Origin of the sequence: Janthinobacterium sp. Mn2066, from assembly GCF_049319705.1 — a bacterium.
In the GTDB taxonomy this organism is placed as follows: domain Bacteria; phylum Pseudomonadota; class Gammaproteobacteria; order Burkholderiales; family Burkholderiaceae_D; genus Janthinobacterium.
The window spans coordinates 112,013-222,510 of record NZ_JBMOUF010000011.1; the positions used below are offsets into that span (position 1 = coordinate 112,013).

Sequence of the window (110,498 nt, forward strand, 5' to 3'; positions counted from 1 at the left end):
GGCTTCAGACCAGCGCGGCTTGTGCAGCGCCGCACCCTTGCCGACAGCGGCCGCAAACGCATCGGTGGACATGGCAAGCGAGAGGGCGGCGGTGGCGGCAAAATTCATCAGAGACTTTCAGTGAGGCATGGCTGGGGCCGAAGCCCCCGCGATTTTACCCCACCCACAGCACCACCAGCGAGGCTGCCAGGCAATAAGCGCCAAAGAAATGCCAGCGGCCCTGTTCCAGCCAGCTCGACAGCCAGCGCAAGGCCAGCAAACCGGCCAGGAAAGACAGCACCATGCCGATCAGGCTGGGGGCAATCAGGTGTCCCACGCCGCCCGCATGGGCGATGGTGCCATCGGCAATCGCCTTGTAGAAACGCCAGCCTTCCTTGACGATCACGGCCGGGGTCAGCACGACTGCCAGCGCGAAACTGAATTCTTCGGCGCGGCGTTGCGGCACGCCCATGGCGATGCCGGTGGAAATGGTGGCGCCGGAGCGCGAAAAACCACGGAACGGCAGGCACAAGCCTTGCACGGCGCCAATCACGATGGCTTTTGGCACGCTCAGCACGCCAGTCTCGCGCGCCTTCATGCGCGACGACACGATGATCAATACGCCAGCGGCAGCCAGCGCTGCAGCCATCAGCCTGGCATTGCCAAACAAATGCTCGATTTCAAAGCCCGGCGTATCGGCCATCACCACATGGGTAATCAGCTTGAGCAAGCCCAGGCCCACGATGCCCGTCATGGCGGTGGCGGCGACCAGCAGCAAGACATTGCTGCGGAACGCTGCGGTCGAGCTGAAATAGGTGGCGCGCCAGGATTTCCAGAAGTACACGATGACGGCAAACATGGTTCCGGTATGCAACATCACCAGCAGCATGGTCAGTTCGGGCGAGGTGGGATCGAGGCCCATCAGCTTTTCCGCCATGATGACGTGGGCAGAGCTGGAGACGGGCAGCAGTTCCGCGAATCCCTGGACGATGGAGAGGATGAATAATTGCAGGAAGGTCATGTTTTTGTACTCGGATAGACGTCGGGCGGGAGGTTTTACGTGCCGAAAAAACAGTGTATTTTATGGTCTTTCCGGCAGCGCATTTTACAGGGCAGGCCCGCAGCGCACCGATCATGGAACATTACAGTTTGTCCATGTTTGGTGGCCCATGGCTTAGTTTATCGTAACTGCGGGACGAAAGACCGTCCGGAACGCCTTCAGGGCAGCGGGCTGGTAAATCGTGCCATGGGTTTCTTCCGGTATTTTTTCCACATGCCATACCAGGCCCGCTGGGGCATCCTTAAGCAAGATATCCTGCAAACGCTGCACTTCGACGGCGATGCCTTGCTCGCTGCTGCTGGCCAGGTACAGGCTATGTTTGCCCGGCCCCTGTTTTGCCAGCAGGGCGGCGGCCTGGGCGGGCAAGGCGCTGCGGTTCCACCACAGGCTGGGATCGAAGGCCAGGTAATGGTCGAACAGCTGCGGTTCGAGCAACAAGGTTTCCACCACGAACAGGCCTGCCAGCGATTCGCCGACGATGGCCGTTTCCTGCGTGGTGCGGTAGCGGCGCTTGACTTCCGGCATCAGTTCATCGCGGATAAAGCTGCGGTAAGCGGCCGAACCGCCCACCACGGGCGCGATCTTGCGGTCTTCGGGGTTATCGGTCGGCCCTGTCAAGTCGCGGCGGCGCTGCGTGTTTTGTATGCCGACCAGCATGAAGGGCCGCATCGTGCCATTCGCAACCGATACCTGCAGCAAGCCCGCCACGTGCAGAAAATCTTCGTTGATGCCGCCGTCCGGCATGTACAGCACGGGCAGCGGCGCATCGGGCGCGGTATCCCAGGCGCGCGCCACGTAGACATTGATGTGGCGCGTTTCAGCCAGGGCCCTGGAGGCGATGGTAAAACTTTCGCCGATCACCAGCGGCGTGGCGCTGCTGGCGACAGGAGTATTGTTTGGAGATTCAGCCGCCTGGGCGGCAGGGAAGCACAATAGCAGGGCAGTGAGAACGGCAAGGTGGGAGCGGCGCATGGATTCCTGTCAATAATCAATCAAATGGATGGCATGCAGCTTGTATAGGCATGCCATCCAGCAATTGTATTCACAGATTTACTTAATTGCCAATAATTGTCGGGCGCGTACGATGCCCGCCTTGTCGATGCTGTAGGACACCAGCAGGCTGCCGTCCGCGGCGCAGGCGTGGCAGGTTTTCAATGGCGTGGAAAACAGCAGGCTGTGGCCGCCGTCGCCGCTGCTGGTCGTGCCCACCAGGGTGGCTGGCGCAAACGGCAGCGATTCCGGGTGGGCGGCGGCAAACGTGCGCCAGGTTTCCGTGGCCCGGTCTGCGTCGCGCAGCGGCTCCGCATCGATATCGACGGCGGCGCCATCGCTGCCGACCAGCAGGCTGCCTTGATTGGTATTGGCGCGGAATGGATACGTTACCGTGGCCAGGCCGGCCTTGCCCAGCGGCCGCCAGGCGGAAATAAAGCCGGGGTTGCCACTGGCGGCCAGCGCTTTTGCCGCCGCGATCGCTTGCGGACGGGCGCCGCTTTTTTGCATGGTGCGCAGCAGGCAGGCATCGGCAGCCTCTGCTTGCGCAGTGCGGCAGGCAGACAAGGAGCGTTCAGGCCAGGCGGCCCGCGCATCGACGGCGTTCAGTTGCTGGGCTTGTACCGCCGGCAAGGCGGCCAAGCCGGACAGGGCCAGTACGGCAGAACCTAACCATGGGCGAGGAGAGGAAGATGGCATCGAAGCTCCTTTCTAGATGGTAAGAAGCCGATTATAGGAGCGCCGCCCGGTTCCCCTGCGCACGGTAGGCTTACAGGTATTCCCAGATGTCGTTGAACGTTTCGCGTGCGAAATCATTGCGCCAGGCTTCCGTGCTTTTTTCCCGGCTGACAGGAAACACGGCGCTCCAGGTCTGTTGCGGGCCAGATGCGTAGCTGTCGGCAATCTTTTTCAAGCCAGCTTCGCATTGCTCGGCCTTGCAGCCGCTCTTGGCCAGTTGCTGCGCCGCCTGTGCCCACGATACGGGCGCCTTGACCAGCTGGCACTCAAAACTGACGGCGGAAGTCTGGATGCCCCTCTCTTCCTTGACGGGTTCGGCGCCGGTGGTCTTGCAGACGGCGCCGTTTTTTGCCGCCAGCACATTGGCTGCCAGTTGCTGCGCTGCCGGCGTCAAGCCCGCTTGCATGGCAGCAGGAAACAGTCCGGCGATGGTCTTGCCCATCTCGATGGGAAACTCGGCCGCCGCTTTTCGCAGCTCGCTGAACGAGGCATATTCCGCCGGCTGGTGGCCAGCCAGGCGGGTAGCGCGCAGATAGGCATTGAGCGCGGCAATGCTGGCCTCGTCTTCATTGACCACGGTCTTGATATACAGGCTGGCTACCTCGACAGGCGCCAGTTCGGTGTGCGCGGATTCTGCGGCCATGACAGGCTGGGCCAGTGCGGCGCCGATCAGGGTTGCCAGCAAGGTGAGGGACTTCAAATACCGGACTTGATACATGCATTTCTCCATATAAGTTTGTTTATTGCCAAAAATTTCCGCAAGGAAATTTTGGCGAGCGCATTATATATGGTGAAATACATAAGTTTGCACACTGCACGCACGGCGAGTGTCAGCTGGGATTGATTTTGGCCAGCAAGGTTTCCAGCAGTTCCTTGCGTTTGCCTTGCGCCTTGCGGGCCAGCGCAGCCAGTTTCTCCGCCTTGCCCCAGATCGGGTACAGCACCCTTTCCACTTCGTGGCTTTCCAGCGACTGCACTTGCTGGTACAGCAGGTCCAGCTTTTCCACATCGTCCAGCTCGGCCTGCAGCTTGAGTTTCAGGTAGTCGGTGGAGCGGCGCAGACACGCCACCAGGGGCGCCACGGAACTGGCCGTCACGCCATACTGGACGGCAAACGCGGCCGTCATGGCGTCTTGCACCGATTGATGCTCTTCATCCACGTGTTCCATGTAATGGCTGAGCAAGGGAAAATAGCGTTCGTCCGCCAGGCCCAGTCCGAACACGGCATACGTGCCCGGCATGCAATTTTTTTCGCCTTCCGTATCGGTGTACCACTCGAACTGTTCGATGGCCGCGCGCGCATAGTCGTGCAGCAGCGGCTGCAGGGCCGGGTAGGCAAGGGCGTTGGCAAAGAAGCGGTGGGTGTCCGATTTTGCCAGGCCCTTGAGCGGCAGATAGTTTTTTGCTTTGGACTTGAGCTTGATCTGATAACTTTTCGGAAACCCCTGTTGCAGCAGTTGCGTGATGAAGCGCAGCGCCTGTTCGTAGGCTGCCGCGTCTTCCTGCAGGATGACGATGGTAATGACGGCAAAAATATCGTTGGCGCGGCATTCCACCTGCGCAGTTTTCAGCGCGATGGCGTCAGGCGCGAAATGGCCGCTGCCTTCGGTTTGCAGGCGCACGGCGCGTTCGCTGCCCAGCTGCGTGGCAATGTCGAGAAATTTCAAACCCTTGGCCTTGGCATAGTTGGGTTCATGCCGCAAGATCATCACCGCGCCATACAGCAACAAATCGATTTGCTCGTGCGCATCTTTGGCGGCCATGCCGGGCTTGGGCGTATATTCCGTGGCCCTGTAAGCGGATATGTCCAGATCGTAATAACGGGGCAGGAAATCGTTTTCGGCCCAGTCCGCCACGGCCTGGGTGATATTTGAACGGTGCTCCGCCAGCGCTTGCGGACGTTCGCGATTCAATTGCTGTATGCGCTCGAACTGGGCGATGGTCCAGGCCACATCGAGTACGGGAAACAATTGTCCATCGAGCAGGTGGCGCGTCAAAAAGAATGATTCCAGCGGTTTCGTTGCTTTGCCGCCATGTTGCAGCTTTTGTTCGATATACGCATGGATGCGTTCCAGCAGCAGTTGCCGCTTGTTTTCATTCAGGTATTCAAGCAAGGTCAGATGCAGCTTGCCCTGGGCCGTCTGGAATTTCCCCTTGGCCGTAAAGCGGTAGTCGATCAGCGGCGTGTCGGCCACCTCGGCCAGCCGCGTTTGTATCAAGGCGCTCAGTTGCGGAGCGATCACGTTGCGCATCTGTGTTTCATCCAGGCGCGTCGGTCTCCTGGGCGCTTCTTCATCACCGAAGTCCAGATCGACGTCGACGATGGTGCGGCCTGGTTTGTAGTCGAGCAGGAAATCGCTGAAGATGCCCACTTGCAAGCTGGTGCGCTGCACGGCCTGCTGCAAGTCCGTGCGTTGCAAACGCTCATCGAACCAGGCGTGGATCGCCGTCGTCATGTCTTCTGTGATCTGCTGTTCCAGTGCCGTCATGCCCGCATGCCTTTCTGAAGGGTTGTTCATAGCGCGCAGCAGTATAAAACAGGCGAGCGATTTACCCCGTTCGCCACAGTGTGCGCCTATTTGCATGCTGATAATCAAGTAAATGCAGGTATGGCTGGACGGGAATCTTGCATCTCGGTATTCTGCGGTTCTGATTGTTATTTCTACACAGAAATAAACGAAACAAATTGTCATCAGCGTCGGCCGTGCCGGACCGCGCTGTAACAGGACAATGCTGTCATCGATAAAAAGTAAAGAGGTTAGCCATGAGCGCAGAGAAGCATGTTGTATACGGTACAGAAGATTTGTTGATGAGTTTGTGCAACTCGGTGGTCCGGGTGCTTAACGTCGCAACGCAAAGCAAGGTCAATTACTCCGGCATGGTGCAGCGCATCACCAAGACCGGCCTGAAGCCCGATATCGGCTGTTTCGTCATGTTCGACGGCGGCTTTACGGGCCTGGTGGTGCTCAATTTCGCAGCCGACACGGCGATGGAAATCTACGAGCGCTATATGTTGCACATGGGTATGCCAAAGTCGGAACTGGCCAGCTTTTATACGTCCGATGAAGTGTCGAACATCATGGGTGAGCTGATGAACCAGATCGTCGGCGACTTCACGGGCAAGATCCGGCGCGAGCTGCAAACTAATATCACGCAGAACCAGCCGAAGATGCTGGTGCTGAACAAGCAGGTGATGCTCAGCGTCGATACGCCGCTGGACCGCCCGGAAATGCGCCGCGTGACTTTCTACACGGAAAAGAACAATATTTTCTATCTGGAACTGGCGATCGACCGCACCGAGTTCATCAAGCTGCACGATTTCGATTCCCGCGAATCCGATCCCGATGCGCTGATGGCCACCGAACATGCGAACCAGGAAAGCGCCGCCGCCGCGCCTGCAGCGGCGGCAGCGCCCGACGAAGACGACAATTCCGACCTGCTCAAGTCGCTGGGCATGTAAGGCCGCCAGTCGTCAAAACCGTGCTGGCGCTGTTCGCTAGAGATGCTTGCTCATGAAGATGCGGCTGCTGCCTGCCGGATGGCAGCCGATCTCGCCGAAGGTGCGCCAGCCGCGCCGCGCGTAAAAGTCCGGCGCCTGGAAGCTGATCGTGTATAGCACGGCAGCGACGCAGCCACGCCGGCGTCCTTCCTGCTCGAAGGCGTCCAGTATCTGGCTGCCCAGGCCGCTACCGCGCAAGGCCGCCGGCAAATACAGCAAGTCCAGGAAAAGCAGGCCTAAGGAAGTCCGGCCGATGGCGCCGCCCAGCACCTGCTTGCTATCCGGATCGCGCACGACCACCGTCAATGCCTGCCGGTCGTTGGTGCCCGTGATGCTGTCGTTATAGGCGTTCAAGCCACCCAGGATGACTTGCTCGACCTCGCTATCTATCGTATCGCTGACGGAAATGGCGTAAGGTGCCGTGCCTGGCTGCTGGGTGTTTAATTCTGTCATGCGCTACTTTCCTCTGTCGAATGCCTGATATACTGTAATTATATACAGTATTTTGATAATTCGACAAGGAGGGTGCTGACGCGTTTAATGCCCGGCCACCGCCGGTGTCAGTTCAATCGCGCTCAGCTTCCAGTCCCAAAGTCCGTGCCGCTGCAAGACCAGGCCGCCTTTTTCGTCGCCATCGGCCTTGGCCCGCACGACAAATTTGTCCCAGCCCGCATACGCCACGGAATAATCCGTCTTTTCCTGTGCGCCGGCCGCGGGCGTGTTTTGATCGGCATCGGCGCCGACCGCACTCTTGCTGACCATCGCCGCCACGCCTTCGGGCGAGACCATGGCGTCGACCATCTTCCCCAGCATGGTGGTGACCATGGCTTGCCCCATCGCTGCAAACGGATTGTCGCTGGCCGTCGCCGCCTGGATGCTCTCGCCCATGGTTTTTTCCAGCTGGCTCTTGATACTGCCGCGCAGGGCAGGAAAGTCCACATGCGAGGACAAGGCATCGACATTGCGCTCGGCGATGGCGGCTTTCATCTGGTGCAAGGCGTAGTAGGGCGAGGCATACACGCTGGCAGCGAGGGCGATGGCCGCAACGGATGCGGCGAGGGCGATTTTTTTCAAGGTGGATGGGTCTCTGAAAGAAGGCCGGCAAGGCCATTATGGTGGCTGCTATTGTCTATCCGAAGCGGGGGGCGATCACCGGCCACTGATCAGCGCGCCGTTTGTGTAATGCAGAAATAATAATTTATTGAAGCTTGCTTAAATCATTGAGAGCGAACGGCACGCCCTCAATGATTTACTACTCTTGACAATAGCCTCTTCGGTTTATCGACTAAGTATTGCGTCGCTAACGGCACCGTCTTTTACATTTACCGTTCGTACTACCAAACCGCCTTGCTGATCAAGAAGGCCCAGGCGACGCGCGTACTCGTTCTCCGATACTGTCTCCCAGTTTACGTTGCTGAGGACATAATAAGTACCTCGCGGGACATCCGTAAATTCGAAGCGACCCTCTCCATCAGTAGTTTTTTCTATGTCATATTTCGCGTAGCGGGGATCTTGTCCGACTGTCGCAGCCTTACCTCCAAGCAAAGACTCTCGGTACCATTGTTCGCGATATTTTGTTACCGGTATTAATAACACCGGATTGCCTGCGCCTTTCTTCACGGAGCCGCCTACTGTTTTGGCAAAAACTTGGCCTCTTACTATGCCTGTACCCGTTTTGGGGAGAGCATCATATTCAGCCGAGTCAAATGGCAAGGGCGTAAAGGTGGCGCGTTGAGGCGCTGCACAGCCTGCGAGTAGTGCTGCGAGGGAAATGGCTGTGGCAAATTTTATCATTTTTGTCATTTGTCTTTATCTCGAAGGAGAGGATATTGCTCGCTAATCGTTGCGAGCAGTTGGCGGCATTATATGGAAGATTGCAAATAAGAAATCCATCCAATTATTGCATCATGCCATACCGTCAACGTATTTCAAACCCGATCGCGATGCCTGTCATGCAGAAATGCTATTCATGTCAAAAAGTATGGCTGGAAAAATTGTATTTAATGCACAATACTAACGCTCTCCAGCGCTAGCATCACGATGTAGTCTGGTCCGGGCCATGATTTGAAAATGTCTTTTTCAAGTTTGGTGACGGCAAGCGCTATGGCTTGTATGTTGCACGTCATGCTTGCTTAATAACTTCATGCTCCCTGGATTGCTCGCACTCCACCTTCAATCGCTGCATCGCGTCCGGCGCCATCGGGGCCGTCATCATGGCGCGATAGTGCATGCATTCATTTGTTTCCTGCTGAATCTGCTGGCTGGGCTGCGTCGATTGGCAGCCAGCCAGGAGCATCATGGAGATGGCGGCGATCATCGCGATCATTGATTTCATGCTGTCCTCCTTATGCAAAAGTGCACAAAGGCGCACTATAGCGTGGTCAGGCAAGCAATGCGGAGAGCGGCCCGATGGCGTGCGCTTGCCAGTCATTGTTCCTGGGGGGCTTATACAGTAGTTCATAGTGGGTGCTGTATAATGACGGGAAAGTATTTAACTACCTGTTTTCACTGGATAAAGACCCAATACCACATGCTTTCTACAGCTAACATCACGATGCAGTTTGGCGCCAAGCCATTGTTTGAAAATATTTCCGTCAAGTTCGGCGACGGCAACCGCTATGGCTTGATCGGCGCGAATGGCTGCGGCAAGTCGACGTTCATGAAGATCCTGGGCGGCGACCTGGAACCGTCGGCTGGTAACGTCATGCTCGATACCAACGAGCGCCTGGGCAAGCTGCGCCAGGACCAGTTTGCCTTTGAAGAGATGCGCGTGCTCGACGTGGTGATGATGGGCCACACGGAAATGTGGGCAGCCATCCAGCAGCGCGACGCGATCTACGCGAACCCGGAAGCGACCGACGACGACTATATGCTGGCGGCCGAACTGGAAGGCAAAGTATCCGAGTACGACGGCTACACGGCCGAGTCGCGCGCCGGCGAATTGCTGCTGGGCGCGGGCGTGGCGATTGACCTGCATCATGGTCCGATGAGCAATGTGTCGCCAGGCTGGAAGCTGCGCGTGCTGCTGGCGCAGGCGCTGTTCTCGAATCCGGACATCCTGCTGCTCGACGAACCAACCAATAACCTGGATATCAACACCATCCGCTGGCTGGAAGACGTGCTCAACGAGCGCAATTCCACCATGATCATCATTTCCCATGATCGCCACTTCCTGAATCAGGTCTGCACCCACGTGGCCGACATGGACTACGGCACCTTGAAGATTTATCCAGGCAACTACGACGAATATATGTTCGCCTCGACCCAGGCGCGCAACCAGCAGCTGGCCAACAATGCCAAGGCCAAGGAAAAGGTCGCCGAGCTGCAAGACTTCGTGCGCCGCTTTGCTGCGAATAAATCGAAAGCCCGCCAGGCGACTTCGCGCGCCAAGCAAATCGAAAAGATCAAGGTCGACGACATCAAGCCATCGTCGCGCGCCTACCCCTTCGTGCGTTTCGACGGCGAGAAGAAATTGCACCGCCTGGCCGTGGAAGTCGAGAATATCTCGAAAGCCTACGACCGCCAGCTGTTCAAGAACTTCAGCCTGATGGTCGAAGCGGGCGAGCGCATCGCCATCATCGGCGCCAACGGCGCCGGCAAGACCACCATGCTGCGCTGCATCGCCGGCGAGATCGCCAGCCTGCAGCCGGACCAGGGCCGCGTGAAGTGGGCCGAAAACGCCAACGTCGGCTACATGCCGCAAGATCCGACCGAGGAATTCGCTGCCGACACCATCCTGACGGACTGGATGGGCAAGTGGACGCAAGAGGGCGACGATGACCAGGCCGTGCGTTCCATCCTGGGCCGCCTGCTGTTTGGCGGCGATGAAGTCAAGAAATCGGTGAAGGTCTTGTCCGGTGGTGAAAAGGGCCGCATGATGTACGGCAAGCTGATGCTGGGCCGCCACAACGTGCTGCTGATGGACGAGCCGACCAACCATATGGACATGGAATCGATCGAATCGTTGAACGTGGCGCTGGAAAAATATGCGGGCACCCTGATCTTCGTGTCGCATGACCGCGAATTCGTCTCTTCGCTGGCGAACCGCATCATCGAGATCAAGGAAAACGAAGTGGTTGATTTCCGTGGTAACTATGAAGAGTATCTGACCAGCCAAGGCATTGATTAATCTCATGTCTTGAGCCGCGTGCGCCTTGTCTTTGACTGGACAGGGTGCGCGCCGGGCAGCTTGGCTGCCCGAACCGAAGCGCCGCGGTTATCACGTTCCGGCGCAACTTGCTGCGATATGCGATAGTGCCGGTCTATCCCGTTTTTGTTTGACACATCCATGCAAACCTTATCGATCAAACCCGTCGAGTATGAACATCCGCAAGACGGCGCCAGCTGCACAGCCCATGCCTGGGCCCGCACGCCAGCCACGCCTTCCCCGGCCGAAAAAGCCGAACTGATCACGCGCATCAAGCGCCTGCTGAAAGAGCGCGAAGCCGTGCTCGTTGCCCACTACTACGTTGATGCTGACCTGCAAGACCTGGCGGAAGCCACGGGCGGCTGCGTCTCCGACTCGCTGGAAATGGCCCGTTTCGGGCGCGACCATCCCGCCAAGACCCTGGTCGTGGCCGGCGTGCGCTTCATGGGCGAAACGGCGAAAATCCTCAGTCCTGAAAAAACCGTGCTGATGCCCGACCTGGATGCGACTTGCTCGCTCGACCTCGGTTGCCCGGCAGACGAATTCACGGCATTCTGCGATGCCCATCCGGACCGCACGGTGGTGGTCTACGCCAACACCAGCGCCGCCGTCAAGGCGCGTGCCGACTGGATGGTGACCTCGTCGATCGGCCTCGATATCGTGGCCCACCTGCATGCACAGGGCAAGAAAATCCTGTGGGCGCCCGACAAGCACCTGGGTTCGTATATCCAGAAGCAAACAGGCGCCGACATGCTGCTGTGGCAGGGTAGCTGCCTGGTGCATGACGAGTTCAAGGGCATCGAGCTGGACTTGCTGAAGGAAGAGTATCCCAACGCCAAGGTGCTGGTGCATCCAGAGTCGCCAGCCAATGTGGTGGCGCAAGCCGACATGGTGGGTTCTACCTCGCAAATGATTGCTGCCGCGCAAAATATGGATGCGGATACCTTCATCGTCGCCACCGATAACGGCATCCTGCACAAGATGCGCGCCGCCGCGCCCGGCAAACGCTTCATCGAAGCGCCCACGGCCGGCAATAGCGCCACCTGCAAGAGCTGCGCGCATTGCCCGTGGATGGCCATGAATGGCTTGCTGAACCTGGCAGAGACGCTGGAAAACATGCACAATGAAATCCATGTCGATCCCGCCGTCGGCGAGCTGGCCGTGCGCTCGATCAACCGTATGCTCGATTTTGCCGCCGCCAAGAAGGCCGGCGTACAGCCAGGCCCGGACCTGGCAAAAGAAACCAAATTGTTCCAAGGAATCGGTCCCGCATGAGTACCCTCGTTAATTCTTTCGCCCCTTTCGATCCTGCCCTGGCGCGCGCTTTTGAAGCGAACTTGCTGGCCGCCTTGCTGGAAGACGTGGGCCAGTGCGACCTGACGGGCGAACTGGTGCCGCCCGATAACATCGTCACGGCCCGCGTGATCGTGCGCGAAGCAGCCGTGCTGTGCGGTGCGCCGTGGTTCGAGGGCATCATGAAAAGCCTGGACCGCAGCATCGATATCGTCTGGCATTACGCCGAAGGCGACATGATGACGGCCGACAGCCCCGTGTGCACCATCGAGGCGCCGGCGCGCGCCTTGTTGACGGCCGAGCGCAGCGCGCTTAACTTCCTGCAACTGTTGTCGGCCGTGGCCACGGCCACGCGCCAGTACGTCGATGTGATCGCGGGCACCAGGGCGGCCATCCTCGATACGCGCAAGACCTTGCCCGGCCTGCGCCTGGCGCAAAAGTATGCGGTGCGCGTGGGCGGCGGCAAGAACCAGCGCCTGGCCCTGTACGACGGCATTTTGATCAAGGAAAACCATATCGCGGCGGCAGGCGGCATTCGCCAGGCGCTGGACAATGCGCGCACCCTCGATGCGGGCGTGCCGGTGCAGATCGAAGTGGAAAGCCTGGCCCAATTGCAGGAAGCGCTGGAGGCGGGCGCCGTGTCGGTGCTGTTAGATAACTTCAACAATGACATGATGCGTGAAGCCGTCGCCCTGACGGCTGGCCGCGCCTTGCTCGAAGCCTCGGGCGGCATCAACTTCGATACCGTGCGGGCGATTGCCGAGACGGGCGTGGACCGCATTTCGATCGGCAGCCTGACCAAGGATATCCGGGCCACCGATTATTCACTGCGCATCGTCGGCTGATGAAACGGCCGGGGCAGCACGGCTTGCGCCAGGGGCTATTGGCCCTGGCGCTGCTGTTGCCTGCCTTTGCCTTGCCAGTGCAGGCGCGCGAATTGCTGGCCGTGGGCGCCCAGTTCGAGCGCGTGTTCGAAGTCCAGGCCAATGGCGGCTATACGGGCCTGGGCGCGGAACTGTTGCGGCTGATGGCGGCGCGCACCGGCAATACGGTGCGCTTTCGCCTGGTGCCATGGGCGCGCGCGCAAGCCATGCTGGTGCAGGGGCAGGCCGATATCCTGATCGGCCCGTATAAATCGCCCGAGCGCATGGCCAGCATGGTTTTTTCCGCCCAGCCGTTCTACCAGGACCAGATCATTTTCTACACGCGCCAGAAGGGCGGTTTCGCCTGGGAAGGCGATTACGCGGCGCTGAAGAAACGCCGCGTGGTGGTGCTCAATGGCTGGGCTTATGGCGCAGACTGGGAACGCATCCGCCCGGGCCTGCAGGTCAGCGTGGCCAACAGCGTGGAAAATGGCGTCAGGATGCTGGTCCATAACCATGTCGACGTGTTCATCAGCAATCGCCGCAACACCGATCCGGTGATCGCCCGCCTCGGTTATGAGAGCCAGGTCAAGGCGCTGCCCAAGGTCATCGATGTGCAGAACGGCTACTTTGCCTTTCCCCGCTCCACTGAATCGGACGCGCTGCGCATGCAGTTCGACCAGGAACTCAATAACCTGATTACTAGCGGCGAATTGAAACGGCTGGCCAGGCGCTTTGATGTCACCGTGCCGTGAGGCCATCGCCAGCAGCGACGTTGCTGGGCGGCATACCGAAGCTGCGCTTGAACAGGCGCGTCAGATGGGCGTGGTCGGCGAAGCCGCACAGGCGCGCCACTTCGCCCACCGGCTGTTTGCTGCGCAACAATCCCAGCGCCCGCAGCAAGCGGCGCTGCATCACGAAGGCATGCGGCGTGGTGCCCATGGTATTGCGGAAAGCCCGCGAAAAATGAAATTTGCTGGTGCCGGCGATGTCCGCCAGCGTGTCCAGCCGCAAGTCTTGCGCCAGGTTCTCTTCGATAAAGTCCGCCACGCGGCGCGTCCTGAATGGCGCCAGGTTTTCTTTTTCAATGGTTGAGGCATGGCCGGCCAGGGTGGTCAACGCCAGCAGCAGCCGGCTCAAGATGGCCGCGCGTAATTGATCAAAGTACAGTTGTTGGCCGGATAGGCCATGGTCGATGCCGGCTTCGTGGGCGCGCGCCAGCCGGTGCAGGGCCAGGTCGCTGCGATAACCGCGCTTGAACTCGCCGCCGGCAAATCCGGGAAAATGGTCCGCCAACTGCTGCGCCAGGAAGCCGGGCGAGATCGTGACGTGAAGAAAGCGGGCCGGACCTGCGCCGGCTGGAAACACGAGCTCATCCGGATACAATAATTGCAGGGCGCCCGGTGGACACCAGCCATGTTGCGGCCTGCCATCGAATTCGCCGCATTGCCGATGTCCCCGGGCCTGCACATAAAATTGATAACTGCCCGTCGCTTCGGCATGGTCCGCCACCCAGCTTCCCGGGTCCAGGCGCTGGCGGTCGGCAAACAGCAAGCCCGGTGCCTCTTGCCAGGCACCATTGATCCTTTCGCCCGTTGGAGCGGGAGTAACGGCGTCAGTGGAAAAAGACAAGCGGGCGTGCATGGATCAAAACATGGTATTGGTATTGTTCGACGTTTCCGGCACTGGCTGGATACGGTCCCAGTGTTCGACGATCTTGCCATTTTCCAGGCGGAAAATTTCACCGACAGCCAGGCCCCGTTCATCGGGAAAGCGCTTGATGAAGGTATTGAGGATCACATAATCGCCATCGGCAAACGCCTGGCGTATGTCGGCATGCGAGTGCGGGTGATCGTCACGCACCCATTTGATGAACTTGCGGAAGCCATCGCGGCCATCTTCGGCGGTCGGGTTATGTTGCCGGAAGGACGGGCCGACAAATTGCAGCGCTGCATCGGCGTCCTTGTCGTTCAGGGCCGTGTTGTAAAAGGCGATGACGGTTTTCTTGTTCTGTTCCAGCTTGTCGCAATATTGCTGTACCGCCGCCGGTCCGGCATCGATGGCGGCCGACAAGCCGTCGGCGCGCGCTGCGCCTGGCATCGCCAGGGCCGAGGCGATCGCGATTGTGCAGGCGAATAAGGCATGCGTTTTGTTGAGTGCGTTCATGGAGCTTCCTGTCAGCAAGGCATCTGGTTGGGATGAGTACCATCAGGATGTTACTTGCATTTTGCATGTTGCAGCATGGTCAGCCGCAAGTGTTCGCACGTTTATTCAAGGGCGGCCCGTGAGCGGGAGGCAGGCGAGGCGAACTTTCGCCTGCTCTTGAGCGGCATCATCAGTTGATGCGGCAACTCGCCGTATGGTGGGGGCAGACAGTGTTCATCACCGCGAAAGGACGCACCATGAATACGCACCATGCCTCCAGGATTGCCAGCGCCTGCCTCGTTGCCGTGCTGGCGGGCACGCTATTTTCCTGTGGCGGCCATCACCACCACAAGCCGCCGGCCATCAGCGCCTATGCCGATTCCAGCCTGGTGTCCGACGTGGCGCAAGTGCCGGCCGCGCATACCGATCCCAACCTCGTCAATGCCTGGGGCCTGGCCTTCAATCCCCGGGGATACGTCTGGGTGGCGGACAACGGCACGGCAAAATCCACCTTGTACGACGGCAATGGCGTGCCGCAAGCGCTGGTGGTGTCCACGCCTGCCGGGCCGACCGGCATCGTCTTTAACGGCACGCAGGATTTCAAGCTCAGCCAGAACGGCGTGAGCGCCGCCAGCCCGTTTATCTTCGCCAGCGAAAGCGGCAGTATTTCAGCCTGGTCGCCCTCGGTCAGCCCGACCACCGCCGTGGTCGTATTCGACGGCAGTACTGGCGGCAGCGTCTACAAGGGCCTGGCGATCGGCAGCTACGCCGGCGCCAACTATCTGTATGCGACGGATTTCCACAATCAGCGCATCGATGTCTTCGATGCCAGTTTTGCCAGGGTTGCCCTGCCGGGCGCCTTCAGCGATCCTGGCATGCAAGCCGGGTATGCGCCGTTCGGCATCCAGGCCATCGGCGGGCGCATCTATGTCGCCTATGCCAAACGGGCCGCCAGCGGCGACGATGAACAGGCTGGGCCCGGACTGGGCATGGTGAATGTGTATGACAGCGGTGGCACCTTGCTCAAGCGCCTGGTGACTGGCGGCGCGCTGGACGCCCCATGGGGCATGGCGCTGGCGCCAGCTGATTTCGGCGGCGCCAGCAATGCGCTGTTGATCGCCAATTTTGGCGACGGCAAGATCAATGCCTACGATCCGGACACCGGCGCCATCATCGGCGCCCTGGCCAGGGCCGATGGCGCGCCGCTGGTGATCGATGGCCTGTGGGGCATCGCCTTCGGCAATGGCCTCAATAGCCAGCCGCTCAACACACTGTTCTATACGGCCGGGCCGAACGATGAAGCCCACGGGCGCTATGGGCGTATCGACCTGAAATAGTTGCAGTCGAGTTGTCGCCTACAACTGGCGCGCTTCGAAAGTGTTGCATTGTGCAATCTGGCCACTGTCGATGCCCCGGCTGAACCAGCGCACGCGCTGTTCCGACGTGCCGTGGGTAAAGGAGTCGGGCACGACGTGGCCTTGCGCCTGGCGTTGCAGGGCGTCGTCGCCGATGGCGCTGGCCGCTTTCAGCGCCGATTCCACGTCGCCTTTTTCCAGGATCTTGCGGTCCATGTTGGCGTGATACGCCCACACGCCGGCAAAGCAGTCGGCCTGCAATTCCAGCCGCACGGACGTGGCGTTGGCCTGGCGTTCGGATTGCGTGCGGCGCGCGCGATCGACTTTTTCCGAGATGCCCATCAGGTTTTGCACGTGGTGGCCCACTTCGTGCGCGATCACATACGCTTCCGCAAAGTCGCTGGAGACATGGAAGCGGCTTTGCATCAGCTGGAAGAAATCAAGGTCCAGATACACTTTCTGGTCGGCCGGGCAATAGAAGGGGCCGCTGGCGCTCTGGCCCGGGCCGCAGGCGGTCTCCGTGCTGCCCGTGTACAGCCTCAGCTTGGGCCGGACATAGCTGCCGCCTTCCGCCTTGAACAGGGCGCCCCAGGTATCTTCCGTATCGGCCAGCACGATTTTGACGAAGCGCGTGGTGCGGTCATCCGCAGCGGAGTGGGGCGCTTGTGTCTGGTGGGGCGCCTGCGCCTGTTGTGTACTGAGCTGGCCGCCGCCACCGCTGAGGATATTGAGCAGGGTGAGGGGATTGACGCCCAGCACGTAGGAGCCGAGCAGGGCGACGACGATGGTGCCGATGCCGATCGAACGGCCGCCGAAGCCGAAGCCGCCTCCGCCACCATTGCCACCGCCGTCATTGTCGCCGCGGCGGTCTTCCACGTTGTCGCTTTCGCGATTGCCTTCCCATTTCATGGTGTTAACTCCTGTTGCATTGATGACGGGCGCGGATTTTACCAGCAGCGTTGCCAACAAAGTGCAGCGCAGCAGGGTACATGGTGTTACCCTTTAAAACTTTCCACTCTCACCATGGTATCACTGCATGACGACCACACACGACACGCTTATTTCTCCCACTTCCGTGGTCCAGGCCCAGCTGGATGCCTACAACGCCCATGACGTGCCCGCCTTGCTGGCCATCTATGCCGATGACGCGCAGCAATTCCAGCATCCCGCTACCTTGCTGGCCCAGGGCAGTGCCCAGATCGGCCCGCGTTTTACGGCCCGCTTTGCGGCCAGCTTGCCGCAGGCGCGATTGCTGAACCGCATCGCCTGCGGCAAGCTGGTGATCGACCATGAAATCGTCACCAGCGTGACGGCGGACGGCAGCAGCGAGCAGGAGCTGGTGGCCACCTATGAAGTGGTCGACGGCCGCATCGCGCGCGCCTGGTTCAGCTTTGCCTGACGCCGCGCATTACCACGGCAGCGGGGCTGTTTCACCATTGCCCTGTTCGCCGTAATACAGCGAGGGCAGGAAGCGCGACAGATAGGTAAATTCGCTGTAGCAATGGCGCAGCAGGTTCAGGCCCAGTACATCGGGCACGTCGCGCACGGGGTCGTCGCTATGGCGGCCCAGCAAGAAGCGGCTGCGCAGCACGCAGCCGTACGGCGTGTCGCGCGCCAGGTGCAGCATTTCGCCATCGAGCGGGTCGCCCTGCGCATCGAGCGCCACGTGCTGGCCAAAGCCGATGCGCGCGCAAATGGCGGCCGACAGGGCGCCGCTGTCCCGTGCCGCCTGTAGCTGGCGTGCATCGAATACCTGTTCCGGATCATGGAATTTCAGCTTGGCTTTCACGGGCGGAATATCTCCCAGCGACTCCACCGCCTCGATCGAGGCGCCGTAATAACTTTCTCCCTTGCGCCAGCGGCTATCCCAGCCATGATGCGCCACGTGGTCGTGCGGATGCCACCACTTGATGTGCTGCGTCGTCTCGAAAAAAGTAAACCACCAGTCCAGCATGCGGCCGCTGCAGCCGTGCAAGTCCGTGCGCGCCGCCACCAGCAGGCAGCCATCGTCGAGGCGCGTGATGCCCGTTTCCAGGTGCAGCGGAAACGGGTCCAGCAAATTGCCCGTGCCGGCGATGCGCCAGGGGGCTGCAGCCGAGGTAGATCCAGTCATGTTGTGCTCCTTTGTTTGGGTGCAGTGATTATATATTAAAGAAACGTTTAACGTTTCCAAAATATTTTTCACGGTAGAATGGCGCATGATCGACGACGGGAGCAGGCATGCAGGAAGCAGACAAGACCATGCGGGGGCGCGGCCGGCCGGCGCGGCCACCTGAAGAGGCGCGCCAGGCGGCGGTGCAGGCGGCCACCTGGCTGCTAGTGCATGAAGGCTATGCGGCCACCACCATGGAAGCGGTGGCGCGCCATGCGGGCATGGCCAAGAAGTCGCTGTATCAGTATGCGGCCAACCGCGAGGAGCTGGTGGCGCTGGTGGTGCGCGACTGGACGGATGCCTTTTTGCCTGCCATGGCGCACGATGCGGCCCAGGCGGGTGAGGTATTGCCCTTGCTGAAGGATATCTTGCTGGCGATGGCGGCGCGCGTGCTGTCCGCCGAGGCGGTGGGCCTGTTCCGCCTGCTGTGCACCGAGTTTCCCGCCCGCGTGGACTTGCTGGCCGTGTACCAGCGCAACGGCATCGAGCGGGGCACGGCGATGCTGGCCGGCTGGCTGCGGCGCCAGGCGGAACATCGTCACGTGCAAGTGGACGATGCACCGGAACTGGCCGGTTTGCTGCTGGCCATGGTGATCGCCGAGCCGCTGCGGCAAATGGCGCTGGGTATCATTCCCGCCGTGCCGGCATGGGATGCGGGCCCCCGCATCGACGCGGCGCTGCGCCTGCTGGACGGGCAGCTGATGAACCGGACGCTGGGCAAGCCGACTCAGCAGGCATAAAAAAAAGCGCTCCGGGGAGCGCTTTTTGCGGTGGATTCACAAATTACTGAATCTTGGCTTTCTTCATCAACTCGTCGCGGTAGGCGGCCAGTTTCTTCTGTTGCACGGATTCAGCAACGCGGTCCTTGACTTCTTCCAGCGTCGGGAACTTGATTGGACGGGTTTCTTCCAGCTTGATCACGTGGAAGCCGAATTGCGACTGCACCGGCGTTTGCGTGATCTGGCCTGGTTTCAGGGCCACCAGCGCATCGGAGAATGGCTTGACGTAGGAAGCAGGGTTAGCCCAGCCCAGGTCGCCACCATTGGCTGCCGAGCCGTCTTTCGAGACCTTGGCCAGGTCTTCGAACTTGGCGCCGCCCTTCAGTTTGGTGATGATGTCCTTGGCTTCCGCTTCGGTCGCGACCAGGATGTGGCGTGCATGGTATTCCTTGTCGCCAGCTTGCAGGGCTTGTGTTTTTGCCTTGTCGTATTCAGCCTTGATGTCGGCATCCTTGACCGGGTTTTTCTTGATGTAATCTGCCAGCAAGGCATTAATGATGATGCTTTGACGGGCATTGTCCAGTTGCGTCTTGATGTCGGGACGGGTGCCAACGCCTTGCTTGTCGGCTTCCTGGATCAGCACTTCGCGGCCGATCAAGTCTTTCTTGATGGCTTCGCGCAATTGCGGCGAATCTGCCTGCTGGCCCTGGGCAACGACTTGCTTGACGACCTGGTCGACGCGCGATGCAGGAATCGCCTTGCCATTCACAGTAGCAATGTTTTGTGCGAAAGCAGGGGTCGCCACGACGGCGACCAAGGCTAAGATCAGGCGGGCTGGCTTCAAAATCATGTTCATTCCTATTATTAGTACAACAGTTCGGTACAGAAGTTTAGTGCAAAAATGCGCGTTGTGGCGGTTCGCTGGCCCATATTACAACGCAGAATACACGACCGGCGCCACAAAGGGCGCCGGAGAGGTCCGTATTACTGGATTTTCGCTTTTTTGATCAATTCTTCTTGATACGCCTGCAATTTCTTCTGTTGCAGCGATTCAGCGATTTGCGGCTTCAGTTCTTCCAGGGTCGGCAGTTTGGCTGCGCGGGTGTCGTCCAGCTTGATGATGTGGAAACCATTTGCCGTTTGTACCGGCGTTTCAGTGATCTGGCCTTTTTGCAGTTTCACCAGCGCGTCACCAAATACTTTCGGGAATGCCGAAGGAGGCGCCCAGTCCAGGTCGCCGCCGGTTTCGGCCGAACCCGTGTCTTTCGATTGCTTGGCCAGGTCTTCAAACTTGGCGCCGGCTTTCAGCTTGGCGATGATGTCTTTTGCTTCCGCTTCGGTTTCCACCACGATGTGGCGTACATGGTATTCCTTGTCGCCCGTTCTGGCGATGAACTGGTCGTACTCGGACTTGATGTCGGCGTCGCTGACCGGGTTCTTTTTCAGGTAGTCGCCCACCAGTGCATTGATGACGATGGCTTGGCGCGCGTTTTCGATTTGGAGTTTTACAGCTGCATCTTTACCGAAACCTTTGCTTTCCGCTTCTTGCACTAACACTTCGCGGCCGATCAGATCTTTCTTGATGGCATCGCGCAGCTGCGGCGAATCCGGTTGCTGGCCTTGGGCGACGACTTGCTTGACGACTGCATCAACGCGCGACGACGGGATAGGCTTGCCATTCACAACAGCAATATTTTGCGCAAAAACAGGTACCGCGACGACGGAGAGTAGTGCGATCAGCAAGCGGGCTGGCTTAAAAGTCATTATTAAATCCTGTTAGGGAAAGTTTCGTAAAAAACGCATGGAAGAAATCTTGTATACAGCGTTTGTTGTTGCGTCAGCCAACTACTCTTGCTACGCCAAAAACGCCATCCTACGTTTCCATATCATACTTCGGACGGCGCCAATGCAACAATAGCCAATGCATGTATCTCATTATGCATCATATCGTGCACGGAATCATACACCAGACGATGACGCATGACGAGCCTGAGGCCTTCAAATTGGCTAGAAATAATCCGCAGATTGAAATGCCCCCCACCCGAAGCGGCGCCGGCATGGCCGCGGTGGCGTGCCGAGTCGTCTTCCAGTACACATTCCAGCGGTGCAAGTGCTGTTTCCAGGCGCAAACGGATACGCTCCATGCGGGTTTCCGGGGAGTTGTTGACAGGCGTATGCGTCATTGTGCTTCTTCCTTGATATGTTTTGCCAGGAACAAGGTCTGGACCACGATAAAGACAAAGAAAATACCGGTGGCGCCAAATGCCTTGAAGCTGACCCAGGCCGCCATGTTGTCCTTGTACAGCACGAAAGCGACAAACAGATTCAATGCACCCATGGCGCCAAAGAAAATGATCCAGCCAGCCAGCAATTGTTTCCATACGGCTTCAGGCAATTGCACCTGGGCTTCCATGGTCTTGCGGATCATGTTTTTCTTGAAGCCCAGTTGCGCGATCAACAGGCCCAGGCCCGACAGCCAGTAGATCAGGGTCGGTTTCCATTTCAGGAAGAAATCGTCGTGCAAATAAATGCTGGCGCCGCCAAACACCACGAAGATGAACAGCGACAGCCACAGCATGCCGTCGACCTTGCGGCCGCGCAGCAGCAGGTAGCTGACCTGGCAGGCGGTGGCGATGATGCCGACCAGGGTGGCCAGTACCCATGGCGCTTGTTCGGCCTTGATGATGCCGCCCGAGACGATGCCGCCAAGGTACTGTTGTACGAAGGCATGTGTAGAGGCTTCATACATGCCGCCCAGTTTAAAGGCGGCAAAGAAGGCGATCAGCGGGAAGAGGTCGAATAAAAATTTCATGGTGACACTTTACTATGGTCGTATAAAAATCGCCTTAGAACTGGCTTAGGAGCAACTATTGCCGCCCCTGCGCATTCTATTGCTAAGGTTGCGGATCAAAACGCAGCGAGGCTGAATTGATGCAATAGCGCAATCCCGTTGGCGGCGGGCCGTCCGGGAACACGTGGCCCAGGTGGGCGTCGCAGACGGCGCAAACGATTTCCGTGCGCACCATGCCGTGGCTGCGGTCGACGATTTCCGTCACGTTGGCCGGGTCCAGCGCCTTGAAATAGCTGGGCCAGCCGCAGCCGGAATCGAACTTGGTATCCGAGGCAAACAGTGGCGTGTTGCAGCAGACGCAGGTGTAGATGCCGTGTTCGTGATGGTCCCAGAACTTGCCCGTGAAGGCGCGTTCGGTGGCGGCGTGGCGCGTGACTTGATATTGCATGGAGTCGAGCATGGCGCGCCATTCGGCGTCGGTTTTTTTAACTTTTGCGATGGTCATGGTAATACCTCAGGATGAGCAACTAACTTCAAGATGGCTGGCCCAGTCGGGCGGCAGGGCCGCATAGTGCTGGTCTTCAGGCTGTTCGTCAAATGGCTTTTCCAGAATCGCCAATAAACGGGCTATTTCGGTGTAGTCTTGCTGCTGGGCTTTTTCGATGGCGACTTGCGCCAGATAGTTGCGCAGCACATATTTGGGGTTGACCCGGTCCATCGCGGTCTTGCGGATGGCGTCCACGCTGTTTTCCGCAGCCAGGCGGGCGCGGTATTGCAGCGCCCAGGCATCGAATCCTGTCCTGTCGATCAACATGTCGCGCAGCGGCGTATCGGCCTCTGGCGCGGCCACCTGCAGATTGCCCAGCGCGCGGAAGAAGTTCGTGAAGTCCACGTGGTTGGCCTGCATCAAGGCAAACATGCCGTCGAACAGCTGCGTATCGCCGTCCTGTTCGGTCAGCAAACCGAGCTTGGCGTGCAGCAATTCAGACATTTTTGCCGCAAACGCCGGCTGGTAGCTGTCCAGCGCCGCCTGCGCTAACGCCACTTCGCCGATCAGCGGCAGCAGGGCCTGGCCCAGCGCGTAACAATTCCAGTGGCCCACCTGCGGCTGGTTGCCATACGAATAGCGGCCTTGCTGGTCCGTGTGGTTGCAGATATGGTCCGCATCAAACGCTTCCATGAAACCGAAGGGGCCGTAATCGAGCGTCAGGCCCAGGATGGACATATTGTCGGTGTTCATCACGCCATGCATGAAACCGACCGCTTGCCACTGGGCGATCATCTCGGCCGTGCGCACGCACGCTTCCGCCAGCAAGGCTTGATATGGATTTGCTGCATCGCGCAATTGCGGATACAAACTGTCGATGACATAGTCGGCCAGCACTTTCAGCTCTTCCGGCCGCTTGCGGTAAAACCAGTGCTCAAAAGAACCGAAGCGCACGAAGCTGGGCGCCATGCGCGTGACCACGGCCGCCGTTTCCACCGTTTCGCGCACAATGCCTTGCTGCGAACCCATGATGGCCAGCGCGCGCGAGGTAGGAATGCCGAGCGCCGCCATGGCTTCCGAACACAGGAATTCACGGATCGACGAACGCAGCACGGCGCGGCCATCGCCCATGCGCGAGTAGGGCGTGGCGCCCGCGCCTTTCAGCTGCAGCTCGATGGCGCCGGCTGGCGTGGCGATATCGCCCAGCAAAATCGCGCGGCCATCGCCGAGCTGGCCGGCCCAGTTGCCGAACTGGTGGCCTGAATACACGGCCGACAAAGGCTGCGAGCGTTCGGCTACCTTATTGCCACTCAGTAATTCAACGTAATCGGCCTCGGCCAGGCGTGCGCTGTCGAGCCCGACCAGCGCCGCAGCTGGCGCACTGGCCGCCACGAAGTAGGGCGAGGGCAGCGGCGTGGGCATCAATCGCGTGTAAAACGCGGGCGGCAGGGACGCAAAATGATTGTCCAGGGGAAGGTTATGAGCGGTGATGATGATTCCAGTCAAAAAATGCGCCAGCGATGGCGCTGGCCCGGAGCGAGGATTTTACCGCACCGTATCACAGCGTGCTTCACAGCGCGCTTTTCACGGGCGGAATCGGCGGCCCAGCTGGCCTGGAAACATTGTAAAAAACGGAATGAAAAATTCCATGTTGCGCCGCAATATCGAAATCCGTTGACCGTTTGCGCACGACCGTACGAAACTGTATAAAAACACACCAATCTACAGGAGACACGATGAGCTTTCCACAGAGTCCAGTGATGGGCCAAATGATGAATCAGCCCCTGCTGATTTCCAGCATTCTCGAGTTTGCGGCGCGTCATTATGCGGGAAGTGAAATCGTGTCGCGGCGGGTCGAAGGCGATCTGCACCGCTACACCTACCACGATTGCCACCAGCGCACGCGGCGCCTGGCCAATGCCTTGCGCGGCCTGGGCGTGGAGATGGGCGACCGGGTGGCCACCCTGGCCTGGAACGGTTATCGCCACCTGGAAGTGTATTACGCGGCGTCCGGCTCGGGGGCTGTCTTGCATACGATCAACCCGCGCCTGTTTCCAGACCAGATCGCCTATATCGCCAACCACGCGGAAGACCAGGTCTTGCTGTTCGACCTGACCTTCTTGCCGGTGGTGGAAAAGATCGCTGCCGATTGCAGGACGGTGCGCCATTTCGTGCTGATGTGCGACCGCGACCGCATGCCGGCCAGCAGCATCCCGGACCTGCTGTGCTATGAAGACTTGATCGCCAGCCATTCCGACCAGTACGAATGGCCGCTGTTCGATGAAAACTCGGCCGCCACCCTGTGCTATACCTCGGGCACCACCGGCAACCCCAAGGGCGCCCTGTATTCGCACCGCTCGACGGTGCTGCACGCGTATGCCTCGGCCATGCCGAGCGCACTCAATGTGCGCGCCACCGACACCGTGCTGCCGGTGGTGCCCATGTTTCACGTGAATGCCTGGGGCTTGCCGTACTCCGTGCCCCTGTCGGGCGCGCGCATGGTGTTTCCCGGCGCGGCGCTGGACGGCAAGTCGCTGTACGAGCTGTTCGAGTCGGAAGGCGTGACGTTTTCGGCCGGCGTGCCTACAGTCTGGCTGGGCCTGGTGAACCATGCCTTGCAAAATGACCTGAAATTTTCCACCTTCCGCCGCACGGTGATCGGCGGCGCGGCGTGTCCGCCGGCCATGATGGATATCCTGATCGACAAGTTCGACGTGGAAGTGATCCACGGCTGGGGCATGACGGAAATGTCGCCGCTGGGCACTACGGGTGGCTTGCAGACCAAGCATTTGGCCATGAGCAAGGACGAGCAGCGCAAGATTTTGCACAAGCAGGGCCACGCGATTTATGGCGTGGACATGAAGATCGTTGACGACGAAGGCAAGCAGTTGCCGTGGGATGGCGTCAGTTATGGCCATTTGCTGGTGAAAGGGCCGTGGATCATTTCTTCGTATTTCAAGCAGGAAGGCGGCGAGGTGCTGCAGGACGGCTGGTTTCCCACCGGCGACGTGGCCACCATCGATGCCGATGGCTATATGCAGATTACCGACCGCAGCAAGGATGTGATCAAGTCAGGCGGCGAGTGGATCGGCACGATCGACCTGGAGAACCTGGCCATGGCCCATCCTGCTGTGCTGCAGGCCGCCTGCATAGGCCTGTTCCACCCGAAATGGGATGAGCGGCCCGTGCTGGTGGTGGTCTTGCGGCCCGGCATGCAGGTCGAGCGTGATGCCTTGCTGCAATTTTTCGCAGGCAAGATCGCCAAGTGGTGGACGCCGGACGACGTGCTGTTCGTCGACGCCTTGCCCATGGGCGCCACGGGCAAGGTGCAAAAGAACAAGCTGCGCGAACAGTTCAAGGGGCATCAGTTGCCGGGCTTGTGAACGGAACGCTCAGGCCGCCCTTGGCAAGGCCTGGGCCAGTTTCTCCAGCAAATGGTCGCAGCGGAACACGCTCAGGTTTTGCGGCTTTTCTTTGCTGCCAATGTCGATCATTTCTTCCATTTCGCTGCGCAGATCATCGTGCGTTCCCGTACGGATGATTTGCGGGGCGGCAAAACGCTGGCTGTCGGAAATGGTCATGATGTTGTCCACCGCGTCGACCAGGAAACCGTAGCGGTCCTCGCCCCGTTCGATGATCAGGATCTTGGCGGCGCTGTCGTCGGCCAGCGGCGCCATCGCATACAGCTGGCGCAAGTCGATGATGCTGATCATTTGCTGGCGCAGGTTCAAGATGCCGCGCATGAAGGGCGGCATGCCGGGCGGTTTGGTGATGGCGCCGCTGAAGTCGATGATTTCACGCACCTGCTTGATTTCCACCGCGAAGCTGTTTTCTACCGTGAAGGTGATATACACCTGGCGCTGGACCTTGCGCCCGCTGGCCTTGGCCGCTTCTTCCTGGGCTGGATACAGGCGCGCATGGCCCTGGCGCATCTCGACGATTTCCGCCTGCGACAGGATTTGACGGTGGTCGAGGAAAATGATGTCGCCCAGGCCGTCTTTCGTGATGCAGCCGGCAAACATGGCGGCGCGCGCCTTGCTCAGCAAGGGAATTGGCAGCACTTCGTCGGCAAAGAAATGCACGATGCTGTCGACCGAGTCGACCAGGAAACCCACCGTGGCGTCATCGAGGCGCACGACGATGATGCGCTGCTCCGCCGTTGCCTGGCGGCCCGCCGTGGCGGCATGCAGCAGGGCGCTGAAATCGACCACCGCCACCTGGCTGCCGCGAAAGTGAATACGGCCCAGGCACAGTTCGCTATTCAACACCGAACTGTGCAGTTCGGGCACCCTGATGATTTCCTGGATGGCGCCCATCTCGAAGGCAAAGGTAGAACCGGCCGCATGGAAGCTGACGCACTGGCGCCGCTCGCTTTGCGCGTGGTAGCGGCTGCTGTTCAGCTCACTTGCGGCCTTGCCCGCGTCCGCCTGGCGCGCCAGCACATGCGGCACGTTTTCAATCCGGATCAGGGCTTGCGGGTCGAGCACTTGCAGCAGGCGCGCGCCGCCGTCGAGCAGGATGGTGCCGGCAATCACGGCGTGGACATCGCCAGCTGCATAGTGCAGCGCGCTGCGCTGGGCGGCGGGCACGCGCAGGATTTCGCCCGTATCGGCAAACAGGATGCCGACCAGCACTTGCTGAAAATCCAGGATGGCAATCTTGTGGCTGCGCGCAGCCGGCGGCGCGTCGGCGTGGAATAATCTCGCCAGGTTGACCACCGGAATCACGCTGCCGCGCAAGGTAAACATGCCTTCCAGATAGGCGGGCGACAGGGGCAGGGCGGTGATCTTGTCAGGAAAGTTCACCACTTCGCGGATGCAGCTGGCGGGCAGGGCGAATTCATCGTCGCCCAGGAAAAAGGAACCGAACAGTTCCGTGCTGGCATCATTCCGGGATGGTGCTTGCACGGCGGGCGCTTCAATGTCCATAAGCACTTTCCTTGCGTGGGCGCGTCAGGCGGGCAGCAGGTGCCGCATCGGCCGCCACTTCCGTGACGGCATAGCTGTGGTGCGCGCAATCGATCAGCAACTGGCGCCCGCGCCGGCCGCCCAGCGCGCAAAAACTCACGTGCAAGCCGCACTGTTCCAGGTATTTTTGCGCCGCTTCCACGTTTTTCTTGCCCACTTGCAAGCGGCTCTGGCTGGTGCTGGGGCCAAACATGCTGGCGCCACCGGCCAGCACCACTTCGATGTCGGGGTAATCGGCCACCCGCGCGCCCATCAGGCGCAACAGTGACGGCACGGCCTGGCTGACATAACGGGCGCCCACGCTGCGCTCGCCCGTAGCGCCGCCGGGCGCTTCCGGCAACAGGCAGTGGGCCAGGCCGCAGCAGCCGCCTTTTTTCCAGATGAAGCCGATGCCGATGCAGGAACCGAGCAGGGCTTGCAGCTGTTCCTCATGCATGCCCACGCTCAGCTGGCCCATGCCCACCTGCTGCAAGTGTTCCTGTCGCGGCGCGCGGGTGCGGCCGCTGCTGCTGGTCATCGTCTGCATCATGCATCACCTGTTTTATAGATCATGGGAAACTCGAACTGGTAGCCGGTGCCCAGGCGGGCGATCGTTTCCGACTCGCCCAGGATCAGCCGGCCATCATCCTTGAGGCTATGGCGCGCCTGCCGCAGCACCGTTTCCTGGTGTTCGGCATCGAAATAAATCAGCACGTTACGCAGGAATACCACGTCAAAACGTTGCGGGGGACGTAGCGGTTCGAGCAGGTTGTGTAACTGGAAACTGACGTTCTGCTTCAATTGCTCGTTCACCTGCACGCCATACGGCGAGGCGGTGAAATATTTGCGCAGCAAGTCCGGGTGCGACAAACGGATGCGTTCGACCGAGCGCCCGCTGTACTGGCCGGCCCTGGCGGCGTTCAGGATTTGCTGCGAAATATCGCTGGCCAGGATCTGGTAGCGAAAGCTGGGCACTTGCTGCTGGAATTGCTCGCACAGCATGGCGATCGAATACAGTTCTTCGCCGCTGGCCGCCGCCGCCGACCAGATTTTCAGGGTGTGCCCGGGATGGGCGCGGGTCCAGGCGGGCAGGTAGCGGTCGCGAAAATAATCCCATACCTGAGGCGTGCGGAAAAACAGCGTGTCGTTGGTGGTCACCAGGTCGATGAAATGCGCCACTTCGTCGCGGTCGCTGACCACCCGGTCCAGGTAATCCTGGTAGCTGTGCAGGGACAGCGCCTGCAGCCGTGGCTGCAAACGCCGTTCCAGCAAGATGCTTTTTCTTTGCGTCATGGCAATGCCCGTATGCTCGCGCACCAGGGCGATCAAAGTCGTCAGGACTTCGGGCGTCAGGGCGGGCGCATGCGTCATGGCCTACACCACGAAGCCGGACACAGTCTGGTTCAAACCGCCAGCGCGCTCGTTCAGGCTATCGGTCGAGCGGGCGATGCTGTCGCAGTTGGCGGCCGATTTCTCGGTTTCCTCGGCGATGTACTGGATCGCCGTCGACACTTCGCGCGCCGTCAGCAATTGTTCGTTGGCGGCCTTGGAAATGTCGGAAATGGCCAGCGTGGTCTTGGCGACACCTGAGACAATCTTGTCGAAGGCGTCGCTGGCCTGTTTCGAGATTTCGCTGCCGGTGGAGACCCGCTTGACCGACTCGTTGATCAGCTTGGAGATTTCCTTGGTGGCCTGCGATGAGCGCTCGGCCAGCTTGCGCACCTCGTCGGCGACGACGGAAAAGCCCAGGCCGTGTTCGCCTGCACGGGCCGCTTCGATGGCTGCGTTAAAGGCCAGCATATTGGTCTGGCTGGCGATTTCGCTGATCACCTTGACGATTTCGCCGATGTCTTCGGAGGAGCGGTTGATCAAGTCCATCGCCTCGATCGACTTGGCGACGGCGCGCGCGCCCGCTTCGGCTTCCTGCTGCGTGGCCTTGGCCAGGAAATCGGCGCTGGAGGTGTTTTCCGCGATGGAATTGATGGAAAACGTCAAGCCATCGATGGAAGCGTTCATTTCTTCCACGGTGGCGCCCAGCGCCTGCGTGCCCACGGCCACGCCGGTGGCCCGCTCGGCAATCGCGTGCGAGGCGTCGGCAAAGCCGTTGGCGGCGGCCACCACCGTGCCGATCACGCCGCGCAAGTCGGTGATCATCTTGCCGATGCCGCCCGCCAGCAAGTCGATCGGCTCGTCGCCCTCGGGCGTGATATTGCAGGTCAGGTCGCCTTGCGCCGCGCGTGCCACGCAGGCCAGCAGGGCGTCGACCTTGCGGCTGTCATTGGCGGCGCGGGTCTGGATGCTGTTTTCCAGGTTGACCTGGTCGGTGATGTCGATGGCGAATTTCACCACCTTGTACGGTTTACCATTCAGGTCGAGGATGGGATTGTAGGTCGCTTGTATCCACACTACCTTGCCGTGATTGCCGATCCGTTTGTAGCGGCCGGTATCGAATTCGCCGCGCGCCAGTTTTTGCCAGAACTTCTTGTAATCGGGGCTGTTGGCGAATTCCGTGTCGCAAAACATGCGGTGATGTTCGCCCTTGATGTCGTCGAGCTCATACCCCATCACGGCCAGGAAATTGGGGTTGGCGTCCAGCACCACGCCATGCGTATCGAATTCAATCACGGCTTGCGCCTTGCCAATCGCGCTGACCTTGCCTTCATATTCGGCATTGCGGCGCTTGCTTTCCGTGATGTTGGTGGCGAACTTGATGACTTTATACGGTTTGCCATCGGCATCGAAGACGGGATTATAGGAAGCATTGATCCAGACGTCGTGGCCATCCTTGGCGCGGCGCTTGTAATCGCCGTGGTCGAATTCGCCGCGGCCCAGCCTGGACCAGAATTCACGGTATTCGGCTGTTTGCGCGTACTCGGGATCGCAAAAGATGGCGTGATGCTTGCCCTGTACCTCGGCCAGGCTGTAGCCCAGCACTTTCAGGAAATTGTCGTTGGCATGCAGGATGGTGCCGTCGAGTTCGAATTCGATCACCGCCTGGACTCTGTTGAGCGCCGTATTGATCGCTTGTAGATCCAGATCCTGGGAGTGACTGACATGGCTTGCAGCGTCCATAATATTTCCTTCAATGGGGTCGAGGAATAACTAACGATGTATGCTGATACTGCTGATCCGTTACAAATGGAGAGAATGTTGGAGTATTAACATTCGAATCCGTGATAATTGGTGAGAATGTCTGATCGCTAATCGGCAGGAATTATTTTTCGTATGGACGGCCTTATAGTAAACCAATTGCAGAGTATTGATTTCAATCAATATTTTTTATTATTCCCCAGCGTTTGGTGAAAAACAAGGGGAGCGCATAAATAATGTTTTGCACGTGGTTTTCTTCGCATTGCGCGGTAAATGAAAGTATTTTCAGCCTGATGCAAGCTTGTTATCGTGATTAATATTTTATTATCTTAATGGGTATGCATTCGATAGCTTCTGCTGGCTGGACGGGCGCAAACGAGGGGCATTCTTAAGGGATGGAAATAATACGGGCGTACTTTTACGGTATAGTGAAGCCTCATACCTTTAGCTTGCCACTTAAAACCAATAAGGAAGAGACAATGACCGCCGAATACCAAGTCCATGGCTCCGTAGCCGTCATCACGCTGAACAATCCACCCGTCAACGGGCTGGGACTGGCGACCCGCACGGCCGCTGTCGCGGGTATCCGGCAAGCGCTGCACGATGACGCCGTGAACGCCATCGTCATCACGGGCGCCGGCAAGGCGTTTTCAGGCGGCGCCGATATCAAGGAATTCAATTCGCCGAAAGCCCTGACGGAACCGACCCTGCATACCCTGATCAATGTGGTCGAACAATCGACCAAGCCGGTGGTGGCGGCCATCCATAGCGTGTGCATGGGCGGCGGCCTGGAGCTGGCGCTGGGCTGCAATTACCGCGTGGCCTCGCCGGGCGCGCAAATGGCCTTGCCGGAAGTAAAATTGGGCATCTTGCCGGGCGCAGGCGGCACGCAGCGCTTGCCACGCGTACTGGGCCTGGAAACGGCCCTCAACATGATCGTGTCCGGTACGCCCGTGCTATCCGAAAAGCTGGCCGGCACGGCGCTGTTCGATGAAGTCACGGCGCCCGGCGCCGATTTGCTGGCGGCGGCCGTGGCTTTCGCCAGCAAGGTGGCTGAAGTGCGTCCGCTGCCGAAAGTGCGCGATCGCAAGGTCGATTACCCGAACCACGAAGCCTTTTTGCAATTTTCACGCAATACCGTGCAAGCCGTGTCCGGCCCATTCCCTGCGCCATTAAAATGCGTGGAAGCAGTGGCGGCGGCCGTGACGATGAAATTCGACGACGGCTTGAAATTCGAGCGCGAGCTGTTCATGCAGCTGGTGCAGTCGCCCGAGTCGAAAGCCTTGCGCCATGCCTTCTTTGCCGAGCGCGTGGCCAGCAAGGTGCCGGACGTGCCAGGCGATACGCCCGTGCGCACCATCGCCAGCGCAGCCATCGTGGGCGCGGGCACCATGGGTGGCGGCATCGCCATGAATTTTGCCAATGCGGGCATCCCCGTGACCTTGCTGGAAACCAGGCAGGAAGCGCTGGACAAGGGCCTGGCCACGATCCGCAGGAATTATGAAAACACGGTCAAAAAGGGCAAGCTGACGCAAGAAAAGGCCGAGCAGCGCATCGCACTGGTGTCCGGCACGTTAGCCTACGAAGATATCGCGCAGGCCGACATCGTGATCGAAGCCGTGTTCGAAGAGCTGGGCGTAAAGGAAGCCGTGTTCAGGCAGCTCGATGCCGTGATGAAGCCGGGCGCCATCCTGGCCTCGAACACGTCGACCCTGGACCTGGACAAGATCGCCGCTTTCACCCAGCGCCCGCAAGACGTGATCGGCACGCATTTCTTCAGCCCTGCAAACGTGATGAAGCTGCTGGAAATCGTCCGTGGCAAGGCCACCGGCAAGGACGTGCTGGCCACCGCGCTGGCGCTATCGAAAAAACTCAAGAAGACCGGCGTGGTGTCGGGCGTGTGCGATGGCTTCATCGGCAACCGCATGATCGAGCAATACGTGCGCCAGGCCGGTTTCCTGCTGGAAGAAGGCTGCTTGCCGGAGCAGGTGGACAAGGCGGCCGAGAAATTCGGCTTTGCCATGGGCCCGCTGCGCATGGGCGACCTGGCCGGCAACGACATCGGCTGGGCCATCCGCAAGCGCCGCTACGTGGAAAAGCCGGACGTGACGTACTCGAAGACGGCCGACCTGCTGTGCGAACTGGGGCGCTACGGCCAGAAGACGGGCGCCGGCTGGTATGACTACAAGCCGGGCGACCGCAAGGCGTATGCTTCCGAGCAGGTGAATGCGATGATCATCCAGCATTCCAGCGACATCGGCGTAACGCGGCGCACCATCAGCGACCGCGAAATCGTCGAGCGCCTGGTCTATTCGCTGGTCAATGAAGGGGCGCGCATCCTGGAAGAGGGCATTGCCCTGCGCGCTTCGGATATCGACATGGTGTACCTGACCGGCTACGGCTTTCCGCTGTTCCGTGGCGGCCCCATGTTCTATGCCGATACGGTGGGCTTGCCGAACGTGCTCGATAGCATCGCCGGCTACGCGCGCGGGCGCCATGGTGTAGCCTGGACCCCGGCGCCGCTGCTGGTGAAGCTGGCGGGCGAGGGCAAGGGATTCAACGGCTAACAGGGCGAGTAAAAAAGGGCAGTTTCATCTGCCCTTTTTACTGTTACTTCTGCTTTTGCTTCAAGACCGTCTTGATCGCCTCATTGACGATCACGGGGTTGTCTTTCTGGATGGTGGCGCCGGCGCCCGTCACGGGCTCGATCCTGGGCGCGCCGGACAGGCGCAGCCAGTCATTTTCCAGTGCATGCACCATGGTTTCATAGGAACCGATTTCATCGATGCCGAACTTGCCGCGCACCAGCAGCATGGCCGGCGCGCGCGGTGGCGTGCGCATGTCGATGCGTTCCAGACATTGCGCCTGGGCATCGAATTCGGCCGTTTCCGTCGCATTGAACATCACCGTGCGCATGGTTTTCATGGCCATGGCCGAGGCGGGCGCGTCGCTTTGCATGCGGCGCCAATGGTCGGGATGGGTCGGATCGAGCAAGACCAGGCCGGCCACCTCCTGCGGATACAGTTTTGCATACACATACTGGTACAAGCCGCCCAGCGAATTGCCGACCAGTACATACGGCGGCTTCAGGCCCAGCTTTGCCAGCAACTGATGCTGCTGCTCCGCCACCGTGCACGGGTCGCGCGGCGCGGTGGTTTTCGGGCTGGCGCCATAGCCGGGCCGGTCATAGGCCAGCACCGTGTGGCGCTTTGCGGCGTCAGGCAGTACGCCCGCCCACACATCCTTGCCATCGCCCAGGCCTGACTGGAACACCACGGCCGGCTCGCCATGGCCCGCCAGGGTATAGGCGATGGTCGCATCGGGCAGGGTGGCGCTGGCGGTTGCGTCCAGTTTGGCGCCAGACGAGGCGCAGGCGGATAGCAAGAGGCCCAGGGAGCTGAGCAGGATGGCCTGCGCGGGGCGCGCTGCGATCAAAGACGGCATGGATTTCCTTTAAGGTTATGAATGCGTGCCAGCCATTATAGGCAAATCGTGCCCATCTGGAAACGCCGAGCAGAGGGGAAATAGGCTTGTTTCAGACATTATCCGGCTGGTGGCAGACGGCCTCGATACGGTTGCCGTCAGGATCGTAGAGGAAGGCTGCGTAATAGCTGGCGTGGTAATGGCGCAGGCCCGGTGCGCCCAGGTCGATGCCGCCATGCTGCACGCCCGCATGCCAGAAGGCGTCGACGGCTGCCCGCGTGGGGGCCTTGAAGCAGGTATGGCGGCGCGGCGCGTCGTCGGGCGCCGGGCCCAGGCGGACGGAAAAATAGCTGCGTTCGGGGTGCTCGGCGTCGCTGCGCTGGCCGTAGCCTATCCACGCTTCGCTGTGATCGCTGCCGACCTTCACCACGCCCAGCGCGGCGAAGATGGCGTCATAAAAACGTTCGGCACGCGCCAGCTCGCTGACGGTGAGGGAGACATGGTCAAGCATGGGCAGCTTCCATATTGAAAAGACGTCCCTAGCATAGCCCGTCTGCGCGCGCCTGCCTACCCTGGTTCGTCAATCGCCGCGCAGTTTGACGATCACTATGCGGCTCAGCCCTTGCACGGTGGGCGCACACAGGATGACGACCGTGAACGCCACCGGCCAGGCGGCCAGGAAGGCGTGGCGCCAGCGCAGCATGAAGTCGGGATGCAGGCCGATATTGAGCCAGGTGACCCAGGCACTCATCAGCAGGCTCATCACGAATGACATCAGCAGGGAAAATACTAAGCGCAGGCGCAAGGCGTCGGACATGGTGTTCTTTCTTGTCTGGTTGAGAAGATTGCAGCGTAAAGACTTGCGATAATCTATGCTAGAGTCAAATTTTTAATTTCAAATTCCAGGAATGAAATCATGCTCGACGATCTCGCCCTGTTCGTGACCATCGTGGAGGCCGGCAGCCTGAACGCGGCGGCCGCCAAGGAAAACTTGCCGCCGGCCACCGTCACGCGCCGTTTGCAAAAGCTGGAAAGCCAGCTGGGCTACCGCTTGCTGAACCGCAGTGCGCGCCGTTTGCAGCCGACGGCGGAAGGCTGGCAATACTATGAACAATGCCGGCCGCTCGTGCATGCCTTGCGCCAGGCCACGCAGCAGCTCGACGCCAGCCTGTCGGCCGTCTCGGGCAGCATCCGCGTGCTGGCGCCGGTGGACTTCGCCAGCGGCTTGCTGACACCGGCCTGGGTCAGTTTCATGCAGCAATATCCCGCCATCCAGCTGGAACTGGAAGTGTCGAACCGGCTGCAGGACCTGGTGGTCAGCGGCGCCGACATGGCCATCCGCGTGGGTTCGCTGGACGATTCCTCGCTGATGCAGCGCCGCCTGGGCAGTGCCTCGCTGGTGATGGTGGCCGCGCCGGCCTACCTGGCGCGGGCCGGCGTGCCGCATAATCTGCTCGACCTGGAGCGGCATGAGCTGATCGTGGCTGAGCCTTTACGTAGCTGGCGCTTGCGGCGCCCCGGCGATGGCGCCGAGATGGTGCTGCAGCCGCAGGCGCGGCTGCGCGTCAATGAAATGCGGCTGGCCGTCGACATGGCCGAGGCGGGCATCGGTATCTTGCTGTGCCCGCTATTGCAATGCCGTCATGCCGTGGCCGACGGCAGGCTGCTGCGCGTGCTGCCCGACTGGATGCCGCTGCCGCGCCATGTCTACGCCGTCTGGCCGCAGCGACGCTACTTGCCGGCCCGCGTGCGGGTGCTGCTGGAGCACCTAGCGGCGTTTGCAGCGGAGAATCCCTTGCTGCGCGATGAAGAATCGGCATCGCGTTCCCCACTGCCTTCCGGTCAGTAATACTGCCAGGCTTGTCGGGAACGGCCAGATCGCGTTAAGATTGAGCCGCCGGTTTATCAAGCTGGCAAGCTGATAGTCTTTGCCATGTGTTCACAACCCGCTATGAGAGATGCAATGAAATATCTGATCTTAAGCTGTCTGTTAGCCACCACCGGCTGCGAAGTGTTATATGACGCGAATCGGGACAAGATCGGTGAATATTGCAATAGTCTTAACAATTTCGATGACCGCAACGCTTGCCGCAAGCGTAACCAGACCAGTTACCAGGAGTATGTGCAGCAGCGCGACCAGCAACAGGCCAGGCAGGGCGCTGCTCCCGCTGGCAAGTAAGCTCGTCCAATACAAAAACGCCGCTGAGCATATCAGCGGCGTTTTGCGTTGCAGTTCCAGCTTGTAAGCTCCAGCTTTGCGGCCGGAGCATCTGCAGCGCTTTAATCGTCGGCGTAGATATCGTTATCCTTGGTTTCGCCGACAAACAGGGTGCCGATCACCACCGTCGCCAGGGCCACGATGATCGGATACCACAGGCCATAATAAATATCGCCCTTGAAGGCCACCAGCGCGAAGGCCGTGGTGGGCAGCAAGCCGCCGAACCAGCCGTTACCGATATGGTAGGGCAGCGACATCGAGGTGTAGCGTATGCGGGTCGGGAACATTTCCACCAGCATCGCGGCGATCGGGCCGTAGACCATGGTCACATACAGCACCAGGATGAACAGCAGCAAGACCACCATCGGCTTGTTGATCTGTTCAGGATCGGCCTTGGCAGGGTAGCCCGCTTCCTTGATGGCGGCGCCGATTTCTTTCTTGAGCGCTGCTTCGTGGGCCTTGCTGTCGGCGTCGAAGTTCAGGCCGTCGGGCGTCATGACGGCGTTGAACGAGGTGATTTCCTTGGCGCCGATGCGTACCTTGGCAATGCTGCCGGCCGGCGCATCTTCCTTGGTGTAGTTCACCGAGCTGTTCGACAGGAAACCAGCGGCGATATCGCACGACGATGGGAACTTCTTGGTACCCGTCATGTTGAACTGGAAGTGGCAGGATGCCGGATCGGCCACCACCACCACAGGCGAGTTCTTCAGCGCCGCTTCCAGCTGCGGATTGGCAAAGTGCGTCAAGCCATTGAAGATCGGGAAATAGGTTGCCGCAGCGATCAGGCAACCGCCCAGGATGATGTATTTGCGGCCGATGCGGTCCGACAGGCTGCCGAAGAACAGGAAGAACGGGGTGGCCAGCAGCAGGGCGATGGCGACCATGATGGTGGCCGTGGCCAGGTCCACTTTCAGCGTTTGCGTCATGAAGAACAGGGCATAGAACTGGCCCGTGTACCAGACGACGGCCTGGCCGGCAGTCAGGCCGATCAGCGCCAGGATGACGATCTTCAGGTTTTTCCAGCGGCCGAAGGCTTCCGTCAGCGGCGCCTTCGAGGTCTTGCCTTCGGCTTTCATCTTGGCAAACGCCGGCGATTCATTCATGGCCAGGCGGATCCAGACGGAAATCCCCAGCAGCACGATGGAAACCAGGAATGGTATGCGCCAGCCCCAGGCTTCAAACGCCGCCTCGCCAGTGGCCAGGCGGGTGCCCAGGATGACGATCAGCGACAGGAAGAAGCCCAGCGTCGCCGTGGTCTGGATCCAGGCCGTAAAGGCGCCGCGTTTACCCTCTGGCGCATGTTCGGCCACATAAGTTGCCGCGCCGCCATATTCACCACCGAGCGCCAGGCCTTGCAGGATGCGCAGGAACACCAGGATGATGGGCGCTGCAATGCCGATCGAGGCGTGGCCCGGCAGCAGGCCGACGATGAAGGTGGAGCCGCCCATGATCAGGATGGTGATCAGGAAGGTGTATTTGCGGCCGATCATGTCGCCCAGGCGGCCGAACACCAGCGCGCCGAACGGACGCACGATGAAGCCGGCGGCAAACGCCAGCAGCGCGAAAATGAAGGTAGTGGTGGGGTCGCCGATAAAGAACTGCTTGGCGATGATGGACGCGAGCGAACCGTACAGGTAAAAATCGTACCATTCGAAAACAGTACCGAGCGATGATGCAAAGATGACTTTGCGTTCCTCTGGCGTGATCGGCGTTCCCTTGGTGGAAATCTTCCGCACGTCGGCCGAGCCGGGTGATGATGCCATGGTTTGTCTCCCTTATTATGGTGAACCATTTATAGTGAACCATTGCCGAGGTCTTCTGACCATTCTTGCAACAGCTGCAAGCGAGTGTGTTCCCCGAACCTTACGTCAGGCTTGCTTGAAACTTACGCGAAACTTACAAATTCGCTAGCCGTATTTTTAAGAACGACCGTACTTAAGCGTGGTATTCTTGGCGCTGACTGACCACTAAAATAATCTACGCAGGAGACATGCAATGAATCACGCCGTTATCGTATCGACCGCCCGCACGGGCCTGGCCAAGTCCTGGAAAGGTGCGTTCAACATGACGCATGGCGCCACCCTGGGCGGCCATGTGCTGGCGGCCGCCATCACGCGCGCGCAGATCGAGGCGGGCGAAGTGGAAGACGTGATCGCCGGCTGCGCCTTTCCCGAAGGCGCCACGGGCGGCAATATTGCACGCCAGATCGCGCTGCGCGGCGGCTGCCCCGTCAGCACGGCCGGCATGACGGTCAACCGTTTCTGCTCGTCCGGCTTGCAGGCGATTGCGCTGGCAGCGCAGCGCATCATTGCCGGCGAAGGCGATATCTACGCAGCAGGCGGCGTGGAATCGATTTCCTGCGTGCAAAATGAAATGAACAAGCATATGTACAGGGAAACCTGGTTGCAGCAGCACAAGCCGGAAGTGTATTGGCCGATGCTGCAAACGGCGGAAACCGTTGCCAAACGCTATCACATCAGCCGCGAACGCCAGGACCAATATGGCGCGCAAAGCCAGCAGCGCGCCGCCAGCGCGCAGGCGGCTGGCCTGTTCAACGCCGAAATCGTGCCGATGACCACCATCATGGGCGTGGCCGACAAGGCCAGCGGCATGCTGCTGTCGCGCGAAGTGACGATAGCAAGCGACGAAGGCATCCGCGCCGACACGACGTATGAAGGCGTGTCGAAAATCCGTCCGGCCATCGAAGGCGGCGTGATCAGCGCCGGCAACGCCAGCCAGTTTTCCGATGGCGCCTCGATGGCCATCGTGATGAATGCCAAGGTGGCTGAAGCGAAAGGTTTACAACCGCTGGGCATCTTCCGCGGCTTTGCCGTGGCTGGCTGCGAACCCGATGAAATGGGTATCGGCCCCGTCTACGCGATCCCGAAACTGCTGAAAAAAGCAGGCCTGACAGTGGCCGACATCGGCTTGTGGGAATTGAACGAAGCGTTTGCCGTGCAGGTGCTGTACTGCGCCGACACCCTGGGCATCCCGCTGGACCGCCTGAACGTGAACGGCGGCGCGATTGCCGTCGGCCACCCGTATGGCGTATCGGGCGCGCGCCTGACGGGCCACGCCCTGATCGAAGGCAAGCGCCGCGGCGTGAAATACGTGGTCGTCACCATGTGCATCGGCGGTGGGCAGGGCGCGGCAGGCTTGTTCGAAGTGGTCTGAGTTCAGGCAAGGCGGCCTGCGCGGCCGCCTTTTTCATTCGCTGCAAAGCAGGGCGATAGCGGTTACAGTGATGCTTTACTTTCATCCCGCACTGACACCATGATCAAGCACATCGTTTTCTGGAAACTCAAGGACCACGCCGAAGGCGCCGACCGGGCCACCAATGCCTTGAAGCTCAAAGCCCTGCTGGACGGCTGTTCCAATGTGGTGCCCGGCATTCTGAAATTCGAAGCCGTCGTCGCCCAGCCCGGCCTGGAAGCCACCTACGACATCGTGCTGTACAGCGAATTCGCCAGCCGCGAAGCGCTCGACGCTTACCAGAACCATCCCGAGCACGTGAAGATCAAGCCGTTTTTTGGGGCGGTTCGTGAAGCAAGGCAATGCATGGATTATGAAATTTAAGACTCGTTAAATCCGGGGTCAGACCCGTCGGGTCTGACCCCGGCCCTTACTTTATGGGCTGAATTTACGTTTGAGAAAGGAGCCCGCATGCCAACCTTCCAACGCATCGTCCTCGCTTCCCGCCCGACGGGCGAAGTGCAACCCGAACATTTTCGTCTTGAAACGCTGGAAATCCCGTCCATCACCGATGGCCAGGTCCTGATCCGCAATCACTATCTGTCGCTGGACCCGTATATGCGCGGGCGCATGAACGAGGGCAAGAGTTATGCCGCGCCGCAAGCCTTGAATGAGACCATGGTCGGCGGCACGGTGGGCGAGGTGATTGCCTCCAGGAATCCCCAGTTTGCCGTGGGCGATATGGTCGAAGGCCGCCTGGGCTGGACGGAAATCGCCGTCTCGGACGGCAGCATCTTGCGCAAGGTCGACACCACGCGCATTCCCGCCTCGGCCTACCTGGGCGCGGTGGGCATGCCGGGCATGACGGCCTGGTATGGCTTGAACCAGATCATGGTGCCCAAGGCCGGCGAAACGGTAGTGGTCTCGGCCGCCAGCGGGGCGGTCGGCAGCGTGGTGGGGCAGCTGGCGAAACTGAAGGGTTGCCGGGTAGTCGGCATCGCCGGCGGTGCCGAGAAATGCGCGTATGTGGTCGACACGCTGGGGTTTGACGCCTGCATCGACTACAAGGCCGGCAAGCTGGAAGCCGACCTGGCGGCAGCCACGCCGGACGGCATCGACGCCGTCTTTGAAAACGTGGGCGGAACCATTTTTGATGCCGTGCTGGCGCGCACGAACGGCTTCGGCCGCATCGCCATCTGCGGCTGGATTGCCGGCTACAACGGCGAAGCGACACCAATCAACAACTTCCGCCTGATCCTCACCAACCGTCTGACCGTGCGCGGCTTTATCGTCTCCGAACATATGGAGTGGTGGCCGCAAGGGCTGGCGGAGCTGGCCGATCTGGTGGCGGCGGACAAGCTGATCTTCCGCGAGTCCGTGGCCGAGGGCCTGGCCAGCGCGCCGCAAGCGTTTATCGGCTTGCTGAAGGGGCAGAACTTTGGCAAGCAGGTGGTGAAGCTGGGGTAATGTGGTTGACACGGGTCTAGCCTTGGTACGCGGCCTGATAAGGTTGACGATGCCCGTTGTTGCTTCTGTCGTTACAGGCGGTAGCAAGCGCATAGACAGCATCTGCACGCTGGCCCCTCCCTGACACCAGCCCGGCCATGCGACAATACCCGCCTGTCTTTTACATCTCATAATCATGACCACTACCACCATCCGCCTCGGCGACTGGGCCACTTTGGGCCAGGACGCATCCGCCATCCGTTTTGAAGTTTTTGTCGATGAACAGAAAGTGCCGGCCGAGATCGAGCTTGACGCCATGGACGCTGTTTGCCTGCATGCCGTTGCCTACGATGAGCAGGGCCGTGCTATCGGCACGGGCCGCTTGCTTCCCGATGGCCATATCGGCCGCATGGCGGTACGCAAGGCGGGGCGCGGTACGGGTGTCGGGGGCGAGATTTTGCAGCTGTTGATGGGCAAGGCGCGTGAGCGGGGCGATGCTTCTGTCGTGCTCAACGCCCAGGCTGCCGCCGCGCCATTCTATGCGCGCCATGGTTTTGTGCAGCAGGGGGAGCAGTTTGAAGAGGCGGGGATTGCGCATGTGGAGATGCGCCTGGAGTTTTAAATAGTGCTGGGGGCAGACCCGTCGGGTCTGACCCCAAATGCGTCAAACGAATCAGTTCTGCGCTTGCGACTGGCGCCATTTATCCAGGATCACCGCCAGCACGATCACCACGCCCTTGGCCACATACTGCCAGAACGACGACAGTCCCAGGATCGTCAAGCCGTTGTTCATCACGCCGATGATCAGGGCGCCGATGACGGTGCCCCAGACGGAACCCACGCCGCCCATCAGGCTGGTGCCGCCCAGCACGACCGCGGCAATGGCGTCGAGTTCATAACCGGTGCCCCAGTTGCCGTTGGCGGCGTACAGGCGGCTGGCCGACATGGCGCCGCCCAGGCCGGCGAACAGGCCGCTGATGGTGTAGACAAACATCAATACCAGGCCAACCTTGATGCCGGTCAGGCGCGCTGCCTGGATATTGCCGCCGACCGCATAGATATGCAGGCCCAGGGTGGTCTTGCGCAAGATGAACCAGGTGATGATGACGACCAGTGCGGCCAGCCAGATCAGCCAGGGGATGGCCAGGAAGCTGCCGTTGCCCATCCATTCGAAGCTGGGGATATCCGTGTTGAGCACGCTGGTGCCGTCGGCCAGCAGATAGGCCGCGCCGCGCAGGGCAGTCATGGTGCCCAGGGTGACGACGAACGGGTTCAGGCCCACCAGCGCCACCAGTGCGCCGTTCAAGGCGCCCAGCAGCAGGCCGACCAGCAGGAAAGTGGGGATCGAGTAGCCGGCGAACTGGGCCGACAGCGACATCAGCATGCCTGCCACGGCCGAGACGGCCAGCACGGAGCCGACCGACAGGTCGATGCCGCTGGTCAGGATGACGAAGGTCATGCCCGAGGCCAGCACGATATTGATCGATACCTGGCGGAAAATGTTCATGGTGTTATTGCTGCTCATGAAGGTCGACTGGCCGTCGCCCGCAAAGTAGACGGTCAGGCCATACATGGCCAGGTACAGCACGATCAGCACGGGCAGCATGCCCAGGCGGCGCATCAGGCCCGAAGCGCTGAACGGTTCGCGGGCGCGCGCGGCGCCGCCGCTGGTGGTAGTGGTAGGGGTAGTCATGATGAATCTCCTTATTGATTTTCTTTAAGCGGCTTCTACCAGGGTGGCGTAGGCGAGGATTTTTTCCTGTGTGATATCGTCGCCCGTGACTTCACCGGTCAGACGGCCTTCGCACATCACCATCACCCGGTCGCAGATACCGACCAGTTCGGCCAGTTCGCTGGAAATGCACAGCACGGCCGTGCCCGCATCAGCCAGCTGGTGGATGATTTTGTAGATCTCGCTTTTCGCGCCCACGTCCACGCCGCGTGTGGGTTCGTCGAGGATCAGCACTTTGGGTTTGATGGCCAGCCAGCGCGCCAGCAAGACCTTTTGCTGGTTGCCGCCCGATAAGCCGCCGACGATGCCTTCCGGGCCCGACACTTTCACGTTCAGGCTGGCAATCGACTCGCGTGCCAGGCTCGTCAAGGCGCCATGGTTGACCACGCCCGCCGTGGCGTGCTGCGACAGGATATTCATCGACATGTTTTCCATCGCCGACAATTGCATGAACAAGCCCAGGCTCTTGCGGTCTTCCGGCAGATAGCCGATGCCGTGGCGTATCGCCACCAGCGGTTCCGTAATCGCCACTTGCTGGCCGTCAAGCCAGACCTGGCCCGTTTGTTTCTTGTCAGCGCCAAAGATCAGCCTGGCCAATTCCGTGCGGCCCGCGCCCACCAGGCCGGCCAGGCCCGCCACTTCGCCTGCATGCAGGGTCAGCGAAGCAGGCTTGACCTTGCCGCCGCTCATGTTTTCCACGCGCAGCCGCTCGGCGCCACGCGTGCTGCGGCGCTGGTGCTGATAAAAATCATCGGCCGAACGGCCCACCATCATTTGCACGACTTTCTTTTGATCGAGCTCATCCTTGCCCAGCTCGCCGACATACGCGCCATCGCGCAGCACCGTGATACGGCGCGCCAGGCGCTCGACTTCGGCCATGCGGTGGCTGATGTACAGCACGGCCAGGCCCTTGTCGCGCTGGGCCTCGATGATGCGGAACAATTGTTCCGTCTCGCGGTCGGACAGGGCGGCCGTCGGTTCGTCCATGATCAGGATGCGGCTCTTGTGCACGAGCGCGCGGGCGATTTCCACCTGCTGCTGCTCGGCAATGGAGAGGCTGCTGACCATGCTGTCGGCATGGAAGCGTGAACCGAGGTCGGCCAGGATGGCGTTGGTGCGTTCGCGCATTTCGGCCGCATTGACGGTCCAGAAGCGGCCTTGTGGTTCGCTGCCCATGAACACGTTTTGCGCCACCGTCATGTTCTTGGCGACACTCAGTTCCTGGTAAATCAGGTTGATGCCCAGCGCGCGTGCTTCGCCCGGGCTGCGGATCTTGATGGGTTTGCCATCGAGCAGGATTTCGCCTGCATCCGGCGTATACACGCCAGACAGGATTTTCATCAGGGTGCTCTTGCCGGCGCCGTTTTCGCCCATCACGGCGTGGATTTCGCCGCTGCGCACCACCAGGCGCACGCCGCGCAGCGCGCGCGTGGCGCCGAAGCGCTTCTCGATGCCGCGCATTTCAAAAATAATATCGTCGCTCATGACGTGTCCTCGCTGTGGAAACTGGGGTTCACCACCGCCATGGCGACGGTGGTGAACCCCGTGTGGTGCAAGCTTGCGTGCTTAGTTTTTCACCCAGCCAGCATAGCTCGCCACGTTTTCCTTGTTGACGATCGGCGTAGGCAGCAGCACCGTCGTCTGTTTCGGCGCGCGGCCATTCATCAGGTCGTAGCCCACTTGCACGGCGTCGGCCGCCATGCGGTACGGGTTTTGCGACGCGGTGGCGGCAAACAGGCCGGCCTTGTTTTTCAGCGCGTTCTGGCCGTCTGGTGCGCCGTCGACAGCCGTGATCAGCTTGATGTCGGTGCGTTTGGCTTGCTTGATGGCCAGTTCGGCGCCGATGCCGGTCGGGTCATTGATGGCGAACACGGCGTCGATCTTCGGATGGGCCGTCAGCAGGTTGGACATCACCGTCAGGCCGCCATCGCGGCTGCCGCCCGCATTCTGGTTATCCGACAAGATTTTAATGTCCTTGAAGCCGGCCAGGGTTTTCTTGCAGCCGGTGACGCGGTCGATCACGGCCGTGACCGGTGGGCCATTGATGATGACCACATTACCCTTGCCATTGATTTGCTTGGCCATGTAGGCGCACGACACGTCGCCCGCCATGGTGTTGTCCGACATCACGGTGGCCGACGCGTTTTGCGCGCCCACGTCGACGGCAATCACGATCACGCCGGCATCGCGGGCTTTTTTCACGGCCGGGCCGATGCCCTTGGAGTCGGCAGCGTTCAGGATGATGATGTCGGTCTTGTTGGCGATAAAGTTTTCGATCTGGTCGACTTGCGTGTTCAAGTCGTACTTGCTCGAGACGGTAGTCACTTTCACGCCAGGGCCGCCGATTTTCTTGGCGCTTTCTTCCGCGCCGCGGCCGATGGCCACGAAGAACGGGTTGGCCAGGTCGCCGACGGTGATGCCGATCGATTTCAATGGCTTGTCGGCGGCAAACGCGCCACAGGCGATGGACATCAGCAGGGAGGCGGTAAGAATCTTTTTCATATGAATCTCCAAGGTTTTTATTGTGTCGAAATAAACGCAGCTACTAGGGTGCAAGGTACAAGGTGTTGCAGGGTGAAAATTGATTTCTTTTTAACTATGACTCATTGTTTGTTATTGATCATTTGCTGCGCAGGGCATTGATCATGGCGTCCAGCTTGCCTGCATCGACGGCGAAGCCACGGATGCCTTCGGCCAGTTTCTCGGTTGCCATCGCGTCGTCGTTCAGGGCGTAGCGGAAGGCCGCTTCGTCGTAATGCACGGCCGCTTGCGGCGCGGCGTTGCCGCCCAGGGCGCGCTCGAACGGCGTGTCGGACGCTTCCAGCTTGGCCAGCAAGTCGGGGCTGATGGTCAGCAGATCGCAGCCGGACAGGGCCGTGATCTGGCCCGTGTTGCGGAAGCTGGCACCCATCACCTGGGTCGCAATGCCATGTTGCTTGTAGTAATCGTAGATGCGCGTGACCGATTGCACGCCCGGATCGTTGGACAGGGAACGTGCCGCTTCGTCCCATGCGGCGCCCGCCGATTTCTTGTACCAGTCGTAGATGCGGCCCACGAATGGCGAAATCAAACGGACCTTGGCGTCGGCGCAGGCGACCGCTTGGCAAAACGCGAACAGCAGGGTCAGGTTGCAAAAGATGCCGTCGCGTTCCAGTTCGCGGGCGGCCTGGATGCCTTCCCAGGTGGCGGCGATCTTGATCAGGACGCGCTCGCGGGCAATGCCGGCCGCTTCGTACAGGGCGATCAGGCGGCGCGCACGGGCCACGGTGGCCTTGGTGTCAAAGCTCAGGCGGGCGTCGACTTCGGTCGAGACGCGGCCTGGCACCACTTTGAGGATTTCCAGGCCGAAGCGCACCAGCACCTGGTCGACGATATCGTCCAGGCTGGCGTCCTGGTGGGCGGCGACCGTGCTTTCCAGCAAGGGCGCATAGTCGGGCTGCAGCACCGCCTTCAGGATCAGCGAAGGATTGGTGGTGGCGTCTTGCGGGGCAAAACGCGCCAGTTGCAGGAAATCGCCGGTGTCGGCGACCACGGTGCTGTGTTGCTTTAATTGTTGCAGTTGATTCATCGCTATTCGTCCTTATAAATGCAGAGCGCAGGAAACTACGCTGCTTGATGTAAAGCCTGTACGGCGGGAAACAGGCTGCGGTACTTTTGATAGCGCACTTGCAAGGCCGCATGTTGTGCGGCATCCGGTGCAAACGTATTCTTGATGGCCAGCCCCGTTTCCAGCTGGCTACGCTGGCCGATGGCGGCAAAGCCCAGCTTGGCTGCGCCTATGCTGGCGGACAACTCGCTGTCATGCAGGGTGCGCATTTCCACGCCCAGTACGTTGGCCAGCAATTGCGCCCAGTACTGGCTGCGCGCGCCGCCGCCGACCAGCAGGCAGTGCGGCACGGTCGCGCCGGTCGAGGTGACGGCCGCCATCGCGTCGCGCAGGGCAAACGCCACGCCTTCCAGCACCGCATAACCGAGTTGCGCGGTATTGCTATCATGGCCCAACTGTAAAAAAGCGCCGCGCACTTGCGGGTCGTTGTGGGGCGTGCGTTCGCCCGACAGGTAGGGCAGGAACAGTGGCGCGGACGATGGCACGCCCTGGGCCAGCGGCAGGGCCGATTCGACCAGCGCCAGCAAGGCGGCCTCGTTCGGCAGTCCCAGCACGCCGGTGGCCCAGCGCAGGCAGCTGGCGCCTGACAAGATGGCGCCCATGGCGTACCAGCGGCCGGGCAGGGCATGGCAGAAGCTGTGCACGCCGGCGGCCGGGTTGCCCAGCGGCTGTTCTGTGACAGACACAATCGCCGCGCTGGTGCCCAGCGAAATAAAGCTGTCGCCGGCGGACACGGCGCCGATGCCGACGGCCGAGACGGGATTGTCGCCGCCGCCGCCAGCCACCACCACGCCGGCAGGCAAGCCCAGCATATTGGCCGCGGTGGCATGCACGGCGCCGGTGGCGGCATCGCCTTCGACCAGCGGCGGCATCTGGTCAGGGCGCAGGCCGCTGGCGGCCAGCATCGGGCCATACCAGGCGCGTTCGGCAATATTGAGCCACAGGGTGCCGGCCGCGTCCGACATGTCGGTAATTTTCTGGCCCGTCAATTGCAGGCGCAGATAGTCTTTCGGTGACAGCACGCAGGCAATCGCGGCGAACGCCTGCGGCTCATGTTCTTGCAGCCACAGCAACTTGGGGGCCGTCAGGCCCGCCATGGCCAGGCTGCCCGTAACGAGAGCAAACGCCGGGTGGTCGTGCGCCAGGGCTGCCGCTTCGACGTGGGCGCGCGCATCGTTCCACAGGATGGCGGGGCGGATGCAGGTATCGTGGTTGTCGAGCAGCACCGCGCCATGCATCTGGCCCGACAGGCCGATGCAGCGGATGGCCGCGTAATCCTGCGGATGGGCAGCGCGCAGCTGGCTCAGGGCTTGCACGCAGGCGGCCCACCAGTCCTGCGGATCTTGTTCTGACCAGCCCGCCTGGGGGCGGCTGACGCCGAGGCGCACGGAAGCCTGGGCGCGGATGGCGCCCTTGCTGTCCATCAGTACGGTTTTCAGTTCGGAAGTGCCCAGGTCGATGCCCAGCGAGATATCCATGTGTTCAGAGGTCGGCATGGTGGAAAAAAGTGTGTTTTTAAGCGCAGCCGCAGGAATTGCGCACGCGCAAGGTTGGCGCCAGGCGGGTCACGTGTTGTTCGCGGCCCGGGTTGGCGATGCGTTCAATTAACAGGTCGACCGCCATCGAGCCCAGTTCTTCCAGCGGCTGGGCCATGACGGTCAGGCGCGGATTGAAATAATCGGCCCAGTCAAAATCATCGAAGCCGGCCAGCGCCACTTCCTGCGGCACGGCGATATGGGCGTCGCGCAGCGCATGCATGGTGCCGATGGTCATCAGGTTGTTGCCGGCCACGATGGCGCTAGGGCGTTGCGCCAGCGCCAGCAATTCACGCGTGGCTGCGCCGCTGCGCGCCAGGTTCGAGTCGCCAGGGCGCACCAGCGCAGGGTCAAAGCTGATGCCGGCGCGCTCCAGTGCCAGGCGATATCCTTCGACGCGTTCATTGGTGGTCGATAACCCTGCCGCGCCGGCAATGAAGCCGATGCGGCGGTGGCCGTGGACTTCGATCAGATGGCCGACCAGCTGCGCCGTGGCTTCGACGTTTTCCACGCCGACCTGGTCAAATGGCAGCGGCGACATGCGGTCGACCAGCACGGAGGCGATCTTGTTGGTGCTCAGGTAATTCAGGGCCAGGTTGTCCGGATCGCCCGAAGGCGCCAGCACGATGCCGTCGACACGGCGCTGGTGCAGGTTTTGCACCACTTTCAATTCCTGGGCCGGGTCATCGTGCGTATCGGAAAACAGCATCATCAAGCCATGCCGCGTGCAGGCAGCCTCGATGGCGCGCACGGTTTCGCTGAAGTAATGGTTGGTGAAGGCGGAAATGGCCACGCCGATGGTGCCGGAGGAAGAACCGGCCAGGGCGCGCGCCAGCATATTGGGCACATAGCCGATCTGTTCCATCGCCGCGTTGACGGCGGCGACAGTTTTCGGGCTGACCTTGCGGGTGCCGTTAATCACGTGGGAGACGGTCGACAACGATACGTCCGCCTTGCGCGCTACATCTTCCATGGTGGCCATGGTGTCTCCAGAATATTCTTGTTGTTCGTGCTATGCGGCTATGTTTTATGCCGCGTTTGAATCTATCGTAAACAAAAGAAAGCGCTTGCGCAAGCGCTTTCTTTTTTCGCGCAAACGTTTTCGTGGCTGAAAAAAACGCATTATTTCACTACGAACAAGATCTGGGGTCAGTCACTTCGTGATCGGAATATCCCCCATTGGGGGACATTCCCCCTACGGGTGACCCCGGTAGTCAAGCTGAGGGGGAGGGAAAGAAAAAAGTTACTGAATCAGCAACTCATGCAACTCGCCCGGCGCATCGGCATACAGCTTGACGACGGTGGAGGTGCGGGTGCCGTAGCCGGGGGTTTCGATGCAGACGGCCGACAGTACGCGTTCGAGGTCGAGCGGCACGCCCGTGTCGGGCAGGCGGAAGTCGGGCGCGCGCGTGGTGTCGGCCAGCATGTCGAAATACGCTTCGTCGGGCGCGCCCTGGCATAGCAGGCTGGCGAACTGGGCCTTGGTTTTCAGCACCTTGGGCCAGGGCGCGTCGAGCAGGGCGTTCGACAAGCCATAGATGCCCGGCGCCAAAGGCTGGCCGTTGCGGGCGTCTTCCTGTCCCCGGTTGGAAAACCAGATCAGGGTGTCGCTATCGCCCAGCACCAGGTTAAAGCCGTTGTAGGCGCCGGCATCCGGCGTGATCTGCGCGATATAGTCTTGCGCCGACATATTGCCCGCCAGGTAGTCCGCCACCAGCGCGCCGCGTGAAGGCGCATCGTCGCGGTGATCCTTGGGGCTGCGGATATTGGTGATGGCGGCAAAGCGCGAACGGCCGCCTTCCTCATGCGGCTGGGTAATGCCCATCCAGCTGCCGCCTGCCTGCAGGTCGCGGCCTGCATAGACTTGCGGGTGTTCAGGCCAGGCGCCGGCGGGCGCGCTGGCGCGGTCATAAAATTCGTCGCGGTTGGCGGCGGCAATCAGCGGCACGTGCGGATTGACTTTCCAGGCAAAGACGATCAGGCACATGGGGGCAAGTCCATGAACACTTCCGTATGGCGCTGGCCATGCGTGAGGGACAGCAAGCCTGCTTGCTCCGTGGCGGCAGCCAGCTCGCCGGCAAAGCCTTCACCGACGACGGGATAGATTTCCATCCATGTCTGCAAGCCATCCCTGGACTCGGGGCGGCGCTTGAGTTGCGGCGCCACGCCCGACTGTGCCGCCAGTTTGGCCTGCAGGGCGCGCACCCGCGCTTCCAGCGCTTGCGCGTGCTCGTCTTTTACCTGGTAATAAATATACAGATCGTTCATGGCCGGCTCACAGGTCCAGTGCGTCGAGCACGTAGGGCATGGCCAGCAATTGCACGGCGGCGCCCTGGGCCGAGCCCAGGCGTACGGCGCCCGCTTCGGTGTTGCCTTGCTCGATGGCGGCCAGCTTCATTTCCACCAGCGCATCGACGCCGCCGGCGCCATTTGCTGCGGCGTTGACGATCATGCCGCATGGTTGTTCGGGATCACTGAGAGCGAACAGTTCGTTGCCGGCCTGTGCGCCGGCATCCGCGATGCTGACCAGGGTAGTGCGGCGCTTGAGCTTGCCCAGGTATTGGCTGCGCGCAACGATTTCCTGTCCCGGGTAGCAGCCTTTCTTGAAGTTCACGCCGCCGAGCAACTCGAAGTTGACCATTTGCGGCACGAACTGTTCTTGCGTCGGCAAACTGATTTGCGGCACGCCCGCATGGATTTCCGACAGGCGCCAGGCGTCATTGCCGCCCTTGTTCAGCGTGCCGGCCAGTTGCGGCCACACTTCACGGGCCGTGGCGGCGGAAACGATCCATTCGTAGCGCGGCTGGCCAAAGGCATCGGCCACGCGCAGCAAAGTGCCCAGCGCATGCTCGACCTTGCTGAAAGGCGCCGCTGGCAGGGTTTCAAACCAGGCGGATAACGCCGCGTTGGCGCGCTGGCCACCGAGGCCCAGCACGACTTGCGTCGCTTCATCGCCGGCAGCGTCATGCAGCTTGGCCTTGGCGCGCAGCACGAACATCTGCAAGCGCTTCTGGATGGCGGGCTGTATGGTGCGCGGCAATTGCAGATAAATGGTGGTGGCATTGCGCCACATCAGAAAACTGGCCAGCAAGCGGCCTTTTGGCGTGCAATAACCGGCCAGGCGTACTTGCTGCTGGTTCAGGTGTTCCACGTCATTGGTCAATTGGCTGTGCAGGAAACTGGCTGCATCGTCGCCAGTAATGCCGATCAAGCCCTGGTCGGTGACGGCGGAGACGAAGCCGTCCTGCAACTGGGCCGTGGTCAGGGGCTGGCCGAAATCGGCGATGTGGGTGTCAGGCACGGCACCGTCCAGCTGAGTGGAACGGGCGCCTTGCGCGATTAAAAATTGATTCCAGTTATCCATATTTTCCATTAGATCAGCGATTAAGCATTATCATTACGGGTTCATTATAGTGATGTCGCGAAAATCGCGTTGGCACTGGCAAGAATTGCTGTTTTTTACGGTGCTTTTATTCACAAATGTACGATCAAGTGTTTGCTTAAACGAAGTTGAGTATCAGCCATCTTTGGATGGGATGGAATAACTCGCATAACAAGAATTGGAACAATGGCTTTCTTTAAAAACCTGGTAGTCAGTTCAGTGATTGTCGCCATCGGTGCTGGTGGCGGTTTTGTGTATTGGGCGCAGCAACCGATCACCACCGAAGGCGATGCGATCCCGTTTGCGATCACGCCCGGTAGCGGCGCGCATGCGGCGGGACAGCAGATGGCGGACGCCGGCGTGCCCATCACGCCTATCCTGTTCAACCTGCTGGCGCGCCTGGAAGGCAAGACCTCGAAAATCAAGGCGGGTTCCTACGAGCTGAAACCGGGCACCACGCCGCAGCGCCTGATCACGCAGCTGGCGCGCGGAGAATTCGCACAGGAATCGCTGACCATCATCGAAGGCTGGACTTTCAAGCAGATGCGGCTGGCGATGGCCAACCATCCTGGCCTGAAGCACGATACGGAAACGCTGAGCGATACGGAACTGATGTCGAAAATCAGCCCCGAATATCCGCAGCCGGAAGGCTTGTTCTTCCCGGACACCTATCTGTTTGCCAAGGGCGCCAGCGAGATGCAGATCTTCAAGCAAGCCCACGTGGCGATGATCGGCCGGCTGATGGAAGCGTGGGACAAGCGCGATCCGGCCTTGCCATACAAAAATCCCTACCAGGCGCTGATCATGGCGTCCATCGTGGAAAAGGAAACGGGGCAGAAATCCGAGCGGGCCATGATTGCCGGCGTGTTCGTCAACCGCCTGAAAACAGGCATGCTGCTGCAGACCGACCCGACCGTGATCTATGGCATGGGCGACAAATACCAGGGCAAGATCCGCAAACGCGACCTGGAAGCGGACACCCCGTACAATACCTATACGCGCGGCGGCTTGCCGCCCACGCCGATCGCCTTGCCGGGCGCGCAATCGCTGACGGCAGCGCTGGCGCCGGCCCGCACGCAAGCGCTGTATTTCGTGGCGCGCGGTGATGGCACCAGCCAGTTCTCGGCCAATTTGCCGGACCACAACCGCGCCGTGAACCAGTACCAGCGCTAACATCGCTTCTTATTATTAGTAAAGACGTTTCATGACACAACAACATCAAGCCCGCTTCATCACCTTCGAAGGCATCGACGGCGCGGGCAAGTCCACGCATATCGGTTTTGTGACCGACTACCTGCGCCAGCGCGGTATCGAACTGGTTTCCTCGCGGGAACCGGGCGGCACCCAGCTTGGTGAAAAACTGCGCGAACTGCTGCTGCATGAAAAAATGCACCTGGAAACGGAAGCCTTGCTGATGTTCGCCAGCCGTCGCGAACATATCGCGCAAGTGATCGCGCCAGCCCTGGAGCGTGGCGAGTGGGTCATTTCCGACCGTTTCACGGACGCCAGCTTTGCCTACCAGGGCGGTGGCCGTGGTTTGAATATCAGCAAGATGGAAGCACTGGAAGCGTGGGTCCATCCGCAGCTGCAGCCGGATCTCACTTTCCTGTTCGACGTGCCGCTGGCCGTGGCCCGTGCACGCCTGGACGCTACCCGCGCGCTGGATAAATTCGAGCAGGAGCAGGCCGACTTCTTTGCCGCCACGCGCAATGAATACCTGCGCCGCGCCGCGCAGTTTCCTGAACGTTTCCGCATCATCGATTCCACGCAAAGTATCGCCGATATCCAGCTGCAACTCGCGCAACTGCTGGATAATCTGCTTGAACAAAGCCTGGCAAGTAACTGATTTACAAAGAATATAATGACTAGTCAACTTTACCCATGGCAGCAGGATGCGTGGCAGCAATTGCAGGCCTTGCGCCCGCGCATGCCGCACGCCATCCTGTTCCATGGCGCGCAAGGCATCGGCAAGGCAGACTTTATCGAGCTCTTTGCGCAAGCGCTGCTGTGCGAAAACGTGCGTGCCGATGGCCATGCCTGCGGCGCCTGCGCTTCCTGCGGCTGGTTTAGCCAGGGCAACCATCCCGACTACCGCCGGGTGCGTCCGGAAGCGCTGGAAGACGAGGTCGCCGATGAGGGCGAAGGCGAGGGCGAAGGCGCCAAGAAGGCGGCCAAGAGCAAGACGCCATCGAAAGACATCAAGATCGAGCAGATCCGCAATCTGGCCGATTTCATGAATATTTCCACCCACCGCCAGGGCTTGCGGGTGGTGGTGCTGTATCCGGCCGAGGCGCTCAATACGCCGGCCTCGAACGCCTTGCTGAAAACCCTGGAAGAACCGCCGCCGGGCACCTTGTTCCTGCTGGCATCGAACAGCCTGGACCGTTTGCTGCCGACGATATTATCGCGTTGCCGCAAGTTTGCCTTGCCGATGCCCAGCCACGAACAGGCGCTGGCCTGGCTCAAGGGACAAGGCTTGAACGATGCCGACAGCTGGCTGCGCGAGCAGGGCGGCGCACCGCTGGCAGCCCTGGCCCAGTCCGAATCGGGCGGCCGCGAAGAGACGGAACAGCTGTTGCAGGTGCTGGCGCACCCCGGCGTGGAAGCAGCGTTGAAGGCGGCGGACAAATTGCAGAAAGCACCGCTGGCGCCCCTGGTCGCGTCCCTGCAGCGCTGGCTGTATGATCTGTTTTCGATCAAGCTGTCGGGCGCCATCCGCTATTACCCGCGCCACCGGCGCGAGCTGGAAGCCCTGGCCGCACGCATCCATGTCAGCAAGTTAATGGCCGCCATCAAGGCCGCCAACGAACGCCGCGCGATTGCCGAGCACCCTTTGTCGCCGAAGCTGTTCCTGGAAGACATGCTGCTCGATTACGCCTCAAATTGTCAGTGAAATCAATTATTTAAACCCATCACTTCATCCATAACATGAGCTACCGTCACCGCATCGCCACGCTTGCCGACCTGCCTGCCATCGTCGCCATCTACAACACCACGATCGCTTCGCGCGAAGTGACGGCCGATACGGAGCCCGTCACGGTCGAGTCGCGCCTGGCCTGGTTCCATGAGCATACGCCCGAGCGCCGTCCGCTGTGGATCATCGAAGCGGCCGACGATACCTCGCCTGAGCCTGTGCCTTTGGGCTGGTTGTCGTACTCCAACTTCTATGGCCGCCCGGCGTATTCGGGCACGGCCGAGTTGTCTGTCTACATCGCCGAAGCGGCGCGCGGCAAGGGCATCGGCGCTTACGGCCTGACGCAGGCGATCGCCCACGCACCCTCGGTGGGCGTGCATACGGTGCTGGGTTTTATCTTCGGCCACAACGCCCCCAGCCTGGGTTTGTTCAAGAAGTTTGGTTTCGAGATCTGGGCCAACCTGCCAAAAGTGGCGAACCTGGACGGCGTCGAGCGTGACCTGATTATCCTGGGCAAGCGGGTAGGCTAAGCAAGCCGGGCGTGCTACAGTGCAGGCAACTGTCTTGAACGGAGATCACATGAAACGCGTCACTGGCATCGGCGGCATTTTCTTCCACGCACAAGACCCGGCTGCGCTGCGCGCCTGGTATCAGCGCCACCTCGGCATCGACGTGCAAGCCTGGGGCGGTGCCGCGTTTTCCTGGAATGATGCCGGCGGCAGCACCATCTGGTCGGTGGGCGGGGATCGCGAGCAATTCGCCCCCGGCAAGGCGTCCTTCATGATCAACTACCGCGTCGATGACCTCGATGCCTTGCTGCAAGCCTTGCGCGACGAAGGCTGCACCGTGCTGGACAAGGCGCCCGATTCGGAATACGGCCAGTTCGGCTGGGTTATTGATCCCGAGGGTAACAAGGTTGAATTGTGGCAACCGCCGCAGGGGCAATAGCCGCGTAGGGCTAGCAGTGCCGGGGTCAGGCCCCGGCCGAACTCGGCGTCCCCGCCTGACCCCAGGGTTTGCTTTTGGAGTAAAAATGACGCTAACTGGGCGAGATTGACCGCGAACGGTGAGATTGTCCGGCGCAAAAAATCGAGATCTATACCTATCGGCAATAAGATAGAGGAAGGTAAGCCAGTTTCCCCGCCCTCCGGTACAATCCTGCCTTATGTATATCGATTCCCATTGCCATATCAATTTCCCCGAGCTGGCTGCTCGCATGCCCGAGATTCTTGCCAAGATGGCCGAGAACAAGGTGACGCACGCCTTGTGCGTGTCGGTCGACTTGCCGGACTTTCCGCAGGTGCTGGCGCTGGCCGAACAGTATCCGCATATTTTTGCGTCCGTCGGCGTGCATCCCGATTACGAGGATACGCCTGAACCGTCCGTGGAAGACCTGGTGCGCCTGGCCGACCATCCGAAAATCATCGCCATCGGCGAGACGGGCCTCGATTATTTCCGTTTGACCGGTGACCTGGAGTGGCAGCGCGAGCGTTTTCGCACGCACATCAAAGCTTCAAGAATCACGCGCAAGCCCTTGATTATTCACACAAGGGCAGCCAGCGAAGACACCATCCGCATCATGCGCGAAGAGGGCGCCGGCGTGGCGGACGGCGGCGTGGCTGGCGTCATGCATTGCTTCACCGAATCCCTGGAAGTGGCGAAAGCGGCCATCGAGATGGGCTTTTATATTTCGTTTTCCGGTATCGTCACGTTCAAGAGCGCCAAGGACTTGCAGGCCGTCGCGCTGGAAGTGCCGCTCGAACGCATCCTGATCGAGACGGACTCGCCTTACCTGGCGCCCGTGCCGTTCCGTGGCCGCATGAACGAACCCGGTTATGTGGCCCATGTGGCCGAGTATCTGTCGACCCTGAAAGGCATCCCGCTGGCCCAGGTGGCAGAGCAGACGACTGAGAATTTCTTCAAATTATTCAATCAGGTACGGTGATTATTTCATGTTAAATCGAGCTCTGCGCACGGCCATCGCGGCCACCTTGATGGTCTCCGCAACGGTTGTCCAGGCAGCGCCCGATCCCGTGTCCTTCTTCCGCGCCGTGTCGGTCGACAATGCCAACGGCGTGCGCGATATGCTGGCCGACGGCATCGATCCCAACCTGATCTCCACGGTGTACGATGAACCCGCGCTGGTGCTGGCCGTGCGCGATGATGCCGACAAGGTCTTCCAGGTTTTGCTGAATACGCCCGGCATCAACCTGGAAACCCCGGCTGCAAATGGCAATACAGCCTTGATGCTGGCGGCCTACCGGCACAAGCAGGCGCTGGTGGAAGCCTTGCTGGCCAAAGGCGCCAAGGTCAACCAGCCTGGCTGGACGGCCTTGCACTATGCGGCCTCGGCCGGCGACTTGCCGATCATGAAGATTTTATTCGACCGCCAGGCCGCGGTCGATGCGCGCGCCACCACCAATATCACGCCGCTGATGTTTGCCGCCCGCGAAGGACAGGAAGAGGCGGTCAGGCTGCTGCTGTCCTGGGGCGCCGACCCCAGCCTGAAGAGCGACCATGGCTGGACTGCCGACCAGTTTGCGCTGGCGGCGGACAAGCCCCGCGTGGCGGCCATGATCAAGGCGGCGCAACAGGCGCGCGCAGCCCGCAAGTAACAAGACAAGTAATTGCATCGTTACTAATGGTTTCCATGCCAGCGCTGGAAGTGGCATGGAATTGCCTCTCATCTCAGCCCTTTGTCCTTGCTCCTGATTAACGATAATGATCTCGTCGCATTAATCGGGAGATCTTTCGCATGGCACACAATACGCACGTCAGGCGCCGGCTGTTTTGTCGCCGCCCCTCACGCAGCCCCTGCGATCTCACTGCTTTCTGGAACGACAAAATTGATCGGCCATCGGAGCCAGGCTCCAAGAGGACAGATATGCTGAATGAACGAGAAATTGAAAGTTGTTATCTGGGGCAATTTATCCCCGTGCATTACCACCACAATATGCTGATGGACCAGAACCGCATGCATGGCTTCAAGTCGGCCATCGATTATGCGGTCAAGCCGGGCATGAAGGTGCTGGAACTGGGCGGCGGTACGGGCGTGCTGTCCTGGTTTGCGGCGGCAAAGGCGGACAAGGTGTGGTGCGTGGAGTTCAATCCGGACATGGTGAAAGAAGCGCGCAAGATGCTGGCGCTCAACCCCAACGGTGAAAAAGTCGAAGTCGTGCATGCGGATGCATTTGAGTATCTGCCGCCCGAACCGGTCGATGTGGTCATTTGCGAAATGATTCATGTGGGCATGTTGCGTGAAAAGCAGGTGGAAGTGATCGAATCGTTCAAGCGCCGCTACCTGGCGCGCTTTGGCGGCCCGCTGCCCTTGTTCTTGCCGGAAGCGGTGATCATGGCCGTGCAGCCGATGCAGCAGGAATACGATTTCGAAGGTTTCCATGCGCCCATCGTGCAATTCCAGGAAACCACGGCGATCCACCCCGGCGTGCTGGAACTGGCGCCGCCGTCCGTCTACAGCATCATCGACTTCACGCAGCCGGTCGATGGCGTATTCGGCTTCGATGGCAAGTTCGTGGTCGAGCGCAGCGGCACGTTGAATGCCTTGCGTTTCGTCACCAAGAATATCCTGGCCGTGGTGCCCGAGCGTTCGACCACCATCGACTGGCTCAACCACTATATGTGCTTGCCGCTGGCCACGCCAATCGCCGTGAAAGCCGGTGATGTGCTGCAAGTGCGTTTCCAGTACCGCGCCGGTGGTTCGATTCCTTCGCTGGAAGCATCGATGCAAGCCCAGGTGGTGTATGACGCCAGCCTGCAGCCGGCGGTGCACAATCCCGTCTATGCCTGATGCATTAACAGACTGACAGGCTGGTTTTTTAGACAAGGCCGCAGGCATTTCCTCCTGCGGCCTTTGTCCATTCAGAGTATATTGCGTGCTTTATCACTGAACAGCTTTACTATCATGGAACAGATCGATCAGCGTTACCTCGTGCAGCAAAACAAAATCAGCGACGGCGAGACCAAGCCGCCCGTGTTTGCCAAGGTAATGCGCAGCAAGGAAGGCGTGTTTGAAGGCGTGTCCTTCATCAAGTCAAAAGACAAGGCCACGGTGATGACCATCGCCGACGCCAACCAGGCCATCAAATGGGCCACCAGCAAGAAGCCGAACGCGCACGAATACGTCACCAAGATCATCTGCGTCGGCCAATAGGAACATCTGTCAAAACCTGCTGCGCGCCGGTTTTGTCAGATGTTGTAACGTTGTAGTTGTGCGCAGCTCATTCCAGCTTTAATCCCGTTCATCCCGTCTGCATGCAGTTCGTCGCATGGCGATTGTTGTCGTCGCAGCGCTTTTATATAGTGTGCTCACAGTAGCGGGATGAGCCAGACAGCTTGCCCCGCTCATTAATTTTTGGAAATGGGAGAGTGTGATGCTGGGATTCGTGCTGTGGCTGCTGTTGTTGATGGTGTGCTGGCCGCTGGCCTTGCTTGCCCTGGTGCTGTATCCGCTGGCCTGGCTGGTGCTGCTGCCATTTCGATTGATCGGCATCGGCGTGGAAGGCGTGTTTGAGTTGCTGCGCGCTATCGTCATGTTGCCAGCCCGTGTGCTGGGTGGCGGCCGACGTTAAGGACACCTAACCAAACCTACTACGCGTCGGTATAGGCGACCTGCGATGCTCACCGTACCTTCGTACGGTTGCGCTTCTTAGTCACCTCTCCCTTCCGCTCGCTACGGTTTTGTTAGGTGTTGTAAATTTTCTCCATAAAAAATGGCGCCGTCGGCGCCATTTTTACGTCTAGAAGTCCACCAGGAACCCGCCGCCCAGCGATTTCTGCGAGTAGTTATAGTCGATCAGGCTTTGTCCATACCCTGAAAACAGTTGCAGATAACCTTTCAGGTTGGCTTTCAGCGGGAAAGCCCAGCCTGCCTGCACGGAGCCGTGGCGCTTGCTGAAGTTGCGCCGCGCCGTGACGGAGAATTCATGGCCGTCGTTGCGGTAGCTGACCTTCACGTCGCCATGGCCCATGTAGTCGACGATGTCGAGATTGTCATTGTCCTTTACGCCGTTGTCGAGGCGGCGCCAGATGCGCGCGGCAACCGCCACATTTTCATGTTCCATGCCCAGTTCCGCATACAGCCGGTTCCAGCTGCGCGACAGGGTCGAGGTCTGGCCGTTGGACTGGTGCACCAGGCCCAGGTTCAGGTATTTGAAGTCCAGCCCCGCCAGTGATTTGTTGATCGGCATGACCAGCATGACTTCCGGCTGGTAGTTGGTTTCGCGGAAAGGGCTCGATTCCTTGCGGTTATAGGCTTGCCAGAAACTTTGCTGCGTGTAGCCAAACCACATATCGATCGGCGTGCCGGCGATGTCTTCCATCATCTTCATCTTGAAGCTCAGCTGGTACGTCAGCTCCACGTGCTGGCTCTTGATGCCGCCCGGAGTGAAGTCCTTGAACGGTTCATCGTTCGAGGAGGTGCTGTAATTGGCCAGCAACAGGTAATTGTCGCGATGGGGGCGGAAATTGAACAGGCCCCGCTTGGAAGCGTCATCGAGTTCCCATAATTGCGTCAGGCGCGAGATCGGCGCTTCCGGCGGCGCTGCGCCGGCCTGGGCCACGACAGGGATGGCGGCGTTGACGGCGTCCGGCGTGACGATGGCGGCCGGATTGGTGGCGGAACCGGTGGTCGAAGCGGCGGCCACTGCCAAGGTGGCCGCCGTGGCTTGCGGATTGCCGCCATTGGCGATCGTTGCTTCTTCGACGGCCTTGGCCAGTGTGTCAAAACAGCCGAGGCGGGCGCTGGCGTCGCCGAGCACGGCGCAGCGCTGCATCTGTTGTTCCAGTTCGCCGGCCATGGCAAATGCTGGCGAGGCCAGCAAGGTAGTCAGGATGATGTTTCTTATTTCAATTTTCATAGGCGCCATAGCAGGGAGGGGACGACAGCAGTGAAACCGATCATTGATGCTGATCAAAGTTTTGTTACTTGTGCATGGAAAGTATAGCGGAAACCCTTTTTTTCCTGCTCAGCTAGCGTGCGCGGCCCATCCCGCTTCGAGCGCACCCGAAATCGGCCCTGTCACACCTGTGAAATCGATGTCTGCTACACTGAAAAAACGACACGTGCTCCGGGCATTTCCCGCCTGACGTCGCGTGCACCATGGCTAGCAATGGAGATTGTGATGACCCGCAAAACACCTATCGAGCGCTACCGCAACATTGGCATCAGCGCCCACATCGACGCCGGCAAGACCACCACTACCGAGCGTATCCTGTTCTATACCGGCGTGAACCATAAAATAGGCGAGGTGCATAACGGCGCCGCCACCATGGACTGGATGGAGCAGGAGCAGGAGCGGGGCATCACGATTACCTCGGCCGCCACCACCGCCTTCTGGAAAGGCATGGCCGGCAATTTCCCCGAACATCGCATCAACATTATCGATACGCCGGGCCACGTGGATTTCACCATCGAGGTGGAGCGCTCGATGCGCGTGCTCGACGGCGCCGTGATGGTGTATGACGCGGTGGGCGGCGTGCAGCCGCAATCGGAAACCGTGTGGCGGCAAGCCAATAAATACCATGTGCCGCGCATCGCCTTCATCAACAAGATGGACCGGGTGGGCGCCGATTTCCTGCGCGTGCGCCAGCAGATCCGCGACCGCCTGAAAGGCGTGGCCGTGCCTATCCAGCTGCCGATCGGCGCCGAAGACCATTTTACGGGCGTGATCGACCTGGTCAAAATGCGCGCGATTACCTGGGACGACGCCAGCCAGGGCGTGCAGTTCAGCTATGGCGACATCCCCGCCGCCCTGCAGGAAGAGGCGCAGCAGTGGCACGACAACCTGGTCGAGCAGGCGGCCGAAGCCACGCCGGAATTGACGGAGCGCTACCTGAATGGCGACAGCTTTACGGAAGCGGAGCTCAAGCAAGCCTTGCGCGCGCGCACCATCCGCAATGAAATCGTGCCCATGCTGTGCGGCAGCGCCTTTAAAAACAAGGGCGTGCAGGCGATGCTGGACGCCGTCATCGAATACCTGCCGTCGCCGCTGGAAGTGCCGCCCATCATGGGCCACGATGAACACGACAACGAGGTGGAGCGCCATCCGGCCGACGATGAACACTTTTCGGCGCTGGCCTTCAAGATCATGACCGACCCGTTCGTGGGCCAGCTGACGTTTTTCCGCGTGTATTCGGGTGTGGTGAACTCGGGCGACATGGTCTACAACCCCACCAAGAGCGCGCGCGAGCGGCTGGGGCGCATCCTGCAGATGCATGCGAATGAACGCAAGGAAATCAAGGAAGTGTATGCGGGCGACATTGCCGCCGCCGTGGGCCTGAAAGCAGTGACCACGGGCGATACCCTGTGCGCGATCGATCACATCATCGTGCTGGAAAAGATGATTTTCCCGGAACCCGTGATCTCGCAGGCGGTCGAGCCTAAAACCAAGCCGGACCAGGAAAAGATGGGCATCGCCCTGAACCGGCTGGCGCAGGAAGACCCGTCGTTCAAGGTGCATACCGATGAAGAGTCGGGCCAGACCATCATGTCGGGCATGGGCGAGCTGCACCTGGAAATCCTGGTCGACCGCATGCGGCGCGAATTTGGCGTCGAGGCCAACGTGGGCAAGCCGCAGGTGGCCTACCGCGAAACCATCACGCGCACGGTGGAAGATATCGAAGGCAAGTTCGTCAAGCAATCGGGCGGGCGGGGCCAGTACGGCCACGTGGTGCTCAAGCTCGAACCGCTGGAGCCGGGGACGGGCTACCAGTTTGTCGACGCCATCAAGGGCGGCGTGGTGCCCCGTGAATTCATCCCGGCCGTGGATAAAGGCATCCTGGAAACCCTGAAATCAGGCGTGCTGGCCGGTTATCCGGTGGTGGACGTGAAGGCAACCTTGACGTTCGGCTCCTACCACGATGTTGATTCGAATGAAAACGCGTTCCGCATGGCCGGTTCCATCGCCTTCAAGGATGGCATGCGCAAGGCGGCGCCCGTGTTGCTGGAACCGATGATGCAGGTCGAGGCGGAAACGCCGGAAGACTTCATGGGCAACGTGATGGGCGACCTGACGGCGCGGCGCGGCATGGTGCAGGGCGTGGACGACATCCCCGGCGGCACCGGCCGCATCGTGCGCGCCCTGGTGCCACTGGCTGAAATGTTCGGCTATTCGACCACCCTGCGTTCATTGACGCAGGGCAGGGCGACCTACACCATGGAGTTCAAGCATTATGCGGCCGTGCCCAAGCATATATTGGAGCAGGTGGCGGCGGCGGGGAAGGCGAAGTAAGGACTGTGGAGTACTCGATCAGGTAGCGTCCGCCTATGTGGCAAAGTAAGGCTGGGGTCAGACCCGACGGGTCTGACCCCGGATGTCGTTTGAGTTCAATGGATGGTTCAATGCGCGAGGTTCTGCGCAATAATCGTATCCGCCATTTTCACCGCCTCATCCACCGGCTGGCTCAAGGCCTTGGTCGTGTACACGGTAGCCGCTACCATCGGCTGGTCCAGGGTGGCGCCCTCGCCATGGCTGGTGTCGACCGTGACGGTGGTCGACAGGCCGATGCGCAGCGGGTGGGCGGCCAGTTCCTTCGGATCGAGCGCGATGCGCACCGGCACGCGCTGCACCACCTTGATCCAGTTGCCGGTGGCGTTTTGCGCCGGCAGCAGGGAAAACGCGCTGCCGGTGCCGGCCGACATGCCTTGCACCTTGCCGTGGTACACCACCTTGCTGCCGTACAGGTCGGTCTCGATGGTGGCGGCCTGGCCCACGCGGATATTGCGCAATTCCGATTCCTTGAAGTTGGCGTCGACCCACAGCTGGTCCAGCGGCACGATGGACATCAGCGGCGTGCCTGGCGTGACATGGCTGCCCAGCTGCACATTGCGCTTGGCCACATAACCTGACACGGGCGCGATGACGGCGTTGCGGCGCACGGCCAGCCAGGCTTGCACCAGATCATCCTTTGCCGACAGCACGGCCGGGTGGCTGGCCAGCAGCACGCCCGCCACGCCGGCGCGCATGGAATCGGCCTGGCGCTGGGCCACCGTCAAGGCAGCCCTGGCGTCATCCACGGCTTGTTTGGCATGCGCCAGGTCTTCGCCGGAAATCGTATGGTCGGCTGCCAGCGGCGCGCGGCGGGCCAGGTTGCCCTGCGCCGTAGCCAGCGCCAGGCGGCGCTGTTCGACCACGGCGTCGTATTGCGCCACGCCCGTATAGCGCTCGCGCTCCTGGCGCACCACATTGCCCAGGCGTGCCTGGGCCTGGCTCAGCGCCAGGTCGGCGTCGATGCCGTCCAGGGTGATCAGCGGGGCGCCGGCCTGCACCATTTGCGTTTCGTCGGCGCGGATTTCATTGACGTTGCCCGTCACTTGCGACGACAGGGTGACCAGGTTGCCGCCCACGTAGGCGTTGTCCGTTTGTTCTTCCTTCGACAGCACCAGCTTGTAGTAGCCGGCCCAGCCCAGGCCCGCCAGCACGAACAGGCCGGTGATGCCCAGCAAGACTTTCTTGCGTTTGTTATTGCCTTCAACAGGCGTATCGGAAGCGGTATTGCTATTGTTATCGTTGCTCATGATGAATTCTCTAGTCTGCAATGTTTAGTGTGAAGCTGTCGAGGATGCTGCTGCCGTGCTGGTGTCCGGAAAATCGCTGGCGCCCCGGTAGCCGCCACCGAGGGCCAGGTTCAGGCTGATTTCCGCGTTTTGCCGCTGTTGTTGTAATTGCATCAACAAGTCTTGCTGGAAGCGTACGGTCATTTCCGCACTCAGCTGGGTGGCGCGGTCGGCCAGGCCCTGTTTCAGACGGGCATTGGCGTTGCTCAATTGTTTTTCGCTGGTGCGCATGTTTTCCTCTTGCAGGCGCAGCTGGCTATCCACGCCCTGTAGCTTGGCGCCGGCCTGGGCCACGTCGCGCACCACGTTGAACACGCTCTGGTTGTAATCGGCGATCAGTTCGTTGCGTTCCGTGCGCGCGCCCCCCAACTGCGCCTGCAGCCGGCCGGCATCGAACAGCGGTAGCGACAAGGCGGGGCCGATAAACAGGGTGCGGCTGCCAGACTCCAGCAGCTTGCCCAGTTTGACGGCATCGAGGCCAAACGAGGCGCCCAGGTCGATATCGGGATAAAACGCGGCCTTGGCGGCATCGATGCGGCTCATGGAAGCTTGCACCCGCCAGCGGGCCGCCTGCAAGTCGGGCCGGCGCGCAAGCAATTCCATGCCCAGCTTGCCTGGCATGGCGTGCGGTAATGCCGCAGCCTGGCGCGGCTGCAAATTGGCCAGCGCGGTGCTGTCGGCGCCCAGCAGCGCGCGGATGGCTTCGCGCTCGGTGATGATCTGCGTTTCCAGCAAGGCGATCTGCTGCTGTATCAAGCTCAAGCGGGTTTGCGCCGACAGGTGTTCATCGTTCACGCCCAGGCCGTTGGCGATGCGCTTTTCCTTGTCGGCCACCAGGTCTTGCTGCAGTTTCACCAGCGCATGCAGGTTATCCATGCGCGCCCAGTTGGTCTGGATGCTGAAATAGTGCTTGGCGATTTCGGCGGCCAGCATCTGTTCCGACATGGCGAATTCGGCGCGGCGCGCATTGACTTCGCCCAGCGCCGAAGCGATTTGCGCCTTGTGCTTGCCCCACCAGTCCAGGTCGTAATGGGCTTGCATGCCGACTGTTTCTTCCGAGTAGTAGCTGCCGCCGATGGGGGCGGGGAACAGGCCATTGCCCGAATAGCGCTGGCGGTTGGCGTTGGCCGTCAAGCTGACGTTGGCGTCGCGGTCGGCATGCTGGTAGTCGAACGCGGCCTGGGCCGAATTGATGCGCGCATTGGCCACGTCCAGGCTGGGGCTGGCAGCCAGCGCCTGGCCGATCAAGCCGTCCAGCTGATCGTCCTGGAACTGGCGCCACCACTGGGCGGCGGGCCAGCCTTCGCTGGCCAGGTGGATATCGGCCGCCAGCTGCACCTTGGCCAGGTCTTGCTGCGGCAACACTTGCGTATCGGGCGGAATGCTGGCGCAGCCGGCCAGGGCCAGGCTGAATGCCAGTACGGTCAGTGAAAATTTCATCGTTTCTTTTTGCATGGTGCTTACTCCATGGCCGCGTGGTCTACCACGACAGGCGCATTTTTCTTTGGGGGACGGATCAGTAACAGCAGCGGCAGGACGAGGATGGTCAGCCACATCATCATCCAGAAGTCATCGAGGTAGGCAATCATCGACGCCTGCCGCGTGATTTCATTATTCAGGGCCGCCATGCCGGTAGCGGTGCTCAGGTTAAACACGCTGGCAATGCCCGGATCTTGCAGGGCCGGATTGGCGATCGTGATGTGTTCCGTCAGCGAGGCATGGGCGATTTGCGTGTTGCGCACCAGCAGGGTTTGCACCAGCGCAATACCGATACTGCTGCCGATATTGCGCACCAGGCTGTAGATCGCCGTGCCTTCGGCGCGCATCTCTGGCGACAAAGTGGCAAACGTGGCCGCGCTCAGCGGCACGAACACCAGGCCCAGGCCGATGCCCTGGATAATGCCGTTCCACACCACCGTGCTGGGCACCAGGGTCAGGGTGAAATTAGCCATTTGCCACAGAGAAAACGCGGTAATCGAAAAGCCCGCCGCCAGCAGCATGCGGGTATCGATCTTGCCCGTCACCTTGCCGACCACCAGCATCGCCATCATCGTGCCCAGGCCGCTGGGCGCCGTGACCAGGCCGGCAATCGCCGCTGGATAGCCCATCAAGCCTTGCAGCATCGATGGCGTCAAAGCGCGGGTGGCGAACAGCACCAGGCCGACGATAAAGATGAACAGCAAGCCGCTGACATAGTTCGAGTTTTTCAGCAGCCGGTAGTCGAGGAAAGACTTGCCGGCCGGGCGCAGCGCTGTGTGGGCGATGAAATAGCACAAGCTCATGGCCAGCACGATGGCTTCGATCCACGTTTCCGTCGAAGAAAACCAGTCATTCTGCTCGCCCCGGTCCAGCAGCATCTGCAGCGCGCCGATGGCCAGGCTCAGGGTGGCGAAACCGAACATGTCAAAGCTCATGCGGCCCTTGGGCGCATCTTTGCGGATATAGCGCCAGATGCCATAAAAAGCCATCGCGCCAATCGGGATGTTGATGAAAAACACCCAGCGCCAGCTATAGCTGTCCGTCAGCCAGCCGCCCAGGGTGGGCCCCAGGATGGGGCCGATCATCACGCCCATGCCCCAGATGGCCATGGCCGAGCCGTGTTTCTCGCGCGGATTGATGTCGAGCAGCACCGCTTGCGACAGCGGCACCAGCGCCGCGCCGAACACGCCCTGCAACAGGCGGGCGGCGACGATTTCCGACAAGGTGCCCGACAGGCCGCACAGCACCGAGGCAATCGTGAAACCGGCAACGGAAACGAGGAAGGTATTCTTTTGGCCAAAGCGGTCGCACAACCATCCCGTGAGCGGCGTGGCGATGGCGGCGGCAACGATAAAGGAAGTCAATACCCAGGTGATCTGGTCTTGCGAGGCAGACAGGCTGCCTTGCATATGCGGCAGCGCCACGTTGGCGATGGTGCCGTCGAGCGCCTGGATGATGGTGGCGAGCATGATCGAAATGGTGATCATGCGCCGGTTCAAGGTCGGGTCCTGCGAAGCGGGCAGGGCAGTGTTACTACTGGCAGAAGCAGAGCTCATCAGGCACACCCGCCCTCTGGCCCGCCCAGCTCCGTCATGCACTGCAAGGTTTCCAGCAGCTCCGTGGCGATCCGCAGTTGCTCAGGATCTATGCCTTGCAGCAATTCTTTGCGGAACCCCTCGGCTTCCTTGCGCACCGTGTCATACACGCGCGTGCCCGATTCCGTCAGCACCACCAGCTTGACCCGGCGGTCGGTTTCCGATTGCTGGCGCAACACGAAGCCCGATTTCACGAGCCGATCCAGCATCGACACCATGGTGGGGTTTTCCACGCCCAGCTGCTGCGCCAGCTCGCTTTGCGAGGGGGGCTGGGCCGATTTGGCGATCATGGCAATGGTCATCCAGCTGGCTTGCCCCAGGTCCAGGTCTTTCAGGCGCCGGTCGATGGCATTGCGCCAGCCCCGCGCCGTCCGGTGGAGCGCGGTCGAGAAGCGCTCTTCGATAGAGATCATAAGGTGAGTCGTCTAATAGTTAGGTTTCGAACTAATATTCTAGCATGCCGTTTTACACCGCGTGCGGGCCTTCCTGTTTTTGGGCGCCGCTGCTACATTAGGTGCCGGGACCAGGACCAACCAACACAGGGAGACAGCATGAGTACGGCAAACCAGCAAGGACAGTACCGCGACAGTAGCGACTTTGTCATCAGCCAGACTTTCGACGCCCCGCGCGAACTGGTGTTTCAATCATGGGTGGAGCCGGAACGCCTGGCGCAATGGTGGGGGCCGGCCGGATTTACCCTCAGCGTGCTGGCGCTGGAGTTGAAACCGGGCGGGATTTTTCACTACGGCATGCGGGCCGATAATGGTTATGAGATGTGGGGCAAGTTTACTTACCAGCAGATTGATGCCCCGGAGCGTATCGTTTCCATCCTGTCGTTTGCCGATCAGCAGGGCAATCCGGTGCAGCATCCGGCCAGCGCGACCTGGCCTCTTGAATCGTTTAATACCATGACGCTCACGGAAGAGAATGGCAAGACGACCATGACGTTGCGCTCGACGCCGCATCGAGCCACAGACGAACAGCATAAGACTTTTGTGGAGGGGCATGTGTCAATGACGGAAGGGTTCAAGGCTACCTTTGCACAGCTGGCGCGCTATCTTTCTAGTGTTCAGTAGTTTTTGTTGAAGTGAGGGCCTGGGTCGCGAGCCTGAGAAAATGTCCAGGGCTGCGTTGCTTGGGCTTGCCGTACATGCGTACTGTCTGCGCCCGCGCGCCTTGCCCTGAACATTTTTCAGGCCCGCTGGGCCCGGGAAGCCTTTGTCGGGGGCTTGGGCTTAGTTTGGAGGTTGTTGGTTGGCGGGTGATCTTGGATAAGCGTGGAACACGGGGAGCTGACAAGCCATGGCGGAATCACGCCCTGTAATTGCCAAGTGTTCGAGAGCTTGTTTGTAGACCCGCGATCGAGTTAATGAAAACGTCACCATTTGAAGATATGCAAACATCGCGTTCTTCCGATGCCAAATAGGTACGAGAAAGGTACTCGGCGATGAAGCAAGTATATGGGATAACGAATCCGACCTGTGCCGCCGATTGTCGGCGAAGCTGTGGCAGTAAGTCCACGATAGACAATGCCGCCACTTTCCAGGCAATGTTTTCAAATCGTTCACTGGGGCGACATGGTAATACGCTGTTCATTGCTTGGCGAAGCAACTCCCGATGACCGACAGATGCTAGGTTATGAATTTCCAAGCCAGTTCCACCTTGAACAAATAGTGGTGGAAACCGCTTCTCGTCCGTTGATGATTGGACGCAAAGCGTAATGTTTACACATACGCCAGCATTCTTGTAGTTTCGAATGAGTGATCTCAACATTGAACGCATCCCCCCTTGTCTGTACATGGTTTTTTTTGTAGGCGCATTGAGCTTACATGAATCCTTGCCAGGAATCTCCCCAGACCCTAATTGGGCTTGCCGTACATGCGTACTGTCTGCGCCCGCGCGCCTTGCCCTGAACATTTTTCAGGTCCGCTGGGCCCAAGGAGCCCTTGCTGGTGCCTTGGGCCTATGCGGGTACTGGTGGTTGGCGGACTATTCGAGCTGCTGATTAGCCGGCAGGCTTTGAAAAGATGTTCACCAGATTGCCGTCCGGGTCACGTACCAGCAGTGACATGTTACCCCAGGGCATGCGTGTTGTTGGCATGACGATGTCGACCTTGTCATGTTGCAGCCGGTCCTGGACAGCTGGTACGTCGGCGACTTCAAATTCCAGGATGGCCGAGCGGTTGGCGGCCGCGATGGCTGCGCCGGCGTTGAAGCGGGCCACCAGTTGCTGGGCGGAGATCGCCAGCACGGCGCCGTCAAAGCGCACTTCGGCAAAGCCGTCGGCCAGCCGCACAGGGTCGATGCCGGAGAGATTTTTGTAGAAGGCGAGAATAGGCTCGAACTGCTCGGTGACAAGACGAATGGATGCGAATTTCATGCTGGGTTCCAATGAAAGAAAAGGAACTTCAGTCTAGGGCAGGCCTTTGTCAGTTTCTGTCAGGAGCGTTTGTGCATTCACGGCGAGGGATGTTCAACGGGGCTCGATCCAAGGCAACGTCTGGACATGCGCCGCCGGCACCGGGCAGTCTGCCGGAATGAAGCGCTTTCTTCTATATGAGCGCGCCGGAAGCCAGGTTTAGAACGAATTTCAACCAGCCGCCAGGTGGATCCCACTCTCCGGATCCGATGAGGTGTCCATCGCTGATACGATGCAGAACGATACCGTCTACGCCAAGGGGCGACTGTTTCCAAAGTAGCTCACCAGTTTTTGAAAAAGCCAGCACTTCAGAGGCAGAAGTGGCGAGTATGGAAAATTTCGGGTCTGGATCATCAATGTCACTGGCTTCGTACATTTTCCCAAAGTAGCCGTCCAGAAGGTAACGGGCAATTGCTTGATCCCTTGTATCGATAACAAATAAATAGGCGCCACAGCCTATATAAACCACACCATCAACGCAGCGAAGATCTTGAGAACATGGGTTCCCTGCACTTGCAAGCACATTTACCCTCGTCCCAAAACCCTTTTGATCGGTAATCGCAATGCTAGCGACGATTTCTCCGCCTTCTTTCTCGCCACCAATAGTGATGAGCTTGTCGTATTGCCAGTTTTCTGATTTGTCTTTGAAATCAATTTCCATATTGCTAGAAGTTGGCATCGCGTTCCCTGCAACTGAGCGATGCATAGTGCGCGTTGGGAAACCTGGCCTGGATGGCGACGTCGCGTAATGCATGGTTGAGATCGACCGGATCTGTCAGGGTGCAGCGATTGGCCTCGGCGAAGGCTGCCAGGTTTTTCGTGCTGCCATTGACCTTCACCGTGACGCCGGCGCCGGGGCTGACGCAGCAGCCTATGTATTGGCTGATGTATTCTTCTTCGATCAGCACCAAGTCATGGCCCAGGAAGCTGGCGCCCTTGGCCACCAGATAGTAATCGGTGTAGTCAAAGCGCTGGTTGGGCTTCTTGCCGACCAGGCCAGCTTGCTTATAGGCCTGGATGGCCTTGCCTGAATAGCCGCTGCGCTCGCTTGTGCCGGGTTTCAGTTGCAGCGCGTGGATCAAGCCGGTTTCCAGTTGCTGTGCGTTTCCGGCATGCGCCAGGGTGGAGCTGGCGGCCAGCAGCATGAAGACGATGGCTTGTTTCATGACAATTGTTTTGCTGAATGATTGCGCGGTGTGGCGTCTTCATGGAACAGGTCGGCCAGATATTCGCACAGTTCCTCTTCCGCCAGGTTGCCGGGCACGATGAAGTCGGCCGGGCGGCGCTTGCCTTCGGCGCCGAAATAAAAGGCGGACCATGCGCCGGGGGCGCCGCGCACGGCAATCAATGAGCCAAAGATATTGAACTTCAGCTCCCTCATGGGCGAGTCTCCCCGGCCTCCATGCCCAGCATCTGGCGAATCACCGGCAGTATCATCTTCCACGCATGCGAGGTGGCGGCGATTTCATCGTAATGGCTGGCGCCGGGCAAGATCAGCACTTCCGCATGGTCGCCGGCCAGTGTGGCCTTGGCCGCATAGTCGTGCGCGACTCTGGGCGGGGAGATGGTGTCCAGTTCCCCGGTAGCCAGCACGGTGCGGCTGCCGTTGGGCATCAGGTCGGCTGCGTTGGTGTCGCTGTAGATGTCGGGCCGCTCGCTGCTGGCGCTGCCGGCCAGTTGCGCCATTTCGCGGTCGCAGCTACTCCGTATCAAATCTTTTTCATGGCGCAGGTCGGCCAGGCCGCCCAGGCTGATGATGTTAGTGACGGGCAGGAAGTTGTCACGGTACAGGGGACTGGTCTTGGGCAGCTTGGCGCGGCCGGCGATCCATTGCACCAGTTGCCCGCCGGCCGAATGGCCCATGGCCACGATGCGGCTGGTGTCGAGCTGATATTGCGCCGCGTGGCTTTGCAGGCTGTCGAGCGCCGCATGCATGTCCTGGTAGGTGCCGGGATAACCGCCGCCCGCTTCATCGACGCGACGATACTCCACATTCCACACGGCAATGCCTTGCGCAGCCAGCGCGCCCGCCACGTTGTGCATCTGCCTGATGCCGCCGAACTCCACTGTCCAGCAGCCGCCATGCACCAGCACCACGACGGGGAATGGTCCCGCGCCAGTCGGGCGGAATAGCTGCGCGTATTGCGAGGGCGCCGCGCCATAGGCAATCTGCACCGTCGGCTCGGGGCCATGCAGCGACAGATAGTCATCGAGACTCAAGGGTGCGGCGACGGCGCCGTGGATGGAAGCGAGCAGGGCGGCGGCGATCAGGGAGTGCTGCATGGGCGTATTCATGTTGTCTGGAAGTAATAACAACACTGTAGCACAGGCTTATGCCTATGCGGAGAGCGGCAAGTCACTGCCCCAGCCGCGCGCCATCTCTGCCACGATGTGCCGGGTATCGGCGTGGCGCGCCCGTTCGTCGCGCTGCCGGCAGGCGTGTTCATCTGTGTTGAGCAGGGCTTGCGCCGCGGCGCGCGCCTGCAAGGTGATCTGGCGTGTCTTGGCCAGCCGGCGGGCCGTGAACGCCGGCAAGGCTGTCTGCAAATCATTGTCTTGCAAGCACTGCGCCAGGTGATACGCGTCTTCCAGCGCCTGGCAGGCGCCCTGGCCCGAGGTGGGCAGGGCGGCATGGGCGGCGTCACCGATCAGCAAGACATTGCTGCGGTGCCAGCAATCAAGCGGATCGTGGTCATGAATGGCGATCTGGCGGATGGCTTGCGGCTGGCTATGCTGGACGACCCTGCGCACGGGATCGGGCCACCCGCCGAACAGGTCAAGCAGATGGGTTTGCAGATCGGGCGGGGCCGATTGCGGGGGAGTGAGCGCCGTTTGTGCGCCTGCCCAATAAAAGCTGTGCGAAGACACGGGCACGATACCAAAGCGCAAGCCCTGGCCCCAGTAATCGTGGATGGCCATCGCATCGAACAAGGGCGGCTGGTCGGCGGGTATTTGTGTTATCCCTACCCAGTTGAGAAAGCCCTGATAGCGGGGCGGGTGGTCGGCACCGAGCACGAACTGGCGCGCGCTTGAGCGCATGCGGCCTTCGGCGCCCAGGATCAGGTCTGCCTGCAGCACCTGGCCATCAAGCAAGTGCACCCGTGCTTGCTGGTCCGCAGCGTGAGACAGCGAGACCACTTGCCGGCCATATTGCACCTCCACCCCCAGTTCTTGCAGCTGGTCCAGCAAAATGGCTTGCAGGTCGCGCCGCAAGATGGCATGGCTGGCCTGGCCCATGGCATGGTCGAGCTGGCCGATATCGAGCGCGTTCAATAACTCGCCATGGCGATCGAGCCAGCGCATCTGCACCGGTGTGCCCCCCTTGGCGGCCACCGCCGCCAATAAACCCATCTGCTCCAGCACCCGGCTGGCGTTCGGCCACAGCACCACGCCGCCGCCCATGGTGTCCGGCACCTGCTGGCGCTCCAGTACGGTAATCCGGTGGCCCTGGCGCTGCAGGGTCAAGGCGCAGGCGGCGCCCGCGATGCCAGCGCCCAGTATCAGGATATGCATGTTTACTCCCAGTTGATCAAGGACAGGCATGGTAGATCAGCGTTACAAATGGCGGAATGGGGGATAATTGGCATGCATCTTTGCAATATCGGGATAATCACGATGACGAATACCATCGATCTGAATCATTTACGCTATTTCCTGGCGGTCGTGGACGCAGGCAGTTTTGCCGGCGCGGCGCGCAGCATGGGCTTGCCGACCTCGAACATCAGCCGCCATATTGCCCAGCTGGAAGCGCAACTTGGATCGCGGCTGCTGGAACGGACCACGCGGCAATTGCGCATGACGGGGCAGGGACGGCTGCTGCAGGCGCGGGCGCGGCCGCTGATGGATGATTTATTGTCGCTGGAAGCCGAGTTGCAGGACCAGCACGCTACCCTGCGCGGCGTGTTAAAGCTCAGTCTGCCTGGGGAATTCGGCACGCGCACGATCGGTCCCCTGGTCGCCGAGTTTGCGGCCCAGCATCCTTTGCTGGAAATCGAATGCCAGACCACGATGACGGGCAGCGAACCGGTGCGCGACGACGTGGACCTGGCGATCGTGTTCCAGCGCGGCTTGCCACCCGACAGCGCATTGATCCAGCAAACTTTATTGTCCTTTCCCTGCATTGTGGTTGCCGCGCCGTCACTCATCGAACGGCATGGCTTGCCGCAGACGGTGAGCCAGCTGGCAGGCTTGCCCTGTATTACCACGCGGGCTGCCTTGCACGGCAGGGCCTGGCAATTTCGTGCTGGCGATGGCCGGCCACTGCATGCGCACGTGCAGGCCCGTTACCGGGTCGATAGCGGGGAGATGGCGGGCAGCGCGGCGCTGGCAGGGATAGGCTATGCGCTGCTGGCCCGCGCCGCCTGCGAAACCGAGCTGGCGCAGGGCAATCTGGTGCATGTCACACTGGATCTGGAAGCCATGCCGCTGGACGTGGTGGCCTGTTATCCCAGCCATCGCCACCTGGCGCACAAGACGCGTGCCTTGCTGGCGCTACTGCAACAACGCTTGCCGGCGATGCTGGCAATGGCGGCCCGATAGAAAACACCGTTATGCTTTTCTGTCTTGATAGCCTTACACCATGGTATATTCCGGGCATCAGTGACATAGCTTATCGATAAGGTGCACGCAAACAACATCATCAAACTGCTGGATGCCGAGCATGGCGCCCTGGGAAGCATTGCAGCAGGCGTCAGCCTGGTCCATGTGCTGGAACACCTGTTGCTGGCGCTGCAAGGCCAGTCGGAGGAAACCATGCACGGCTGTGTCGTCACGATCGACGAGGCCGACCGCATCAGTGGCTTGTCCGCCCCCAGCCTGCCGCACGACCTTTGCCATAGCCTGCAGCAAGATACGCCGCCGTCGCCCCTGTCGCCATTCGGCGTGGCGGCGTTTTCCGGCGCGCCCGTATATTGCGGCGATATTGCGCGCGAACAAGGCTGGAGCCTGGGCCGCAAGGAAGCGTTGCTGCACGGCTATCGCGGCTGCTGGGTCGCCCCCGTGTTCAGCGCCAGGGGCCACATCCTGGGCGTGCTGGGACTGCTGTTCCAGGCACCCGGCCATCCCACGCAAGACGAGACCGAATGGCTGCTGGTGGCGGCGCGCATCGTGGCCCACGTAATCGAACGCAGCGAGCTGGAAGCGACCCTGCACGCCAGCCGCGAACATTTTCAGTACGCCATCGAACTCAATGCCCAGGTGCTGTGGACGGCCGACCGGGAAGGCCAGCTCGATTACGTGGCGCAGCGCTGGCGCGAATGGACGGGCAACCCAGGCCTGGGCGATGACTGGCGCGACGCCGTCCACCCGGAAGACCTGGCCCGCACCGAGGCTGCCTGGCGCGAGGCGGTGGCCAGCGGCCAGCCGTGCGACGTGGAATTGCGCGTGCAGCGGCGCGGCGGGCGCTACCGCTGGGTCAGGGCGCGCGCCTATTGCCGGCGCGACGAGGCGGGACTGCCCATGAAGTGGTATGGCTCCACCGAAGACATCGACGATCACTGGCATGCGCGCCATGCCTTGCTGGACCGGGAAGCGCAATTTCGCTCGCTGGCCTCGGCCATGCCCAACCAGGCCTGGCTGGCCTGTAGCCAGGGCAACACGTACTGGGTCAATGAGCGCGTCTGCGAATACACGGGGCTGTCGCTGCAGGCGCTGGTCGAGGGCGGCTTGCGCGACTGCGTGCATCCCGATGACCGCCAGGCCGCCAAGGATAGCTGGCGGCTGGCCGTGAGTAATGCCAGCGCGTATGAAAATGAATTCCGCATGCGTTGTGCCAGCGATGGCGTCTACCGCTGGTTTCTGGCGCGCGCCATGCCCCTGTTCGACGAGCAAGGTCTCGTGCTGCGCTGGGTGGGCACCAACACGGACGTGCAGGAACAAAAGAATCTGCTGGAAAAGATGGCCTACCTGAATTCCTCGCTGGAAGAGGAAATGGCCAACCGCACGGCCGACCGCGACCGCATGTGGCGCTTGTCGACCGACATCATGCTGGTGGCCGACATGCGCGGCAAGATCATCGCTGTCAATCCGGCCTGGACGGGCATCCTGGAACGGCCCGAGATCGAGTCGCTGGGCATGGATTTCATCAGCCTGGTGCATCCCGACGACCGCAGCGCGGCGCTGGACGACCTGGCGCGCATGGCCCGCTGCGGCGCCACCTTGCGCATGGAAAACCGTTACCGGCGCCGCGATGGCAGCTACCGCTGGATTTCGTGGACGGCGGTGCCGGCGCAAAACCTGGTGCATGCGATCGGCCGCGACGTGACCGATGAGCGCGACGCCCGGCTGGCGCTGGTGCGCAGCGAGCAAGCCTTGCTGCAGGCGCAAAAGCTGGAATCGATCGGCAAGCTGACGGGCGGCGTGGCGCACGATTTCAATAACGTGCTGCAAATTATCTCGGGTAATCTGCAACTGCTGAAACTGACCCTGGCCGATAACTCGCAGGCGGCGCAGCGGCTGGCGTCGGCCGCGGCCGCCGTCGAGCGGGGCGCCAAGCTGTCGTCGCAATTGCTGGCCTTTGCCCGCCGCCAGCCCTTGCGGCCGCTGGTAACGGACCTGGGACGCTTGCTGCGCCGCATGCACGAACTGATACGGCGCGCGCTGGGCGAGCAAATCGTCGAAGAAACGTTTATCAGCGATGGCCTGTGGCACACCCTGGTCGATCCGAACCAGATGGAAAACGTGCTGCTGAACATGGCGATCAATGCGCGCGATGCGATGGAAGATGGCGGGCGGATCACCTTTGCCTTGAGCAATATCACGCTCGATGCGGCGTATGCCCGCCTGCAGGCCGATGTGCTGCCAGGCCAGTATGTCTTGCTCAGTATTACCGACACGGGCCATGGCATGGAGCGCGACGTGATCGACCAGATTTTCGAACCGTTCTTTACTACCAAGAAAGAGGGCGACGGCACCGGCCTGGGCTTGAGCATGGCCTATGGTTTTATACGCCAGAGCGCCGGCCACATCAAGGTCGACAGCGCGCCCGGCGCCGGCACCACCTTCAAGATTTACCTGCCGCGCTCGCTGGAGCGCCTGGCCGAACCGCCGCCCGGGCTGGCTGGCCCCGTGCTGGGCGGCGGTGAAACCATTCTGGTGGTGGAAGACGACGCCGCCGTGCGCAACACGGTGGTCGACATGCTGCGCGGCCTCGGTTATGAAGTGCTGCATGCGGGCGACGGCGCCACCGCCCTGACGATCTTGCGCGGCGGCGTCAGCGTCGACCTGCTGTTTACCGACGTGGTCATGCCCGGTCCCGTGGGCAGTACCGAGCTGGCGCGCCAGGCCCGGCAGCTGCTGCCCGAGCTGGCCGTGTTGTTTACCTCGGGCTACACGCACAACGTCATCATGCAGGATGGCCGCCTGGCGCCCAGCGTGGAGTTGCTGAGCAAGCCTTACCGGCGCGAAGACCTGGCGCGCACGGTGCGCCATCTGCTGGCCGACCGCCGCCTGCCGGGCGCACCCGACCCGTCGGGCCGGCGCGTGCTGCTGGTGGAAGATAACGACGATGCGCGCGTGATGAGCACGGAAATGCTCAACATCCTCGGCCATACCGTGCACGGCGTGCGCAGCGCCGAGGAAGCCTTGCCGCTGCTGGCCTTGCCGGGACTCGATATCCTGGTGACCGACATCAGCCTGCCCGGCATGTCCGGCGCGGAACTGGCCCGCCACGCCCGCGCCGGCTGGCCGCACCTGGACGTGGTGTTCGCCTCGGGCCACGACTGGGGCGCCAGCCTGGCGCAGGACCAGCAGGCGCATTTCCTGCAAAAACCGTACAGCCTGGATGAACTGGCGACCGTGCTGAAACGCAGGCGCGCGGCGCCGGCAGGCTGATCTAAGCGTCGGTTTGACCAGCCAGCAACTGCGCCGCCAGTGCGCCGCCCCGTTCGACGGCGGCGAGGCAGGCGGCCAGCTGCAGCGCCGCTTGCGGATCGTTGGCCACGTTTGCTTGCAGCACTTGCAGCTTGTCGGCAATCGTCTGCAGCACTTCGCTGAAGTCGTGCGCCACGCTGCCTTGCAAGGCGAGCGTGGCTTGCTGCTGTTGCGCTTGCTGTAGTTCCGTTTCGCGTTTTTTCTCCAGGCTGATATCGCGGGCGCTGCAATAGATCTTGTCGCCTTCGGGCACGGCCACCCACGACAGCCAGCGCCATCCTCCCAGCTTGTGGCGGTAGCGGTTCTCAAAACGCAATGCGGGCTGGCCCTGTTTTGCCGCTGTCCAGGTTGCCAGGGTGCGCTGCAGGTCGTCGGGATGGATCAATTCCAGGAAGCGCGTGCTGCGGATTTCGTCCTCGCTCCAGCCCAGGGTGGCGTGCCAGGCGGGATTCGAATGCTCGAAATAGCCGTCCAGGTTGAGCACGCCCAGCAGGTCGGGACTGACTTGCCAGGTGCGGCCGAAGGCATGCGTGCGCTCTGCCAGCAGGCGTTCCATGTCGGCGCTCAGCGCGCGCAGCCTGGTTTCGACCTGTGCCCGCAGGATGGTGGACCAGGCCCGTTCCGACACATGCACGGCCAGTTCGATTTCGTCCGCGTGCCACAGCCGCGCCGTGCGGCTGTGGATGGCGACCAGCGCGGCCAGCCGTCCCTCCCTGGTGATGGGCACGTACAGCAGGGCTTGCACGGACAGGCGGACGAATGCTGCCTGGGCTGCCGGCGTGGCCGTGCGGGCATCATGGGCCACGTTGCTGATGGCGACGGGATGGGCGGCCGCCAGTTCCGCTCTTAACGCATCTCCCAGCAAATGGTCGCCCACGGCGCCTGGCGCCTGGCCGTCGCTCCAGGCATGCTGCACCGTGAGGCCAGCCTGCTTCGGCTCGACCTCGAAACAGCTGACCTGCTGCGCGCCCAGGCGCTGGCCCAGCATTTGCGCCGACAAGGCAAGGATGTCGTGCATGTCGTGCAGCGGGCGCAAGCGGCGCTCCAGTTGCAGCAGGAAGGCGGCGGCGTTTGCTTTGTTGATCTCGCTCATGCTGGCCTCAGCTTCCCGCCAGCGGCAGGGTGACGCTGAACAGCGCGCCATGGCCGGGCTGGCTTTGCAGGGTAATGGCGCCGCCGTGGGCGTCGACCAGTTGCTTGGTGATGAACAGTCCCAGTCCCAGGCCGCCGCTGCGGTCATGCTGCACCACCCGTTCGAAGGCGTCGAAGATGCGTTCCTGGTCCTTGCCGCTGATGCCGATGCCCTGGTCGCGCACTTCGATGACTGCGCTGTTTTGCGTGGCCGCCAGGCTGATGCCCACGGGTTTTCCTTCGCCATAGCGCAAGGCGTTGCTGATCAGGTTGACGACGATCTGCTCGACGCGGAAGGCGTCCCAGTAACCGGTAATATGCTCCAGGGTGTGTACCTGCAGTGTGCTGCCCGTCGAGGCCGCATATGGCGACAAATCATCGGCCAGGCGCCGCACCAGGGCGCTCAAATCGACCGCTTCGCGGCGTATCGACAGCTTGCCGCTGCTGATGCGCGACACATCGAGCATGTCGTCGATCAGGCGCACCATGCTGCGGATCTGGCGCCCGTCGCGCTCGACCATTTTTTGCAGCTTGTCCGGCGCAAACGCGGACAGGTTGTCGCGTTCCAGGTTCAGGGTGCGCATCTGCGTTTCCAGGAACAGGGTATTCAATGGCGTGCGCAGTTCGTGCGCCACCATCGACATGAATTCGTCGCGCATGCGCAAGGAGCGCTGCAGTTCGGCCTGGGTAGTGCGCAATTCCTGCAGCAGCGCTTCCTGCTGGCGGCGGCTTTCTTCGAGCGCCAGCACCTGGCGCCGTGTTTCCATGCGCTGCTGGTACAGGGCCACGAAGACGTTGACCTTGCTTTGCACGGCATTGATGTCGAGCGGCTTGTGCAGGAAATCGACGGCGCCGCTTTCATAGCCCTGGAAAGAAAAATTCATTTCCTTGCCGGCCGCCGTGACGAAGACGATGGGGATGTGGCGCGTCTTTTCCGTGCCGCGCATCAATTGCGCCAGCTCAAAACCATCCATCTCCGGCATTTGCACGTCGAGGATGGCAAGCGCGAAATCATGTTCCAGCAACAAGGCCAGCGCTTCTTCGCCCGACGAGGCTTGATAGATGCTGCGATCGTGTTCGCGGATCAGGGCGTTCAGCGCGCGCAGGTTTTCAGGCAGATCGTCAACGATCAATAATTTGGTGCTGCTGTCATGTGTCATGGCGTACTCCTGATGCATATTTCCTGGCGCGCTTGCGGTACAGCTTCTTTGTTTCCGGCAGCGCCTCGAAATCGTCGGCAACACTGGAAAAATGCGGTACTTCGCGGCTGCCCAGTCCCAGGAAGCCCCGGTGGCACAGCGATTCGTGAAACAGGCCCAGTGCCCGGTCCTGCAAGGTTTTGTTAAAGTAGATCAAGACGTTACGGCAGCAGACCAGTTGCGTTTCCGCAAAAACGCTGTCCGTCGCCAGGCTGTGGTCAGCGTAATTGATCTGTTCCAGCAGGCGGGCGTCGAAACGCACCGTCGCGTGCTCGACCGTGTAATAGTCTTCCAGCCGGCCCGTGCCGCCCGCCGCCAGGTAATCGCTGCCGGCCTGTTGCATGCGCAAGATGGAGTACACGCCTGTTGCCGCTTTTTCCAGCGCCTGCGGATTGATGTCGGTGGCGTAGATCAGGCTGCGTTCCAGCACGCCTTCCTCGTGCAGCACGATGGCCAGCGACAGCGCTTCCTCGCCGGTACAGCAGCCGGCCACCCAGATCCTGGGCGAGGGGTAGGTCTTGAGCACCGGCACTATCTGCTGGCGCAAGGCCAGGAAAAAGCCGGGGTCGCGGAACATTTGCGTCACCGGCACGGTCAAGATCTGCAGCAGCTGCCCAAACGCCACCGCATCGTCCAGCACGGCCTGCTGCAGCGCGTCCAGGCTGTCGCACTGGAAACGCTCCAGCGCGTGGTTCAGGCGGCGCCGCTGCGAGGGCAAGGCGTAGTCGCGAAAATCGTAGCTATAGCGCTGGTACAGCGCTTCCATCAACGATTGCAGCTGGGCATCGGTATAACGCACCGCGTGGCGCTCCGTATTGCGCGCCGCATGGCGTCCTGCGTGGGCGGGCGGCGTCTGCGTCACATGCGTTCCATTTTCGGCATCCACACGCGCAGCAGCGAATACAGGCGGTCGAGGTCGATAGGCTTGGCCAGGTAATCGGAAGCGCCCGCCTGCAGGCATTCTTCCTGGTCATTTTTCATGGCCTTGGCCGTGATGGCGATGATGGGCAGCTTGTTGAAGTGGCCATCGGCGCGGATCTGGCGCGTCGCTTCCAGGCCATCCATGCCGGGCATCATCACGTCCATCAGCACCAGGTCGATATCGTCCACGCTATTGAGCTTGCCGATGGCCTCGAAGCCATTGCGGCCGATTTCCACCAGCACGCCTTTTTGCTCCAGCGCATTGGTCAGGGCAAAGATGTTGCGCACGTCGTCGTCCACCAGCAGGATCTTGCGCCCTTCGAATACGCGCTCGCGGCTGCGCACCTGCTGCAGCATGCCTTGCCGTTCGCTCGACAGTTCCGATTCCACCTTGTGCAGGAACAAGGTCACTTCGTCCAGCAGGCGCTCGGGCGAGCGGGCGCCCTTGATGATGATGGAGCGCGAATACTTCATCAGGTCGGCTTCTTCTTCGCGGCTCAGGTTGCGCCCCGTATAGACGATGACGGGCGGGAACGAGCACAGTTCTTCGTGTTCCATACGTTCGAGCAACTCGTTACCCTGGATATCGGGCAGTTTCAAGTCGATGATCATGCAATCGAAGGTCTGGGTTTTCAGCAGGGCCAGCGCTTCTTCGCCCAGCGCCACGGCCGTGATATCGACGTCGTCGTCGCTGATCAGGCGCACCACGCTTTCGCGCTGGCGTTCATCGTCTTCCACCAGCAGGATGCGTTTCATCTTTTGCGTGAACTTGGCTTCCAGCTTGAGGAAGACATCCTTCAACTGGTCGCGCGTGCGCGGTTTTGTCGCGTAGCCGATCGCGCCCAGCTGCATGGCAGCTTGCACCTGGTCATTGCCGGACACGATGTGGACGGGAATATGGCGGGTCAGCGGGTTTTCCTTGAGCATCTGCAACACCAGCAAGCCCGGCCGGTCCGGCAAACCGATATCGAGCAGGATGGCGTCAGGCAAGAACTCCAGGGCCAGGCGCAAGCCTTCGTCGGCGCCGTGCGCCACCAGGCAGCGGTAATGCATTTCATGCGCCAGGTCGAACAGGATGCCGGCAAAGGCCGGCTCATCCTCGATCACCAGCACCGAGCGCTGGCCAGTCTTGGCGGCAGGCGCCTGGTCGCGGTCATCCTTGAAAGTGGGCAAGGGCACGGACTTGGCGGGGAGGGGCGCGGATACCGGTGCCGCTGCCGGTAAAGAAGACTCAACGATAGAGACCTGTTTGCGTGGCGCCGGGGCTGGCGCCGCTTGCCATGCAAGCGGCAAGATCAGGCTAAACGTGCTGCCCTGGCCGGGCGTGCTGGCCAGTTCGATGCTGCCGCCCAGCAAGGCCGCCAGGTCGCGCGAAATCGACAGGCCCAGGCCCGTGCCGCCATAACGGCGGCTGGTGGTGCCATCGGCCTGGTGGAAGGCGTCGAAGATGCGCTGCTGCTGGTCGCTGGCGATGCCAATGCCGGAATCCTGCACCTGGAAGCGCGCATTGCCGGCCTCATCCACCCCGGCGTGCAAGGTAACGGTGCCGGCATCGGTGAATTTGATGGCGTTCGACAGCAGGTTCTTGAGGATTTGTTCCAGGCGCTGGCGGTCGCTGACCAGAGCAGGCGGCGCATCGGGCGCCACTTGCACGATGAATTCCAGGTGTTTTTGCTGCGCTTGCGGGCCGAACAGCATCTTCATGCCGCTTAATAATTCTTCGAACGGAACGGATTCGGGCACCAGTTCCAGCTTGCCGGCCTCGACCTTGGAAATGTCGAGGATGTCGTTAATCAGGGTGAGCAAATCGTTGCCGGCCGAATAGATGGTGTGCGCGAACGTGACTTGCTCGGGCGTCAGGTTGCCGCCGCTATTGTCGGCCAGCAGTTTTGACAGGATCAAGGAGCTGTTCAGCGGGGTGCGCAGCTCGTGCGACATATTGGCCAGGAATTCAGACTTGTAGCGGCTGGCTTTTTGCAACTCCTCGGCGCGCGCCTCCAGTTGCGCGTGCGCTTCACCGATGGCCATGTTTTTCTGGTCCAGCGCCAGTGCCTGCACGGCCAGCTGCTCGTTGGAGTGTTCCAGCGCGGCTTTTTGCGCTTCCAGGTGCGCCTGCGACTGTTCCAGCACGCGCGACTGTTCGCCCAGCTCTTCGTTGGCCGTGCGCAATTCTTCCTGCTGCACTTCCAGCTCTTCATTCAGTTGCTGGGTTTCCTCCAGCACATTTTGCAGGCGCTGGCGGTATTGCGCCGCTTCCACCGACGTGCCGACATTGGCGGCGATCAGGCGCAGCAATTCCAGGTCGCGCTGGACGACCGTGTGGGTGAAGGCCAGCTCGATCACGCCATTCACGGTGCCTTCATTGTCCACCGGCAACAGCACCAGTTCCAGCGGCGCACCATGGCCCACGCTGGAATTGACGGTCAGATAGTTACCAGGCACCTGGCGGATATGCTTGAGGCGTTTTTCGCGCGCCGTTTCACCGACCAGGCCTTCGCCCAGCTTGAAGACCTGCTTTTCGCGCGCGTCTTGCTCGGTGAAACCATACACGGCCGTACGGCGCAGGCTGCCGTCGTCATCGACCACATACAGGGTGGCGACAGCAACTTCCAGGCGCCGGGCCAGGAAATCGAGGACTTGCCGTCCCAGTTGCGGCAGGGCCAGCTGGCCGCGCGTATGTTCCGCCAGTTCCGTCTGCCCCGTGCGCAGCCACGCCTGTTCCTGCAGCACCTCATTATCCTTGCCGCGCTGCTCCAGCGCCCCATTGTAGATGGATGATAGCTGCAGCAATTCGCGCCGGCCCAGGTAGGCCAGCAAGCCGGACAGCCCCAGGCTCAGGATCAGGAATACCAGTACGGTCAGCGCCGTGCCATTTTCGGCCTGGTCGCTGCGTTCCTGGCGCAAGCGCTGTTCCATGGTGACGAAGTTGAGAAATTCGCGGCGGATTTCATCGAATTCCAGCTTGCCTTCGCCCTGGCGCACGCGGGCCAGGAATTCCTGGTTGTTGCGGCGCTGCGCGATCACGCTCTCCGCATAGTCCATCCACTGGCCTTGCAAGGCGCGGATGCGGCGCAGGCGGTCGATCTGCATCGGGCTGTCGGCCACCAGTTCCAGCAGGGTCGACATTTCGACGGCAATCTTGGCCTTGCCCGACTTATAGGGCGCCAGGAACGATTCATCACCCGTCAGCAGATAGCCGCGCATGCCCGTTTCCAGGTCGACCGACAGTTTCATGACTTCATTGGCGTTGCCGATTACCCGTTCCGAATGTTCGACGGAACGCAGCGAGGACAAAAGGTAGGCGATCAGGCCGACAAACACCAGCGCCGTGACCACGCCCACCACCAGGGGCAGGGTGACGTTACGGGCCAGGATGCGGCGGAAACTGAAGGTGTCGATAGGCGTCTTGGTATTCATCGGGGCCGGAATGGGGGAATAGTGGAAAGGATTTTAACTGAAGTGCAATATTTTTCATGCACGGGAGCGCATCAGGCATTAACATGACAAGCGCGTTGCCAGTAATGCTACGCCCGCTGTCGTTTTTCCATCACTTCAGAATAGGGAGTCTATGCTTCGTCATATTATTTTCGGCGCCATGCTGGCCGGCGGTGTTTCATTGGGTGCGCAAGCGGAGGTACTCGGTAACCAGCAAAGCCAGGCGCTGGCCCAGCAGGGAATGACCCTGGTCACCCAGGGGAAATTGAAGGAAGCACGCGAACAATTTGAACTGGCGGCCAAGGCCGATCCCACGGCGTCGCACCCTGTGAGCTCGCTGGGCCTGCTCTACTATGTGCTGTCAGACGAACCCAGCATCAGCGCGGAGCAGCGCAAGGATGCCCGCGAAGCGGCCCGCAGCCTGGTGGCGCGGGCGATCGCCATGGATGGGCAGGATCCGCTGGCGCAAGAGGTTGCGCGCCGGCTCGCCGCCCCGGAACGTCCCCGTTATCAGCCGCAGGGCAATGCTGGCGAGCTGGCCTTGCAGGGCGAGGTGTTATTCAGCAAGAAGGATTTCAAGGGGGCGCTGGAGAAATACGAACAGGCGGTGGCCATCGACCCCCATTATGCCGATGCGTGGCTGTATGCGGGCGATTGTTATTTTTCCATGAAACAATGGGCTGAGGCCGAGACGCGGTTCCGCAAGGCGGCAGAGCTGGCCCCCTTGCACGACCAGGCCTGGCGTTTCCTTGCCGATGCTTTGCATGCGCAGCAGAAATGGCCGGAAATGGAACTGGCGCTGGCCTCGGCCATTGGCGCGCACCCGGACCAGGTCACTGCCTGGCAGCGCATGGCGCAATTCCAGGGCGGCCATGGCGTCGCCTTGAGCCCGCTGGGGCTGAAGGTGAAGGCGCGTGGCAGGATCGATCCCAAGACGGGCGGCGTCAAGGTCGAGATGGAGCCCAAGGCGCCAGATGACAAGCATGCCGGCCGCGTCGATGACGGCTTCTGGATGATGCTGGCATTGTCGCAGGCCTCGGGCGAGCTCAAGGCGCAAAAAAAGGAAGGCGGCTTGACGCCGTTCGCGATCGAGCTGGCCGCCTGGCAAGCTGCTTTCGACGGTGTCGCCAGGATGGAGGCCAAGGAGTCGCTGTCATTGCAGGATCCCGCCTTGCTTGCCTTGCGCAAGCTGGCCGACGCCGGCCAGCTGGAAACGGCGCTATTGCTGCTGCAATATAAGGAAGCCTACCGGCCCGAGCTGGAGGCGTGGAAAGCCACGCACCCGGAAGGCGTGCGCAAGTTTATCAATGTGTATCATCTGATGCCGTGATTTGAGCTGCATCAAATGGCAGGCAAGCGCCCGGCCTAGCATGAATGTTGTCGATGGCAGCCTGGCGCAAGCCGGGCCTGCCGTTCCCCGCTTCATCATGGAGGGCATCATGGCCAATCAACTCAGTCCCCGCGACCGCTTCAGCCCATTGTCGCGGTTTGACCCGTTCAGCGACATGGATGAACTGATGCGCGACTTCTTTGCGCCGGCCTTGCGCCTGCGCGAAACGGCGGCGCCCCATATCCGCGTCGATATTTCCGAAACCGAACAGGCGTATCAGGTCCAGGCCGATATACCCGGCGTGCACAAGGACGACATCAAGGTGTCGATCGATGGCAACCGCGTGTCCATCAGCGCCGATATCAAGGATGCACGCGTCACCCGCGATCACGGCGGCAAGACCGTGCGCAGCGAGCGCGAGTATGGACAGCAGTACCGCAGCTTCGTGCTGCCGCATGAAGTGGACGAGGCGGGCGCCAGCTGGCGATACAGTAATCAGTCCGCATGCACGCCTGGCCCCCGTCGTGGCTGGTGGCTGCTCAGGAAAATTTGCGCATCTGCTGTTGCAGTACTTCGATGAACAGGGCTTCCGGGTGTTGTTCGCACTCCAGTGCGGTGGCCGGGTTGGCCAGCTTGAAGGACTTGGCGAGCTTGCCCAATTTTGCCGCAGTATTGCCCAGGCCGCCCATGCTGTTCATCGCCAGCATGCCCAGCACCAGATGATCGAAAGGGCGTCCGCCGATCTCTGCGCCGGGATTGGTTTTTTTAAAATAGGCGATGTCTTCGTTTATCTCCGAGCATGGCTTGCTGCCGACGGTGCGCGTGGTGTCGCGCACGAAGTCCACCGGGAAAATATACGTCAGGGCCTCGGGCGCCTCGTCCGTTCCCTTCGATTTGAGTTTCAGCCCGTGCACGAATTCCACGGCCCAGGCATCGAGTTCCGGCGCTTTGGATGACAGCAGCAATTTTGCTTCGCCGACCGCGTTGCCATTGATAAAACTTTGCTGCACTTTGGTTTCGCCTTGCGCATGCCGGGCCTTGGCTTCAGCCGGGTAATATTTCGAGGCCCATTCAATCTGATAGCCTTCTACCGTAATCGGTTTTGTGTCGGCAGGCGCATCTGCATGAGACAAGCGGGGCAGGAGGAGGGATAACAAGCCGATGCTGGCAAGAGTAGAGAAACGCATGAATAATCAAGATTAATTAATCGTCATTAATCTTAACACTAAAAGTTTCCAAAAAGAATTATTTCCAATCAGAAATAGAAATGAAAAAGCGCCAGACGAATCCGGCGCTTTGATGGCCTGACAGCTGACTGCTATATATATGTCAGTCGCGTATTTCCAGCGCCCGGTTCAGGCTCAGCGCGGCCAGCGAGGCGACGGCGCCCGACAGCAGGTAGAAGCTGACGTAGGCCAGGCCGAAGTTGGCCGACAGTCCCAGCGCCACCAGCGGAGCGAAGCCGGCGCCCACCAGCCAGGCCAGGTCGGAGGTCAATGCGGCGCCCGTGTAGCGGAAGCGGGCAGGGAAGTTGGCCGTCACGGCGCCGGCTGCCTGGCCGTAGGACAAGCCCAGCAGGCTGAAGCCCACCAGGATGAAGATATCCTGTCCGTTATTGCCGCCGCCCATCAGGGTCGGCACGAAGGCGCTGAAGATGGCGATCAGCACGGCCAGCACGCCCAGGGTGGTGCGGCGGCCGAAGCGGTCCGCCAGCAAGCCCGACAGCACGACGCCGATCGCGGCCAGCACGGCGCCCAGCATCTGGATTTTCAGGAAGTCGGGCGCCGAGCGCGTCTGGTAGACGGAAATCCACGACAGCGGGAAGACGGTCACCAGGTGGAACAGGGCGTAGCTGGCCAGTGCCGCCAGTGCGCCGATCAGCACGTTGCGGCCCTGGCCGCGGCTCATTTCAAACACGCTGACGGGCTGCAATTCGCGCTCGTCGAGCAGGCGCGCATATTCATTGGTCGACACCAGGCGCAAGCGGGCAAACAGGGCCACCACGTTGATGGCGAAGGCTACGTAGAACGGGTAGCGCCAGCCCCAGTCGAGGAATTCTTCATCGGACAGTGTCACCAGCATATACAGGAACAGGCCGGCGGCGAGCAGGAAGCCGACCGGCGCGCCCAGCTGGCCCAGCATGGCGTACCAGCCGCGCTTGTTGGCTGGCGCGTTCAGCGCCAATAACGACGGCAAGCCATCCCAGGAACCGCCCAGCGCCACGCCCTGGCCGATGCGCAGCACGGACAGCCAGATGATGGCGGCAAAGCCGAGATGGGCGTAGGTGGGCAGGAAGGCGATGCCGGCGGTCGACACGCCCAGCAGGAACAGGGCGATGGTCAGCTTGGCGCTGCGGCCCATGCGGCGCTGGATCTCCATGAAGATCACGGTGCCGAACGGGCGGGCGATGAAAGCGAAGGAAAAGATCAAAAAGGCGTACAAGGTGCCTTCCAGGCGCTCTTCGAACGGGAAGAAGACGCGCGGAAACACCAGTACCGAGGCGATGGCGTAGACAAAGAAGTCAAAGTATTCTGAAGCGCGGCCGATGATGACGCCGACGGCAATTTCGCCGGGGTCGATGTGCGACTCTTCGGTACCGGCCCCGCGTGCGTCGCGCAGGGAATGTGGGGAAAAATCGGCAGGAACGTCCCCGTTATGTGTGCGCGTGCTGGACATGATGATCGTCTCCAATATAGTTTCGAGTTCGGCCAACGCGTTTGCTCACAACCCCGGGGGTCTCACGCCCGGAGGTGGACTATTCAAGCGGTAGTGGCTGAAAAACTAGCTATTGCCGAGTAAAAGTCCGAGCCAGGGGGTGGACAAAACGTCCAATTGCCAACGCGCTCCAGTGAGAATACAGTAACATATCTTCATCCCCTGTACTGGATTTTCCTGTATGTTTTCATTAAAAGTTCGTCACGGACTGGCTTTGTTACCCCTGACTTTGTTGGCTGGTTGCAATACAGTGGTACTGAATCCGTCCGGTGACATTGCTATTCAGCAAGGCAATCTCATTGTCATCTCGACATTGCTGATGCTGTTGATTATCGTTCCGGTAATCGCCCTGACCCTGCTTTTCGCATGGCGCTATCGTAAAAACAACACCGCGGCCAAATATGAGCCGGACTGGGACCACTCGACTCGCCTCGAGCTGATCATCTGGGGCGCGCCCCTGCTGATCATCATCGTGCTGGGCCTGCTGACCTGGATCAGCACCCACACCCTCGATCCATACCGTCCCCTGAGCCGTATTGACGCCAACCGCCCGATTCCGGCCAGCACCAAGCCGATGATCGTCGAAGTCGTGGCGCTGGACTGGAAATGGCTGTTCATTTACCCTGAGCAAGGTATCGCTTCGGTCAATGAGCTGTATGCGCCGATCGACCGTCCTATCCGCTTCAAGATCACCGCTTCGTCCGTCATGAACTCGTTCTTCATTCCAGCACTGGCCGGTCAGATCTACGCCATGCCGGGCATGGAAACGAAGTTGAATGCCGTGATGAACAAGCCGGGCGTGTATGACGGCTTCTCGTCGAACTACAGCGGCGCCGGTTTCTCCGGCATGCGCTTCAAGTTCCATGGCGTGAGCGACGCGGACTTTGATAAATGGGTGGAAACGGCACGTGCCGGTGGCGGCGCGCTGAACCGCGACGATTACCTGGCATTGGAAAAGCCGAGCGAGCGTGAACCTGTGCGCCGCTACAGCAATGTGCCGACTGATTTGTACAAGGCTATCCTGAACCGCACCATCGTTTCGGACGCCCTGTGTGTTACGCCGGTCGAGCCTTACAAGGCGCCGGTGGCAAACAGCCCGGTAGCGGCCGTAACGGCAGTAGTCGCTAGCGATGCAGTCGTTGAAAAGGGCGTTCAAGCCAAGTAACAACTGCATGAATCAGGCAGCGCATGGTATTAGCGCTGCAGATACTGGCGCCGTTTGCCTGGCGCCTCCCTTTTTTCTCTGAGAGTAACAATGCTAGACCATATTGATCTGACGAAGCTTATATTCGGCCGTCTGACTTGGGATGCAATTCCATTTCACGAACCTATCCTGCTTGCGACCTTTGCCATGGTCGCAGTGGGCGGCGTCGCGCTGCTTGCAGCGATGACGTATTTCCGCGTCTGGGGTACCCTGTGGCGCGACTGGATCACCAGTATCGACCATAAAAAAATCGGTATCATGTACATGATCCTGGGCCTGGTCATGCTGCTGCGCGGCTTTGCCGACGCGCTGATGATGCGTACCCAGCAGGCGATCGCCTTTGGCGACAACCCTGGCTTCCTGCCGCCGCACCACTACGACCAGATCTTCACCGCCCACGGCGTGATCATGATCTTCTTCGTGGCGATGCCGTTCGTAACGGGCCTGATGAACTATGTCGTGCCGATGCAGATCGGCGCACGCGACGTGGCCTTCCCATTCCTGAACAACTTCAGCTTCTGGATGACCACCTTCGGCGCCGTGCTGGTGATGGCTTCGCTGTTCGTCGGCGAATTCGCCCGTACCGGCTGGCTGGCGTATCCACCACTGTCTGGCATCGCTGCCAGCCCGGATGTGGGGGTAGACTATTACATATGGTCCTTGCAGATTGCCGGGGTCGGGACGCTATTATCTGGCGTCAACCTGATCGCCACCATCGTCAAGTTCCGCGCGCCAGGCATGACCTGGATGAAAATGCCAGTATTCACCTGGACCGCCCTGTGCACCAACATCCTGATCGTTGCTGCTTTCCCGGTGCTGACCGCTGTTCTGGCCATGTTGTCGCTGGACCGTATCGCCGGCTTTAACTTCTTCACCACCGAACTGGGCGGCAACGCCATGATGTACGTCAACCTGATCTGGATCTGGGGCCACCCAGAGGTGTACATCCTGATCCTGCCACTGTTCGGCGTGTTCTCGGAAGTCGTTGCCACCTTCAGCAGCAAACGCCTGTTCGGCTATGCGTCGATGGTGTATGCAACCTGCGTGATCATGATCCTGTCCTACCTGGTATGGCTGCATCACTTCTTCACCATGGGTTCGGGCGCCAGCGTCAACTCCTTCTTTGGTATCACCACCATGATTATCTCGATCCCGACGGGCGCGAAGATCTTCAACTGGCTGTTTACCATGTACCGCGGCCGTATCCGTTTCGAACTGCCGATGCTGTGGACGATCGGCTTCATGGTCACCTTCACCATCGGCGGCATGACCGGCGTGCTGCTGGCCGTACCACCTGCCGACTTCGTGCTGCACAACAGCCTGTTCCTGATCGCCCACTTCCATAACGTGATTATCGGCGGCGTGGTGTTCGGTGTATTTGCTGCCATCAACTACTGGTTCCCGAAAGCCTTCGGCTTCAAGCTGAACGTGTTCTGGGGCAAATGCTCGTTCTGGTTCTGGTTCGTCGGCTTCTACCTGGCCTTCATGCCGCTGTACGTACTGGGCCTGATGGGCGTGACCCGCCGCATGAACCACTTTGAAGATCCATCGCTGCAAGTGTGGACCATCATCGCCTGGTTTGGCGCTGTTTCGATCGCGCTGGGTATCGCTTCGATGCTGATCCAGTTCTATGTCAGCTTCCGCAACCGCGAAGCACTGCGCGACGTGACCGGCGACCCATGGGGCGGCCGTACGCTGGAATGGTCGACCTCGTCGCCACCGCCAGACTACAACTTCGCCTTCACGCCGCAAGTGCACGAACTCGATGCATGGACCGACATGAAAAAACACGGTTACCAGCGTCCTACGTCCGGTTTCACGAAGATTCACATGCCTAAGAACACCTGGGCTGGTTTCGTGATCGCCGCACTGAGCGCCGTGGTTGGTTTTGGTTTGATCTGGCAAATGTGGCTCGTCGCCGGCCTCGGCTTCGTGGTCATGATGGCTGCCATCATCATCCATACCTTTAACTACAATCGCGATTTCTATATTTCGGCGGAAGAAGTTACCCGTACCGAAGACGCTTACACTAAATTGCTGAGCAGCCATGTCTGATACCATCGCCCATAACACCGGCGCCGCTGGCGCCGCACCATCGCGCAGCTACTTTGTGCGCGAGCACCACCCGGAAAACGGCAGCTTGCTGGGTTTCTGGCTTTACCTGATGAGCGATTGCCTGATCTTCGCCTGCCTGTTTGCCGTCTATGCCGTACTGGGCCGCAACTATGCAGACGGTCCGACCGGCGCCGCACTGTTCGACCTGCCGCTGGTAGCCGTCAACACGGCCATGCTGCTGCTGTCGTCGATCACCTACGGCTTCGCCATGCTGGCCATGCAGCGCAAGAAACTGGGCTCGACCCTGGTATGGCTGGCCATTACCGGCCTGTTCGGCCTGGCCTTCCTGTCGCTGGAACTGTATGAGTTCCATCACCTGATCCACGAAGGCGCAGGCCCGCAACGCAGCGCGTTCCTGTCCTCGTTCTTCGCCCTGGTCGCGACCCACGGCTTGCACGTGACGTTCGGTATCGTCTGGCTGGTGACGTTGATGTTCCAGCTGAAAAAGCATGGCCTGACGCCTGAAAACGGCCGCCGCATGATGTGCCTGTCGCTGTTCTGGCACTTCCTGGACGTGATCTGGATCGGCGTATTCACCTTTGTTTATTTGATGGGAGTCCTGCCATGAGCGAGCACCACACACACGGCGATCATGGCCACCATGACAGCCACCACCATGACGACCACGATCATGGCAGCCTGAAAAGCTACAGCATCGGTTTCATCCTCTCGGTGATCCTGACGGCAATTCCTTTCTGGCTGGTGATGAACAAGGTCATCACCGATTCGGGCACCATGGGCCTGGTCCTGCTGGCGTTTGCAGCAGTGCAAGTGGTGGTACACATGGTGTACTTCCTGCACATGAACGCCAAGTCGGAAGGCGGCTGGAACATGATGGCACTGGTCTTCACCATCATGGTGGTGGTCATTGCCATGGCCGGTTCGCTGTGGGTCATGTACCACATGAACCACAACATGATGCCTAGCATGATGCCTGACGCCATGCACATGCAATCGGCTCCATGATGAGTCAACCGCGCCCAGGCAGTATCGGGCGCGCCCCTGGCGCCGCATCGCAAGATGCCGCGCCAGGCCCACGCGGCACAGTCATGCGTTATGTATGGCTGGTGCTGGCGGGGATCTTGTTTGCCGGTTTCTGTGCCCTGGGCACCTGGCAAGTCAAGCGCCTGCAATGGAAGCTTGACCTGATCGCGCGCGTCGACCAACGCGTACATGCGCCCGCGACGGACGCACCTGGACCTGCAGCATGGGCCAGCGTTACGCAGCAAACGGATGAATACCGCCATGTGCGGCTGTCCGGTACCTATCTCCCCATATTCAATACCCTGGTGCAAGCCACCACGGAACTCGGCAGCGGCTACTGGCTGATGACGCCTTTGCGCCTGCAAGACGGCAGCACCGTGCTGATCAACCGCGGTTTCGTGCCCAAGCGCGAAAGCATCGCCGCCAGCACGCCGCCCGGCATCGTCACCGTCAACGGCTTGCTGCGCCTGAGCGAGACGGGCGGGGGCTTTTTGCGTGAAAACAATCCTGCCACCCAGCACTGGTATTCGCGCGACGTGGCGGCGATCGCCACCTCGAACATGCTGACCAATGTCGCGCCATATTTTGTCGATGCTGAAAAGAATCAGGAAACGGCAGCCGACGCCCCCGTTGGCGGCCTGACCGTGATTTCCTTCCATAACAGCCATCTGGTGTACGCGTTTACCTGGTATGCGCTGGCCCTGATGGTGGCCGGCATCACGTGGTGGCTGCTGCGCGAAGAGCGCAAGCGCAAGGCCAAGGCAAAACAAGCTGGACAGCAGGGCGGCTAAGGTGGAAATACTGCCTAACCGCGCTGTGCTGGAACGCGGCGCGGTGGCGGCCGAGATGGAACATCCGGCCGGCCACCAGAACATGAAGCTGCTGATCCAGTTGCGCTGGCTGGCCGTGATCGGCCAGATCAGCACGATTTTTGGCGTCGGCGTGGGTCTCGGGATCGCCTTGCCCGTACCGTATATGCTCGAAGTGCTGTCTTGCCTGATCGCCTTCAACCTGGCCAGCCTGCTGCGCTGGCACGAACGCCAGCCCGTCTCGAACACGGCACTGTTCCTGGCCCTGCTGGTCGATGTGACCGTGCTCACGGCCCAGCTCTACCTGAGCGGCGGCATCAGCAACCCGTTTGCCTTTTTATATTTATTGCAAGTCATCCTCAGCGCCGTGCTGCTGGAAGTTTGGTCGACCTGGATCATGGTGGCCATTACCAGCCTGTGCCTGGCCGGCCTGGCCTTGCTGCCGGGACCGCCGTTGATCTTGCCGATCGATCCCGAGCGCGGGTTTTCCAGCCTGTACGTGCAGGGCTTGCTGATCTGCTTTGCCCTGAATGCCGCCTTGCTGGTGATGTTTATTACGCGCATCAACCGCAACCAGCGCGCCGGCGACGCCAAGCTGGCCGATCTGCGCCAGCGCGCGGCCGAAGAAGAACATATCATCCGCATGGGGCTGCTGGCTTCCGGTGCGGCGCACGAACTGGGCACGCCGCTGGCCACCTTGTCCGTGATCCTTGGCGACTGGCGCCGCATGCCGGAACTGAGCAAGAATGGCGAGCTGCTGGAAGAAATCACGGAAATGCAGGCGCAGTTGCAACGCTGCAAGAGCATCGTCAGCGGCATTTTGCTGTCGGCCGGCGAGGCGCGCGGCGAATCTTCCGTCAAAACCACCATCAATACCTTTTTGGGCGACCTGGTGGAGGAGTGGCGCAGCAGCCGCCCGATCCATGATTTCGAATACGATAACCGCATCGAACATGACGTACCCGTGGTGTTTGATTCGACATTGAAACAAACCATCTGCAATGTGCTCGATAATGCACTGGAAGCGTCGCCCGACTGGTTGCGCTTCGAAGCCACGCGCGAACAGGATGCCCTGCACCTGGTCGTCACCGACGCCGGCCCCGGTTTCGAGCCGTCGATGCTGAACCACCTGGGCAAGCCGTACCAGTCCAGCAAGGGCAAGCCGGGCGGTGGACTGGGATTGTTCCTGGTGGTCAACGTGGCGCGTACCCTGGGCGGTACGGTAACGGCGCGCAACCGGGTGCAGGGCGGGGCAGTGGTCCACCTGACCCTGCCGCTGGCGGCCATCAAACTGGATATAGAAAACAAGAACGATGACTGACGAGCGTTTATTACTGATCGTGGAAGATGATGCGGCGTTTGCGCGCACCTTGGCCCGCTCCTTCGAGCGGCGCGGCTACGCCGTGATCCACGCCACCAATTATGATGAAGCCAGCACCTTGCTGGAACACCACAAGCCCGATTATGCGGTGGTTGACCTTAAGCTGAACGGCAACACCTCGGGCCTGGCTTGCGTGCAAATGCTGCACCAGCGCAACGAAGAGATGCTGATCGTGGTGCTGACCGGCTACGCCAGCATCGGCACGGCCGTCGAAGCGATCAAGCTGGGCGCCTGCCAATACCTGGCCAAGCCATCCAACACGGACGATATCGAGGCCGCCTTCGGCCATGTGGCCGGCGCCGCCGAGATCGAACTGACCAGCCGCGCCACCAATATCAAGACGCTGGAATGGGAACGCATCCACGAAATGCTGGCCGAAACGGATTTCAATATCTCGGAAACGGCCCGCCGGCTGGGCATGCATAGGCGCACTCTGGCGAGGAAGCTGGAGAAGCAGCGGGTGAAATAAGCGGGCTCAATTGGAGCAGCTGAGACATCACGTCAGGGGACGGGCTACAGACGCTTGTGGATTCAATCGCTCAAGGTATAGCCACATTATCAGGTAGATCGCGATTCAGTTCATCTTATGGATATAGCAGTGTGATCAAGACAAGATAACTAACAATCAATGCCTCACCAGATGGAGCCATGAAAATTTGTATCTGAATTGGGAGCGGCGCTTTGGAATTGTTTTGGTTAAGGACTCTGGTGGAACGATTTCCTTTGGCCATACAAATGGAGTCATTCCGTCAATAGGCGGCCAGGATTCAAAACGATAAGCGTAGGCGTCGAAGTTTATGCGATTAAATCGATGCTGCTCTTGAACAGCACGATCGAGGGCAAGTTCGCCCGGGGAGGCAACGTCCTCTCCGTCAGCATGGAAATAGCCATCGCTTTCTTTCGCCAGTATGGCCATCGAGAGTATTTGCATGGTGGCAGCGGAATTACTTCTTCCTGCGGCCGTCCTGGAACTCGCCGTATAACTATAAGCACCAACGCCCCTAGGTGGCCATGACATGCTGCGCGCTTCTTTCTTTTCTCTTTTTTGCATGCCAAACTCAAGCGCAATCAGCAATGGAGTGCCGGGTTCCATGCGCAGGAATTCAGATGGCGTCTTGCTAATTCGCAGATACAGAATTCCTTCTGCCGAAGACTTTGCCAATGTGAGTTCCGGATGCAGTTGCACCTCAAAGCCAAGATGTGAGAATGCCTGAATGAAGCGCGCATCCAGGTCATCGGTTTTTTTACCCAGGAAAGCTGAAATACTAAGACTCATCGTCGGGATTGAATGTAAGCATGAATAATGATTGATTGTTAGCGATGGAGAGGGTGGTATAGAAGTTTGAAGGTTTTCTTCTGGCCAAAGGCTGCCGAAAAGGTGTCGCTCAAAGCGATGTGTGACCTGATATTTTGCAGGTTTAACTAAAAATAGGCATATTTAGCCCACAACATACCTAAGTAGCCAAGGGCGGCACCTATGCTCCCCGCCAATACCATACCTTCGAGGGGCCAACGCCAAACAACTGCCAGCAACAACGATGCAGCGATCCCTATTGCCGTTCGGCCAACCGCACTGGACTTAATCTTCAATTCTGATTCAGCGTCAAATGCATAAATACCTCCCAGCAGTAATCCAACGCAGCCGCACGATACCGCCCATAGGGCCAAGCGCTGCAATGAAGCGCCCGTCCACGGCGCGGCATGGAGTAAGCCAGCGAGAGCTGCTACAACGGCAAACCAAATGACGAGGATGAGTGCCTTGCCTAAATGAGTCATATTTATTCAACGGTGAAGTCTGGCTGAAGAACTTGGTTTTATCTGCTCCTGGCCGGTTGCTATTACTGGTAAGTGACGCTACGCTAGCAGGCATTTGAAACGGCCAGCACCTGACAGCTTGTGCCAGGTCCAGTCTCAGTGACTGCCGCGGAATCAACCGTTGATATTAAAGCCGGACACCTTCCAGCTATTGTCTTTCTCCAGGGTCGTCGTGATGGTTTCCTTCACGTCGGCCTTGTTTCCATACTGGCTCACGTAATCGATGACGACCTGGTCTGGTCCCGGCTTGCCGGCGGGCGCCTTTTGCAGTACGGCCGACTTGAACTTGCGCGACTTGAAGTCGCCCAGTGGCCAATGCAGGGCTGTAATCAACATCTTCCAGTTTGATTTCGACATTTCCTTGTGCATGCCGGATGAACTGGTGTCCCAGGTGCCCGCATAGTCGCCCGCGTCCATGCGCTTGAGCCAGGCCTCGGCCGATACCTTGGCGGCCGTGACGGCAGGGGATTCCTGGGCCATCACGGGTTGAACGGCAAACACGGTGGCGGCGACGATCAGGGCAGACAGGGTTTTCATGGTAGCGATGGAAAATGTTGACAGTCCTGCAGATTATCGCAAAGACATCAGCGGGCATAGTCTTTTAAATACTGATGTTGCCGGGCAACATCATGCTAGGGAAGGTTAGCGTAGCAGGTCAAAAAAACTCTGCGCGACCAGCTGTCCATTGACGATCAATTCCACCTGATGCTGGCCGGCATAATGCGTGCGCGTCGTGAAGTCGCGGATTTGCTGCCTGCGTTCAAACGCAAGATGCTGGCCAGGCGCCAGGGTCACTTCCTTGAGCTTGAAGACCTTGGTGGAGGTGGCCTGGTTTTGCCGCACATAGCGGATGCGGTGGTGGATCAGCAGCCGCTGCGGTTCTGCAGCAGTCGAGCTGAGCTGGCATGCCAGGGTGAGGGTGTCGCCAAGGATGATCTGGCCCGGCGTCACTTCGAATTTGCCGACAACAATTTCAGGCGCCGTTTCCGCTCCCAGCACACTCAGGGCTTGCGGGTTGCCCTGTTTCAGCAGGGTGCGCAAGGCGTGGCGCACGATCCAGCGCGTGTGCGCGTTTTCCAAACCCCATAACGCGGCCCGTTCCAGTACCCATGCGGGGTGCGTCTTGCTCACATCGTTCAAGTGATTGGCGACCGACTTGCGTACATACAGGCTGGGATCGGCGCGCAGATGGTCGAGGATGGGCGCAGCCAGCTCGGGCGATTGTTCGATCATGCGCAGGCGGAATGACCAGGGCAGGCGCGGCCGGCAGCCCTCGCATGCCAGCCGGCGCACGGCCGCATCGCTGTCGCGCGACCAGCCCTGCATGATATCGAGCGCACGCAAGGTATCGTCGCGCAGGAATGTGCGCACGGCGAACTCGGAAGAACCGAAGCGGGTAAAGAATTTCAAGGCGTCCATCGAACGCTCGAAGGCGTGGCGTCCATGCTGGCTGACATAGTCGGGCGCCACCAGCGAAAGAAAACCGCCTCCCAGGCGCGGCGCCGCCTCCATCAGCATCGGCAAGACCGCTTCGTAGCCATCCATGGCCAGGCTGCCTGCGGCGATTGCGTCGCTGGCGCGGCGCACCCTTTCCATCAGACTCAGTTGTTCCAGGCCATCGAGTGCGGTGGCCAGAAAGGCGGCTGCATTGAATGCGGGCGCGATCGCGGCCAGGGTGGCCGACAGGCTGCGCATTTGCTGCTCGCCCATCGATTGCTTGAGTGGTGTATTGACGGATGTTGTCATGGTATTGCAGCGTTCCAGTGGGAAAACCGCGAGTATCGCCGATGACCTTGTCAATTCCTGTCAGTAGCCTGTTGCTCTGCGGCAAGCGCCAGGTGTTCATGCAGTCCACGCATCAGTTCGGCGCGGCGGCCGGGATAGGGCGTGCCTTGGTGCGCGGCAACGATCCTGTCGGTGCGGAAGGTGCGGAATGCGCTGCGCAGCTCGCACCAGGCGGCCAGTACCCGCGCGCTATCCATGAAGCCGATCTGCAGCGGCCAGACCCAGCGCCGTGACTGTTTTCCCTCGGCATCGGTGTAGACGATATCGATGCGGTACTGGTCGCGGATCACCTGGCGCAGGAAGCTCAGTGCGACCGTGTTGGCAGGGTAGGCGGGAGCGGCCGGACCTGGCATGGCCAGCGGCGTTTGCAGCGCGGCGATGGCCCGGTCCGGCAATACGGCCTGCATTTTCGCCAACGCCGTGGCGGCGGCCTGCACCAGCACCTGGTCGCCGCGCTGGTCGACATAGCGCAGGCCCAGCATGATGGCTTCGATTTCCTCGCGGTCGAACATCAGCGGCGGCAGAAAATACCCGCTCTTGATGACATAACCGAGACCGGCGCTGCCTTCGATGGGCGTGCCCTGGGCCATGAGTTCGGCGATATCGCGATAAATCGTGCGCTGCGATACCGCCAGCTCTTGCGCCAGCTGTCCCGCCGTCACAGGCCGGCGCTTTGCGCGTAATAATTCCACCAGGCTTAAAAGCCGTCCCGAACGTGACATGTGCTACTCCAGTGATGATGGCAGGTCTGCTGCTGACAGCATCTGACAAACGGGCCGCCTATACTCGGCGCTCGACAAAAAAAACGGAGCCTAGCATGAAACAGATTCGCCACGCACTGCCTGATGTGATCAGCGCCCATATCGCCGCCCATAACAGCGGCGATGGCGATGCCTTCATGGCGACTTTTGCCCAGAACGCCTTGCTGAACGATGCGCAGCGTGAATTCCTGGGCCAGCAGGCGATACGCGCCTGGGCCGAGAAGGAAATATTCGGCGACAACGTCAGCATGCACGTGGAGCAGGCATACGAGCACCATGCGAACATTGTGCTGCATGCCAGGGTGGATGGCGACTTTGATAAATCGCAACTGCCCGATCCCGTGATCTTGAGCTACTATTTTTCCATTGATGCCGGCAAGATTACGCAGCTGATCATTTTGCTCAACAAGTCGATTGGGCCGTGACGGATGATGCCGGCCAGGCAGCCAGCCATTCCATTTTCTGCAGCTGGATATGCGGATGGCTGGCCAGCGGCTCCCATTCGGGCAGGAATGCAAAACCCTGTTTCTGGTAAAACGCCGCCGCCCGCGCATTGCCGGGCGCCACATCGAGCACCAGCCTGCGATGTCCGCCAGCGACGGCGCGCTGCTTGACGGCCTCGACCAGTTGCGGGGCCACCGCCATGCCCCGGTAAGCGGGATGGACCCACATGGCGATCAGATGGCATTCCCCCAGGCGATTGACGACTTGCGCGGCGATGCCGACGGCCTGTTGACCATCCCAGGCCAGGAAAAAGGTCCGCTGGGCCGAACTGCTGGCCCGTTGCCGCCACGCTTCATCGCTTTCTGCCGCCGCGCTGGCGTGGCTGACGCCAAACGCCGTTGGCGCGTCCAGCAGGGCGGCCAGGCGGATGGTTTTCAGCGCGCGCCAGTCGTGGGGGCACGCGGCGCGGATAGCGATGGCAGACGTCAGGACCATCAGCTCAGCGGCGCATCGGTCGCGTTTGACACCTTGGCATAGGCGTAACCAAGATAGTGCACCGACGCCACGCCATCGATGACCTTTGCATCGATCTTGAGGTCGCCGGCAGCGATCAGCAGCTGGTCGGCGGCATAGGCGGCAGGAAAGCGCTGCTCGACGATCTTGTTGGTCAGGCTGTTGCGGCGGTAGGTGAGGGCCACCAGGCTGTCGCCGTCTTTCTTGATCACCACGTAATCAGGGCGGGTCGTGCTGCTCAGTTTCCAGGTGCCGATAAAGTCATCGACATTACCGGCACTGGCGGCGCCAGCGGCAAGCAAGCTCAAGGTGGCGAGTGCGCCCAGGAATAATTTTTTCATATGACCTTCAAGGTGGTTTACATCAAAGCAAGCACTGTTGGGTAGCAGTATCGCCAGCGGCCATATTTTTGACAACTGTTTTTGCAGGTACAACGATTATTCCTGCAATTTGTATAGCTTGAAAGATATTTAGGCATGAATGGAAAGAAAAATGCGTGTACAGTCCCAGCACCCATCACCACGCCCCATGTCCCATGCCACATAACTCAATGAAGATGCTCGCCGCCGCCTTGCTTGCCTGTCTCAGTATGGGCACCGCCCATGCCAGTGCCGGGCCGCAACCGCTACCCCCGGTCCCGCCTGTCCAGGCGCCACAGGATATCGCTTTCCATGGAGCCATCAAGCTCGCCGTGGACGCGACCGACCGCGTGCATAAAATCCTGCGGGTCAGGGAATCGATCCCGGTGCAGCAGGCTGGCCCGATGGTCTTGCTGTATCCACAGTGGGAACCGGCCAGCCACTCGCCCACGCTGGAAGCGGCGCCGCTGGCGGGCCTGATCATCCAGGGCGGTGGGCAGCGCATTGAATGGCAGCGCGATGCCGCCAATCCGTTTGCCTTCCATCTGACGGTGCCTGCCGGCGTGCATCAACTGGAGATCGAATTCCAGCATGTGCCGGCCATGAACGGCCCCAAGCTATTGTCGCCAGCCATGCTGATGCTGCCATGGCAAAAAGTCGCCCTGTATCCCGCCGGATGGTTCATCCGCAATATTGCGGTACAGGCGCAGTTGACGGTGCCGCCAGGTTTTGCCTTTGCCAGCGCGCTGGAAACGGAGCAGGTGCTGGGCAATCAGATCAGCTTCAAGGAAACCAGCCTGGAAGACCTGGTCGATGCGCCCGTGTATGCGGGCTTGCATGTCCAGCGCTATCTGCTCAGCGAAGCAGGCGGCAGGCCCGTGCACCTGAACCTGTTTGGCGATACGGCGCCGGCGCTCGCCATTCCGCCGGAACAGCTGGCGAAATACCGCGCCATGGCCGAGGCGCTGCCCCGGCTGTTCCGGTCGCGCCACTACCGCCATTTTGATTTCCTGATGTCGCTGTCGGACGTCATGCTGTCGGGCGGCGGCACAGAGCATCAGGAATCGACCGAAATCAACCTGCCGGCCGACTATTTCACGAATGTCGGCGCGCAAGCCGTCATGGCCAGTCTGATGGTGCACGAATTTGCCCATTCCTGGAACGGCCGCACGCGCCAGCCGGCCGATCTGTGGCAGCCGAACCTGAACCTGCCGATCGGCGGCAGCCTGCTGTGGCTGTACGAAGGGCAAACGGAATTCTGGGGCAGCGTCATCGCGCCGCGCATCGGCTTGCAAAGCGTCCAGCAAGGCAAGGATGCGCTGGCGGTGGTGGCCAGCGTCTCGAAGGCGCGGGTGGGGCGGCAATGGAAGTCTTTGCAGGACAGCAATGTGGACGCGATCTATATGCCAGGCAAGGCGGTCTTCTGGCGCGACTGGCAGCGCCGCACCGATTATTATGGCGACGGCGTCCTGCTGTGGCTGGACGTGGACATGCTGCTGCGTGAGCTGACGCAGGACAAGAAAAACATGGCCGACTTTGCAGCGGTTTTCTTTGGCGCCGGCCAGGACACGCGCACCATTTCCACCTATACCTTCGACGATGTCTGCAAGGCGCTGAACAATATCGCGCCCTACGACTGGGCCGCCTATTTCACGGCCCGCCTGCAGGCGCATGACGACAGGCACTTGCTCGATGGCTTGCAGCGCGCAGGCTACCGCCTGGTGTACACGGAAACGCCGACCGAGTTTTATGGCTACCATGAAGAAGACCTGGGCGCCATGGACCTGTCGACTTCGCTGGGTTTGGCGATTGGCAAGAAAGGCCTGGTAAAAAGCGTTGCATGGGAAGGCCCGGCCTTCCGCGCAGGCATCAGCCTGGGTGCGCGCCTGACCGGCATCGGCACGCAGGCCTATACCGATGAAGGGCTGAAGCAGGCGATCACGGCCGCTGCCATATCCGGGAAGCCGATAGAACTGCGCTACGACGCGGATGGCGCCACGCATGCAGTCGCCATCCCTTACGTTGGCTCCCTGCGCTATCCGCGGCTTGAGCGTATCCCGGGCACGGTCGACCGTCTGCAACAGCTGTTTACAGCGCCGATCTGATGCCAGGACCTGGCCTGCCTCCGGGGACAGGCCAGGCATCGCATCATTACCAATGTAACGCAATGTATTTACAATCCGCAATAATAATTCCTTAGTGAAACATTTGTCTAATATGCTATTTTGGTAGATTGCCTCACGATCAACATGATCGGGAGTGCGGGCAGCACGACAGTCAGCGTGCATATATGTGTGTCTATGCGTGCCTATATTTATCACTCAAGGAAGAAAATGGATGTCAAGAATTTGCGCATCGGGCACAGGCTGAGCCTGAGCTTCGGTGTGGTGGCGGCGTTGCTGGCGATTATCGCTACACTGACCTTTGTGCGTATCGATGCGCTGGACCGCGATATCGATTCGACCAATAACTACCTGTACCCGAAAACCGTGCTGGCCACCCAGATCAAGGGCAAGGTCACGGAAGCCGTCATCAGCATGCGCAACGCCATGCTGCTGTCCGACCCGGCGCAGATCAAGCGCGAACTCGACAGTATAGAAACGGGCGCGAAAATTATCGTTGCCTCGATAAACCAGCTGGAAAAGAGCGCCAGCACGGACGAAGACCGCGCATTCATCGCCAACCTGGCGCAGGTGCGCGGCAAATTCGTCACGGCGCGCACGCGCTTTGCCGGCCTGGTGCGCGAGCAGAAAGTCGATGAAGCCTACGCCGCCCTGTTCGATGAAGTGGGGCCGACGCAGATGGCGTATTACGGCGTGCTCGACAAGCTGGTCGAACATGAAGACCAGCTGATGCAGCAGTCCGGCAAGCAGGCCATCGCAAACGCGGCCAGCACCAAGCAACTGGTGCTGGCCTTGACCGTCGCTGCGCTGGCCATCAGCGCCGGCGTGGCCTGGTATGTCACGCGTTCGATTACCGCACCGCTGGCCAACGCCGTCGCCGTGGCGCGCAAGGTGGCCGATGGCGACCTGACCAGCGCCATCGTGGCCGATACCCGCGATGAAACGGGGCAATTGCTGCATTCCCTGAAAGACATGAACCAGGGCTTGCTGAACATCGTCAGCCAGGTGCGCGACGGCACGGGCGCGATTGCCACCGCCGCCAACGAGATCGCCGACGGCAATGCCGACTTGTCCAGCCGCACGGAACAGCAAGCCAGTTCCTTGCAGGAAACGGCGGCAGCGATGGAAGAATTGACCACCACGGTGCAGCAGAACGCCGACAACGCCGACCTGGCCAACAGCAAGGCGGCCAGCGCCTCGAAGGTGGCCGCTGCCGGCGGTGCGGTGGTGGGCGAAGTGGTCAAGACCATGTCATCGATCAATGACTCTTCGCGCAAGATCGTCGACATCATCGGCGTAATCGACAGCATCGCCTTCCAGACCAATATCCTTGCCTTGAATGCCGCCGTGGAAGCGGCGCGCGCTGGCGAGGCGGGCAGGGGATTTGCGGTGGTCGCCACCGAAGTGCGCAGCCTGGCCCAGCGCTCGGCCGCCGCCGCCCGTGAAATCAAGGGCCTGATCGACGATTCCGTGGACAAGGTCGATTCCGGCACGCGCCTGGTGGAAAAGGCCGGCAGCACGATGGACGAGATCGTGCGCAGCGTGCGGCAAGTAGCGGAAATCATCGCCGACATCAGCGCCGCCAGCCGCGAACAGACGGTCGGCATCCAGCAGGTGAACCAGGCGATCACGCAGATGGACGAAGCCACCCAGCAAAACGCGGCGCTGGTCGAACAGGCGGCCGCCGCCTCGCAAGCCCTGCGCAGCGAAGCAGGCCATCTGGCGCAGGTGGTCAGTGCGTTCAAGCTGCAGCGCTCAGGAAGCTACGCTTGATTTTGAAAGAAAGGCTGGAGTTTCCGGCCTTTCTTGATACCTCGCGATTATTTGTTTTCCTGCGCATGCGCCTGCATGCACGACGCCATATACGCCTTATCGCGATCCAGCTTGTGGATTCTTTCTTTCATGCCTGGCATGGTGGCTTCAAGTTCATCGCCGGATTTGGCACTGAGCATCTCATCGATATCGGAACCCAGGACGCAGCTGCAGAGATTTTTCATGCGCGGATAGTGCCATGCTGGGCCCGAAACTCGGGCTGCAGCTTGCCCTGCGGGGCAAATTGTTCTGCGCCATTAATGGCCATCAATGGCCATCATCACGCCGACATATTGCCCATCGTCGATCGATAAGCGCCATGCGCCTGTCAGCCAGTGCCGATGGCGGCTGGCTGCTAAGGCTGCGACGCCGGATGGTCCGCCAGCGGCACGAACTGGCCGGTCGCTTCGTCGAGTGCATCGAGCGAGCCGTTCTCGATGTCATACACCCAGCCGTGCAGGTTCAAGCGCTTTTGCGCGATGCCCAGCGCCACCGAGGGGTGGGTGCGCAGGTTGTTGAGTTGCGAGATGACGTTGGCGCGCACCATGCCATCGATACGGTGCTGTTCGGTCGGATGCTCGACCGATTCATTGATCATGCGCGCCGCGTCGGCGTAATGCAGCCAATGCTTGACTGCCGGCATATGATCGAGACAGGCGCAAGTGGCGATGGCCTTCATGGCGCCGCAATCGGAGTGGCCGCAAATGACGATATCGGTCACCTTCAGGGCGGCCACCGCATATTCCACGGTCGCACTGACGCCGCCCGGTTCCGGGCCAAACGAAGGTACGATATTGCCGGCGTTGCGGATCACGAAGAGTTCGCCCGGTTCCCTTTGCGTCACCAGTTCCGGCACCATGCGGCTATCGGAGCAGGAAATGAACAAGGCCTTGGGCGTTTGTCCTGTGGCCAAGGTCTTGAAGAGTTCCCGGCGTTGCGGGAAAACTTCTTTCTGGAAACGTAAAAAACCAGCAATGATGTCGCGCATAAATCAAAAAGGTAGTTATCTGACGCAGTATTGTCGCTGATTTTCCAGCGTCCATGTTGATTTGATCAGCGCGTCATGGCGCGCCGCAGCACATAGCTGAGGCCATCGACGGCTGCCACCATGAGCAACATGGCAATAATGACGGTGGCCGCCGGCTGCATCTGGAACAGCGACAGATGGTATTTCAGCATCTGCCCCAGGCCACCGGCGCCCACCACGCCCAGGATCGCGGCGGCGCGGATATTGTTTTCCCAGCGGTACAGGGTGTAGGACAGCATTTGCGGGCTGCACTGGGGCAAGGTGGCGTACAGGAAGGTGGCGGCCGGGCCGGCGCCGTTGATGCGCAGGGTTGCGGCCGGCAAAGGCGGGCAGTTTTCAAACGCATCGGCAAACAGCCGTCCCAGCACGCCCACCGTATGCAGCGCCAGCGCCAGCGTGCCGGCGAACGGGCCCAGGCCGGCGGCGATCAGCAGGATCGACGCCCAGACCAGTTCCGGTATCGAGCGCAGCACATTTAATATGCCCCGCGTGGCATTGCGCGCCAGCAGACCGAAACGGCCGCTGGCAGGCAAGGCCAGCAAGGCGCCCAGGATGGCGGCGATGACGGTGCCGATGGCCGACATGGCCAGAGTTTCAAAGGTGGCCGTGCCGACTTTCATCAGGAAAGCGGGCGCCAGTTCGGGCGGCGCGAAGCCGTGCAGGAAGTCGGCCGTCGTGCGCACGGCGTCGGCGCTGAAAAAGTCGCCCCATTTCAGGGGCAGGGTGGCAAAGCTGGCGATGATGAGCAGGATCAAGCCTGCCAGCAAGGCCCAGGTGGACCAGTGCGTGCGTGGCGTGGCTGGCAGCGGCGACGTGTTCTTCATGACAGCCTCCGGCGCAGCATGGCAGAGACCGCATCGGCGCCCGCCACCAGCACCACGAACACCATCAGCATGGTGGCCAGCTCATCGCCGGCCATCATCTTCATCGACTCATCCATGCGCTGGCCCAGGCCGCCCGCACCGACGAAACCCATCACGACCGAACCGCGGATCGCGCATTCCCAGCGGTAGATGGTATAGGACACCAGTTCGGCGGCTGCGTCAGGCAGGGCGCCATACAGCAGCGCGGCCAGGCGGCCGCTGCCATTGTTCAGCAAAGCGTTGCAGGCGGAAGCGTCCGACGATTCGAGGATTTCCGCATACACCTTGCCCAGCATGCCGCAATAGGTGAGGGCAATGGCGATCACGCCGGCCGTCGGTCCCAGGCCCACTATGCGCACCAGCAGCAAGGCCCACACCAGTTCCGGCACGCTGCGCAGCACCACCAGCAGGGTCCGTACAAGATGGCGGATGGCGGCCGGCAAGGGCGCGACCTTGCCGCTGCCCAGGCGCGAAATCGACAGCCTTTCTGTTACCAGCAGGGTCAAAGGGATGACGCCCAGCATGGCCAGCACCATGCCGGCCGTGGCCATGGCGATGGTTTCCCAGGTGGACGTGGCGACGATGGCCAGGAATTCGGCGCCGTGGGCGGGTGGCACGAAGCTGGACAAAAATTGCCAGGTGGCCGACAGGCTTTGCGCATCCCATAAAATCCAGGGCTTGAATTCGGCTTGCACGAGCATCGGCCATAGCACGATCAGGACGACCGCCGTGATGATCAGGCGGCCGCGCCAGGCGGGGTCGCGCGGCAGGGTGGCAGACTTCAACAATGCAGCCTCACGGCGGCGCCATCGGCATCGATGGTGATAAACGGCGGCGGGATATCGTCCTTGTTTTGGTACAAGGCAGCAATCATGCCGTCGCTGACATCTTGCTGCGCCGCGTCGAAGACGATCTTGCCGTCGCGCAAACCGATAATGCGGGGAAAGCAGCTGCGGGCGATATCGACCTGGTGCAGGCTGCAGATCAAGGTTGCCTGGCGGGCCTTGGCTTCCTCTTGCAACACGGCGATGGTTTGTAAAGCCAGGGTAGGGTCGAGCGCGGACAAGGGTTCGTCGACCAGGAACACTTCGGCGTTCGACACCAGTGCGCGCGCCATGCCGCAGCGCTGGCGTTCGCCACCGGACAAGCGGTCCACGCGCGCATACAGCTTGTCCTGCAGATTGAATTTGCCCAGCGCCTCCCAAGCGGCGCGCGGGTCCAGCGGCACGAATAGCGAGCGGATGGCCGTCCATAAGCTCCATTGCGGCAAGCGGCCCGCCAGCACGGCGTTGACCACCCGCTGGCGCGGCGGCAGCGGCGGCGTTTGCGGCGCCAGGAACAGGCGGGCGCGCAGGGTGTGGCGTTCGGCGCTGCTCACTTGCCATGGTTGCACGCCGAGAATTTCCAGGCTGCCTGAAGCAGGGCGCAAGGCGGCAGCAAGGGTATGCAGCAAGCTGGTCTTGCCGGCGCCCGACGGGCCGATCAGGGCAATCTGCTCGCCGGGCGCGACGGTCAGGTCCAGCTCGCGCAAGGCCAGCGCATGGGTGGCGGCGCCGGCGTGGTGGACGCTGAGTTTGTGAAGGTGGAATGTCATGCGGTGGATGGGGGGGGCATTTACATTGATTAAGCCAGGGACAAAGAGCAGGGGTCAGACCCGTCGGGTCTGACCCCAGAATTGCGCCTCTGGCTTTCTTACTTCAACAACCCCGCATTGCGCGCAGCTGCTTCGATATCCTTGTAGTTCTCGGCCTTGGTCGGGATGAACTTGCTGGCGCGCTGCAGGTCGAGGATTTCCTTGCCTTCGGGCGTGGACGGGTTCAGCGACAAAAAGGCGTCCGTCAGCTTCTGGCGCACGGCGGGGTTCATGTCGGCGCGCACGCTCCAGTTGTAATCGAAGTAGCCGGGCGTGGTGTAGAACACGCGTACCTTGGCTGGATCGACCTTGTTGGACGACACCAGTTTTTCCCACACGGAGATATTCAGCGCGCCGGCATCGACCTTGCCGCCAGCGACAGCGGCCACGGTGGCGTCATGTGCGCCGGAAAACGCGATGCGCTTCATGTCGGTATCCGGGTTGATCTTGGCTGCCAACAAGTAGTAGCGCGGCATCAAGTGGCCGGAGGTGGACGATTCCGAGCCAAACGTGAAATTCTTGCCTTTCAAATCCGTCAGCTTGTTGATGTCCTTGCTGGTGGTAATGAAGACGGACTGGAACTTGGTGTCCTCCTCGCGCTGCACCAGCGGCACGATCTTGCCGCCGCTGCGTTCATTGGCTTGCACGAAGGTAAAGCCGCCAAACCAGACCATGTCCAGCTTGTGATTGATCAAGCCTTCCACGGAGGCCGCATAATCGGTGACGGGCGTAAATTCCACCTTCATGTTCAGCTTTTTTTCCAGGTAATTGCCCAGCGGCTTGAACTTGCGCTGCAATTCGGTCGGTGCTTCATCGGGGATGGCCGACACGCGCAGCACTTGCTGCGCCTGCGCCAGGCCGCAATGGATGGTCAGGGTGCTGGCCACGGTGACCAGGATGGCGGTAAATTTGGAAAAAGCGCTCATGGTATGTGTCTCTTTTTAACTGATTAAAATACGGAAACCCCGGTACTGCCTTCAGCCATCTCGCCGATCACCGTTGCCTCGGCAAACCCTTCATCGCGGAAGATCGCCAGCACCTGCTCGACAGCCTCCGGCGCGCACGCCACCAGCAGCGGGCCCGCCGTTTGCGGATCGGTCAGGATCGCCTTGTCGATGGCGCTCAGGCTGTCGGCCAGCTGCACTTGCGCGCCGTAGCCTTGCCAGTTGCGGTTCGATGCGCCCGTAATATTGCCGTTGTCGGCCAGTTGCCGCACCTGCGGCAGCAGCGGCACTTCAGCCAGCTGGATCTGCGCCTGCAATTGGGCGCCGCGCGCCAGTTCCAGGGTATGGCCCAGCAAGCCAAAACCCGTGACGTCGGTCAGCGCATGCACGCCGTCCAGCAGGGCCAGTTTCTTGCCGGGGGTATTCAATTTGGTGGTGTTGTCGATCAGCGAGGCATAGCCGCCCGCGTCGAGTGCATTCTTTTTCAGCGCGGCCGACAGGATGCCCACGCCGATCGGCTTGCCCAGCACCAGCTTGTCGCCGGCGCGCGCGCCCGCGTTGCGTTTCACTTGCGACGGGTGTACCAGGCCCAGCACGACCAGGCCATAAATCGGTTCGACGGAATCGATGGTGTGGCCGCCCGCAATCGGGATGCCAGCCTGGGCGCAGACGGTTTCGCCGCCTTTCAGGATCAAACCGATGGTTTCCACCGGCAGTTTATTAATCGGCATGCCGACCAGGGCCAGCGCCATGATGGGCGTGCCGCCCATGGCGTACACGTCGGAAATGGCATTGGTGGCGGCGATGCGGCCGAAGTCGAACGGGTCGTCGACGATGGGCATGAAGAAATCGGTGGTGGCGATCAGTGCCTGCTCGTCGTTGAGCTGGTAGACGGCTGCGTCGTCCGAGGTTTCTATGCCGACCAGTAATTCTTTCGGCAAGGGAAAGCCGCCGCTGCCTTTCAAGATGTCGGCCAGCACGCCGGGCGCGATCTTGCAGCCGCAGCCGCCGCCATGGGCGAACTCGGTCAGGCGGATAGGGGTGTTTTGGGTTGCTGCGCTATCTGACATAAGGATTCCTGCGGATAAGATGTACGGGGAGCAAATTCAAGGCGAGTTTTTATTGCCGACGATAGCACATAATGCTTTCGCGGCAAGTTCAAAAGCTTGCTCGGAAATATCGTTCAAGACCAGCGGCGCGGCCTGTTCGTAGCGGCTGAAATTGCGCCTGATCGATTGCTGGTAAGCCGGGTCGTAATGCTGGAGCAGTAATTCTTCCACCAGTTCAGCCATGCGGCCGGCCAGTGCCAGTTGCTGCCAGTGATGGATCTTTTCACGGCCGTGCAACTGCGTCAAATGGCCCAGTTGCACGCCCAACGCGGCCGGATCGGCCACGAAATGGCCATAATCGTCGATCAGCAATTGCACGCGGTGGCGGGTATCGAGTTGCACGGCAGTACAGTCGGCGGCGCGCATTTTGTCCATCAGCGCGTCGGGCACGCGCAAGCGGCCCACTTTCTTGCTTTCCGATTCCACGAACACGGGCAGCGCCGGGTTGAAATGGCGCAATTGCTGCCACAAGCTGCTTTCAAACGTTTTTTGCGATGGCTGCTCCGCTTCCGGCAAGCCGCCCAGCACGGAACCGCGGTGGGCCGCCAGGTGCTCCAGGTCGATCACTTGCGCGCCTTGCCGGTCCAGCACTTGCAGCAAGCGGCTCTTGCCGCTGCCGGTGGGACCGCACAGCACGTTGATGAAGTCAAACCTGGCGGGCAGCTCGGCCAGCTCGGCATTCACATGGCGCCGGTATTCCTTGTAGCCGCCATCGAGCTGGGTCACGGGCCAGCCGATGCGCGCCAGGATGTGCACCATGGCGCCGCTGCGGTTGCCGCCGCGCCAGCAATACACGAGCGGCTTCCAGTCTTGCGGAAAACTCAGGAAATGCTGTTCGATATGACGGGCGATATTGGCGGCAATCAAGGCCGCGCCCAGCTTCTTGGCTTCGAAAGCGCTGGTCTGCTTGTACAGGGTGCCCACGCGCACGCGCTCTTCGTCATTGAGCACGGGCAAGTTGATGGCGCCCGGCAGATGGTCTTCGGCAAATTCGGAAGGACTGCGCACATCGATGATGGCATCGAAGGCGCCCAGGCGCGGCAGGATCTCGCCGAAAGGCAAGACGGCTGGATATTTCATTGTGGCAAAGTTGACAGGACGTGGACGCCTATTATCCCCGATAAACGTGGCCCGCGTCAGCGCCTGTCACTTTGCTTCCTGAAAACCGTTGAAAAAGCGCACCAGGCTATGCGGCGCCTCGTCGCCGAAGCAGAGTTTGAAAAGATTTTCAGCGTCTTGCGCCTCTTTCGCACTGCGCAGGAACAGCGCTGTTTCATAGGCCAGCAGCGCTGCTTCCACGTCGCCGGGGTGGGCGGCAAGCGCTTGCGCCAGTTCGGCGCCGTCATACATGGCCAGGTTGGCGCCTTCGCCCGATGGCACCATCAAATGGGCTGCGTCACCGAGCAAGGTTACGCCGGGCGCCCTTGGCCAGCGGTGGTCGGGGGGC

At 60.5% G+C, this 110,498-nt stretch carries 112 protein-coding genes (2 of these 112 running past the window's edge); 43 read left to right on the plus strand and 69 right to left on the minus strand.

Features of this window, described 5'->3' with window-relative positions; translation table 11 throughout:
* The 6 genes from ACL9RI_RS21185 to ACL9RI_RS21210 all read right to left on the minus strand — a co-directional run.
* Positions 1–108, minus strand: partial view of a manganese efflux pump MntP family protein gene (locus ACL9RI_RS21185; protein ID WP_422728468.1) — the 5' end (the start) only. It extends 462 nt beyond the left edge of the window; only the first 108 of its 570 coding nucleotides appear in the window; the start codon lies at positions 106–108; its stop codon lies beyond the left edge, outside the window.
* A 46-nt stretch (positions 109–154) separates the two neighbouring features.
* Positions 155–1,000, minus strand: coding sequence for an undecaprenyl-diphosphate phosphatase (locus ACL9RI_RS21190; protein ID WP_422728469.1), 846 nt, complete (start codon positions 998–1,000; stop codon positions 155–157).
* 153 nt (positions 1,001–1,153) lie between these two features.
* On the minus strand, positions 1,154–2,011 hold the full coding sequence (locus ACL9RI_RS21195) for an alpha/beta hydrolase (RefSeq protein WP_422728470.1): 858 nt from the start codon (positions 2,009–2,011) through the stop codon (positions 1,154–1,156).
* Between the two features lie 78 nt (positions 2,012–2,089).
* Positions 2,090–2,728 carry a hypothetical protein gene (locus ACL9RI_RS21200; protein WP_422728471.1) on the minus strand — a complete coding sequence of 213 codons (639 nt, stop codon included), beginning with the start codon at positions 2,726–2,728 and terminating at the stop codon, positions 2,090–2,092.
* A gap of 70 nt (positions 2,729–2,798) precedes the next feature.
* A complete protein-coding gene (locus ACL9RI_RS21205; RefSeq protein ID WP_422728472.1) occupies positions 2,799–3,485 on the minus strand; it encodes a hypothetical protein in 687 nt (228 codons plus the stop codon).
* Between the two features lie 112 nt (positions 3,486–3,597).
* Positions 3,598–5,256, minus strand: coding sequence for a DUF6138 family protein (locus tag ACL9RI_RS21210; RefSeq protein WP_422728473.1), 1,659 nt, complete (start codon positions 5,254–5,256; stop codon positions 3,598–3,600).
* Positions 5,257–5,531: 275 nt separating this feature from the next.
* Here ACL9RI_RS21210 and ACL9RI_RS21215 point away from each other — a divergent pair, with 275 nt between their 5' ends.
* On the plus strand, positions 5,532–6,227 hold the full coding sequence (locus ACL9RI_RS21215; RefSeq protein WP_422728474.1) for a DUF3334 family protein: 696 nt from the start codon (positions 5,532–5,534) through the stop codon (positions 6,225–6,227).
* Positions 6,228–6,263: 36 nt separating this feature from the next.
* Here the strand turns inward: ACL9RI_RS21215 and ACL9RI_RS21220 are convergent, their stop codons facing one another.
* The 4 genes from ACL9RI_RS21220 to ACL9RI_RS21235 all read right to left on the minus strand — a co-directional run bounded on the left by ACL9RI_RS21220 (position 6,264) and on the right by ACL9RI_RS21235 (position 8,601).
* On the minus strand, positions 6,264–6,719 hold the full coding sequence (locus ACL9RI_RS21220) for a GNAT family N-acetyltransferase (protein ID WP_422728475.1): 456 nt from the start codon (positions 6,717–6,719) through the stop codon (positions 6,264–6,266).
* A gap of 84 nt (positions 6,720–6,803) precedes the next feature.
* Positions 6,804–7,340 carry a DUF2939 domain-containing protein gene (locus ACL9RI_RS21225; protein WP_422728476.1) on the minus strand — a complete coding sequence of 179 codons (537 nt, stop codon included), beginning with the start codon at positions 7,338–7,340 and terminating at the stop codon, positions 6,804–6,806.
* A gap of 204 nt (positions 7,341–7,544) precedes the next feature.
* On the minus strand, positions 7,545–8,069 hold the full coding sequence (locus ACL9RI_RS21230) for a hypothetical protein (protein ID WP_422728477.1): 525 nt from the start codon (positions 8,067–8,069) through the stop codon (positions 7,545–7,547).
* 319 nt (positions 8,070–8,388) lie between these two features.
* Complete coding sequence (locus ACL9RI_RS21235) at positions 8,389–8,601, minus strand: hypothetical protein (protein ID WP_422728478.1); 213 nt, start codon at positions 8,599–8,601, stop codon at positions 8,389–8,391.
* Between the two features lie 195 nt (positions 8,602–8,796).
* Between ACL9RI_RS21235 and ACL9RI_RS21240 the strand changes: the two genes are divergently transcribed.
* The 4 genes from ACL9RI_RS21240 (at position 8,797) to ACL9RI_RS21255 (ending at position 13,324) form a co-directional block, all read left to right on the plus strand.
* Positions 8,797–10,395, plus strand: a complete 1,599-nt coding sequence (locus ACL9RI_RS21240; RefSeq protein WP_422728479.1) for an ABC-F family ATPase — start codon at positions 8,797–8,799, stop codon at positions 10,393–10,395.
* A gap of 159 nt (positions 10,396–10,554) precedes the next feature.
* Positions 10,555–11,688, plus strand: a complete 1,134-nt coding sequence (nadA, locus tag ACL9RI_RS21245) for a quinolinate synthase NadA (protein WP_422728480.1) — start codon at positions 10,555–10,557, stop codon at positions 11,686–11,688.
* Positions 11,685–12,551, plus strand: coding sequence for a carboxylating nicotinate-nucleotide diphosphorylase (gene nadC, locus ACL9RI_RS21250; protein ID WP_422728481.1), 867 nt, complete (start codon positions 11,685–11,687; stop codon positions 12,549–12,551). Before nadA ends, nadC begins: the two co-directional genes overlap by 4 nt.
* Positions 12,551–13,324: a substrate-binding periplasmic protein gene (locus tag ACL9RI_RS21255; protein ID WP_422728482.1), complete on the plus strand. Its 774-nt coding sequence runs from the start codon at positions 12,551–12,553 to the stop codon at positions 13,322–13,324. The genes nadC and ACL9RI_RS21255 overlap by 1 nt, the downstream gene beginning before the upstream one ends.
* Here ACL9RI_RS21255 and ACL9RI_RS21260 read toward each other — a convergent pair.
* Both ACL9RI_RS21260 and ACL9RI_RS21265 read right to left on the minus strand, forming a co-directional pair.
* Entirely contained in the window at positions 13,311–14,201 is an 891-nt protein-coding gene (locus ACL9RI_RS21260; RefSeq protein ID WP_422728483.1) for a helix-turn-helix domain-containing protein, read from the minus strand. The two genes, ACL9RI_RS21255 and ACL9RI_RS21260, sit on opposite strands and share 14 nt — an antisense overlap.
* A gap of 15 nt (positions 14,202–14,216) precedes the next feature.
* Positions 14,217–14,669 (minus strand): nuclear transport factor 2 family protein, encoded by a 453-nt coding sequence (locus ACL9RI_RS21265; protein WP_422728594.1) that lies wholly within the window; start codon positions 14,667–14,669, stop codon positions 14,217–14,219.
* A 302-nt stretch (positions 14,670–14,971) separates the two neighbouring features.
* Between ACL9RI_RS21265 and ACL9RI_RS21270 the strand changes: the two genes are divergently transcribed.
* Positions 14,972–16,051, plus strand: coding sequence for a TIGR03118 family protein (locus tag ACL9RI_RS21270; protein WP_422728484.1), 1,080 nt, complete (start codon positions 14,972–14,974; stop codon positions 16,049–16,051).
* Positions 16,052–16,069: 18 nt separating this feature from the next.
* Here ACL9RI_RS21270 and ypfJ read toward each other — a convergent pair whose 3' ends face one another.
* Positions 16,070–16,978, minus strand: coding sequence for a KPN_02809 family neutral zinc metallopeptidase (ypfJ, locus tag ACL9RI_RS21275; RefSeq protein WP_422728485.1), 909 nt, complete (start codon positions 16,976–16,978; stop codon positions 16,070–16,072).
* A gap of 127 nt (positions 16,979–17,105) precedes the next feature.
* Between ypfJ and ACL9RI_RS21280 the strand changes: the two genes are divergently transcribed.
* Positions 17,106–17,468: a nuclear transport factor 2 family protein gene (locus tag ACL9RI_RS21280; protein ID WP_422728486.1), complete on the plus strand. Its 363-nt coding sequence runs from the start codon at positions 17,106–17,108 to the stop codon at positions 17,466–17,468.
* A gap of 9 nt (positions 17,469–17,477) precedes the next feature.
* Here the strand turns inward: ACL9RI_RS21280 and ACL9RI_RS21285 are convergent, their stop codons facing one another.
* Positions 17,478–18,182: a DAPG hydrolase family protein gene (locus ACL9RI_RS21285; protein ID WP_422728487.1), complete on the minus strand. Its 705-nt coding sequence runs from the start codon at positions 18,180–18,182 to the stop codon at positions 17,478–17,480.
* A 107-nt stretch (positions 18,183–18,289) separates the two neighbouring features.
* Between ACL9RI_RS21285 and ACL9RI_RS21290 the strand changes: the two genes are divergently transcribed.
* Positions 18,290–18,961: a TetR/AcrR family transcriptional regulator gene (locus tag ACL9RI_RS21290; RefSeq protein WP_422728488.1), complete on the plus strand. Its 672-nt coding sequence runs from the start codon at positions 18,290–18,292 to the stop codon at positions 18,959–18,961.
* Between the two features lie 43 nt (positions 18,962–19,004).
* Here ACL9RI_RS21290 and ACL9RI_RS21295 read toward each other — a convergent pair whose 3' ends face one another.
* The 6 genes from ACL9RI_RS21295 to ACL9RI_RS21320 all read right to left on the minus strand — a co-directional run bounded on the left by ACL9RI_RS21295 (position 19,005) and on the right by ACL9RI_RS21320 (position 23,724).
* Positions 19,005–19,790, minus strand: a complete 786-nt coding sequence (locus tag ACL9RI_RS21295) for a foldase protein PrsA (protein WP_422728489.1) — start codon at positions 19,788–19,790, stop codon at positions 19,005–19,007.
* 134 nt (positions 19,791–19,924) lie between these two features.
* On the minus strand, positions 19,925–20,704 hold the full coding sequence (locus tag ACL9RI_RS21300; RefSeq protein ID WP_422728490.1) for a peptidylprolyl isomerase: 780 nt from the start codon (positions 20,702–20,704) through the stop codon (positions 19,925–19,927).
* A 122-nt stretch (positions 20,705–20,826) separates the two neighbouring features.
* Positions 20,827–21,123, minus strand: a complete 297-nt coding sequence (locus ACL9RI_RS21305) for a BolA family protein (protein WP_422728491.1) — start codon at positions 21,121–21,123, stop codon at positions 20,827–20,829.
* Positions 21,120–21,752, minus strand: a complete 633-nt coding sequence (locus tag ACL9RI_RS21310; RefSeq protein ID WP_422728492.1) for a septation protein A — start codon at positions 21,750–21,752, stop codon at positions 21,120–21,122. The genes ACL9RI_RS21305 and ACL9RI_RS21310 overlap by 4 nt, the downstream gene beginning before the upstream one ends.
* An 82-nt stretch (positions 21,753–21,834) precedes the next feature.
* A complete protein-coding gene (gene msrB / locus ACL9RI_RS21315) occupies positions 21,835–22,236 on the minus strand; it encodes a peptide-methionine (R)-S-oxide reductase MsrB (RefSeq protein WP_422728493.1) in 402 nt (133 codons plus the stop codon).
* A 9-nt stretch (positions 22,237–22,245) separates the two neighbouring features.
* Complete coding sequence (locus tag ACL9RI_RS21320; protein WP_422728494.1) at positions 22,246–23,724, minus strand: protein adenylyltransferase SelO; 1,479 nt, start codon at positions 23,722–23,724, stop codon at positions 22,246–22,248.
* Between the two features lie 230 nt (positions 23,725–23,954).
* On the opposite strand from ACL9RI_RS21320, the gene ACL9RI_RS21325 reads away from it, so the two are divergent.
* Entirely contained in the window at positions 23,955–25,601 is a 1,647-nt protein-coding gene (locus ACL9RI_RS21325) for a 3-(methylthio)propionyl-CoA ligase (RefSeq protein WP_422728495.1), read from the plus strand.
* Positions 25,602–25,610: 9 nt separating this feature from the next.
* On the opposite strand, the gene ACL9RI_RS21330 is transcribed toward ACL9RI_RS21325, so the two are convergent.
* Genes ACL9RI_RS21330 through ACL9RI_RS21345 form a run of 4 tightly spaced genes read right to left on the minus strand, consistent with a single transcriptional unit; the run spans position 25,611 to position 30,236 of the window.
* Complete coding sequence (locus ACL9RI_RS21330; RefSeq protein ID WP_422728496.1) at positions 25,611–27,146, minus strand: chemotaxis protein CheW; 1,536 nt, start codon at positions 27,144–27,146, stop codon at positions 25,611–25,613.
* Positions 27,136–27,714, minus strand: a complete 579-nt coding sequence (locus ACL9RI_RS21335; RefSeq protein ID WP_422728497.1) for a chemotaxis protein CheD — start codon at positions 27,712–27,714, stop codon at positions 27,136–27,138. Before ACL9RI_RS21335 ends, ACL9RI_RS21330 begins: the two co-directional genes overlap by 11 nt.
* Complete coding sequence (locus tag ACL9RI_RS21340) at positions 27,711–28,535, minus strand: CheR family methyltransferase (RefSeq protein ID WP_422728498.1); 825 nt, start codon at positions 28,533–28,535, stop codon at positions 27,711–27,713. Before ACL9RI_RS21340 ends, ACL9RI_RS21335 begins: the two co-directional genes overlap by 4 nt.
* Before the next feature lie 3 nt (positions 28,536–28,538).
* A complete protein-coding gene (locus ACL9RI_RS21345) occupies positions 28,539–30,236 on the minus strand; it encodes a methyl-accepting chemotaxis protein (protein WP_422728499.1) in 1,698 nt (565 codons plus the stop codon).
* A gap of 497 nt (positions 30,237–30,733) precedes the next feature.
* On the opposite strand from ACL9RI_RS21345, the gene ACL9RI_RS21350 reads away from it, so the two are divergent.
* Positions 30,734–32,821, plus strand: a complete 2,088-nt coding sequence (locus ACL9RI_RS21350) for a 3-hydroxyacyl-CoA dehydrogenase NAD-binding domain-containing protein (RefSeq protein ID WP_422728500.1) — start codon at positions 30,734–30,736, stop codon at positions 32,819–32,821.
* Positions 32,822–32,864: 43 nt separating this feature from the next.
* Here the strand turns inward: ACL9RI_RS21350 and ACL9RI_RS21355 are convergent, their stop codons facing one another.
* The 3 genes from ACL9RI_RS21355 to ACL9RI_RS21365 all read right to left on the minus strand — a co-directional run bounded on the left by ACL9RI_RS21355 (position 32,865) and on the right by ACL9RI_RS21365 (position 34,494).
* Positions 32,865–33,698, minus strand: coding sequence for an alpha/beta fold hydrolase (locus ACL9RI_RS21355; RefSeq protein ID WP_422728501.1), 834 nt, complete (start codon positions 33,696–33,698; stop codon positions 32,865–32,867).
* A 91-nt stretch (positions 33,699–33,789) separates the two neighbouring features.
* Positions 33,790–34,188, minus strand: coding sequence for a VOC family protein (locus ACL9RI_RS21360; RefSeq protein ID WP_422728502.1), 399 nt, complete (start codon positions 34,186–34,188; stop codon positions 33,790–33,792).
* A 69-nt stretch (positions 34,189–34,257) separates the two neighbouring features.
* Positions 34,258–34,494, minus strand: a complete 237-nt coding sequence (locus ACL9RI_RS21365) for a DUF2798 domain-containing protein (protein WP_422728503.1) — start codon at positions 34,492–34,494, stop codon at positions 34,258–34,260.
* Between the two features lie 99 nt (positions 34,495–34,593).
* Here ACL9RI_RS21365 and ACL9RI_RS21370 point away from each other — a divergent pair, with 99 nt between their 5' ends.
* Positions 34,594–35,526 (plus strand): LysR family transcriptional regulator, encoded by a 933-nt coding sequence (locus tag ACL9RI_RS21370; protein ID WP_422728504.1) that lies wholly within the window; start codon positions 34,594–34,596, stop codon positions 35,524–35,526.
* Positions 35,527–35,640: 114 nt separating this feature from the next.
* Complete coding sequence (locus ACL9RI_RS21375; protein WP_422728505.1) at positions 35,641–35,856, plus strand: hypothetical protein; 216 nt, start codon at positions 35,641–35,643, stop codon at positions 35,854–35,856.
* Between the two features lie 101 nt (positions 35,857–35,957).
* On the opposite strand, the gene ACL9RI_RS21380 is transcribed toward ACL9RI_RS21375, so the two are convergent.
* A complete protein-coding gene (locus ACL9RI_RS21380) occupies positions 35,958–37,658 on the minus strand; it encodes an MFS transporter (RefSeq protein WP_422728506.1) in 1,701 nt (566 codons plus the stop codon).
* A gap of 232 nt (positions 37,659–37,890) precedes the next feature.
* On the opposite strand from ACL9RI_RS21380, the gene ACL9RI_RS21385 reads away from it, so the two are divergent.
* From ACL9RI_RS21385 to ACL9RI_RS21400, 4 genes are all read left to right on the plus strand, one after another.
* Positions 37,891–39,069 (plus strand): acetyl-CoA C-acyltransferase, encoded by a 1,179-nt coding sequence (locus ACL9RI_RS21385; RefSeq protein WP_422728507.1) that lies wholly within the window; start codon positions 37,891–37,893, stop codon positions 39,067–39,069.
* Positions 39,070–39,168: 99 nt separating this feature from the next.
* Positions 39,169–39,471 (plus strand): Dabb family protein, encoded by a 303-nt coding sequence (locus ACL9RI_RS21390; protein ID WP_422728508.1) that lies wholly within the window; start codon positions 39,169–39,171, stop codon positions 39,469–39,471.
* A gap of 87 nt (positions 39,472–39,558) precedes the next feature.
* Positions 39,559–40,554: an NADP-dependent oxidoreductase gene (locus tag ACL9RI_RS21395; RefSeq protein WP_422728509.1), complete on the plus strand. Its 996-nt coding sequence runs from the start codon at positions 39,559–39,561 to the stop codon at positions 40,552–40,554.
* A 175-nt stretch (positions 40,555–40,729) separates the two neighbouring features.
* Positions 40,730–41,155 (plus strand): GNAT family N-acetyltransferase, encoded by a 426-nt coding sequence (locus tag ACL9RI_RS21400; protein ID WP_422728510.1) that lies wholly within the window; start codon positions 40,730–40,732, stop codon positions 41,153–41,155.
* Positions 41,156–41,206: 51 nt separating this feature from the next.
* Here the strand turns inward: ACL9RI_RS21400 and ACL9RI_RS21405 are convergent, their stop codons facing one another.
* The 9 genes from ACL9RI_RS21405 to ACL9RI_RS21445 form a co-directional block, all read right to left on the minus strand.
* Positions 41,207–42,226: an ABC transporter permease subunit gene (locus ACL9RI_RS21405; protein ID WP_422728511.1), complete on the minus strand. Its 1,020-nt coding sequence runs from the start codon at positions 42,224–42,226 to the stop codon at positions 41,207–41,209.
* A gap of 24 nt (positions 42,227–42,250) precedes the next feature.
* Entirely contained in the window at positions 42,251–43,750 is a 1,500-nt protein-coding gene (locus ACL9RI_RS21410; RefSeq protein WP_422728512.1) for a sugar ABC transporter ATP-binding protein, read from the minus strand.
* Positions 43,751–43,831: 81 nt separating this feature from the next.
* The gene (locus ACL9RI_RS21415) at positions 43,832–44,767 is read right to left on the minus strand and encodes an ABC transporter substrate-binding protein (protein ID WP_422728513.1); all 936 of its coding nucleotides are present in this window, start codon (positions 44,765–44,767) and stop codon (positions 43,832–43,834) included.
* Positions 44,768–44,885: 118 nt separating this feature from the next.
* The gene (tal, locus tag ACL9RI_RS21420) at positions 44,886–45,833 is read right to left on the minus strand and encodes a transaldolase (RefSeq protein WP_422728514.1); all 948 of its coding nucleotides are present in this window, start codon (positions 45,831–45,833) and stop codon (positions 44,886–44,888) included.
* 35 nt (positions 45,834–45,868) lie between these two features.
* Positions 45,869–47,344, minus strand: coding sequence for a xylulokinase (xylB, locus tag ACL9RI_RS21425; protein ID WP_422728595.1), 1,476 nt, complete (start codon positions 47,342–47,344; stop codon positions 45,869–45,871).
* Positions 47,345–47,387: 43 nt separating this feature from the next.
* Positions 47,388–48,389: a LacI family DNA-binding transcriptional regulator gene (locus ACL9RI_RS21430; RefSeq protein ID WP_422728515.1), complete on the minus strand. Its 1,002-nt coding sequence runs from the start codon at positions 48,387–48,389 to the stop codon at positions 47,388–47,390.
* 261 nt (positions 48,390–48,650) lie between these two features.
* On the minus strand, positions 48,651–49,394 hold the full coding sequence (locus ACL9RI_RS21435; RefSeq protein WP_422728516.1) for an NRDE family protein: 744 nt from the start codon (positions 49,392–49,394) through the stop codon (positions 48,651–48,653).
* Positions 49,385–49,675 carry a DUF4936 family protein gene (locus ACL9RI_RS21440; RefSeq protein ID WP_422728517.1) on the minus strand — a complete coding sequence of 97 codons (291 nt, stop codon included), beginning with the start codon at positions 49,673–49,675 and terminating at the stop codon, positions 49,385–49,387. The genes ACL9RI_RS21435 and ACL9RI_RS21440 overlap by 10 nt, the downstream gene beginning before the upstream one ends.
* A 7-nt stretch (positions 49,676–49,682) precedes the next feature.
* A complete protein-coding gene (locus ACL9RI_RS21445) occupies positions 49,683–50,780 on the minus strand; it encodes a YgfZ/GcvT domain-containing protein (protein ID WP_422728518.1) in 1,098 nt (365 codons plus the stop codon).
* Between the two features lie 195 nt (positions 50,781–50,975).
* Between ACL9RI_RS21445 and mltG the strand changes: the two genes are divergently transcribed.
* The 10 genes from mltG (at position 50,976) to ACL9RI_RS21495 (ending at position 58,292) form a co-directional block, all read left to right on the plus strand.
* The gene (mltG, locus tag ACL9RI_RS21450) at positions 50,976–51,962 is read left to right on the plus strand and encodes an endolytic transglycosylase MltG (protein ID WP_422728519.1); all 987 of its coding nucleotides are present in this window, start codon (positions 50,976–50,978) and stop codon (positions 51,960–51,962) included.
* 31 nt (positions 51,963–51,993) lie between these two features.
* A complete protein-coding gene (gene tmk / locus ACL9RI_RS21455) occupies positions 51,994–52,635 on the plus strand; it encodes a dTMP kinase (protein ID WP_422728520.1) in 642 nt (213 codons plus the stop codon).
* A 15-nt stretch (positions 52,636–52,650) separates the two neighbouring features.
* On the plus strand, positions 52,651–53,682 hold the full coding sequence (locus tag ACL9RI_RS21460; protein ID WP_422728521.1) for a DNA polymerase III subunit delta': 1,032 nt from the start codon (positions 52,651–52,653) through the stop codon (positions 53,680–53,682).
* Between the two features lie 35 nt (positions 53,683–53,717).
* Positions 53,718–54,233: a GNAT family N-acetyltransferase gene (locus ACL9RI_RS21465; protein WP_422728522.1), complete on the plus strand. Its 516-nt coding sequence runs from the start codon at positions 53,718–53,720 to the stop codon at positions 54,231–54,233.
* A 49-nt stretch (positions 54,234–54,282) separates the two neighbouring features.
* Entirely contained in the window at positions 54,283–54,651 is a 369-nt protein-coding gene (locus ACL9RI_RS21470; RefSeq protein ID WP_422728523.1) for a VOC family protein, read from the plus strand.
* Positions 54,652–54,868: 217 nt separating this feature from the next.
* Positions 54,869–55,648 (plus strand): TatD family hydrolase, encoded by a 780-nt coding sequence (locus tag ACL9RI_RS21475; protein ID WP_422728524.1) that lies wholly within the window; start codon positions 54,869–54,871, stop codon positions 55,646–55,648.
* Between the two features lie 7 nt (positions 55,649–55,655).
* Complete coding sequence (locus ACL9RI_RS21480) at positions 55,656–56,318, plus strand: ankyrin repeat domain-containing protein (protein WP_422728525.1); 663 nt, start codon at positions 55,656–55,658, stop codon at positions 56,316–56,318.
* A 269-nt stretch (positions 56,319–56,587) separates the two neighbouring features.
* Positions 56,588–57,511, plus strand: a complete 924-nt coding sequence (locus tag ACL9RI_RS21485; protein ID WP_422728526.1) for a methyltransferase domain-containing protein — start codon at positions 56,588–56,590, stop codon at positions 57,509–57,511.
* A gap of 114 nt (positions 57,512–57,625) precedes the next feature.
* On the plus strand, positions 57,626–57,874 hold the full coding sequence (locus ACL9RI_RS21490; RefSeq protein ID WP_422728527.1) for a hypothetical protein: 249 nt from the start codon (positions 57,626–57,628) through the stop codon (positions 57,872–57,874).
* A 220-nt stretch (positions 57,875–58,094) separates the two neighbouring features.
* Positions 58,095–58,292, plus strand: coding sequence for a hypothetical protein (locus ACL9RI_RS21495; RefSeq protein ID WP_422728528.1), 198 nt, complete (start codon positions 58,095–58,097; stop codon positions 58,290–58,292).
* A 168-nt stretch (positions 58,293–58,460) separates the two neighbouring features.
* Here ACL9RI_RS21495 and ACL9RI_RS21500 read toward each other — a convergent pair whose 3' ends face one another.
* Complete coding sequence (locus ACL9RI_RS21500; protein ID WP_422728529.1) at positions 58,461–59,579, minus strand: phospholipase A; 1,119 nt, start codon at positions 59,577–59,579, stop codon at positions 58,461–58,463.
* Between the two features lie 264 nt (positions 59,580–59,843).
* On the opposite strand from ACL9RI_RS21500, the gene fusA reads away from it, so the two are divergent.
* On the plus strand, positions 59,844–61,952 hold the full coding sequence (gene fusA, locus ACL9RI_RS21505; RefSeq protein WP_422728530.1) for an elongation factor G: 2,109 nt from the start codon (positions 59,844–59,846) through the stop codon (positions 61,950–61,952).
* A gap of 107 nt (positions 61,953–62,059) precedes the next feature.
* Here fusA and ACL9RI_RS21510 read toward each other — a convergent pair whose 3' ends face one another.
* From ACL9RI_RS21510 to ACL9RI_RS21525, 4 genes are read right to left on the minus strand one after another with little or no spacing between them, the layout of a single operon-like run.
* A complete protein-coding gene (locus ACL9RI_RS21510; protein ID WP_422728531.1) occupies positions 62,060–63,238 on the minus strand; it encodes an HlyD family efflux transporter periplasmic adaptor subunit in 1,179 nt (392 codons plus the stop codon).
* Positions 63,239–63,262: 24 nt separating this feature from the next.
* Positions 63,263–64,732: an efflux transporter outer membrane subunit gene (locus ACL9RI_RS21515; RefSeq protein ID WP_422728532.1), complete on the minus strand. Its 1,470-nt coding sequence runs from the start codon at positions 64,730–64,732 to the stop codon at positions 63,263–63,265.
* 5 nt (positions 64,733–64,737) lie between these two features.
* Positions 64,738–66,312 (minus strand): DHA2 family efflux MFS transporter permease subunit, encoded by a 1,575-nt coding sequence (locus tag ACL9RI_RS21520; protein ID WP_422728533.1) that lies wholly within the window; start codon positions 66,310–66,312, stop codon positions 64,738–64,740.
* Entirely contained in the window at positions 66,312–66,764 is a 453-nt protein-coding gene (locus ACL9RI_RS21525) for a MarR family winged helix-turn-helix transcriptional regulator (RefSeq protein WP_422728534.1), read from the minus strand. The genes ACL9RI_RS21520 and ACL9RI_RS21525 overlap by 1 nt, the downstream gene beginning before the upstream one ends.
* A 138-nt stretch (positions 66,765–66,902) precedes the next feature.
* Between ACL9RI_RS21525 and ACL9RI_RS21530 the strand changes: the two genes are divergently transcribed.
* The gene (locus tag ACL9RI_RS21530) at positions 66,903–67,427 is read left to right on the plus strand and encodes an SRPBCC family protein (RefSeq protein ID WP_422728535.1); all 525 of its coding nucleotides are present in this window, start codon (positions 66,903–66,905) and stop codon (positions 67,425–67,427) included.
* 929 nt (positions 67,428–68,356) lie between these two features.
* Here the strand turns inward: ACL9RI_RS21530 and ACL9RI_RS21535 are convergent.
* The 6 genes from ACL9RI_RS21535 to ACL9RI_RS21560 form a co-directional block, all read right to left on the minus strand.
* Positions 68,357–68,731, minus strand: a complete 375-nt coding sequence (locus tag ACL9RI_RS21535; RefSeq protein ID WP_422728536.1) for a VOC family protein — start codon at positions 68,729–68,731, stop codon at positions 68,357–68,359.
* A gap of 172 nt (positions 68,732–68,903) precedes the next feature.
* Entirely contained in the window at positions 68,904–69,449 is a 546-nt protein-coding gene (locus ACL9RI_RS21540; protein WP_422728537.1) for a hypothetical protein, read from the minus strand.
* Positions 69,436–69,936 carry a hypothetical protein gene (locus tag ACL9RI_RS21545; RefSeq protein WP_422728538.1) on the minus strand — a complete coding sequence of 167 codons (501 nt, stop codon included), beginning with the start codon at positions 69,934–69,936 and terminating at the stop codon, positions 69,436–69,438. Before ACL9RI_RS21545 ends, ACL9RI_RS21540 begins: the two co-directional genes overlap by 14 nt.
* On the minus strand, positions 69,933–70,151 hold the full coding sequence (locus tag ACL9RI_RS21550) for a DUF7661 family protein (RefSeq protein WP_422728539.1): 219 nt from the start codon (positions 70,149–70,151) through the stop codon (positions 69,933–69,935). The genes ACL9RI_RS21545 and ACL9RI_RS21550 overlap by 4 nt, the downstream gene beginning before the upstream one ends.
* Positions 70,148–71,053, minus strand: coding sequence for an alpha/beta hydrolase (locus ACL9RI_RS21555; protein ID WP_422728540.1), 906 nt, complete (start codon positions 71,051–71,053; stop codon positions 70,148–70,150). Before ACL9RI_RS21555 ends, ACL9RI_RS21550 begins: the two co-directional genes overlap by 4 nt.
* 54 nt (positions 71,054–71,107) lie before the next feature.
* Positions 71,108–72,283: an FAD-dependent oxidoreductase gene (locus ACL9RI_RS21560; protein ID WP_422728541.1), complete on the minus strand. Its 1,176-nt coding sequence runs from the start codon at positions 72,281–72,283 to the stop codon at positions 71,108–71,110.
* A gap of 102 nt (positions 72,284–72,385) precedes the next feature.
* On the opposite strand from ACL9RI_RS21560, the gene ACL9RI_RS21565 reads away from it, so the two are divergent.
* Both ACL9RI_RS21565 and ACL9RI_RS21570 read left to right on the plus strand, forming a co-directional pair.
* Positions 72,386–73,309, plus strand: coding sequence for a LysR family transcriptional regulator (locus ACL9RI_RS21565; protein ID WP_422728542.1), 924 nt, complete (start codon positions 72,386–72,388; stop codon positions 73,307–73,309).
* 81 nt (positions 73,310–73,390) lie between these two features.
* A complete protein-coding gene (locus tag ACL9RI_RS21570; RefSeq protein ID WP_422728543.1) occupies positions 73,391–76,600 on the plus strand; it encodes a PAS domain-containing protein in 3,210 nt (1,069 codons plus the stop codon).
* 1 nt (position 76,601) lies between these two features.
* Here ACL9RI_RS21570 and ACL9RI_RS21575 read toward each other — a convergent pair whose 3' ends face one another.
* The 4 genes from ACL9RI_RS21575 to ACL9RI_RS21590 are packed head-to-tail and all read right to left on the minus strand — an operon-like array spanning position 76,602 to position 83,307.
* Positions 76,602–77,732: a PAS domain-containing protein gene (locus ACL9RI_RS21575; protein ID WP_422728544.1), complete on the minus strand. Its 1,131-nt coding sequence runs from the start codon at positions 77,730–77,732 to the stop codon at positions 76,602–76,604.
* A 7-nt stretch (positions 77,733–77,739) separates the two neighbouring features.
* Positions 77,740–78,930 carry a hybrid sensor histidine kinase/response regulator gene (locus ACL9RI_RS21580; RefSeq protein WP_422728545.1) on the minus strand — a complete coding sequence of 397 codons (1,191 nt, stop codon included), beginning with the start codon at positions 78,928–78,930 and terminating at the stop codon, positions 77,740–77,742.
* Positions 78,920–79,831 carry a CheR family methyltransferase gene (locus ACL9RI_RS21585; protein ID WP_422728546.1) on the minus strand — a complete coding sequence of 304 codons (912 nt, stop codon included), beginning with the start codon at positions 79,829–79,831 and terminating at the stop codon, positions 78,920–78,922. Before ACL9RI_RS21585 ends, ACL9RI_RS21580 begins: the two co-directional genes overlap by 11 nt.
* Positions 79,828–83,307, minus strand: coding sequence for a response regulator (locus tag ACL9RI_RS21590; protein WP_422728547.1), 3,480 nt, complete (start codon positions 83,305–83,307; stop codon positions 79,828–79,830). Before ACL9RI_RS21590 ends, ACL9RI_RS21585 begins: the two co-directional genes overlap by 4 nt.
* Positions 83,308–83,458: 151 nt before the next feature.
* On the opposite strand from ACL9RI_RS21590, the gene ACL9RI_RS21595 reads away from it, so the two are divergent.
* Positions 83,459–84,655 (plus strand): tetratricopeptide repeat protein, encoded by a 1,197-nt coding sequence (locus ACL9RI_RS21595; RefSeq protein ID WP_422728548.1) that lies wholly within the window; start codon positions 83,459–83,461, stop codon positions 84,653–84,655.
* Positions 84,656–84,695: 40 nt separating this feature from the next.
* Positions 84,696–85,235 (plus strand): Hsp20/alpha crystallin family protein, encoded by a 540-nt coding sequence (locus ACL9RI_RS21600; protein ID WP_422728549.1) that lies wholly within the window; start codon positions 84,696–84,698, stop codon positions 85,233–85,235.
* Here the strand turns inward: ACL9RI_RS21600 and ACL9RI_RS21605 are convergent.
* Complete coding sequence (locus ACL9RI_RS21605; protein WP_422728550.1) at positions 85,195–85,842, minus strand: energy transducer TonB; 648 nt, start codon at positions 85,840–85,842, stop codon at positions 85,195–85,197. The genes ACL9RI_RS21600 and ACL9RI_RS21605 overlap by 41 nt on opposite strands.
* A gap of 142 nt (positions 85,843–85,984) precedes the next feature.
* Positions 85,985–87,331 carry an MFS transporter gene (locus tag ACL9RI_RS21610; RefSeq protein WP_422728551.1) on the minus strand — a complete coding sequence of 449 codons (1,347 nt, stop codon included), beginning with the start codon at positions 87,329–87,331 and terminating at the stop codon, positions 85,985–85,987.
* Between the two features lie 220 nt (positions 87,332–87,551).
* Between ACL9RI_RS21610 and cyoA the strand changes: the two genes are divergently transcribed.
* From cyoA to ACL9RI_RS21645, 7 genes are all read left to right on the plus strand, one after another.
* The gene (cyoA, locus tag ACL9RI_RS21615; protein WP_422728552.1) at positions 87,552–88,535 is read left to right on the plus strand and encodes a ubiquinol oxidase subunit II; all 984 of its coding nucleotides are present in this window, start codon (positions 87,552–87,554) and stop codon (positions 88,533–88,535) included.
* Between the two features lie 90 nt (positions 88,536–88,625).
* Positions 88,626–90,629, plus strand: a complete 2,004-nt coding sequence (cyoB, locus tag ACL9RI_RS21620; protein WP_422728553.1) for a cytochrome o ubiquinol oxidase subunit I — start codon at positions 88,626–88,628, stop codon at positions 90,627–90,629.
* On the plus strand, positions 90,622–91,257 hold the full coding sequence (gene cyoC, locus ACL9RI_RS21625) for a cytochrome o ubiquinol oxidase subunit III (protein WP_422728554.1): 636 nt from the start codon (positions 90,622–90,624) through the stop codon (positions 91,255–91,257). Before cyoB ends, cyoC begins: the two co-directional genes overlap by 8 nt.
* Positions 91,254–91,655: a cytochrome o ubiquinol oxidase subunit IV gene (cyoD, locus tag ACL9RI_RS21630; RefSeq protein ID WP_422728555.1), complete on the plus strand. Its 402-nt coding sequence runs from the start codon at positions 91,254–91,256 to the stop codon at positions 91,653–91,655. The genes cyoC and cyoD overlap by 4 nt, the downstream gene beginning before the upstream one ends.
* Positions 91,652–92,464 (plus strand): SURF1 family protein, encoded by an 813-nt coding sequence (locus ACL9RI_RS21635; protein ID WP_422728556.1) that lies wholly within the window; start codon positions 91,652–91,654, stop codon positions 92,462–92,464. Before cyoD ends, ACL9RI_RS21635 begins: the two co-directional genes overlap by 4 nt.
* A gap of 55 nt (positions 92,465–92,519) precedes the next feature.
* Positions 92,520–93,803 carry an ATP-binding protein gene (locus ACL9RI_RS21640; RefSeq protein WP_422728596.1) on the plus strand — a complete coding sequence of 428 codons (1,284 nt, stop codon included), beginning with the start codon at positions 92,520–92,522 and terminating at the stop codon, positions 93,801–93,803.
* A complete protein-coding gene (locus ACL9RI_RS21645; protein WP_422728557.1) occupies positions 93,796–94,332 on the plus strand; it encodes a response regulator transcription factor in 537 nt (178 codons plus the stop codon). The genes ACL9RI_RS21640 and ACL9RI_RS21645 overlap by 8 nt, the downstream gene beginning before the upstream one ends.
* A gap of 156 nt (positions 94,333–94,488) precedes the next feature.
* Here the strand turns inward: ACL9RI_RS21645 and ACL9RI_RS21650 are convergent, their stop codons facing one another.
* The 5 genes from ACL9RI_RS21650 to ACL9RI_RS21670 form a co-directional block, all read right to left on the minus strand.
* On the minus strand, positions 94,489–95,139 hold the full coding sequence (locus tag ACL9RI_RS21650; protein WP_422728558.1) for a hypothetical protein: 651 nt from the start codon (positions 95,137–95,139) through the stop codon (positions 94,489–94,491).
* Between the two features lie 146 nt (positions 95,140–95,285).
* The gene (locus ACL9RI_RS21655) at positions 95,286–95,639 is read right to left on the minus strand and encodes a hypothetical protein (protein ID WP_422728559.1); all 354 of its coding nucleotides are present in this window, start codon (positions 95,637–95,639) and stop codon (positions 95,286–95,288) included.
* Positions 95,640–95,792: 153 nt separating this feature from the next.
* On the minus strand, positions 95,793–96,215 hold the full coding sequence (locus ACL9RI_RS21660; RefSeq protein WP_422728560.1) for a DUF4019 domain-containing protein: 423 nt from the start codon (positions 96,213–96,215) through the stop codon (positions 95,793–95,795).
* Between the two features lie 105 nt (positions 96,216–96,320).
* Positions 96,321–97,424 (minus strand): DNA alkylation repair protein, encoded by a 1,104-nt coding sequence (locus tag ACL9RI_RS21665; RefSeq protein ID WP_422728561.1) that lies wholly within the window; start codon positions 97,422–97,424, stop codon positions 96,321–96,323.
* Positions 97,425–97,474: 50 nt separating this feature from the next.
* Entirely contained in the window at positions 97,475–98,185 is a 711-nt protein-coding gene (locus ACL9RI_RS21670) for a helix-turn-helix transcriptional regulator (protein WP_422728562.1), read from the minus strand.
* Between the two features lie 95 nt (positions 98,186–98,280).
* Between ACL9RI_RS21670 and ACL9RI_RS21675 the strand changes: the two genes are divergently transcribed.
* A complete protein-coding gene (locus ACL9RI_RS21675; protein ID WP_422728563.1) occupies positions 98,281–98,649 on the plus strand; it encodes a hypothetical protein in 369 nt (122 codons plus the stop codon).
* Here ACL9RI_RS21675 and ACL9RI_RS21680 read toward each other — a convergent pair.
* Positions 98,627–99,163 carry a GNAT family N-acetyltransferase gene (locus tag ACL9RI_RS21680; protein WP_422728564.1) on the minus strand — a complete coding sequence of 179 codons (537 nt, stop codon included), beginning with the start codon at positions 99,161–99,163 and terminating at the stop codon, positions 98,627–98,629. The two genes, ACL9RI_RS21675 and ACL9RI_RS21680, sit on opposite strands and share 23 nt — an antisense overlap.
* Positions 99,163–99,522, minus strand: coding sequence for a hypothetical protein (locus tag ACL9RI_RS21685; RefSeq protein WP_422728565.1), 360 nt, complete (start codon positions 99,520–99,522; stop codon positions 99,163–99,165). Before ACL9RI_RS21685 ends, ACL9RI_RS21680 begins: the two co-directional genes overlap by 1 nt.
* A 209-nt stretch (positions 99,523–99,731) precedes the next feature.
* Between ACL9RI_RS21685 and ACL9RI_RS21690 the strand changes: the two genes are divergently transcribed.
* The 3 genes from ACL9RI_RS21690 (at position 99,732) to ACL9RI_RS21700 (ending at position 103,789) form a co-directional block, all read left to right on the plus strand.
* The gene (locus ACL9RI_RS21690) at positions 99,732–101,645 is read left to right on the plus strand and encodes a peptidase M61 (protein ID WP_422728566.1); all 1,914 of its coding nucleotides are present in this window, start codon (positions 99,732–99,734) and stop codon (positions 101,643–101,645) included.
* Positions 101,646–101,873: 228 nt separating this feature from the next.
* Entirely contained in the window at positions 101,874–103,436 is a 1,563-nt protein-coding gene (locus ACL9RI_RS21695; RefSeq protein WP_422728567.1) for a methyl-accepting chemotaxis protein, read from the plus strand.
* The gene (locus ACL9RI_RS21700; RefSeq protein WP_422728568.1) at positions 103,433–103,789 is read left to right on the plus strand and encodes a hypothetical protein; all 357 of its coding nucleotides are present in this window, start codon (positions 103,433–103,435) and stop codon (positions 103,787–103,789) included. Before ACL9RI_RS21695 ends, ACL9RI_RS21700 begins: the two co-directional genes overlap by 4 nt.
* A gap of 41 nt (positions 103,790–103,830) precedes the next feature.
* Here ACL9RI_RS21700 and ACL9RI_RS21705 read toward each other — a convergent pair whose 3' ends face one another.
* The 8 genes from ACL9RI_RS21705 to ACL9RI_RS21740 all read right to left on the minus strand — a co-directional run.
* Entirely contained in the window at positions 103,831–104,463 is a 633-nt protein-coding gene (locus ACL9RI_RS21705; protein ID WP_183677936.1) for a carbonic anhydrase, read from the minus strand.
* A gap of 65 nt (positions 104,464–104,528) precedes the next feature.
* Positions 104,529–105,326, minus strand: coding sequence for a phosphonate ABC transporter, permease protein PhnE (gene phnE / locus ACL9RI_RS21710; RefSeq protein ID WP_422728569.1), 798 nt, complete (start codon positions 105,324–105,326; stop codon positions 104,529–104,531).
* The gene (locus ACL9RI_RS21715; RefSeq protein WP_422728570.1) at positions 105,323–106,153 is read right to left on the minus strand and encodes a PhnE/PtxC family ABC transporter permease; all 831 of its coding nucleotides are present in this window, start codon (positions 106,151–106,153) and stop codon (positions 105,323–105,325) included. The genes phnE and ACL9RI_RS21715 overlap by 4 nt, the downstream gene beginning before the upstream one ends.
* Positions 106,147–106,959: a phosphonate ABC transporter ATP-binding protein gene (locus ACL9RI_RS21720; RefSeq protein ID WP_422728571.1), complete on the minus strand. Its 813-nt coding sequence runs from the start codon at positions 106,957–106,959 to the stop codon at positions 106,147–106,149. Before ACL9RI_RS21720 ends, ACL9RI_RS21715 begins: the two co-directional genes overlap by 7 nt.
* A gap of 98 nt (positions 106,960–107,057) precedes the next feature.
* Entirely contained in the window at positions 107,058–107,924 is an 867-nt protein-coding gene (locus tag ACL9RI_RS21725) for a putative selenate ABC transporter substrate-binding protein (protein ID WP_422728572.1), read from the minus strand.
* Positions 107,925–107,947: 23 nt separating this feature from the next.
* Positions 107,948–109,012, minus strand: a complete 1,065-nt coding sequence (gene selD / locus ACL9RI_RS21730) for a selenide, water dikinase SelD (RefSeq protein WP_422728573.1) — start codon at positions 109,010–109,012, stop codon at positions 107,948–107,950.
* Positions 109,013–109,048: 36 nt separating this feature from the next.
* Entirely contained in the window at positions 109,049–110,131 is a 1,083-nt protein-coding gene (gene mnmH, locus ACL9RI_RS21735; protein WP_422728574.1) for a tRNA 2-selenouridine(34) synthase MnmH, read from the minus strand.
* 66 nt (positions 110,132–110,197) lie between these two features.
* Positions 110,198–110,498 carry the end of an FAD-dependent oxidoreductase gene (locus ACL9RI_RS21740; RefSeq protein ID WP_422728575.1) on the minus strand. Its footprint extends 830 nt past the window's final position, so the window shows 301 of its 1,131 coding nt (coding positions 831–1,131); the start codon falls outside the window, past its right edge — the gene reads right to left on this strand; its stop codon occupies positions 110,198–110,200.

What these genes read in the sequence shown, in the direction of transcription:
- ACL9RI_RS21190 (WP_422728469.1), bottom strand. Translation starts at nt 1,000, where the DNA reads ATGACCTTCCTGCAATTATTCATCCTCTCCATCGTCCAGGGATTCGCG.
- ACL9RI_RS21195 (WP_422728470.1), bottom strand. Translation starts at nt 2,011, where the DNA reads ATGCGCCGCTCCCACCTTGCCGTTCTCACTGCCCTGCTATTGTGCTTC.
- ACL9RI_RS21200 (WP_422728471.1), bottom strand. Translation starts at nt 2,728, where the DNA reads ATGCCATCTTCCTCTCCTCGCCCATGGTTAGGTTCTGCCGTACTGGCC.
- ACL9RI_RS21205 (WP_422728472.1), bottom strand. Translation starts at nt 3,485, where the DNA reads ATGTATCAAGTCCGGTATTTGAAGTCCCTCACCTTGCTGGCAACCCTG.
- ACL9RI_RS21210 (WP_422728473.1), bottom strand. Translation starts at nt 5,256, where the DNA reads ATGACGGCACTGGAACAGCAGATCACAGAAGACATGACGACGGCGATC.
- ACL9RI_RS21215 (WP_422728474.1), top strand. Translation starts at nt 5,532, where the DNA reads ATGAGCGCAGAGAAGCATGTTGTATACGGTACAGAAGATTTGTTGATG.
- ACL9RI_RS21220 (WP_422728475.1), bottom strand. Translation starts at nt 6,719, where the DNA reads ATGACAGAATTAAACACCCAGCAGCCAGGCACGGCACCTTACGCCATT.
- ACL9RI_RS21230 (WP_422728477.1), bottom strand. Translation starts at nt 8,069, where the DNA reads ATGACAAAAATGATAAAATTTGCCACAGCCATTTCCCTCGCAGCACTA.
- ACL9RI_RS21235 (WP_422728478.1), bottom strand. Translation starts at nt 8,601, where the DNA reads ATGAAATCAATGATCGCGATGATCGCCGCCATCTCCATGATGCTCCTG.
- ACL9RI_RS21240 (WP_422728479.1), top strand. Translation starts at nt 8,797, where the DNA reads ATGCTTTCTACAGCTAACATCACGATGCAGTTTGGCGCCAAGCCATTG.
- nadA (WP_422728480.1), top strand. Translation starts at nt 10,555, where the DNA reads ATGCAAACCTTATCGATCAAACCCGTCGAGTATGAACATCCGCAAGAC.
- nadC (WP_422728481.1), top strand. Translation starts at nt 11,685, where the DNA reads ATGAGTACCCTCGTTAATTCTTTCGCCCCTTTCGATCCTGCCCTGGCG.
- ACL9RI_RS21255 (WP_422728482.1), top strand. Translation starts at nt 12,551, where the DNA reads ATGAAACGGCCGGGGCAGCACGGCTTGCGCCAGGGGCTATTGGCCCTG.
- ACL9RI_RS21265 (WP_422728594.1), bottom strand. Translation starts at nt 14,669, where the DNA reads ATGCCAGGCGCAGCGCGCGCCGACGGCTTGTCGGCCGCCATCGATGCC.
- ACL9RI_RS21270 (WP_422728484.1), top strand. Translation starts at nt 14,972, where the DNA reads ATGAATACGCACCATGCCTCCAGGATTGCCAGCGCCTGCCTCGTTGCC.
- ypfJ (WP_422728485.1), bottom strand. Translation starts at nt 16,978, where the DNA reads ATGAAATGGGAAGGCAATCGCGAAAGCGACAACGTGGAAGACCGCCGC.
- ACL9RI_RS21280 (WP_422728486.1), top strand. Translation starts at nt 17,106, where the DNA reads ATGACGACCACACACGACACGCTTATTTCTCCCACTTCCGTGGTCCAG.
- ACL9RI_RS21285 (WP_422728487.1), bottom strand. Translation starts at nt 18,182, where the DNA reads ATGACTGGATCTACCTCGGCTGCAGCCCCCTGGCGCATCGCCGGCACG.
- ACL9RI_RS21290 (WP_422728488.1), top strand. Translation starts at nt 18,290, where the DNA reads ATGCAGGAAGCAGACAAGACCATGCGGGGGCGCGGCCGGCCGGCGCGG.
- ACL9RI_RS21295 (WP_422728489.1), bottom strand. Translation starts at nt 19,790, where the DNA reads ATGATTTTGAAGCCAGCCCGCCTGATCTTAGCCTTGGTCGCCGTCGTG.
- ACL9RI_RS21300 (WP_422728490.1), bottom strand. Translation starts at nt 20,704, where the DNA reads ATGACTTTTAAGCCAGCCCGCTTGCTGATCGCACTACTCTCCGTCGTC.
- ACL9RI_RS21305 (WP_422728491.1), bottom strand. Translation starts at nt 21,123, where the DNA reads ATGACGCATACGCCTGTCAACAACTCCCCGGAAACCCGCATGGAGCGT.
- ACL9RI_RS21310 (WP_422728492.1), bottom strand. Translation starts at nt 21,752, where the DNA reads ATGAAATTTTTATTCGACCTCTTCCCGCTGATCGCCTTCTTTGCCGCC.
- msrB (WP_422728493.1), bottom strand. Translation starts at nt 22,236, where the DNA reads ATGACCATCGCAAAAGTTAAAAAAACCGACGCCGAATGGCGCGCCATG.
- ACL9RI_RS21325 (WP_422728495.1), top strand. Translation starts at nt 23,955, where the DNA reads ATGAGCTTTCCACAGAGTCCAGTGATGGGCCAAATGATGAATCAGCCC.
- ACL9RI_RS21330 (WP_422728496.1), bottom strand. Translation starts at nt 27,146, where the DNA reads ATGGACATTGAAGCGCCCGCCGTGCAAGCACCATCCCGGAATGATGCC.
- ACL9RI_RS21335 (WP_422728497.1), bottom strand. Translation starts at nt 27,714, where the DNA reads ATGATGCAGACGATGACCAGCAGCAGCGGCCGCACCCGCGCGCCGCGA.
- ACL9RI_RS21340 (WP_422728498.1), bottom strand. Translation starts at nt 28,535, where the DNA reads ATGACGCATGCGCCCGCCCTGACGCCCGAAGTCCTGACGACTTTGATC.
- ACL9RI_RS21345 (WP_422728499.1), bottom strand. Translation starts at nt 30,236, where the DNA reads ATGGACGCTGCAAGCCATGTCAGTCACTCCCAGGATCTGGATCTACAA.
- ACL9RI_RS21350 (WP_422728500.1), top strand. Translation starts at nt 30,734, where the DNA reads ATGACCGCCGAATACCAAGTCCATGGCTCCGTAGCCGTCATCACGCTG.
- ACL9RI_RS21355 (WP_422728501.1), bottom strand. Translation starts at nt 33,698, where the DNA reads ATGCCGTCTTTGATCGCAGCGCGCCCCGCGCAGGCCATCCTGCTCAGC.
- ACL9RI_RS21360 (WP_422728502.1), bottom strand. Translation starts at nt 34,188, where the DNA reads ATGCTTGACCATGTCTCCCTCACCGTCAGCGAGCTGGCGCGTGCCGAA.
- ACL9RI_RS21365 (WP_422728503.1), bottom strand. Translation starts at nt 34,494, where the DNA reads ATGTCCGACGCCTTGCGCCTGCGCTTAGTATTTTCCCTGCTGATGTCA.
- ACL9RI_RS21370 (WP_422728504.1), top strand. Translation starts at nt 34,594, where the DNA reads ATGCTCGACGATCTCGCCCTGTTCGTGACCATCGTGGAGGCCGGCAGC.
- ACL9RI_RS21375 (WP_422728505.1), top strand. Translation starts at nt 35,641, where the DNA reads ATGAAATATCTGATCTTAAGCTGTCTGTTAGCCACCACCGGCTGCGAA.
- ACL9RI_RS21380 (WP_422728506.1), bottom strand. Translation starts at nt 37,658, where the DNA reads ATGGCATCATCACCCGGCTCGGCCGACGTGCGGAAGATTTCCACCAAG.
- ACL9RI_RS21385 (WP_422728507.1), top strand. Translation starts at nt 37,891, where the DNA reads ATGAATCACGCCGTTATCGTATCGACCGCCCGCACGGGCCTGGCCAAG.
- ACL9RI_RS21390 (WP_422728508.1), top strand. Translation starts at nt 39,169, where the DNA reads ATGATCAAGCACATCGTTTTCTGGAAACTCAAGGACCACGCCGAAGGC.
- ACL9RI_RS21395 (WP_422728509.1), top strand. Translation starts at nt 39,559, where the DNA reads ATGCCAACCTTCCAACGCATCGTCCTCGCTTCCCGCCCGACGGGCGAA.
- ACL9RI_RS21400 (WP_422728510.1), top strand. Translation starts at nt 40,730, where the DNA reads ATGACCACTACCACCATCCGCCTCGGCGACTGGGCCACTTTGGGCCAG.
- ACL9RI_RS21405 (WP_422728511.1), bottom strand. Translation starts at nt 42,226, where the DNA reads ATGACTACCCCTACCACTACCACCAGCGGCGGCGCCGCGCGCGCCCGC.
- ACL9RI_RS21410 (WP_422728512.1), bottom strand. Translation starts at nt 43,750, where the DNA reads ATGAGCGACGATATTATTTTTGAAATGCGCGGCATCGAGAAGCGCTTC.
- ACL9RI_RS21415 (WP_422728513.1), bottom strand. Translation starts at nt 44,767, where the DNA reads ATGAAAAAGATTCTTACCGCCTCCCTGCTGATGTCCATCGCCTGTGGC.
- tal (WP_422728514.1), bottom strand. Translation starts at nt 45,833, where the DNA reads ATGAATCAACTGCAACAATTAAAGCAACACAGCACCGTGGTCGCCGAC.
- ACL9RI_RS21430 (WP_422728515.1), bottom strand. Translation starts at nt 48,389, where the DNA reads ATGGCCACCATGGAAGATGTAGCGCGCAAGGCGGACGTATCGTTGTCG.
- ACL9RI_RS21435 (WP_422728516.1), bottom strand. Translation starts at nt 49,394, where the DNA reads ATGTGCCTGATCGTCTTTGCCTGGAAAGTCAATCCGCACGTGCCGCTG.
- ACL9RI_RS21440 (WP_422728517.1), bottom strand. Translation starts at nt 49,675, where the DNA reads ATGAACGATCTGTATATTTATTACCAGGTAAAAGACGAGCACGCGCAA.
- ACL9RI_RS21445 (WP_422728518.1), bottom strand. Translation starts at nt 50,780, where the DNA reads ATGGAAAATATGGATAACTGGAATCAATTTTTAATCGCGCAAGGCGCC.
- mltG (WP_422728519.1), top strand. Translation starts at nt 50,976, where the DNA reads ATGGCTTTCTTTAAAAACCTGGTAGTCAGTTCAGTGATTGTCGCCATC.
- tmk (WP_422728520.1), top strand. Translation starts at nt 51,994, where the DNA reads ATGACACAACAACATCAAGCCCGCTTCATCACCTTCGAAGGCATCGAC.
- ACL9RI_RS21460 (WP_422728521.1), top strand. Translation starts at nt 52,651, where the DNA reads ATGACTAGTCAACTTTACCCATGGCAGCAGGATGCGTGGCAGCAATTG.
- ACL9RI_RS21465 (WP_422728522.1), top strand. Translation starts at nt 53,718, where the DNA reads ATGAGCTACCGTCACCGCATCGCCACGCTTGCCGACCTGCCTGCCATC.
- ACL9RI_RS21470 (WP_422728523.1), top strand. Translation starts at nt 54,283, where the DNA reads ATGAAACGCGTCACTGGCATCGGCGGCATTTTCTTCCACGCACAAGAC.
- ACL9RI_RS21475 (WP_422728524.1), top strand. Translation starts at nt 54,869, where the DNA reads ATGTATATCGATTCCCATTGCCATATCAATTTCCCCGAGCTGGCTGCT.
- ACL9RI_RS21480 (WP_422728525.1), top strand. Translation starts at nt 55,656, where the DNA reads ATGTTAAATCGAGCTCTGCGCACGGCCATCGCGGCCACCTTGATGGTC.
- ACL9RI_RS21485 (WP_422728526.1), top strand. Translation starts at nt 56,588, where the DNA reads ATGCTGAATGAACGAGAAATTGAAAGTTGTTATCTGGGGCAATTTATC.
- ACL9RI_RS21490 (WP_422728527.1), top strand. Translation starts at nt 57,626, where the DNA reads ATGGAACAGATCGATCAGCGTTACCTCGTGCAGCAAAACAAAATCAGC.
- ACL9RI_RS21495 (WP_422728528.1), top strand. Translation starts at nt 58,095, where the DNA reads ATGCTGGGATTCGTGCTGTGGCTGCTGTTGTTGATGGTGTGCTGGCCG.
- ACL9RI_RS21500 (WP_422728529.1), bottom strand. Translation starts at nt 59,579, where the DNA reads ATGAAAATTGAAATAAGAAACATCATCCTGACTACCTTGCTGGCCTCG.
- fusA (WP_422728530.1), top strand. Translation starts at nt 59,844, where the DNA reads ATGACCCGCAAAACACCTATCGAGCGCTACCGCAACATTGGCATCAGC.
- ACL9RI_RS21510 (WP_422728531.1), bottom strand. Translation starts at nt 63,238, where the DNA reads ATGAGCAACGATAACAATAGCAATACCGCTTCCGATACGCCTGTTGAA.
- ACL9RI_RS21515 (WP_422728532.1), bottom strand. Translation starts at nt 64,732, where the DNA reads ATGCAAAAAGAAACGATGAAATTTTCACTGACCGTACTGGCATTCAGC.
- ACL9RI_RS21520 (WP_422728533.1), bottom strand. Translation starts at nt 66,312, where the DNA reads ATGAGCTCTGCTTCTGCCAGTAGTAACACTGCCCTGCCCGCTTCGCAG.
- ACL9RI_RS21525 (WP_422728534.1), bottom strand. Translation starts at nt 66,764, where the DNA reads ATGATCTCTATCGAAGAGCGCTTCTCGACCGCGCTCCACCGGACGGCG.
- ACL9RI_RS21530 (WP_422728535.1), top strand. Translation starts at nt 66,903, where the DNA reads ATGAGTACGGCAAACCAGCAAGGACAGTACCGCGACAGTAGCGACTTT.
- ACL9RI_RS21535 (WP_422728536.1), bottom strand. Translation starts at nt 68,731, where the DNA reads ATGAAATTCGCATCCATTCGTCTTGTCACCGAGCAGTTCGAGCCTATT.
- ACL9RI_RS21540 (WP_422728537.1), bottom strand. Translation starts at nt 69,449, where the DNA reads ATGCCAACTTCTAGCAATATGGAAATTGATTTCAAAGACAAATCAGAA.
- ACL9RI_RS21545 (WP_422728538.1), bottom strand. Translation starts at nt 69,936, where the DNA reads ATGAAACAAGCCATCGTCTTCATGCTGCTGGCCGCCAGCTCCACCCTG.
- ACL9RI_RS21550 (WP_422728539.1), bottom strand. Translation starts at nt 70,151, where the DNA reads ATGAGGGAGCTGAAGTTCAATATCTTTGGCTCATTGATTGCCGTGCGC.
- ACL9RI_RS21555 (WP_422728540.1), bottom strand. Translation starts at nt 71,053, where the DNA reads ATGCAGCACTCCCTGATCGCCGCCGCCCTGCTCGCTTCCATCCACGGC.
- ACL9RI_RS21560 (WP_422728541.1), bottom strand. Translation starts at nt 72,283, where the DNA reads ATGCATATCCTGATACTGGGCGCTGGCATCGCGGGCGCCGCCTGCGCC.
- ACL9RI_RS21565 (WP_422728542.1), top strand. Translation starts at nt 72,386, where the DNA reads ATGACGAATACCATCGATCTGAATCATTTACGCTATTTCCTGGCGGTC.
- ACL9RI_RS21575 (WP_422728544.1), bottom strand. Translation starts at nt 77,732, where the DNA reads ATGAGCGAGATCAACAAAGCAAACGCCGCCGCCTTCCTGCTGCAACTG.
- ACL9RI_RS21580 (WP_422728545.1), bottom strand. Translation starts at nt 78,930, where the DNA reads ATGACACATGACAGCAGCACCAAATTATTGATCGTTGACGATCTGCCT.
- ACL9RI_RS21590 (WP_422728547.1), bottom strand. Translation starts at nt 83,307, where the DNA reads ATGAATACCAAGACGCCTATCGACACCTTCAGTTTCCGCCGCATCCTG.
- ACL9RI_RS21595 (WP_422728548.1), top strand. Translation starts at nt 83,459, where the DNA reads ATGCTTCGTCATATTATTTTCGGCGCCATGCTGGCCGGCGGTGTTTCA.
- ACL9RI_RS21600 (WP_422728549.1), top strand. Translation starts at nt 84,696, where the DNA reads ATGAATGTTGTCGATGGCAGCCTGGCGCAAGCCGGGCCTGCCGTTCCC.
- ACL9RI_RS21605 (WP_422728550.1), bottom strand. Translation starts at nt 85,842, where the DNA reads ATGCGTTTCTCTACTCTTGCCAGCATCGGCTTGTTATCCCTCCTCCTG.
- ACL9RI_RS21610 (WP_422728551.1), bottom strand. Translation starts at nt 87,331, where the DNA reads ATGTCCAGCACGCGCACACATAACGGGGACGTTCCTGCCGATTTTTCC.
- cyoA (WP_422728552.1), top strand. Translation starts at nt 87,552, where the DNA reads ATGTTTTCATTAAAAGTTCGTCACGGACTGGCTTTGTTACCCCTGACT.
- cyoB (WP_422728553.1), top strand. Translation starts at nt 88,626, where the DNA reads ATGCTAGACCATATTGATCTGACGAAGCTTATATTCGGCCGTCTGACT.
- cyoC (WP_422728554.1), top strand. Translation starts at nt 90,622, where the DNA reads ATGTCTGATACCATCGCCCATAACACCGGCGCCGCTGGCGCCGCACCA.
- cyoD (WP_422728555.1), top strand. Translation starts at nt 91,254, where the DNA reads ATGAGCGAGCACCACACACACGGCGATCATGGCCACCATGACAGCCAC.
- ACL9RI_RS21635 (WP_422728556.1), top strand. Translation starts at nt 91,652, where the DNA reads ATGATGAGTCAACCGCGCCCAGGCAGTATCGGGCGCGCCCCTGGCGCC.
- ACL9RI_RS21640 (WP_422728596.1), top strand. Translation starts at nt 92,520, where the DNA reads ATGGAACATCCGGCCGGCCACCAGAACATGAAGCTGCTGATCCAGTTG.
- ACL9RI_RS21645 (WP_422728557.1), top strand. Translation starts at nt 93,796, where the DNA reads ATGACTGACGAGCGTTTATTACTGATCGTGGAAGATGATGCGGCGTTT.
- ACL9RI_RS21650 (WP_422728558.1), bottom strand. Translation starts at nt 95,139, where the DNA reads ATGAGTCTTAGTATTTCAGCTTTCCTGGGTAAAAAAACCGATGACCTG.
- ACL9RI_RS21655 (WP_422728559.1), bottom strand. Translation starts at nt 95,639, where the DNA reads ATGACTCATTTAGGCAAGGCACTCATCCTCGTCATTTGGTTTGCCGTT.
- ACL9RI_RS21660 (WP_422728560.1), bottom strand. Translation starts at nt 96,215, where the DNA reads ATGAAAACCCTGTCTGCCCTGATCGTCGCCGCCACCGTGTTTGCCGTT.
- ACL9RI_RS21665 (WP_422728561.1), bottom strand. Translation starts at nt 97,424, where the DNA reads ATGACAACATCCGTCAATACACCACTCAAGCAATCGATGGGCGAGCAG.
- ACL9RI_RS21670 (WP_422728562.1), bottom strand. Translation starts at nt 98,185, where the DNA reads ATGTCACGTTCGGGACGGCTTTTAAGCCTGGTGGAATTATTACGCGCA.
- ACL9RI_RS21675 (WP_422728563.1), top strand. Translation starts at nt 98,281, where the DNA reads ATGAAACAGATTCGCCACGCACTGCCTGATGTGATCAGCGCCCATATC.
- ACL9RI_RS21680 (WP_422728564.1), bottom strand. Translation starts at nt 99,163, where the DNA reads ATGGTCCTGACGTCTGCCATCGCTATCCGCGCCGCGTGCCCCCACGAC.
- ACL9RI_RS21685 (WP_422728565.1), bottom strand. Translation starts at nt 99,522, where the DNA reads ATGAAAAAATTATTCCTGGGCGCACTCGCCACCTTGAGCTTGCTTGCC.
- ACL9RI_RS21690 (WP_422728566.1), top strand. Translation starts at nt 99,732, where the DNA reads ATGAAGATGCTCGCCGCCGCCTTGCTTGCCTGTCTCAGTATGGGCACC.
- ACL9RI_RS21695 (WP_422728567.1), top strand. Translation starts at nt 101,874, where the DNA reads ATGGATGTCAAGAATTTGCGCATCGGGCACAGGCTGAGCCTGAGCTTC.
- ACL9RI_RS21705 (WP_183677936.1), bottom strand. Translation starts at nt 104,463, where the DNA reads ATGCGCGACATCATTGCTGGTTTTTTACGTTTCCAGAAAGAAGTTTTC.
- phnE (WP_422728569.1), bottom strand. Translation starts at nt 105,326, where the DNA reads ATGAAGAACACGTCGCCGCTGCCAGCCACGCCACGCACGCACTGGTCC.
- ACL9RI_RS21720 (WP_422728571.1), bottom strand. Translation starts at nt 106,959, where the DNA reads ATGACATTCCACCTTCACAAACTCAGCGTCCACCACGCCGGCGCCGCC.
- ACL9RI_RS21725 (WP_422728572.1), bottom strand. Translation starts at nt 107,924, where the DNA reads ATGAGCGCTTTTTCCAAATTTACCGCCATCCTGGTCACCGTGGCCAGC.
- selD (WP_422728573.1), bottom strand. Translation starts at nt 109,012, where the DNA reads ATGTCAGATAGCGCAGCAACCCAAAACACCCCTATCCGCCTGACCGAG.
- mnmH (WP_422728574.1), bottom strand. Translation starts at nt 110,131, where the DNA reads ATGAAATATCCAGCCGTCTTGCCTTTCGGCGAGATCCTGCCGCGCCTG.